Raw genomic sequence first — 113,496 nt, 5'->3', positions numbered from 1 at the left:
GAAGCGCATGCGATACCTGAGCTCCTGGGGGAGGAAAGGTGATACATGAAATGCCTTGTTCAGCTCGAACTGCTGGGCTGCCTGAGCCGGATCGGTTGCCATGACATAGCAAAAACGCTCGCGCCAGGGGGTGTTGGATACTTCGGCGATGATGGCGCGTAATTGATTGTCGTCGTCGTGGCAGTAGTAGAAGGACACCGGATTGAACAGCATGCCGAAGCTGCGCACCTGAGTCAGCATGCGCACCGGACCGGCAAGAGTCAGGTCTAGCTCCTCGCGTACCAGGCGGCGGGCGGTATCTGCCAGAAGTTCGCCTTCACGACGATGCATATTCAGATAATCGCTCTCGCGGAATCGCATGGGCGACCACCACCGGCCTGACCACAAGCCGCTCATGCCAAACACCTGTGGCTGCTCCTGCAAGTCAAGCCACAGCATGCTGATACGGTAGCGAAAAGCGTGCTTTCTCGGTGCGTGTCGGCGATGGCGAATGATGCCGCTGTACATGGCGCTATTGAGCATTATCGAGTCCCTCGCCCAGCGCAGTGGTTACCCGCAGAGCACTGACGACGCCATCCTCGTGAAAGCCGTTGGCCCAGTAGGCGCCACAGAAGAACGTGTGGTTGGCACCGGCAAGCTCACTCCAGCGTGCCTGTGCAGCTGCAGCGGCGAGGCTGAATTGGGGATGCGCATAGGTGAACCGACGCAGTATCTTGGCGGGATCGATGGCTTCAGTCTGATTCAGACTGACGCAAAAGGTGGTATCGGATTCAATGCCCTGGAGAATATTCATGTTGTAGGTCACGGCCGCAGGCTGCTGCCGATCCTTGCCCAGGCGATAATTCCAGCTCGCCCAGGCCAGTTTGCGTTTGGGTAGCAGGCGGGTATCGGTGTGCAGGACCACGTCGTTATCGGCATAGCCGATGGCGCCGAGAATTGACCGCTCCTGTTCCGTGGGCTTTGCCAGCAGATCCAGGGCCTGATCGCTGTGACAGGCAAGAATGACCTTGTCGAAGCGCTCCTCGCCACGGGGGCTGACGACGGTCACGCCGTCGTCGTCGCGACGGATGCTGGTTACCGGACAATTAAGGCGTATTGAATCCCTGAACGTAGCCGTCAGCGGTTCGATGTAAGCGCTTGAGCCCCCCTTGATTACCCGCCACTGTGGCCTGTCGCTGACGGAAAGCAGACCGTGATTGCGGAAAAACCGGATAAAGAACTGCAGGGGAAATGCCAGCATGTCAGCCAGTGACATCGACCAGATGGCCGCGCCCATGGGGATGATGTAATGGTCGGTAAAGCGCTGGCCATAGCCCTTGGCATTCAGATACTCGCCAAGCGTGATATCAGCCGCTATCACTCCACTGTCGAGATCCCTGGCGGCCTCGCGGTTAAAGCGCAGGATGTCGCGCACCATGCCGAGGAAGCCGGGGGATATAAGATTTTTCCGCTGGGCAAACAAACTGTTGAGGTTGTTGCCGTTGTATTCCAGACCACTGGAAGGTTCGTTGACGGAGAAGCTCATCTCGGTGGGGCGTGAGCCCACACCCAGTTGGTCCATCAACTTGATGAAGTTCGGATAGGTCCAGTCGTTGAATACGATAAAGCCGGTGTCAACCGCGTATTGCCTACCGGCAACTTCCACGTCAACGGTATGCGTGTGGCCGCCAACCCAGTCGGCTGCCTCGAAGACGGTGATCTCGTTGTGGCGCCCCAGGATGTGGGCACATACCAGACCGGAGATGCCGGAACCGATGATGGCAATACGCATCAGGCGTCATTCCTCTGTGCAGCGTCACGGGCCATGCCCTTGGTCAGCGCAAAGCGCAGTGCATTGGGTAGCGCCCCAAGAAGTTTCAATACGGCGATAAACGGACCGGGAAAGCTGATTTCACGCTTGCCTTTATGGATGCCTTTGATGATCGTATCAGCAGCCTTGTCGCTGGTGACCTGCATCGGCATGGGAAAGTCATTTTGCGCAGTCAGCGGAGTTTCAACAAAACCCGGACTGACCAGCGTCACGCCGATATTCCAGCGAGCCAGATCAAGCTCCAGGGCCTGGAACAGATAACGTACCGCTGCCTTGGAAGCCCCGTACGCCTCGGCGCGTGGCAGTGGGCAAAAAGTCACGCTGCTGCCGACACCAACCAGCCGGGGCTCAGCACCCTTGCGCAGCAAGGGCAGCGCGGCTTGTATACAATTGGCAGTGCCCAGCACGTTAATACGCATGACGCGTTCGAACATTGCCGCTTCGAACTGATCGACATCCACATATTCGCAATTGCCTGCGTTGAGTATGGCCCAGTCCAGGGCGCCCCATTCCTGCGATATGGTTTGGCCTACCGCGGCGACTGCCGCAGCGTCGGTCAGGTCGGCGGGAAGCACGAGAATCTGGCCTGGAAAGCGCTCAGCCATTTCCTGCAGTGGCTCTGCGCTGCGTGCACTGAGCGCCAGCAGATGGCCCTGAGCTGCAAGTTTTTCTGCGAGGGTGCGACCAATGCCGCTGGATGCACCGGTCAACCAGATACGTTTCTTGGTGCTCATGCGAGCCTCCCTTTGAGCCAGCGGATAATCTTGCCAAGCAGCGGCACATGCTCGTAAAGCAACGCGCCGGCGTCGAAATAGTCGATATGCCGATATACGAGGTCGTCACGGAAATAGATGCAGCTGCAGCCCTCGACGCTGATCGGACCACCGCCCGCCAGCCGCGGATGCCGGTAGGTCATGGTCCAGCGTAATAGCCCCTGACCCTCTGTGACTGACTGGCACTGATGAAATTCAAATTGCAGATCCTCAACGTTGGCATACAGCTCCCCGAAGTACGCTTGCATGGCTCGCAGGCCATGCACTTCATGCAATGGGTCGGTGAAATGCACGTCGGGGGTATAAATCTCACCCACACGACTCAAGTTGGTTTTGTCCAGGCTGGCGAATATCTGGGCGAAGCGGGTTGGAAAGTCGCTGCTCATGATTGGTCTCCCAGACTCTTGAAGGCGGCTATTGCACGCTTGCGCGAATCGCCCAGATCAACGATCGGGCGCGGATAATCCGCTGTGCCAAACAGGTCACCCGCCGGTGGTTGATGTATCTGCTTGGCATCGAGGTCGCGCAGTTCCGGAATCCAGGTACGTATGAAGTGGCCTTCGGGATCAAAGCGCTGAGACTGCGTAACCGGATTGAATACCCGAAAGTAGGGTGCTGAATCGGTTCCAGTGGACGCACTCCACTGCCAGCCGCCGTTGTTGGACGCCAGGTCCCCATCTATCAGATGGCGCATGAACCAGCTCTCGCCCTCGCGCCAGTCGATCAGCAGATTCTTGGTCAGGAACATCGCGCTGATCATCCGCAGACGATTATGCATCCAGCCTGTGGCCAGCAACTGGCGCATGGCGGCGTCGACAATGGGAATTCCTGTTCGGCCCTGCTGCCATGCCGCCAGGCCTTCGGGATCGTCGCGCCATGGTACGGCCTCTGTTTCCGGGCGGAAGGCGCGGCTGCGCGAGACACGCGGGTAGCAAACCAGAATGTGCTTGTAGAATTCCCGCCAGAGCAGTTCGCTTACCCAAGCTACAGCACCGGGATTGCCGCTATCGAGCTCCCCCTGGTTGGCTGCAACGGCTGCGTGCAGACATTGGCGTGCAGAGAGCACGCCGATGGTCAGGTAGGCTGATAGGCGGCTGGTGCCATCGACTGCAGGTTGATCGCGCAAGTCCTTGTAGTCAAAAAGGATCTCTTCTGCGAATAGCTTCAGGCGTGAGTTTGCAGCCTGCTCGCCGGCTGGCCAGGTCTCCTGCTGTTCCTTACTGGCTGGGGCAAAGCCGGGAATCGATTCGGGAACGGTGTCTGAGGTAACACCGGACAGTGTTTGCCTGTTCGGCGCCGGCAGACACTCTGGAAGACTGTCGTGGAGGCGTTGGTTAGCTTGCTTGCGAAACTGGCTGAAGACCTTGTACATGCTGCCTTCCTGGGTTCGCAGGGAGCCGGGCATGAACAGGACCTGATCGGCGTAGCGATGGCAGGTGAGTGAGGCATCAGCAAAGGCCTCGGAGACGGCGTCATCGCGATCCTGCTCATGAATGCCGTATTCGTCGTTAAAGAAGATACCCTGAGCATCTGTTTCCCGGGCCAGCTGTAATAACGCTTGGGGTGAGTCGGAAAAGCGCTTGCAGTGAACGATTCGGAGAGGAATGCCGAGCTCGTCGAAACTTGCCTTCAGAGTTCTCAGGCTACGCAGCCAGAAATCGATTTTTACCCCGGCATCATCATGGTCTTGCCAGGTATCAGGGGTAATGAGGCAGACGGCGATCACGTTGCCCTTGTCGCAAGCATGCCAGAGTGCATGGTTGTCGCGTATGCGCAGATCATTTCGCAGCCAGTACAATTGATTGTCGCTCATGATCTTGCTCCCAATCGCTCGACCAGCGCGCCATAGGCCAATGTTGCGCGCTCGGGCAGGGTGTGAATGTCGAGCTCACTCAGTTCATCGGCGTGAATCATTGCCGCAGGACCAGCCATCATCAGGATGTTCGGCAGGTGTTGCCCAAGGCGTGGCAGTTGCCTGCGCAACTGAGCCCCAGATAATGCCTGACTGCTGAACAGGACCAGCGCCACGGGGAGACGCTGATCACTGAACAAGGATAATTCACTGGCTGGAACATCCCACTCCAAAATATCGATGCGGTAACCATCTGCGCTCAACATCAGCGCCAACAGCCACAGCCCCATCTCGCAATGCTCATCCGACAGGCTGGCGAGTATAACCGGCCCGCAGGTCGCTCTGGCGTTACCCTGTTCCAGTGCAACGGCCAGCTTGGTGCGTAGCCAGCTGTTGCAGAAGACCTCTTCCAGCTGGCTGCCGAACTGACCCTGCCAGCGCTGCTGCAGCTGCAGTAGCACGGGCTCGAGCATATTGATGCAGAGCTCTGCCGTGCTGTAGAGACGAAATGCGCGATCAATATGCTGGTTCAACACTGCCACATCAAAGGCAATGATGGCCTCGAGCAAGGTTTGCCGCAGGGCACCCCAAGGCGAATCCAGGTCATTTTCGGTAGGTATCGGGTTATCGAGTAATGGTTTTACCTGGCTGACGGTGACGCCGCGACTCAACCACAGGAGGATGTCCTGGATCTGGCGAATGTTCGCCTCGGTGTAGAGCCGATGCCCCTTCTCCGTGCGATGAGGGGTTATAAGCCCATACCGACGTTCCCAGGCACGCAGGGTGACCGGGTTGACCCCGGTGGCTTTGCACACTTCCCTGATAGGGATCATTTCGCCCGCGGTCATGCCAGTCCCCTTGAGTCGGGGGAGGCCGCAGCGATAATGATTGAGTGGAATCTCACGTACATGGCACTATTTCCTTGTACAGTGTGTAGGGGCTGTATAGGAAATAGTGTACATAACTTCTAAGGTTGTACAAGTATTTGTGACGAACTGTTTTTTAATTCCAGCCCATACGCCACTTGTCGGAGTCCTGTAGATCTTGCCAGGGCAGTATGTCGCTGCGCCGGGTCAGCACTGCTTCGATTTCGACCGTGGTGATATTGTCTTCCTCGTCACGCTGGCAGCCGATTACGACAAAGTGCTTCTCCCGGTTTTGCGGACGAGTCGCTGTCCACTTGGACAGCGTCAGCTTTTCCGGGTTGATCCGGTTCACTTGCGTCCCATGAGCGTATGGGCTGCCTGCCGCCCACTCAGCCACGCATTTTCCAGCCGGCCCCCGAGGCACCAGTCACCACAGACATATAGGCCCTTTTCCGGTGCTGCCAGGGCCCCCCAATTGCAAGCGCCCTCGGAACGGGCATACAGCCAACGGTGAGCATGCTCGAAAACCGGTTGCGGAACATCGATACCCAGAACGTCAGCAAACTCCCCAAGCAGATGTCGCTTGATTTCTGTCTTGTCAGTCTCAAGGTTGCCCATGGCCCAGCGTGGATTGGATTGCAGAACCCAGGTATCCAGGCCCTGGCGCCCTGGTTTGCTGCTGTTGCGCGAAATCCAGTCCAGAGCACCGACCCTGACAAAGCAGGCCTCCACGGCAGTGTCGAGAGGTTCGGCGAAAGCCAGAGCAAGAGTCCAACCGGGTTGCATGGCAACCTGTGAAGCTGCCTGTTCGAGGTGGCCGGCGGCCGCCAGGAGTGGCACTGCCTGTGGCGCAGGAGTGGCAACAACTACGCGATCAAATGGCCCGTGTACTGTGCCGTTATCGTCTTTAAGCTCCCAACGATTGTCGGAATCCTGCTCCAGGCTATCAATACGAGTCTGACTCACGAGCTCCAGGCCTTCCAGCAAACCGCGGGAAAGGCTCGTCATCCGCGGAAATCCGACATAACGCTGCTGGTCGTCAGGTGCCTCGCTGAGCTTATCCTCGTTGCGTAGGAACAGGCGGGGGGTCCATTCAGCTACCCAGCCATTGGCGATCCAGGTCTGTAACGCGTTACGGAAATGGTGATCACGGGCGGTGAAATACTGTGCGCCCATATCCAGATCACCCGATTCGGTTCGTTTCGTGCTCATGCGGCCACCGCTGCCACGGCTCTTGTCAAAGAGGACTACACTGTGGCCTGCCTCGGTAAGCGCACTGGCCGCACTGAGCCCCGCCATACCCGCGCCGATAATTGCGATTTTGAACATGTGAGTCATGAAGCGTGTCTCGTGGTGAGCGAAAAGTAGGTTCACAGTTTATGTGTATCAGTCAGGCTCTTCAACAAAAGTTGTACATTAGATTTTAGTTGTATAGCATTGAGTTATTGATCAGGAGCTTTCATCCGCCCCTGCCTGTTACTAGGAAGATTGTTAGAAGGCGATCGTGCCAGTCCAGGCTGGTTGGACTATGGTCTTGTTAGAACAGCAGACAAATTGCCAGGCGTCGCTCCACTTGCGGTGCTGATGCGCTGAAAGCGACGGGAAATCCTTACCCTCAGGCATGGAGTCCACATAATGCACGTACTCATTACGGGCGGTACCGGGTTGATCGGTAGCGCGCTGAGCAAAGAGTTGGTTGCGCAAGATCATCAGGTAACCGTGCTCAGTCGTCAGCCCCAACAGGTAGCTCGAATTTGTGGCGCGACAGTCCGCGGTGTGCGCCAATTGTCGGAAGTTGGAAATGAAAAGATCGACGCCGTCGTCAATCTGGCTGGAGCGCCGATAGCTGACAGGCCATGGACCAAAAAGCGCAAACAGATGCTCTGGGACAGCCGTGTGACCCTGACCGAGGAGTTGGTTGCCTGGCTTGGCCAGCGGTCAGCCAAGCCGGAGGTGTTGATCAGCGGATCAGCGGTGGGCTGGTACGGGGATGGCGGATCCATAACCATTACTGAGAACAGTAGCCCTCAGGTGGAATACACCCACACGCTGTGCGATGCATGGGAGTCCGCGGCCAGGCGTGCGGCCTCCCACGGAGTACGCGTTTGTCTGCTGCGAACAGGCCTGGTGCTGGCGCCGGGGGGTGGGTTCTTGCAACGCATGCTGCCGCCATTCAAATTGGGTCTAGGCGGACCTATTGGATCAGGCAAGCAATACATGCCCTGGGTGCACCGCGATGACATGGTCGGCATTATAATGTTGCTGTTGCAAGATGCCGCCTGTAAGGGGCCGTTCAATGCGACAGCGCCCAATCCGGCAACCAACCGCGAATTCGTCAAGACCCTCGGCAGCGTTCTCGGTCGTCCGGCAGTCATACCGCTCCCGGCCCCCCTGCTGAAGTTGGGACTGGGGGAAATGTCCCGTTTGCTGTTGACCGGTCAGAATGCCCTGCCACAAAAAATACAAGAAGCCGGTTACCGGTTTCACTTTACACATCTGCAGGCCGCATTGGCCGATGTGATCAAATCCTGAAGGAGTATTTTGTCGATGTCTGATCGTGCGGTATTGCTTGCCAACCTAGGTTCCCCCGCCAGCACCGATGTGGCCGATGTGCGCCGTTATCTCAACCAGTTCCTTATGGATCCCTATGTGGTCGACCTTCCCTGGCCTCTGCGACGGCTGCTGGTGGGACTGATCCTGTTGCTGCGCCCGAAAAAATCGGCGGAGGCCTATGCCTCCATCTGGTGGGAGGATGGGTCTCCTTTGGTGGTAATTAGCCGGCGGGTACAGAAGGCTCTGCAAGCACGCCTGGACATGCCGGTGGAGTTGGCGATGCGCTACGGCGAGCCTTCCATCGAGAATGGCTTACTGGCGCTGGCGGCAAAGCCGGGTATCAAAGAGGTACTATTCATGCCTCAGTACCCGCAGCACGCTGATAGTACTACCACGACCTCGATTAAAGAGGCGCAAAGGGTAGTCGCCGAGCACAAGCTCGACTTGAAACTGACCATAGTGCCTGCTTTCCACAACAAACCTGGTTATATCGATGCTCTAGTAGCCAGCGCGCAGCCGCACCTGGAACAGGGCTTTGACCATCTGTTGTTCAGTTACCACGGTTTGCCGGAACGCCATCTGCGCAAGGCAGACCCAACCGGATCGCACTGCCTGGCTTTTCCAGATTGTTGCGACCGCCCCTCGCCAGCCCATGCGACCTGCTATCGTGCCCAGTGCGTTTCCGTGACCAGGGAGTTCACTTCCCGCATGGGTTTGCGTGATGATCAGTGGTCGTTGGCATTCCAGTCTCGTCTCGGTAAGGACAAGTGGATTGAGCCCTACACCGAGGCTCGGATCGACGAGCTGGCGGAGCAGGGGGTCAAACGTCTTTTGGTAATGTGCCCGGCGTTTGTATCCGACTGCATCGAAACCCTCGAGGAAATCGGTGACCGGGCCCGGGAGCAGTTCATCGAGGCAGGTGGGGAGGAGTTGGTGCTGGTTCCCTGTCTTAATGATCATCCGCAGTGGGTGGAAACCCTGGCTAGCTGGTGTGAAAACGAGCCCAGGCAAGCCTGAAATATCTCATTGTGGCCGGGTGCCCAGCCCGAGCCACTCTCCAAGCGCCAGGTGCAGGCCCAGCCCCACCAGCACCGCGCCCATGATTCGATCAAACCAGTGTCCCAAGCGAACAAACGTCCTGCGTACGCGGGCCTGACTGAAGAGCACTGCGACCATGCAGAACCAGGCTGCGGTAGCGATTGCCAGGTACACGCCGTAGCCTGCCTGCACCGCAACAGGGGTGCCTGGGCTGATCACGACAGTGAACAATGACAGAAAAAACAACGTTGCCTTGGGATTCAGGCCGTTGGTAATGAACCCGTTGGTAAATGCCCGGCGATCTGACATGGGAGCCGTGTTCAGGGCCGCAGGGTCCGTGCCCATGCGCCTGGCCCCCAATGCACGGACGCCGATATAAATGAGATAACCGGCTGCCAGCAGCTTCATCAGGTTGAAGAGCCAGAGCGACTGGGAAATAACCAGGCCGATGCCCAGCAGTGAGTATGCTACGTGCAGGGTAATGCCACAGCCCACGCCCAGGGCGGTCAGGATTCCTGCTTTGCGTCCGATACCAACGCTGTTACGTATCACGACCGCAAAATCGGGTCCGGGACTCATGACGGCCAGCAGATGGGCCGCAGCCACCAACAGAAATTCGCTCAAGTACGGCATTCAGCTACCTCCGGCAAATTCGTATTTTACCCCATCGGCGGCCTCGCCCGGAACGGTATCGCATCACCGCGGTCGATGCTCTGCTGCGCGATTGCGCAACTTTTATCTCACCTGACCGGGCGATATCAGCGGCACATGGTCCGGTGTAGGCTTTTCGGCCTATGCATCGCTGCAGTGAAGGAAGCGACTGATCTCAAGGAGATGGTCATGCAGGCTGGGAAGCCATTACGATGGATCACCGGAAAACGCAGGGAGCAACTCCCTGCGTGTCAGCGCAGTAATACGGTGCGCCTCCACCAGCGCGGGGTCAGCCTCCTGGAGGTGATGATTGCCGTGTTGGTCCTCTCCGTTGGGGTGCTCGGCGCGGCATCACTCCAGCTCAATGCCATCCGTTATAGCGCCAGCGCTGATCATGCTACCCGGGCTACCCTGATCGCCCGTGATGTTCTTGATCGGATTCGGGCCAATCCTTCGGCGCTAGGCAGTTATGCGGCCGCATCAGTTACCGGGGCTTGCTCGCCAAATCTAGGCGGGGTCAATGTTGCAGCGCAGGATATGGCAGATTTCACCCAGGCAGTTACCTGTCAGTTGCCCTCGGCTACCGCCAGTATTGTGATTGCCGGTGGGCGAGTGACAGTGTCCATTTCCTGGTCCGAGGCGCGAATAATGGCGAACGCAGGTGACACGACCCTGGTTGTCTCCTCGGTGATCAGATGAGACGCATACAGGTTTCCCTGCAGCGGGGTTTTGGGCTGATTGAGTTGCTCATCGCTCTGACGCTTGGCCTGGTGCTGGTGCTCGGGGTAGTGCAGGTATTCATCGCCAGCAAACAGACGTTTGTGATGCAGCGCACGGCGGCCGGCCTCAGCGAAGATGCCCGCTATGTTACCAGTCGGCTGAGCCGCGAACTGCGCATGGTCAGCATGTTCGGTTGCGTGGACCTTCAAAGGTTGCCGGCGAGCATCAGCAACAGCATACCCCCTGCCTTCAACAACCCCATCAGCTATTCCAATGGCGCGGGTGCCAGCATCCTCAAGCTGGTGACGGCAGTGCCGAACCACGAAAACTTTACTGCACAACAAACGCGCAGTCCCGGTGATTACGGTGCCAACTGGCTGATCGTAACCAACTGCAGGGATACTGGCGACCTTCGACTCTCTGCCGGTGGGCCGGTGGTCGTGCGGCCTGGAGACATCGTAATTCCGCTGCGGCAAATGGAGTACCGCTTCAGCAAAAATGCGATTCAGGTACGCAGCAACGGTGCAGGCAACTTTCAGACGCTGATCGACAATGTAGCCGAGCTGAAGGTGAGTTTCGGGCTGGCCGCAACCGCGGCTGATACCCGAATCAGTGGAGGCTATGTGGCTGCAGCACCGGGAGTCGATGGCAGTCGCATCCGCAGCGTCAACCTGCAATGGCAGCTTAGCGATAACCCGTCGGCACCGACCAACGGCAGCGTCCAGGCGCGGAATGTCAAACAGGTGGTGGCCATCCGTAACACGATTGACTGAAACCGGGAGCATTGCTCTATGAAAGGGAAACGATCACCGCACCAGCAGGGATCGGCACTGATTGTCAGCCTGGTGTTTCTTTTGCTTCTTACGCTGGTGAGTGTGGCAGGTATTCGATCTTCAACCAGTCAGGAACGTATGGCTGGCAATCTGAAGCTCAAGACCGACAGCCTGCAGGCAGCTGAGTCCGCACTGCGTGACATTCAGCGGCAATTGGCGCAGGCGGCCGACAACAACAAGCCGTTGCCCAACCCTTGCGCTGGCGTGACATGCAATACGCCGGATGCAGCGTTCGATCTGGATTCGACCGGCGCGCCAGGCGCTGGGTGGGTGCAGATACCCACCTCAGCCGCGACCAATAACATGCAGGTCTGGTATCGCATCACCAGCCTGGGTGAAACCCTTGCGCCGGCCAATACGGCGAACAGAAATCCACCCTATGAGGGCGCTGGCAACCTGTACCGCATAGTCGTGGTGACCTTCAGCGGACCCACCCGGACTGTATTGGAGAGTGTCTATGTGCATTATTCGGTCTGAGCCGCGCCGCCTGGTATCAGGCATCGTGTCGGGAGTCTTCGCCGGTATTTTCCTGGCACTACCGGCGCAGGCGGCATTCAATCCGCTCAGCGGGCCGATATTATCTGCCCCGGCTGTTGCACCCAACGTACTGATGCTGTTCGACAACTCCTCCAGCATGGTACTCAACCGTGTTGGCAACGAGACGCGGCTGACTATCGCCCGCGATGTGGCCAAGGACGTAATAATCAATAATCGCCAGGTGCGTTTTGGACTGTTCGGATTTCGAGACACTGTGGGTAGCGGAGCCGCTCGCGATGCGCCAGGCGGCGAGCTGCTGGTTGAGGTGGGCGATATCGCTCCGGGTACCGCCTCTGGTGCGGCCCGGTTCACCACACTTATCAACCGCCTCGACAACATCAATCCCCGCGCGTCTGCGCCATACACCTATACGCCCCTTGCTGAGACCTACTATGAGATGACCCGTTACTTGCGAGGGCTACGCGCGTTCTATCCGCAATCCACGCCCGCGGCCAATCGTCAGCAATTCGTCAGCCCCGTGGAGTATCGCTGCCAGCAAAACTTCGGCCTGGTCATTACCGATGGCCTGCCTACCTATGACAGCCAGTTTCCAGTTGATATTGGAACTGAACCCGATATCAATAATCCAGGCGTGGTCGGCAGTATCAATCTACCTGACTGGGATGGGGCAGGAGATGTAAACAGCACTGATCCGAGTGATGAGGGAAGCACCTTTTACCTGGATGATATTGCCAGATTCGCGTTTGACGTTGATATGCGCAACGCCGGCCGCAGTGGAGTCTCGACCGACCTGGCGGGCATGGACTGGGACGATCCTGCCTTCGCGATACAGAATATGCGTACCTTTACGGTGGGCTTTGCGCTCAACGATGCCAACCTGCAGCGCGCCGCGACGCTGGGTGGTGGTCGCTATTATACCGCGGCCAATCGGCAGGAGCTCGACAGGGCGCTGAATAGCGCACTGGGTGAAATCAACTCGACCTCGGCCTCCGGCGGGGCAAGCGTTGCCAGTGGACCGGAGCTGGCTTCTGGTTCGCGGTTCTATCGTTCCCTTTATGATCCCTCTGACTGGAGCGGAGCGGTGGAAGCCCATGGGATCGACAGTGACGGGAGTGCCGGGGCTCGTATCTGGTCAACTGACACTACCGTCACCGCAAACAGCAATGCGCTTTTCCAGACATGGAGGTTGCCCTCGGGCGCGAACCAGGGCGCGGTTGTTCCGTTGGGCGGCAATACCTATTCGGGCCTGGGCCCGGCGCAGAAGGCTGTACTGGACCTCGCCTCGGGCTCCAACAGCGGCCAGGATCTGCTGGACTGGAGTATGGGGCAGGCTGTTCCAGGCTATCGCATCCGCACGCGGCTAATGGGGGATGTGGTGAACTCCTCACTGGTACTGGCGCGCGCCGGCGAGGCGCTAGCGTCCAGCAGCCATACAGGCTACGCGGCCTACAGGGCGGACAAGCATCAGAATATGGTCTCATCGCTGCTTGCTGGCGCCAATGACGGCTTCGTACATGTGTTGGCAGCCCGTGACGGCGCGCATCGACTGGCCTTTCTGCCCGCCGCATTGCAGGAAGGTTTAGGTGCCAGAGCCAGCGTGGACCTGGTTCGTAACGGTCATCAGTCGGGCATGGATGGCCCTATAGTAGTCGGAGATGCGGTATTGAACAGTACCTGGACCACTATGGCTGTAGCAGGCTACGGTGCAGGCGGCAAAGGCCTGACCGGCATCCGGTTGTATGATCAGAGCGCAGGAAACGGCGCCCTGGGCGCTCTGTGGGAGATCGGCCCGACGACTTCTGGCTATGCCAACCTTGGCCATGTTTACGGTGAAGCGGTCATTACCCAGTTGGATGGACGTTGGGTGGCAGTCGCCGGTAATGGTTATGGCAATACCGCCGGGCAGCCCGAGCTCTATGTAATCGATCTGGCTGATGGAAGTCTGATTAAAAGCCTGGCTGCCGGCGCTGCCGATCCTGCCAGTGGTAACGGCTTGTCGGCTCCGCGGGTGGCTACCAATGGCAGCGGCCAGGTCGTAGCCGCCTACGCAGGCGATCTGCAAGGCAGGCTGTGGAAATTCGATCTTGCAGGCCCTCCCGTTGACTGGCGGGTAGCATTTGCCGGAGACCCTCTGTTTCGTGCCGGCATTGCCGTCAGTCCCGAGCAACCAATTACTACCCGGCCTGTATTGCTGGATCATCCCCAAGGCGGGAAGCTGGTGTTGTTTGGTACCGGTCAGTTTCTTGAGGCGGCTGACCGCCTGGACACCGATGTACAGGCTTTCTACGCAGTCTTGGACAAGCCGGGTGCAACCGGCAATCTGGACTCCGGTAGCCTGCAGCCCCAGGCCATTCTGAGCGAAACGACCGCGGGCGGCCGGAAGGTGCGCACGCTGAGTTCGCACCGCGTGAACTGGTATTCAACCAATGGCTGGTACCTGCCTTTGATATACGGCAACCCCACGGGGGAGCGTGTAACCCGCAATATCGTAACGCGTGGGGGGCGGGTTCTGTTCAATACAGGACTGATCATGCCCGGCGCGGACCCCTGCGTTAGTGCCGGTGCCGGCTGGTTGATGTCGATTGACAGCTTTTCCGGAGGGATGCTACCGGTGGCAACCCTGGACAGCGATGGTGATGGGCTGGTGGATTCCCGGGATCCGTTGAGCGCAGGCGTAAACCTGTCCGGGGGGCTACCCGGTGATCTGATCGTATTGGAGCTGCCGCGCATCAAGCCACTTGCCCCGGCCAATCCCTTGGCGACGGGTAGTTGTGATCCTTCGGTGGAATTCTGCCCCTGTGACCCCAGCGTGGACGACTGCGTATGCGACCCGGCAGATGCCAGCTGCAAGAATATCTACTGTGGCAAGGAATTCAATTACAGCCAGTCTACAAACACGTTGGAACTGGTCGCAGGTTCAGGGCAGTGCAGTTTCAGCCGAATCATGTGGCGGCAGTTGATGTAGCTGCTCGTAAGGACAATAGGGAGGCAGGATGAACGAATGGAGGCAGGCAGGTTTCACGCTGATCGAGCTGATGATAGCGGTGGCGGTGGTCGGTATTCTGGCCGCGATTGCGTATCCGTCATATCAGGAGCAGGTTCGTCAGACCCGCAGGGCTGAAGTGGCCAGTGCGCTGCTGGAGAATGCACAGCTGCTTGAACGCCACTTCACACGCCATGGTGCCTACGACACCGGAGCGGTGGTACTCGCGACGCAGAGCCCCACCAGTGGCGCAGCGATTTACACCATCGCCGCGGTGCGGGGGGCAGATACCTACACGCTGACGGCCGCCGCGGTCTCCGGCGGTTTGATGGCGGGCGACACCTGCGCGATTTATACCTTCAACCAGGTGGGCCAACGTACGCCAGCAGATGCTCGATGCTGGCGCCGTTGAACAGCAAGCCATGCGATCAAGCGGCTGCGGGTTCCACCTTGTCGGCATCTGGCAGCAGCAGGTTGAGCACGATAGCCACGACACCACAGAGGCTTATGCCCTGCAGACTGAAATCCTGATTACCTATCATCAGTCCGCCAATGCCGAATACCAGAGTCACCGAGACGATACACAGGTTGCGTGGTCGTGACAGATCCACCTGGTTCTGAATCAGGGTATTCATGCCAACCACCGCAATCGACCCAAACAGCAGGCAAAGAATACCGCCCATTACGGGGACTGGCATGCTCAGCAGTGCAGCGCCGAACTTGTCGATAAACGCCAGCGCCATGGCGAAAAACGCTGCCCATATCATGACGTTAGGGTTGAAGTTGCGCGTCAGCATGACCGCACCGGTGACCTCGGAGTAGGTGGTATTGGGGGGGCCGCCAAGCAAGGCGGCGGCTGAGGTCGCTAGCCCGTCCCCAAGCAATGTTCGCTGCAAGCCGGGCTTGCGGATGTAATCCTTGCCGGTTACAGAACCAATAGCCAGCACATCGCCGATATGCTCGATGGCTGGCGCGATGGCTACAGGGATCATGAACAGAATTGCCGCCAGTTTGAATTCGGGAGTGACAAAGGCCGGAACGGCAAGCCAGCTCGCCTCCCCGACAGCGTTGAAGTCGACTACCCCGAGCAGCCAGGAAAGCGCGTAGCCTACGGCCACACCCGCCAGAATCGGCACTAGGCGGAAAATGCCCCGGGCAAATACGGCAACGATGATGGTCGTTATCAAGGATGCCATCGAGATCAGGATGGCCAGCGGATAGTCGACCAATTGGGCGCTGCCATCGCCGGCTTTGCCCATCGCCATATTGACTGCGACCGAGGCCAGTCCCAGGCCGATCACCATGATTACCGGCCCGACCACCACAGGGGGTAGCAGTCGACGAATAAAGCCGGGTCCACGCAGACGCACCAGCAGGCTCAATAAGATATACATCACACCGGCGGCCAGTAACCCACCCAGTGTCGCTGCCAGGCCCCAGGTCTGGTTGCTGTAAAGAATGGGGGCGATGAAAGCGAAGCTGGAAGCCAGAAATACCGGCACCTGGCGCTGGGTGGTGAACTGGAACATCAGGGTGCCCAGACCGGCGGTGAAGAGGGCCACGTTCGGGTCCATGCCGGTGATCAAGGGCATCAGCACCAGGGCGCCGAACGCAACGAACAACATTTGCGACCCAGCCAATGCTGATCGCCAGCCGGTGGTGTTGATTGGTTCCATCAGTGCACGTCCTTCTGTTTGGTGCCGAATATCTTGTCGCCGGCATCGCCAAGGCCCGGGATGATGTAACCCTGCTCGTTCAGGTGATCATCGATTGAGGCAGTGAAGATCTGTACGTCCGGGTGGGTATCGTACACGCGCTTGATTCCTTCAGGCGCAGCGACCAGCACCAGGGCGCGTATCTCCCGTGCGCCGGCACGCTTTAGCATGTCGATTGTGGCGACCATGGAGCCACCGGTCGCCAGCATTGGATCGATAATCAGCGCGGTGCGCTGATTCATGTTGTCAACCAGCTTTTCCAGATAGGTATCGGCCTGCAGGGTCTGCTCGTTGCGTACCAGGCCGATCACGCTTACCTTGGCGCTGGGTATCAGGCTTAGCACGCCATCGAGCATACCCAGACCGGCTCGCAGGATAGGGACTACGGTCACCTTCTTGCCCGAGAGCTTCTCTACTTCTACAGTTCCACACCAGCCTTCGATCTGTTGGGGTTCCAGCAGCATGTCCTGGGTTGCTTCATAGGTCAGTAGGGACGCGACCTCCTGGGCCAATTCCCGAAAATTCTTCGTACTTATATCAGCGCGGCGCATCAGGCCGAGTTTGTGGCGAATCAGGGGATGGCGTATCTCTTTGACGTTCATGGCTTGTGCTCTCATGCGGGGCGCGGGAAATGCGCTATAGCCTAAACCAATGAGTCATTGGGGTCACCCGATTGCAGCGGCCGGCCTCGGTTTGCTTGCCTTTGCGCGCCAAGATCAGTATTTTGCCCAGCCTTGAACCGCCCCTCTTTTGGAGATTACCCATGTCCGTCGATCTGGAACATATCAAGCAGGTAATGGCAGAAGCCGATTGTCTGTTCACCGCCGCCCAGGTAGAAGCAGCGATGGATCGCATGGCCGTAGAAATCAACCGCTCGCTGGCCGACAGTAACCCGATCGTCTACAGCGTGATGAACGGCGGGCTGGTGATCGCTGGGCAGCTGGTAACCCGTCTGGACTTTCCAATGGAGGTCGGTTATCTGCACGCCACTCGTTATCGAAACAAGCTCTCCGGTGGCGAACTGTTCTGGAAAGCCCGTGCCGAACACTCCCTGGTGGGCCGCACAGTGCTTATCATTGACGATATCCTCGATGAAGGTCACACCCTGGACGCGATAACCGAGTACTGTCGAGATGCAGGTGCGGCGCAAGTCCTCACTGCCGTACTGCTGGACAAACAGCATGATCGCAAGGCCTACAAGGGGATGCGTGCCGACTTTACGGGACTTGATGTGGTCGACCGCTATATCTTTGGTTACGGCCTCGATTACAAGGGCTACTGGCGCAACGCCGCGGGGATTTTTGCCATTCCTGAATAGGTCACAGTTGGCCTATGTATCTGCGTCCTTGACCGGGACTTTCTGCGCCGCAGGCTCGCCGAGCTTTTGTCTGATAAGCGTTGCAGCTCGCTCAGCACTGGCAACGAACAACCGCTTGCCTGCGGCCGACCCTGTACCGGCGCGGCTCAGCTTCTGGCGCACTCGAGCGTTAACGCCGACAAAGTAGACTTCAATTTCCCTGCGCTCAAGCTCCTCCAGCGCCTTGGTGAACATCACTTGGGCACTCATGTCCATGCTTGGCACCGCCTGCATGTCGATCACCATGTAGCGGACATTCTCACCATGCCGAGCCATTGCACTCAGAGCCTTGTCGGCTGCGGCAAAGAAAAGCGGGCCGCCTATCCGATAGAGGCCAACACTGTCGGGTAAGCCTGAAAGTGCCTTGTGGCTCTGGTGCGGTACGGCGCTACCCTGGCTCAGGTCGACCATGCGTTTGATAAACAGGGCAGAAGCCAGTAGCAGCCCAACTCCTACCGCCAGCACCATATCAAACAGCACTGTGAGTACCAGGCAGGTAATCAGAACCCAGGTATCCTGGCGTGGACCGATGCGCAGCATGCGTACCACATGGGGAAGCTCGCTCATGTTCCAGGCAACCATCAGCAGCATGGCCGCCAGCGATGCCATAGGCAGGTAGGAAAACAGATCGGCCAGCAGAACCACTGCCAGCACAATCACGATGGCATGGACTACCGCGGCAATCGGCGTTCGCGCTCCGGAGCGCACGCTGGCTGCGGTGCGGGCAATCGCTGCAGTGGCGGGAATGCCGCCGAAGAATGGCACCACCAGGTTGCCCAGCCCCTGGCCCATCAGCTCGGCATTGGGATCATGGCGCGTGTTCGCCATGCCGTCGGCCACAACGGCACATAGCAGTGATTCTATTGCGCCTAGCATCGCAACTGTAAGGGCAAAAGGCAGCAGTTCGCGGAACAGATTGAAGTCGATCTGCAGAGGGAGTCCGTCAGCGCCGGGTAGTGTCCAGGGAAGCAGCCATTGGGGTGCAAATGGAGGGATGCCGCCGTACGTCACGCCATCTAGCTCATAGCTGAAGCGTGACCCCAAAGTGCTGACCTGCATATCCAGATGCAATGCCAGTGCGGCCAGAACACTGCCGATCAGCAGTGCTATCAGGTGACCCGGTACCCGCCGGGTCACATAGGGCCAGGCAACAAGCACTCCCAGGGTCACCCCGCCTACCAGGGCGTCACCTGCCTGCACAGTGGGGAGTGCCGACGCCAGCGCCTGTAATTGATCCAGGTAACTGTCATGCTGACCTACCCCCTGCAGTCCGAGGAAGTCCTTGATCTGCAGGGTAGCAATGACAATCCCGATTCCGGCAGTAAATCCCAGCACCACCGGGTAGGGAACGAACTGAATCAGATTGCCCATACGTGCAAAGCCCAGTGCCAGCAGAATCACTCCCGACATGCCGGTAACCAGAAGAAGCCCGCCAATGCCGTATTGCTGGGTAATCGGCAACAGAATGACCACGAAGGCCGCAGTGGGTCCTGATATGTTGAAGCGCGAGCCGCCGGCAAGAGCGATGATCAGTCCGCCCACGATACCGGTGTACAGGCCATGTTGAGGGGCGACGCCCACGGCGATGGCCAGCGCCATGGCCAGGGGTATGGCGATGATGCCCACTGTGAGCCCGGCCACGAGGTCGCCTCGTAGCATCTTGCGGTTGTAGCCGTGTCGAAAGCTGTCGCGCAGAGCTGCGAAAAATACCGGACTGCGCTGATTGTTTGAAGCCATGCTGTATTCCCGGGAGAGGAGCCGATTGCCGCATTCCCTCGGGTGACGGGGGCGGTGGGCATGAGCTCACGTCACAGTCATAGCACAAGCCGGGCCACAGGGGTATCGGACCAAATGACGCATGGGTCGTTTAGATGCATTTATACGGAGCAGCAGCCCTAGTGGCGCCGGCCCGGCGTAGGTACAATGGGCTATTGAAAGAGTTAATGGCAGATAAAGGGGTGGCGAGTGCGTAAAGACAAAGAGAAAGTTATCGGCGAGCCGATGACAGATGAGCAGATTGCCGCGTTCTTGAGCGCGCGCCCCTACACGGGCGAATCGGTCGAGCAGCATATTCTGACCCGCGCTTATCGTGGATTGCGTGCCCATGACTTTGAACGATTCGTCGATTTGTTCAAGCAGGAGGGTTTCGATCTGAATGCCACGGATGCACAGGGCAACAGTTTCCTGCAGACCGTTCGTGGACACGCACAGGGCGAAGATTATGTTGCAGTGTTGGAGCGTGCTGGGGCGCGCTAGACGCGCAGGGCCGTCGCCCCTTTGGTGGTGCTTGTATGGCATCTGGCCGAGGGCGGCAAGGGCCTGCCAATCCAGAACTGATTAAGCTCGGTTACCTCCACCCATCTGCCCTTATCAGGTCTGCTGGTAGTGGCCCACAGGGTTTCGCAACGATCCATTTCATCTAGCCTGGCATAAAATCGGGGTTGTGTGCGCCCTAACCATCGTGCAATGAACATCTTTGGCTCCTCAGTGGTCTTACCCAAGTTTGCCCTTTATTTATTGCAGTGAGATGACAGTAGCTAGCGCTGCTCTCCCAGCTTTAACCGCGATATGCTAAACATTGTGGGAGCCGATATGCGGCCCCACCACTTGTTGTTTCACTGGTTTCTTGCAGGAGTATCAAAATGATCAATCGTCTGTCCATGCTGGTTGTTGCGGGCCTCGCCCTGGTGCTTGTAGGTTGCGCCCACAGCCCCCAGCAGCTCAGTGTGCAGCCAGAATTGCTGGTACCGCTCAACCCGGTTGCCCGTCAGCAGCCGGTGATTGTCACTGTCCGCGATACCCGTTCATCCAAGGTCCTTGGTACGCGTGGCGGCATCTATCCCGACTCCAGCAGTATCACTGTGAGCGAACAGACGTTGCCCAAGGTTCGACAGCAGGTAGAGCAGGGTTTGCGCCAACTGGGTTTCAACGTGGTGCCTGAGGGGACACCCAATGCGAATAATCTGACTGTCAGTCTGGCGGAATTGAAGTATCAGTCCCCCACAGCTACTACCTATGTAACTGAAGCTAATATCGGGGCAACCTTTGTGGCCGAGGCGCAAGCAGCCAACACCCGTTATCAAGGGCGCTACGGCGCTACTGCGCAGCATCGGTTTGGCTATGCGCCCAATCAGGCGACTAACACCCGCTTGGTCAGCGAAGTGATGAGCGATGCTCTGACACGGGTTTTCAAGGATCCGGAAATAGTCCGGGTATTGCAACGCTAGAGTGGACCGAGGCTGGATCAGCGATCCAGCCTAGCCTGAGGCGTGGTCAGTCCTTGACCACTGCCGGACCCTGGTCATGGAGCATTTCATCATGCTCGGCCATATTCCATGGAAGCTGGCCTGGACTGATGTGCAGGAAGTGCAGGTACTTCTCGAAGTGATCGAGAATGTCGCCAATGATCTCCTGCTGGTCATAGCCGTAGACATCGTAAGTCTGGCCCCCGCGGCTGAGAAATACCTCCGCCCGATAATAATGATCCTCAGGTTTGTTAGAGCGGCTCATTTCCGGAAAGGCAAAGCTGGGCCGGGTATATTCGCGCAGGCGGATCTCATACAGAAAGTTGACCTGCCCAGGTTTGATAACTTCGATATAGGCACGTCCATGGTCTACGTCAAACTGCACCTCGGTCGGCCAGTCCTGTTGTACCAGGCTCTGTTGCAGACTCTTCATGGCCTCTATCGCCGTGCCAGAAATGAAGTTTTCGACCTTCTCCCGGTTCGGGAAATTGACAATACCCGCAAGCCGTTTTTTCCACATAGTGGTGGCGTTACCGCCTGAGTAACGCGCCGCCTGCATGTGATGAACCAGACTGGCATCACGATGGCCCTCGATTACCAGAGCGCGCCACATACCCACCGCAGCGATGATCATGATGATCGAGAAGGGCAGCGCCGATGCAATGGTCATGGTTTGTAACGCGCCAAGTCCCCCGGCAAGCAGCAATACTGAAGCGACCACCCCTTCGAGAATCGCCCAGAAGGCTCGCTGCCAGGCGGGGGTGGTCATGGCGCCACCGGACGCCAGCGAATCGATTACCAGCGACCCCGAATCCGATGATGTAACAAAGAAGGTGATGATCAGAATTACCGTGATAAACGAGACAACCGAAGTGAACGGTAGCCGCTCGAAGAGTTTGAACAGGGCCACAGCATGGTCGTTCTGCACCTCGGTTATCAGCGCCGTATAGCCCTCATTCATGATCAGATGCAGGGCGGTGTCGCCAAAGACTGAGAACCACATGAAGGTAAAGATCGTGGGCACGAACATGACGCCGACCACAAATTGACGAATTGTCCTTCCCCGGCTGATCTTGGCGATAAAGAGCCCGACAAATGGGGCCCAGGCGATTGTCCAGCCGAAGATGAACAGCGTCCAGTTACCTATCCAGTCGCTTCGGGTGTAGGCCTGTAAATTGAAGGTCCGCTCTACAATGTTGTTCAGATAGCTACCCGTGTTCTGCAGGAAGGTCTCGAGAATGAAGATCGACGGGCCCACCAGAAAGACGAAAACCATCAGGGTGACTGCTAACACCATGTTGAGAATCGACAGGTTCTTTACACCCTTGTCCAGGCCTGCCACCACAGAAAACAGTGCGAGCCCGGTGACGCCGGCAATGGTAATGATCTGCACGGTTACGTTGACCGGTATCTCGGGCCAGAGATAGTTCAGGCCCGCGTTGATCTGGGCTACCGACAGACCAAGGGTGGTTGCTATGCCGAACATGGTGCCGAGAATGGCGAATACATCGACGGTATGACCGATGGGGCCGTAGATACGGTCACCTATCAACGGATATAGCGCTGAGCGCATGGATAATGGCAAACCGTGGCGAAAGGAAAAATAGGCCAGAACCAGACCGACCAGCCCGTATATCGCCCAGATATGAAAGCCCCAATGGAAGAATGCAATCTGCAGTGCCTGTTTTGCAGCGTCCACCGTTTCGGCTCCGCCAGCGGGCGGTGCAGCATAGTGCAGCACCGGCTCGGCGACGCCGAAGAAGAGCAGTGCGATGCCGTAGCCGGCCGAAAATAGCATAGCGAACCAGGCCGGGAAGCTGTACTGGGGGTCGGAATGGTCAGGCCCCAGTTTGATGTTGCCCCAGTCACTGAAAGCGACCATGACCACGAACACCAGGAACATGGCGACGGCCAGCATGTAGAACCAGCCAAAAGTTGTCGTGATATAGCTCAAAATAGAGGAAAAGGCGCTGCCGGCCAGTTCCGGGTTACTCGCGGTGCCGATCACCAGAAGAAGAATGATCAATACCGCGGGAGCGAAGACGGGAACCAGAATCGTGTTGTTCCACAGTCGTTTTTTTTCGGTCATGACGCTGTCCTTGTGGTTGTTGCGGAGGGCGGCGTTCGAGCCGGCGACACCGGTAACGCGAGGGGGTTATCTGAATCAATTCGCAGTTGAGTATAGACATTGATTCGCTTAACGCGACAAGTGGAGGGCTGTTTCTGAGGCCAGGTGTACGCGAAAAAAAGGGAATGCCTGGACAGGAAAGCAGGCTCTGCGCCGGGGGCGAGAGCCTGACGATTGAATGCCGGTCAGCCCTCCAGCTTCTTGCGCAGCAGCTCGTTGACCTGTTGTGGGTTGGCCTTGCCCTTCGATGCCTTCATTGCCTGGCCAACAAAGAAGCCGAACATCTTGCCGCGCTTGTTTTCGTCGCTGGCGCGGTACTGCTCGACCTGCTCGGCATTGGCTGTCAACACATCATCGAGCATGGCATCGATCGCGCCCGTGTCGGTCACCTGCTTGAGGCCGCGCTTCTCGATGATCTGATCGGCACCACCTTCGCCAGCGGCCATGGCTTCGAAAACCGTTTTGGCGATCTTGCCTGAAATGGTGTTGTCCTTGATTCGCGCAATCATGCCGCCCAGTTGGGAAGCGGTGACAGGTGACTGGCTGATATCCAGATCCTCGCGGTTGAGCAGGCTGGACAGCTCGCCCATGACCCAGTTGGCGGCCAGCTTGGCGTCGCCGCACTCCTGCTGCACCTGCTCGAAGTAATCGGCCAGCTCACGCTGGGCAGACAAAACGCTGGCATCATAGGCGGACAGGCCAAACTGGCTTTCGAAACGCTCACGTTTCTGTTGCGGCAGCTCCGGAAGCTCGCTGCGGATCTCTTCCAGGAACGCAGGTTCGATTATCACTGGCAGCAGATCTGGATCGGGGAAGTAGCGGTAATCGTTGGCTTCCTCCTTGCTGCGCATCGACCGGGTCTCGTCCTTGTTCGGATCGTACAGGCGGGTTTCCTGAGTCACTGTGCCGCCATCCTCGATCAGCTCGATCTGGCGTTGGACTTCGGTGTTGATCGCCTTTTCGATAAAGCGGAAGGAGTTGACGTTCTTGATCTCGCAGCGTGTGCCGTATTCGTCCTGACCCTTGGGGCGGACTGAGACGTTGCAATCGCAACGCAGCGAGCCTTCCGCCATGTTGCCGTCACAGATGCCCAGATAGCGCACCAGCGAGTGAATGGTCTTGGCGTACGCTACCGCTTCCTTGGCACTGCGCATGTCCGGCTCTGAAACGATCTCCAGCAAGGGCGTGCCGGCGCGGTTCAGATCGATGCCGCTCATGCCCTGGAAGTCTTCGTGCAGACTCTTGCCGGCATCCTCTTCCAGGTGTGCGCGGGTTACGCCTACGCGCTTGATGGTACCGTCGTCCAGGGTGATATCAACGAAGCCCTTGCCGACAATCGGCAGGTCCATCTGGCTGATCTGGTAGCCCTTTGGCAGGTCCGGATAAAAGTAGTTCTTGCGTGCAAAGACGTTGGTCGGCGCAATCTCGGCATTGATCGCCAGGCCGAACTTGACCGCATTGCGCACGGCCTGGGCGTTGAGAACCGGTAGTGTGCCTGGCATGCCGAGGTCAATCAGGCTGGCCTGAGTGTTGGGTTCGGCACCGAAGGTGGTGGCGCTGCCGGAGAAAATCTTCGAAGCGGTAGTGAGCTGGGCGTGGATTTCCAGGCCGATAACAATTTCCCATTGCATAGTCTGTTCTCGATCCTCTCAGTAGCCCGCTGGGGCGCGGCTGTGCCAGTCAGTCACTTGCTGGTACTGGTGTGCGATGTTCAGCAGGCGCGCTTCGCTGAAGTAGGGCCCCAGCAACTGCATGCCCAATGGCAGCCCGTTGGCAAAGCCGGCTGGCAACGCGATTCCCGGCACGCCGGCCAGGTTTGCGGTGATAGTGTAAATGTCGGTCAGATACAGGCTGACGGGGTCGTCGATCTTCTCACCAATCCTGAAGGGGGGGGTGGGGGACGTCGGACAGAGGATCACATCAACCTGCTCATAGGCCGCCATGAAGTCGTTCTTGATCAGCCTTCGAATCTTCTGTGCCTGCAGGTAGTAGGCATCGTAATAACCTGCCGATAGCGCGTACGCGCCGACCATGATGCGCCGTTTGACTTCCGGTCCGAAGCCTTCACCGCGCGAGCGTTTGTACAGATCGGTCAGATCCGCCGGGTTTTCGCAGCGGTAACCGAAGCGCACGCCATCAAAGCGCGAGAGGTTGGAGGAGGCTTCCGCCGGAGCAATAACGTAATAGGCGGGAATTGCCAGTTCGGCATTGGGCAGGCTGATTTCTTTCACTTCAGCGCCCAGGGATTGGAATTGTTTTACCGCGGCATGGATAGCATCGGCGGTGGAGGCGTCCAGACCATCACTGAAATACTCCTTGGGCAGGCCGATGCGCAGGCCTTTCAACGAGTCGTTCAGGCCCTCGCTGTAATCGGCGACTGGCTCGTCAACGCTGGTCGAATCACGCTCGTCGAACCCGGCCATGACCTGCATCATCAGGGCGCAATCCTCTGCGGTGCGCGCCATCGGCCCGGCCTGATCCAGGCTGGAAGCGTAGGCGATCATGCCCCAGCGAGATACACGGCCGTAGGTCGGCTTGAGCCCGGTCAGGGCGGTAAAGCCGGCGGGCTGGCGGATCGAGCCGCCGGTGTCTGTGCCGGTCGATGCGGCGCACAGGCGTGCAGCCACAGCCGCGGCCGAACCGCCAGAGGAGCCACCCGGTACGTGTTCAGTGTTCCAGGGATTTCGCGTTGGACCGTAGAAGCTCGACTCGGTGGAGGAGCCCATCGCGAACTCATCCATATTGGTCTTGCCCAAGGTGACTGCGCCCGCATCGATAAAGCGCGAGGTGACGCTGGATTCATAGGGCGCTGTGAAATTGTCGAGCATCTTCGACCCGCAGCTGGTGCGCAGGCCGGTAGTGCAGAACAGATCCTTGTGCGCCAGCGGAATGCCGGTCAGCGCAGTGGCTGTGCCACCGGCGATACGGGCATCGGCTGCCTTGGCCTGGGCCAGGGCCAGCTCGGGTGACACGGTGATGAAACTGTTGAGCAGCGGATCCAATTGTTCGATACGCTTGAGGTAATGTTCGGTCAGTTCGACGCTGGATAGCGTCTTGCTCTGCAAGGCCTTCGAGAGCTGGGCCAGGGTATTCTCATGCATGGGATGATCTCATTGCTGGGCTTGGCCGGATGCGTAATGGCATGGCTTTGCTGACTGTGGCTCGATGGGTCCTGGAGCACTTCACTCTATAACTCTGGGCACGAGATAGAGCCCGTCCTCGGTCGCGGGCGCGATGGCCTGCAACGCGTCGCGCTGGTTGGACTCGGTCACTGCGTCGCTCCGCAAGCGCTGCGTGGTTTCCAGCGGATGTGCCAAAGGCGCGACGCCGTCTGTGTTGACCGCCTGCATCTTGTCGATCAGATCGAGAATGCCGGAGAGCTTGGTTGTGGTGGCGGGGATATCTTCTTCATTCAGAGCGATCCGGGCCAGGTGGGCAATGTCTTCCACCGCTTTGCGGTCTAATGCCATGGTACTGTTCTCCGTGAAACAAGGCTGAGCGGAGTGAATTTACCCGATGTGCTCAACATAAGGGGGTTTTGTCGCGCAAAACCGGACAAAGGGACGAATTTACCACAGTCTCGCCTTGCCCAAAAACCCCGCCGTTGTTAGAGTTGCGACACTTCTGGAAGTACCGATCAGTTACCTGCGAGTGCATTCATCACCGCCGCCCTGCCAGTTCGGCCGCTCGTCGCCCCGGATCGATTCCGCGGCTGGTCAAGCGCTGAAGCAGGTTGCTTATCAGTGTTTCTTTTTCATTTAACCCACGCGTCCTAGGGTGTACTCAACGCATGTTCAAAAAAATTCGTGGCATGTTTTCCAGTGATTTGTCCATCGACCTGGGCACTGCCAACACGCTTATCTATGTCCGCGACCGCGGCATTGTACTCAATGAACCCTCCGTAGTGGCTATTCGTAGTCATGGCAACCAGAAAAGCGTCGTGGCCGTCGGTACCGACGCCAAACGCATGCTGGGCCGCACGCCAGGGAATATCCAGGCCATTCGTCCCATGAAGGACGGCGTCATAGCCGACTTCAGTGTCTGTGAAAAGATGCTGCAGTACTTCATCAACAAGGTGCACGAGAACAGCTTCATTCAGCCCAGCCCGCGGGTTCTCATCTGTGTGCCGTGCAAGTCTACCCAGGTCGAGCGCCGCGCCATTCGCGAGTCGGCACTCGGTGCCGGTGCCCGTGAGGTGTTTCTGATCGAGGAGCCCATGGCCGCAGCTATCGGTGCTGGCTTGCCGGTGGAAGAAGCACGTGGCTCGATGGTTGTGGATATCGGTGGTGGTACTACCGAAATCGCATTGATTTCCTTGAACGGTGTGGTTTACGCCGAGTCCGTCAGGGTGGGCGGCGACCGCTTCGATGAAGCGATCGTGACCTACGTGCGCCGCAACTATGGCAGCCTGATCGGTGAGTCCACTGCCGAGCGCATCAAGCAGGAAATCGGCGTTGCATTCCCCGGTGGTGAAGTGCTTGAAGTCGACGTTCGCGGCCGGAATCTGGCCGAGGGCGTACCTCGCGCCTTTACCCTGAACTCCAACGAAGTTCTCGAAGCACTGCAGGAGTCGCTGGCGACTATCGTTCAGGCAGTCAAGAGCGCACTTGAGCAGTCTCCGCCAGAGCTGGCTTCCGATATTGCCGAGCGTGGCCTGATCCTTACTGGTGGTGGTGCCTTGCTGCGTGACCTGGACAAGCTCCTGACCCAGGAAACCGGACTGCCGGTGATTGTTGCTGAAGAACCTTTGACCTGTGTTGCCCGTGGTGGTGGCAAGGCACTGGAAATGATGGACCAGCACACCATGGATCTGCTCTCTACCGAGTGACCGGAAGCCGGTCAACGCACCTGCAGGTAGCCCCTACCTGCCTGGTCTGCTGTTGACGGGCCAAGGTTTGCAGCTGCGAGGAGCTCGCCATCAAACCGCTGTTTATCAAAGGTCCTTCACTGGGCGTAAGAGTTTTGGTCCTCTCAGTGCTCTCGATTGCGCTGATGGTGGTCGATGCTCGTGTGGCTGCCCTGCAGCCGCTACGCTCGAATCTGAGCCTGCTACTGACGCCGGTCTATTACATGGCCGACTTACCCGTGCGCGCCTGGGATACCGGTTACCAGTTGGTCGCCAGTCGGCTTGACCTGCTTGCCGAGAATGAGCGCTTGCGCGCCGAGGCTCTGCTGACCAAGCGCAAACTGCAGAAACTGGCTACCCTTACGGAGCAGAACGTGCGGCTGCGCGAATTGCTCAACTCTTCCTCCCTGGTCGATGAAAGGGTGCTGGTATCCGAGCTGGTAGGCGTTGATCCCAATCCTTTTACCCAGCGTATCCTGATCAACAAGGGTGAAAGTGACGGAGTATTCCTTGGTCAGCCAGTGCTTGATGCCACTGGTCTGATGGGGCAGGTGGTAGAAGTCATGCCTTATTCAGCACGCGTGCTGCTGATTACCGACGCCACCCATAGTCTGCCGGTTCAGGTCAATCGGAACGGATTGCGCGCGATTGCCAGCGGTACCGGCAATAACGAGTTGCTCGAGTTGCGTTTTATCGGCGATACCGCGGATATTCGTGAAGGCGACATAGTGGTCAGTTCGGGTCTGGGTCAACGTTTCCCTGCAGGTTATCCGGTAGGTAGAGTGGTTTCGGTCAGCCAGGATCCGGCTCAGCCATTCGCTGATGTGCGTGTGGCTCCTACTGCTCAGCTCAATCGCAGTCGATACATGCTGCTGGTCTTCAGTGCCGAGTCCGGATACGGGGAGATTGTGCCCGCTCTCGAGCTGGATGAGCCGCAGTCTGAAGCAACCGCTCCGGATGAGAGCGCTGCAGCCGAGAAAGCAGACGCTGATACCGTCGCACCCGTCTCCGGGGAGGGTGCAGATGCGCAATAGTCTTATTATCGGCCTTACCTTTGTCGTCGCACTTCTGCTCAGTGTGATGCCCATGTCCACCATGCTGGAGCTGGGCCGCCCTATGTGGTTGGCCATGGTATTGGCCTATTGGGTAATGGCCCTGCCACATCGGGTAGGCCTGTTGACTGCCTGGATCATGGGGCTGGCAACCGATGTGCTTTATGGCCAGTTGTTCGGCCAGCATGCGTTGGTCATGACAATGGTTGCCTGGATGATGCTGTTATTACATCAGCGCATTCGTCGATTCCCCCTGTGGCAACAGAGTCTGGTGATGCTGCCGGTACTGGGTATCGCCCAGATGTTGCTGCTTTGGCTCAACAGCCTGACCGGCAATCGTCCACCAACATTACTCTTTCTGTTACCGGCCTTTGTCAGCGCCATTCTCTGGCCATGGGTATATTCGGTACTGCGCGGCGTCAGGAAGCGGTTTCATGTACTCTGAACCCAAGACTGCACCATTCTATCTGGCGTCGGCCTCACCGCGTCGTAGTGAGTTGTTGACCCAGATCGGCGTAGTACACCGTCAGTTTGCCTGCAGTATCGACGAAAGCGTGCGAGCTGGAGAGGGGGCTGTGGACTATGTGGAGCGCGTCACCCGGGCCAAGGCCCTGGCGGGGCAGCACCAGGCCCCCGATGGGGCGGTAGTGTTGGCTGCCGATACGGCGGTCGTAATAGACGACAGGATCCTGGGCAAGCCGATGGATGCCGATGACGCAGCGGTCATGCTTCGGTCCCTGTCCGGGCGGACGCACCGGGTGATCACGGCAGTTGCTGTAGCCTGCGGTGAGCGAATCGAAGTGATTCGGGTGGATACTGATGTCAGTTTCCGACCGATCGCGGCAGCCGAAATCCAGGCTTACTGGATGACAGGTGAGCCCGCAGACAAGGCTGGTGGTTATGCCATTCAGGGCCTGGGGGCGGTTTTTGTAGCTATGATTCAGGGGAGTTACAGCGCAGTAGTCGGGCTGCCTCTGGCGGAGACGGCACAGCTTTTGTCCAGCTTTGGCGTCGATTGTTGGCAGGGGCGTCAGGCGGAGTCCCCATCCGGACTAACGCAAGCATAAATCCAGGTCGTCAGAGTACCGCGATCAACACCGCTTCCTGGTGATCTGGTGTGGAGAGCAGAGCCTGTGAGCGAAGAGATACTGATCAATATCACGCCGATGGAAACCCGGGTCGCCCTGGTGGAGAATGGCGTGCTGCAGGAAGTGCATATCGAGCGTACATTGCGCCGAGGCATTGTCGGCAACATCTACAAGGGCAAGGTGGTCAGAGTATTGCCTGGAATGCAGGCAGCCTTTGTCGATATCGGACTGGAGCGCGCTGCATTTATTCACGCATCCGAAGTGTCCGACCGCGAGGGCCAGGCTGTCGAGGCGATAACGGCTTTGCTGCATGAGGGCCAAGGTCTGGTAGTTCAGGTAACCAAGGACCCGATAGGCACCAAGGGTGCTCGCCTGACTACCCATCTGTCGATTCCCTCGCGTTTTCTGGTTTACATGCCGCGCACGCCCCATGTGGGCATTTCCCTCAAGATAGAAGATGAAGCCGAGCGCGACCGGCTCAAGCAGGTGGTATCCGCCTGCGTTGAAACTGAAGGCGTCGATGAGGCCGGTGGCTTCATTCTGCGGACCGCAGCCGAAGCAGCCCGTGAAGAGGAAATACGCGCGGATATCCGTTACGTGCGTCGTCTCTGGTCGCAAATCTCGCAGCAGACCCAGGCGGCACCGGCCCCCTCGGTGATTTACGAAGACTTGCCCCTTGCCCTGCGCACCCTGAGGGACCTGGTCTGCCCGCGTACGGAAAAGATCCGCGTGGATTCCCGGGAGACTTTCCAGAAGGTCGAGATTTTCGTGCAGGAGTTGATGCCCGCAGTGCAGAGTTTGTTGGAGCATTACCCCGGGGAAAGACCGATTTTCGATCTCTATGGCATCGAGGATGAGATCCACAAGGCGCTTGAGCGCCGGGTAATGCTCAAGTCGGGTGGGCACCTGGTTATCGACCAGACTGAAGCCATGACCACCATCGACGTGAATACGGGCGCCTTTGTCGGTCATCGCAATCTTGAGGAAACCATTTTCAAGACGAATCTTGAGTCGGCGATGGCGATTGCCCGGCAGCTGAGACTGCGCAACCTGGGCGGTATCATCATTATCGATTTTATCGATATGGTTGACGAAGATCACCAGCGCCAGGTGCTGCGCACACTGGAAAAACAGCTGGAACGCGATCACGCCAAAACCAACATTATCGGTATCACCGAGCTTGGCCTGGTGCAGATGACCCGCAAGCGCACCCGGGAAAGCCTCGAACAGATACTCTGCGAGCCGTGCCCCTGCTGCACGGGCAGGGGCATCCAGAAAACGCCTGAAAGTGTCTGTTATGAAATCTTCCGGGAGATTCTCCGTGAGGCGCGTGCCTATCAGGCCGGGGCATACACGGTGCTGGCTTCGCAGGCGGTAATCGATCGCCTGCTGGATGAAGAGTCGGGCAATGTCGCCGATCTGGAAATTTTCATCGAGCGCCCAATCCGCTTTCAGGTAGAGACGGTCTACACCCAGGAACAGTATGACGTGGTACTCATGTGATGCCGGACTGACCCGATGCAAATTCAACGCTGGTTGATCCGTGCCCTCGATGGGTTGATCGTCTTGTTGGTGGTCTGGCTGCTGGCAGCGGCTGCCTACGTCAGTCTGGGTCGCCAGTTTGTGCCGGCCATAGCTGATTATCGCGTTGAGTTGCTGGCCTGGGCGGAGGAAACTACAGGAAGAGCCATATCGCTGGAAAGTCTGCGTGGTGAGATGCAGGGTTCGCAGCCGGTGCTGAAGATGCAGGGTCTGCGTGTGCACGAGCAGCTGGATCCGGACAGTCCGACCCTGCTGGCGCTGGATAATGTGACAGCTCGGGTGGATATCTGGGCGAGTCTCTGGGAGCGCAGGCTGGTCATGGATGCGCTGCAGATAGAGGGGCTCGCGCTCGAGCTGGTCGAGGATGCGGATGGACGCTGGCGCCTGCACGGTCTGGGTGAGCGGCTTGCGGGCAATTTTGATCTGGATACGACGCTGGACATGGTGTTTGAGCAGCGTCGCATTACCTTGCTGAATACCCGTATTCTGGTCAGTCCCCATGAGCGACCACAGTGGGTCTTCCAGGATGGCGAAATAACGCTCCTGAACGGCCCTGGTTGGCACCGTCTGGATGGCAGAGTGCGTTTGCCGGAAGGGCAACAGGTGCGCTGGCAGGTCAGTGCATTGCAGGAGGGTAGTGCTTGGCAGGACATGTCAGTGGGATTCTTCCTCGATCTGCCGCCCATTGACTGGGTCGAGCAATTGCCCCCGGCATGGCTGGAGATGGCTCCGATCGATCAGATGGTGGTCGGCGGGCGCTTCTGGGGTGGTTGGGAGAAGCAGCAGCTAGAGTATTTTCGTGGACGGCTCGAGATGCCTCGGCTGCGCCTGGAACAAGCGCAGAATGTACCTGAGCTGACTGCGCTGGAGGCCGAATTTGCGTTCAGGCAGGGCGAGCGCCAGCGGCTGCGTATACAGGGGCTGGAGTTTGATCTTGGCGATCAGCATTGGCCACGCAGCCGGCTATCGCTGTGGCAGGATACAGCAAGCAGCGACTGGCAAATGCAGGCAGATACTGTGCCGCTGGAGATACTCGCGCAGCTGGTGCCTGCCAGTGTCTTGTCCGATCGGGCTGCAACCGCACTAGAGGCTTTGCAGCCTGTCGGCACCTTGAACGCGCTGTCTCTGCAGGGTGCTGGTCTGCCGGTAGACTGGCGCAGCCTGAGCATCAGCGCGATGCTTGAGGACGCGGGTGTTGGAGCCTGGCAGGGCGCGCCGGAAGTACAGGGTATCAGCGGGAGCCTGGCAGGCAGCCCCTTTCAGGGTCAACTGAGGGTAAGGAGCGATGATTGGTCGATGCACCTGCCCCGGCTGTTTCCCCAGTCATGGTCATATCAGCAACTCGTTGGACAGATGGACTGGCAATGGTCCGACGCCGAGGGATTGCGTCTGACAGCACCGGGTATGCGCGCGCAGGGTGTTGATGGTGTCGCAGCTGTCGCCTTGCAACTTCATCTGCCACCGCAAGGCCAGACCCCGACAATGGCGCTCAGGGTATCTCTGACCGACTCCCAGGCGACCTCCAGTGAGCATTACTTGCCGACCCTGTCGCCTGCCTTCAATCCGCAACTGGGGGAGTGGCTGAGCCAGGCACAGATTGAAGGTAGCGTGCCACTGGCTATTTTTGAGTATCAGGGGTCGCTGAGACGCGATGCTGAGCCCGGTGAGCGGTCCCTGTCACTGCATGCCCAACTGGATTCGGGCAGTCTGCTTTTTCAGCCCGATTGGCCGCGGCTTGAGAAGATCAGCGCTATTTTGCGACTCAAGGATCAGCAGGTAGTAATAGAAGATGCCTCCGCACGGTTGTGGGATACGGCTCTCACTGGTATCCGGGTGAACACATACCGCCAGCAACCTGCCGATGCGTTGCAACTGCGCATCGGCAGTGATTTCACTGGCCCGCTGGGTGATGCTCTGCGGCTCTTGCAGGACACCCCTCTTGCCGCAGCAACCAGTAACGCACTGCGAGGCTGGGAAGGGCAGGGGCAGGTTCAAGGGCAATTCGGGCTTGAGCTCCCGTTGCAAAGGGAGCGGGCAACGGTGGTGGATGCCCGTTGGCAGCTGGAAGCCGAGAGTCTCTCAATTCCGTTACTGCAGGCTTCTCTGGGCGAGCTGTCCGGACAGTTTGCCTTTACCTCTGATGCGGGTTTGCAAGCGAGTGAGATAAAGGCGAGCTTTCTGGGTCGCGCCATAGCAGGTGACATAAGCAGTCAGGCGGGTAGGCAGGAAGCGACATTCAATGGGCAGCACAGCATCGGCCAGCTCAAGTCGTGGCCGTTGCTTGCAAAGCTTCCCGCAGATCTGATGGCTGGTGAATTGTCATGGGAGGCCCGGGGCGCGTTGCAAGCAGGTGCTGCGTGGCTGCAGGTTGACAGCGATCTTGAGGGCGTGGAGTTGGATCTGCCGGGCCCGCTGGCAAAGTCGGCAGAGCGCTTGCTGCCAAGCCGCCTGACCTTGGCCCAGGATGGGGACCACTACAACTGGCGATTCAATCTGGGGCCGGATCTGGCGGGAGTGGTGCAGACAGGGGCGACTGCCTTGCGGGGAGATCTGCGCTACCGAAGTGGCGAGCCGTCATTGGGTCGAGAGCCGGGGCTTAGTGTCGGGGCCCGATTCGAACACGTTGAGCTGGCTGATTGGCGCAATTGGGTCGAGCGCCAGGGAGCTTTACCGTCGCTAGTGGGTCAATCTGGTGCTGTTTCAGGGCTAAGGCCCAGTGCAGCGATTAAAAGGGTCAGAACGCTGGATCTGCGCGCAGGCGAGTTTAGCGGCCTGGGCCAACGTCTGAATGATCTGGCGATCAGTGGTGTACGCAGTGATCAGGGTTGGATGTTCAATCTCGATCAGGCACGAGTGAGGGGGCAGATTACCTTGCCGGACCTGCGCTCCGAACCTGTGGCGTTCAATATGCAGCGACTTTCTCTCGCCAGTGGCGACAGCGAGCCACGGGTGGATGCATTGGCTAGTCCGCTGATCCCTGAAGACCCCCTGCGGGATGTGGATCCGCGAACGCTACCTGCCATGGATGTAAACATAGATATGCTGTCGCGGGGCAACGACCCGGTCGGGCCGGTGCGTTTTCAGATGCGCCCATCCGACCATGGTGCGCAGATCAGCAGTCTGTCGATGGACTTGCGTGGATTGCAGCTGGCGGGAGACCTGCAATGGCATGCCGGGGGCATGTCAAGCCAGTTCAGTGGGGGCCTGCAGGCAGGTGACATAGGCGGGGTGCTGAAGGCGTGGGGCTATGCTCCGACAGTGACCAGTGGACAATTTTCGACCACAGCGGATCTGACCTGGTCTGGATCACCGGCATTCTTCGCCTTGAGCCGCAGCACCGGGAGCATTTTGCTCGATGCGCGCAATGGCACGTTGCAAAGTGGTGAAGGGTCTGCGGACGCCTTGCGGGTCTTCGGTCTGCTCAATTTCAACGCCCTGACACGCCGCTTGCGCCTGGATTTCAGTGATCTGTTCGGGCGGGGTACAGCCTACGATACCTTGACCGCCGACCTGGCCCTGACCGACGGCGTGATGCGCACCCGCAGCCCCTTGGTAATGGATGGACCCGGGGCGAAAATGCAGCTTGATGGCCACATCGACCTGCCGGCCCGCAGCATCGATATGGGGATGCTGGTAACCTTACCGGTAACCAACAATCTACCGCTGGCGGCCATTATTGCCGGCGCACCCTATATTGGCGGGGCGTTGTTTCTCGCTGACAAGATACTCGGCGACCGAGTCGCTCGCTTTGCGTCGGTTAAATATCGCGTCAGCGGTGATTGGCAGCAGCCTACCGTCGATTTCGAGCGGGCCTTTGATAACGAGGCAGCCCTGGAGGAGTGATTCATATGCATCTTGTAGCAGCGATACAGATGATCAGCGGTCCTGATGTTCAGGCCAATCTGGACCAGGCGGCGCCACTCATTGCACAGGCAGCGCAGGCCGGGGCCAAGTTGGTGTTGCTTCCGGAGTGCTTTGCGGCCTTTGGTAATCGTAGTTTGAAAGAAATCGGCGAAGCGGAATGTTCCGGTCAACAACCGATCACCCGCTTTCTGTCCAGACAGGCCAGCAAACATGGGATCTGGTTGATCGGTGGCAGCATCCCCCTTCCGCGGGCTGCGGGGAAAAAGCCCATGGCCTGTTGCCTGGTCTTTGACGACCAGGGGCAGCAGGTTGCGCGCTATGACAAGTTGCATCTGTTCGATGTGGAGGTCGAGGATAATCATCGTAGCTATCGCGAATCCAAGGATTACGGTTACGGCGATGCCATCGTTTGCGTCGATACACCGGTCGGTCGGGTTGGGCTGAGCATCTGTTATGATGTGCGCTTCCCGGAGCTCTATGTGGCTTTACGCCAGGCAGGCGCCGAACTCATTGTCGTCCCTTCGGCATTTACCGCGGTCACCGGCGCTGCCCACTGGGAGGTTCTGCTAAGGGCACGGGCTATCGAAACCCAGTGTTACATTCTGGCCGCCAATCAGGGTGGGCTGCACCCGGGCGGCCGTGAGACCTTTGGCCGCAGTTGCCTGGTCGATCCCTGGGGCGAAGTCATGGATTCGCTGACCACTGGGGAAGGGGTGCTCTGCCAGAGCATCGATCATGATCATCTCAATACTATTCGCGCGCGGATGCCGGTTGACCGGCATCGTCGCCTAGTGCCTGCGCAAGCCATTGTCGCAGCCGCCAAGGAGTCAGACTGAATGAGTAATGTACTAGCCCAAGTGGAAAACCGCCTGCTGATGCCGGCCGATCTGAGTCCAGACAGCGTTGCAGCTGTGCTCGGTCAACTGGTTTCGGCCCCGGGCGTGGATGCTGCCGATCTGTATTTCCAGCACCAGATCAGCGAGTCCTGGGTACTGGAAGACGGCATTGTCAAAGATGGCAGCTTCAACGTCGATCAGGGTGTTGGTGTGCGGGCCCAGTCGGGCGAGAAAACCGGTTTTGCTTACAGCAACGACGTGCGCCTGCCTGCGTTGAGTCAGGCGGTAGGGGCGGCGCGTTCGATTGCCCGTTCCGGCCAGACCGGCAGCGTTAAGGCCTGGGATCGCGGTAACAGCACCGCCCTGTATGCCGCTGACAATCCGCTGGATGTCATGGCCCAGGCTGAAAAGGTCGCTTTCCTGCAACGCCTGGACGCTTATACACGAAGCCTGGACTCGCGTATCACGCAGGTGTCGGTAAGCATGGGCGGCGTGCACGATACCGTACTGGTTGCTTCCAGCGACGGCACCTGGGCTGGTGATATACGCCCGTTGGTGCGGCTGAACGTCAGTGTCATTATCGAGAACAAGGGGCGTCGTGAGCGTGGCAGCTCCGGTGGTGGCGGACGCACCGACTACCGCTTCTTTGAAGCCGAAGAGCGCGCCATGGGTTATGCCCGTGAAGCGGTGCGTCAGGCGATAGTGAATCTGGAAGCCATTCCAGCTCCGGCCGGCAGCATGCCCGTGGTAATGGCGCCTGGCTGGTCCGGGGTTCTGCTGCACGAGGCCGTCGGCCATGGCCTGGAGGGTGACTTCAACCGCAAGGGCAGCTCCGCCTATAGCGGCCGGGTAGGTGAGAAGGTAGCGTCCAGCCTGTGCACCATAGTTGACGATGGAACGCTTCCGGGCCGTCGCGGGTCACTGAGCATGGATGACGAGGGTAACCAGACCAACTGCACCACGTTGATCGAGAACGGCATTCTCAAGGGCTACATGCAGGACAAGCTCAACGCCCGCCTGATGGGCGTGCCTGCAACGGGTAACGGTCGACGTGAGTCTTACGCGCACCTGCCGATGCCGCGCATGACCAACACCTACATGCTGGCAGGCGAGAGTGATCCTGCGGACATCATCAAGTCGGTGAAGAAGGGTATTTACTGCGCGAATCTGGGCGGTGGTCAGGTTGACATTACCAGCGGCAAGTTTGTGTTCTCCACCAGCGAAGCCTATCTGATCGAGGACGGCAAGATCACCGCTCCGGTCAAGGGCGCAACGCTGATCGGTAACGGCCCGGAGGTGATGAATCGTGTCTCCATGGTCGGCCACGACCTGGCGCTGGATAGCGGTGTAGGTACCTGCGGCAAGGACGGCCAGTCACTGCCGGTGGGCGTGGGCCAGCCCACCGTGAAAATTGATCAGATCACTGTGGGCGGCACGGGCTAGAAAGTAACCCTCTTCGGCCGGCTGGCCGGACCACAGTCAGATTTTCAGGTGCTTTCGAAGCGCCCAGCCAGGCGGTTCTTTTTCACTTGATCGGCCGGAAATACTCGGCCGCTCATGGCGATATACACGCCGTGGCCCAGGGTATTGAGCGCACCGACGGCCAGTCCCAGGTTGAACAGTGCGTCCGAGTCCCTGAAACGGGCCGGCTGCATGGCCCCGGTCAGCACAATCACTTTACCCTGAATATCTTCGAGACAGGCACCGGTAACCGTCATGGTATCGGTGCCATGGGTGATCAGTACATGCTCATAGGGGCACGCAGCGACTTTGTCGTGAATCAACTGCCGATCTGCGTCGTCGAGCTCCAGGCTGTCCTTGCGGATCAGCGATTCCACTGCATATCCTATTGACACCCGGCCCTGCTCCAGCAATTCGCCCGCCATGGGTTCACCGATCTGGTAATCGCTAAGCGCATCATGATAGAGCTTGTCGAGGGTGCCGCCAGTACCGAAAATCTGTATAAACATGGGTTCACTCCAACAGTGATGGATATCAGTATGCCTGTTGATGGGCCTGAAAACAGCACCGAACACAGCCCGGAGCCCGCTGAGGAGAGAGCCTGGTGGGTATACATGGTGCGAGCCGAGAACGGTCACCTCTATACCGGCATCAGCACTGATCCGCGGCGTCGCTTTGCTCAGCACCAGCGTGGCAAGGGCGCCAGATTTTTCAACCGCAGTCCCGCCAGCGCCCTGGTCTGGACCGAAGTCTGTACCGATCACTCAATAGCACTTCGCCGCGAGATTGCCATCAAGTCACTGAACAAGCGGGCCAAGGAGCGACTGATCAGTCAGTTCAATGGCGCATCATCAGGTATGGCGAGTGACTGTGCAGTGCCTGACACACCAGCTAAGCTGGGTTCACCCTGACTGGAGAATACCCATGAGTGAACTGATTCTGCACCATTATCCACAATCCCCATTTGCCGAAAAAGCCCGTCTGATGCTGGGCTTCAAGGGGCTTGCATGGCAGTCCGTGATGATTCCTGCGGCAATGCCAAAACCGGATCTGACTGCTTTGACTGGCGGCTATCGGCGCACACCAGTGATGCAGGTTGGTGCTGATATCTACTGCGATACGGCCCTGATCGCCCGTTTGCTGGAGGAGACCAAGAGCACCCCGGCACTGATCCCCGAAGGTCGCGAGGCAGCAGCTACTGCCTTGGCGCAGTTCGCCGATCAGGTACTGTTCCAGCACGCAGTTGCCATCAATTTTCAGCCTCACGGTCTGGCTGCCCGCTTTGCCGGCGCTCCCGAGGCCATGGTCAAGGGTTTCATGGCTGACCGGCAGAAGCTTTTTCAGGGTGGTAGTGCCAGTCGTCTCGACGCTTCGGTGGCCCTCTCACAATGGCCAACGCTGTTGAGCCGTCTGGAAACCCAGTTGCAGCGCGACGGTGAATACCTGCTTGGCAGCCAGGCTTGTATTGCTGACTTTGCCTACTATCATCCGTTGTGGTTCGTGGCCAGCAACAAGGCAGTGGCGAACATGCTCGAGGGTTATCCGGCGGTCGGCGAGTGGATGGCTCGCATAGCTGATTTTGGTCACGGATCGCATGCCGATCTGGATCCGTCCGATGCCGTGCAGATAGCTAACGAAGCGACGCCCCGGACTTATTCGGCAAGCGACTTTGTCAGTCCCGATGGTCTGCAGGTGGGTCAGGCAGTGCAGGTCAACGCTGTGGACTACGGAACCGACCCGGTCACCGGTGAGCTGGTCTATGAGGATGCGGAAGAGATCGTCGTGGCCCGCGAAGATGATCGGGCCGGACGCGTTCAGGTGCATTTCCCGCGTTACGGATTCCGCATTCAGGCGATTTAATTACAGGGCATCCAGATCGAACGGACCGGCGCAACGCCGGTCTGACTGGCTGGTTTATACTTGGCAGGCTTGATCATTGGGCTGTCACTGGTCAACATGTATCGCCCCGCCACGGCATCCGCCCAGCGGTAACCGAACCCGTCAGCAGGCCCCTCAGGCGCAATGGTTGCAACTACGAACACACTCTTGCATTACCGGTCTCTTGTCGCAGCAGTCATGTTGCTTGCTATGCCGTGCGCCGTGCTGGCCGATTCAGCCACTGCAGTGGGTCAACCCGAGGACGCGCAGACCTATTGCGCGGGACCTGTGCAGGCGTTTGCGCTGGCGCTGGAACAGACCGATCCAAACCAGGGTGTGAATGAGCCGCTACGCGACCAGTTCCTGCAGGATCTCGAGCAGTGCAGAACCGTCTACCGATACCACCTGAAGCGACTGGCCGATGATTTTACCGATCTGCCAGCCGGCGCCTATTGCCATTCGGTGCGCAGGGAATTTACCGAATCAGAGGATCTTTTCGACATCGCCGCAGCGCGGGCGCAGCAGTTGCCCCTGGAGAGCGAAGAGGAGCGCGAGGTGGCAGCGGATTTCTTTCTGCAGGCCGGCGCGGCGCTGGTGCGGGCGGTAAACGGGCTGTTCCTTCTGCGCCATGGCATCTGTGAGGAAGAGCGAATAGCACCATTCGATCAGCACCCCTTTAAAAACGACATCGGCCGGACATATCCCCACATCCAATAGCGTCGGGTGAATAGCCCGGTGGACCGGTACGCGTGCGATGATAACGGGCTTTTGCGGCGCTGGCGGCTGCATCACCCATGCGTGAATGGAGAAAACGTGAACGACATTATTCAGGTCACCGGCCTGACGAAAACCTACGCTTCGGGATTCCAGGCGCTCGATAAAGTCGACCTGAATATCCGGCGGGGTGAAATATTTGCCTTGCTCGGGCCCAATGGCGCAGGCAAAACCACGCTTATCAGTATCATTTGCGGGATTGTCAATCCGACGGCGGGGCGGGTAGTGGTCGATGGTCACGATATCGTTCGCGACTATCGTGCAGCGCGCACCGCCATAGGTCTGGTGCCCCAGGAACTGACCAACAACATGTTCGATACTGTCTGGGCGACGCTGAAACTCAGTCGGGGCCTGTTTGGCAAGCCGGCGGATGCCGCGCATCTGGAAAAGGTGCTACGAGACCTTTCGCTTTGGGACAAGCGCAACGAGAAGATCATGAGCCTGTCCGGTGGCATGAAGCGAAGGGTCCTCATTGCCAAGGCGCTGTCACACGAGCCGGACATCCTTTTTCTGGACGAGCCGACCGCTGGTGTGGACGTCGAGTTGCGTCGTGATATGTGGGAAATGGTGCGCAAGCTGCGGGCCAGCGGGGTAACGATTATCCTGACTACCCACTACATCGAGGAGGCCGAGGAGATGGCAGACCGCATCGGCGTAATCAACGGTGGCAAGCTGATACTGGTCGAAGAAAAAGCGGCGCTGATGCGCAAAATGGGTACCAAGCAGCTGAGCATCCATCTACAACAACCCCTTGAACAGATCCCGGTTGCCGTTGCGGACTATCAATTGGCGCTCGAACAGGAGGGTCATATTCTGGTTTACACCTTCGATGCGCTGAAGGAGCAGACCGGTATCGCCGAATTGCTCCGTACCCTGGCGCGCGAAGGCATCGAGTTCAAGGATCTGCATTCAAGCCAGAGTTCGCTTGAGGATATCTTCGTTGGGCTGGTGCATAACGCGGGCGAGTCGGTTTCCGCACCGCAACGGGCAGGGGAAGCTTCATGAATCTATACGCGATCAAGGCGATTTATCAGTTTGAGATGAACCGAATGCGCCGCACTCTTCTGCAGAGCCTGGTGTCGCCAGTTATCTCGACTTCCCTGTATTTCGTCGTGTTTGGTGCCGCGATAGGCTCGCGCATGACCGAGATCGATGGCGTGAGTTATGGCGCGTTCATCATTCCCGGCCTGATCATGTTGATGCTGCTCAACGAAAGCATTTCCAATGCATCGTTCGGCATCTATATGCCCAAGTTCACCGGCACTATTTACGAAGTACTTTCCGCACCGGTATCACCGACCGAGATCGTTATTGGTTATGTGGGCGCCGCGGCTACCAAGTCGGTCATTCTGGGTCTGCTGATTCTGCTCACAGCGAAAATATTCGTTCCCTACGAGGTCCAGCATCCGGTCTGGATGTTTGGATTCCTGGTCTTGACGGCCCTTACCTTCAGTCTGTTCGGTTTCATCATCGGGATCTGGGCGGACGGTTTCGAGAAGCTGCAGATCATTCCGCTGATGATTGTCACGCCGCTTGCCTTTCTTGGCGGCAGCTTCTACTCGATCAACATGCTTCCACCGCTGTGGCAGACCGTGACGCTGTTCAATCCGGTGGTCTATCTGATCAGCGGATTTCGCTGGAGTTTCTACGGTGTAGCTGATGTACACATAGCAGTCAGCCTGGCGATGACCAGTGTGTTTCTGATTACCTGCATCGGCATTGTCTGGTGGATTTTCAAGACGGGCTATCGCCTCAAACCGTGACTAGCTGGCTTCTGATCTTCGCATAGGGGTAGGCCTGTAGTTCGCCAAAGCCGGAAATCTGCCGTGCTTTCATACGGGTGAACAGGGGCGTAGTGATACCACAGAGAAACCGTGTGATGCTTTCCGGGCCGGGCGGACTTCCAGTCAATGCGCTGTGTCGTTCGATGAAGGCGCCGGCGATTGTGGTTAGCCCAACTGTGTCCGGTGGCGACAGCTGCGGTGGCCCGGGTAGTGGCGCGTATTGGCCCTCGCATACCGAGCAATGCCCACAGTGCTCCGGAGCCTTATCATCGCCGAAATGCAGCGCGAGGCTGTGGCTCAGGCATTGGTTGGCCGCGAACAGTTCGATCATCGCGTGGATGCGACGTATCTCGCTCTGCTCCTGGGCCTGGAAATAACCATGTAGCTCTTCCGCCAGCGCCTGCGGATTGAATGTCCGGTCGAGCAGCGCATAGACCTCGGTCATCTGCTTGCTCTCCATCTCGATCCAGCCCTGCTCCTGAAAATAATCCAGCGCCTTGATCGCCCGACTGCGTTCTGCACCGTGCTGTTGCCACAGTGCGTCGAAATCGACCGTGCACCAGGTGCGCGCCAGTGTAGAGGTACTGATAATCGCCTGAACGAACTGCTGGCGCTCGCCCTGAAAACGCCCGAGGATCTGCTCCGGTGTCAGCAGGTATTTGAAGCGGTATTCGGCAAAATAGGCATAACGCGGCGCGATGATTGCGCGCAGTTCGAGTTGCACCAGCAAGGTCTTGAGCGGTAATTGGCGAATATTGCTTTGGGAGGAGAGGGCATTGAGCATGATCTCCCACTGACCTTGTCCGCCTGGTCCCGTTTCCGGGATGGCCAGCAGGTCATCAAGCACCGCGCGAATCCCGCTTAACTCGGGTGTGTCGCCATAAACAAAGTTCTCCAGCACATTGAGATTGTCGCGATTGGCGAGAATCAGGCAGCGCGACGGCTGACCATCGCGTCCGGCGCGGCCGATTTCCTGGCTGTAGTTCTCGATCGATTTTGGCAGATCGTAGTGCACCACATTGCGGATGTCGCTCTTGTCGATGCCCATGCCGAAGGCAATGGTGGCGACAATGCAATTGATCTGCCCGGCCATGAACTGCTGCTGGATCGCTTCCCGGCGCTCGTGCGCAAGACCCGCATGGTAGGCGCTGGCCTCGATACCCTGAGTGCTTAGCTGGCGCGCCACATCCTCGGCGGTTTTCTGCTGGGTGACGTAGACGATGGACGCTTCGCCCGGCTTGGCTACGAGCCATTGCACCAACCGGGCGGGTTTGGCAGTGGCCGCTACGGGTTCCACGCCCAGATGCAGGTTGGGCCGGTAGAACCCCGTGGTCACCACATCCTCCGCGGCAATAGCGAATCGGGCCTGCATATCGGCGATCACTGGCGGCGTGGCGGTGGCGGTCAACAGCAATACCTGGGGTATGTTCAGTTCCCGCTGGTAGGTTGGCAGTTTCAGGTAGTCGGGGCGAAAGTTATGACCCCATTCGGAGATGCAGTGGGCCTCGTCGATCACCAGCAGAGAGATGGGGACTTGCTGGATGAAATTGCGAAAACGCTCGTTCTTCAGGCGTTCGACCGAGATCATCAGGATTTTCAGTTCGCCATTGCGTGCCCGCGCCATAACGCTGTTGGCCTCATCGCGCCCCTGGGCTGAATCGATACTGCCGGCGGCGATACCGTGGCGCTCGAGGAACGCCAACTGATCCTGCATCAACGCCAAAAGAGGCGAAACGACCAGAGTCAGGTGCGGCAGGTGTAGCGCCGGGAGCTGATAGCACAGGGATTTGCCGGAGCCGGTGGGGAATATCGCCGCGGCGGAACGGCCGGCCAGCACCGACCTGATGGCCGGCTCCTGGCCGGGGCGAAATTGGTCGAAACCGAAGGTATCCAACAGGGTTTGTCTGATCATCAGGCTATGGTGCTCGATTTACGCAGCGTTGTCTGCGACCTGCCTCACAATCAGCTAAACCCTGGCCTGTTCTAGCGGCCTTTCTTGTTGCGCAATTGCTGCACTAGCCCCTTGGGCGGATGCTTGATCACCAGTGAATCCTGGCCTTCGTCATACTCTACCTGCTCACCCAGCAGATGCGCTTCGAAGCTGATGGAGAGGCCATTGGCCTTGCCGTAGAAGCGCATGAAATTGCTCAGGGTGCGCTTGTCCGCCGGTATCTCCGGAGACAAGCCGTAATCCTTGTTGCGGATGTAATCGTAGAAGGCGCGCGGCTGTTCTTCATCGATTACCCCGGAAAGCTCTTCAAGCGCGACCTGTTCGCCCTGGCGGGCCTGGCTGTTGACGTAGCCGCTCATGGCCTTGGTCTTGTCGCGCAGGGTATCGGGCTGAAAATCCGCTTCGCCGACATAGTCGCTGAAGGCCTGGAGCAGGGTAGTGGTCTCTTCCTCCGGATTGGCCCCTTCGATACAGCCGATGAAATCACGGAAGTAGTCCGAGACCCGCTTGCCACTGCGCCCACGAATAAACGAGATGTATTTGGTCGACTGGGCGTTCTGCTTCCACTCGGTCAGGTTGATGCGCGCGGCCATGTTCAGGCTGGACAGATCCAAGTGCCGAGCCTGGGCGACCTCTAGGTTGTCGGTGACGGTAACGCCTTCGGTATGGTGCAGCAGCGCAATAATCAGAAAGGCAGTCATGCCCTGGCGGTAGCGGATGTAAAGCACGTGGCCGCCCAGTGCCAGGTTGGAGCCTTCCATCAGGGTCTTCAGCTGCTCGCTAGCCTGGCGCGAGAAGCCAATGAAATCCTGCTCGCCATCGATGAGTTGCTGCAGCCAGCCACTGAAGGGGTAGGCGCCACTTTCCGGTTGAAAGTAACCCCAGGCCTTGTTCGGTTTGCTGTTGTAGGCCTCGATCAGACCGGCGAGCAGTTGCTCAAGCGCTTCGGAGTTGGCCAGCTCGCTATCGCGCAGGCTGAGGCTGGCGGGCTGGCCGTCAGGCTTCTTGTGAATCTGATGAACGATACTGTTGTCGATGGGCATGGTATCTCTTCTGTTGCAGGGGCCGGGCGGGCCGGATTCTGATCCGGCCCGCTTCAAGCCTAGAGGCTGGCGATATGGCTACGTTGTTCGCTGAGCTGGGCAATGGCCTTTTCGGCGTCGGCGAGCTTGCCGCGCTCCTTGTCGATGACTGCTGGCGGCGCCTTGTCGACGAAGCCGGCGTTGCTCAGCTTGCCGCCGATGCGCTTGGTTTCTCCTTCGAGACGCTGGATTTCCTTGTCCAGGCGAGCCAGTTCGGCGGCCTTGTCGATCAGTCCGGCCATGGGTACCAGCACTTCCAGCTCGCCTACCAGGGCGGTGGCCGACAGGGGAGCTTCGTCGCCTGCTGCCAGCACGATCACTGACGATAGCTTGGCCAGCTTCTTCAGGAATGCCTCGTTTTCCTGCAGGCGGCGGCGATCTTCGTCACCGGCATTGCGCAGCAGCAATTCGAGTTCCTTGCCGGGGGCCACATTCATTTCACCGCGAATGTTACGCACACCCAGGATCAGACCCTTGAGCCATTCGATGTCCTGCTCGGCGGTTTCATCCAGACGACTTTCATCGGCCTGAGGCCAGGGCTGCAGCATGATGGTCGGGCCGCTTTTGCCCGCCATCGGTGCAATGCGTTGCCAGATCTCTTCGGTGATGAAGGGCATGAACGGGTGCGCCAGTCGCAGGGCGGCTTCGAGCACCCGCACCAGTGTCCGGCGAGTGCCGCGCTGGCGCTCGGCAGGTGCATTCTCGTCCCACAGCACCGGCTTGGATAGTTCCAGGTACCAGTCGCAGTACTGGTTCCAGATAAATTCGTAAAGCGCCTGCGCGGCCAGGTCGAAACGGAACTGGTCGAGCTGGCGGGTCACTTCGGTCTCAGTGCGTTGCAGCTCCGAGATGATCCAGCGATCGGCGAGGGTCAGCTCCACGGCACTGCCATCGATACCTGTGTCCTTGTCTTCGCACTGCATCATCACGTAGCGCGCGGCGTTCCAGATCTTGTTGCAGAAGTTGCGATAGCCTTCCACCCGGCCCATATCGAACTTGATGTCGCGTCCGGTGGAGGCCAGTGAACAGTTGGTGAAGCGCAGGGCGTCGGTGCCGTAGGCGGCGATGCCGTCGGGGAATTCATCCCGGGTCTGCTTCTCGATCTTCGCCGCCATCTTTGGCTGCATCATGCCGCTGGTGCGCTTGGACACCAGGGACTCCAGGTCGATGCCGTCGATGATATCCAGCGGGTCGAGCACGTTGCCCTTGGACTTGGACATCTTCTGGCCCTGGCCATCCCGTACCAGGCCGTGTACGTAGACCGTCTTGAAGGGTACCTGGGCGCTGCCGTCCTCATGCTTCATCAGGTGCATGGTCAGCATGATCATGCGCGCGACCCAGAAGAAGATGATGTCGAAGCCGGTCACCAGCACGTCGGTCGGGTGGAAAGTCTTCAGTGCCTGGGTCTGCTCGGGCCAGCCGAGGGTAGAGAAGGTCCAGAGGCCTGAGCTGAACCAGGTATCGAGTACGTCTTCATCCTGACGCAGCACAGCGTCGCCCAGATTGTGCTTGGCGCGCACTTCTGCTTCGTCGCGGCCGACATAGACATTGCCTGCCTCGTCATACCAGGCCGGGATGCGGTGGCCCCACCACAGTTGGCGGGAGATGCACCAGTCCTGGATGTCGCGCATCCAGCTGAAATACATATTCTCGTACTGCTTGGGTACGAACTGTATGCGACCGTCCTCTACGGCGGCGATGGCCGGCTCGGCCAGCGGTTTGGTTGAGACATACCACTGGTCGGTCAGCCAGGGCTCGATGACCACGCCCGAACGGTCGCCCTTGGGCACCTTGAGGGCGTGGGGTTCGATCTTCTCGAGCAGGCCGGCGGCGTCGAAGTCGGCGACGATGCGTTTGCGCGCTTCGAAACGATCGAGCCCGGCATAGGCTTCGGGCAGGCTCGAATCGACAGTGGTATTGACGCTGCCATCGATATTGAAGATCTGGGCGCGGGGCAGGATGGCCGCGTCCTTGTCGAGTATGTTGATCAGCGGCATGGCGTGGCGCTTGCCGACTTCATAGTCGTTGAAGTCGTGGGCTGGGGTGATCTTCACGCAACCGGTACCGAACTCGGGATCGCAGTAGTCGTCGGCAACGATCGGGATGCGTCGGCCCACCAGCGGCAATTCGACGAATTTGCCGATCAGTGCCTGATAACGCTCGTCTTGCGGATTCACCGCTACCGCGGTATCGCCGAGCATGGTCTCGGGCCTGGTCGTGGCGACGATCAGATAGTTCTTGCCATCGGCGGTAATGGCGCCGTCAGCCAGAGGATAACGCAGGTTCCACAGTGAGCCGGTCTCGTCGTGGTTCTCGACTTCCAGATCAGATATGGCTGTATGCAGCGCCGGGTCCCAGTTCACCAGGCGCTTACCGCGATAGATCAGGCCGTCCTCGTGCAAACGCACGAAGGCTTCCTTGACCGCTTCGCACATGCTTGGGTCCATAGTGAAGCGTTCGCGGCTCCAGTCCACCGAGCTGCCCAGGCGACGGATCTGGCGGGTGATGTTGCCGCCGGACTCTTCCTTCCATTCCCAGACCTTTTCCAGAAACTGTTCACGGCCCAGGTCGTGACGCGACTGACCCTGGGCGCCGAGTTGACGTTCTACCACCATCTGCGTCGCAATGCCGGCGTGGTCGGTACCAGGCTGCCACAGGGTGTTGCGGCCCTGCATGCGGCGGAAGCGGATCAAGGCGTCCATGATCGCGTTGTTGAAACCATGGCCCATGTGCAGGCTGCCGGTCACGTTGGGTGGCGGCAGCGCAATGGTGTAGGACTCGCCCGAGCCCTGGGGTGCGAAGTAGTTGTTCTGCTCCCAGTTCTGGTACCAGGAAGATTCGATGGCGTGGGGCTGGTAGGTCTTTTCCATGGGTATGCTGGGTATCCGGTTGGTCAGTCGGCGACGTGCAGGCCGGTTGCGCCGTGGGCGGGGCCGGAATCGTCGCGAAAAACGGGCATTATAGCGGGCACGGAGCATCAAGGCCCAGCCCGCAGGTACTTATTTAAGTTGTTCGCGCACCATCTGTTGCAGCTTGTCCTGCAGGCGATTGCGCAGTTCGGCCTCAATGGTCGGCATCAGGTCGTCGATGACTTCCTGTAGGATCAACTGGGCTTCGGCCTGGAGGCGGGCTTCCATGCGAACTTCCCGGGCGCCGGTGTGGGCGCTGTCGCGCCTGGTGCTTTGCCTGGTCGCGGGGTGCGTCGGGGGAGGTGGTATGTGGCCGGCCATCAGGCGATCCAGCTGCACACGTTCCTCGGCCAGTCTGGCCAGTTGGTCATATGGCAAAAATGGGTTGGGCTTGGGTGCGGTGGGTCTTGCGGGTAACGACGGCAAGGGAGCGGAGGCCGGCGAATGGGGCTTATCGATTACCACAGGGGTCAGCGGCTGACTGAGATCCAGGCCTGGTGCATCGCTAATAATGTCTTGCAGCAGCGGAATATCAAGCTGGGCGTCTTCACTGGTAGTCGCTTTCTGCAAGCCTGAGTCAAGGTGGGAGGCTGAAGCGTTCTGCGCTTCAGCAGGCTCGTCCAGCAGAGTGCGAATGGACTCCAGATCCTTGAGCAGACGTGATGGTTCTGAAGGGTCGCGCTGCGCCATGATTCATCCCGCTATCCGTATCTGATGGGTCTGGTGAGGATAGCCCCGTTCGCGGTAAAAGCGAAATCGCTCGCGTGCTGGCAAGCGCACGGGATCGTGTTCGATAACGATCTCGGCCATCCGACTGAAGCGGCTGAACGAGTCTGCAGTAGTGTCCGCCAGGTTGATCAGCAGATCGTTGTGCGCCGCGGGCGGTTCGCCGCAACCGCAGACCACGGCTTGTTGAGCGTCGTCTGAAGCCAATGCGTGGGGTAGGAAAGTATCGGCGCGAAAACTCCATAAAAGCCGATCAAGCGTTTCTGCCTGTGCTTCATCGTTGCAGTTGATGTAAACGCGGTGTCCCTTGCTCCAGGCCTTGTGGGCCAGTCGGCAGGCATAATCCAGTCGCAGCTCCGGATTGGCGCTGGTCAGCAGGTAGAAATCAATACGCGTCATAGAACCCTCAGCTACAAGCTACAAGCTACAAGCGGCAAGCGGCAAGCGGCAAGCTACAAGCTACAAGCTACAAGCTACAAGCTACAAGCCTCAAGCCTCAAGCCTCAAGCCAAAAGCCAAAAGCCAACCCCAAACTGTTGGCTTCCAGCTCCTGCGCCGATGGTTCAGCTCGCACGGCCAACTTGCCGCTTGAAGCTTGTCGCTTGCCGCTGTTTTATTTAGCCGGCCTGGTTGAGCAGATATTGCATCAGCAGGGGTACGGGGCGGCCGGAGGCGCCTTTATCCTTGCCGCCGCTGGTCCAGGCTGTACCGGCAATATCCAGGTGCGCCCACGGATAGGCCTTGGCATAGCGCGACAGGAAGCAGCCAGCGGTAATGCTGCCCGCCTTGGGCCCACCGATGTTGGCCATGTCGGCGAAGGGGCTGTCCAGCTGCTCCTGATATTCATCGAACAGAGGCAATTCCCAAGCCCGGTCATCGGCCTGCTTGCCGGCGCTGAGCAGTTGCTGCACCAGTTCGTCATTGTTACCCATGACAGCCGAAGCATTGCTGCCCAGCGCCACAATGCACGCGCCTGTCAGGGTGGCAATGTCGACCACGCTGGCTGGCTTGAACTTCTCGGCGTAGGTCAGCGCATCGCAGAGCACCAGGCGGCCTTCGGCGTCGGTATTGAGGATTTCGATAGTCTGTCCGGACATGCTGGTCACAATATCGCCAGGCTTGGTAGCAGTGCCACTGGGCATGTTTTCCGCCGCAGCTACCAGGCAGACAATGTTAATCGGCAACTGCAGGACCACGGCTGCTTTCATGACGCCAAAGACCGTAGCTGCACCGCACATGTCGTACTTCATTTCGTCCATGTTGGGCGACGGCTTTATGCTGATGCCGCCTGTGTCAAAGGTTATGCCCTTGCCGACCAGAACATGGGGTTTGTCCTTGGGTTTGCCGCCCTGATAGCTCATGCGAATCAGCTTGGCTGGCTCGGCGCTACCAGCGCTGACTGATAACAGGGCGCCCATGCCGAGGGCCTTCATGTCCTTTTCCTCGAGAATCTCGACGTCCAGTTCCTTGTAGGCCTTGCCCAGCTCTTTGGCCTGGCTGGCCAGATAGGATGGCGTGCAGACATTGCCAGGCAGGTTGCCCAGCGTCCGGGTCAGGTCGATGCCGTCGCCGATGGCCTGCGCGTGTGTTACGGCACGCTTGAGCACTTCCGCGTCAGCCTTGTCAGCCGACCAGACCAGGCATTTTTTCAGGCGCGGCTTGATGGCCTTCTGCGTCTTGAACTGGTCAAACTGGTACAGATTCTCGCGTACGGTTTCCAGCATCAGGCGGGCTCTTGAATACAGATCCCGACCGGTCACCGGCAACTCGGCGAGCGTGATCAAGGCGTCAGTGGCTCCGCCATCTTTCAGCGTGTTTATGACTTTTTGCACCAGCTTGCGGAACTGTCTATCGTTGAGTTCAGCTTCCTTGCCGCGACCTACCAGCAGCACCCGCTGGGCTGTCACGCCCGGCAAGCCGAATAGCAGCAGCGTTTGACCGCTCTTGCCGGTGATGTCGCCATGCTTGATCGCGGCGCTGATCTGGCCGCTACAGGCGCGGTCGAGTTCGGCAGCAGGGCCATCAAGATCCGCTCCCTCGCTGATGGCTACGACCAGACAGCCGCTCTTGATGGTTTCCAGTGTGCCGTGCTTGACGTTGAAGTCCATTGGTACTCCCCAAGACAAATGATGTTGATTGACTGATAATACAGTCCGCGAGCCGGACTGCCATGCGCCATGACCGGAGTTGCGCTTGCAACCAGACTCGATATCCCCTCATTCTGGCTCATTCGTGGGCCTGGGGCCAAGGAAGTTATTGTGATTGTTTTTCGTTATCTAAGCCGTGAAGTCCTGATAACCCTGACTGCCGTCAGCGGCGTGCTGCTGCTTATCATCATGAGCGGTCGTTTCATCAAGTATCTGGCGCAGGCAGCAGCAGGTCAGCTCGATCCCGGTGTGCTGTTTCTGATCATGGGTTACCGGCTGCCGGGCTTCGTGGTGCTTATTCTTCCGCTGGGCATGTTTCTGGGTATTTTGCTGGCCTACGGGCGTATGTATCTGGACAGCGAAATGACAGTGCTGTCGGCCAACGGGTTCAGCGACCGACGTATTCTCTGGTATACCCAGGGCTCGGCGCTGGTCGTGGCTGCGATTGTGGCGCTGTTGAGTTTATGGGTAGCGCCGGCAGGCGTGCTCAAGACGCAACAGCTATTCAACGAACAGGCAGCCATGACTGAGTTCGACACGCTGGCTGCCGGTCGCTTTCAGTCTCTGGGCAGCGGCCAGCGTGTGACCTACGCGGGTGGGCTGTCGGAAGATCGCACGCAGTTGCAGGATCTTTTCATTACCGAACGCGCTGGCGGTATGGATGACACCCGGGTAGGCGTGTTGGTAGCGGAAACTGGGCGCCAACAGATGAATGCCGACGGTAGCCGTTATCTGGTGCTATACGACGGATATCGCTATGACGGTACTCCCGGAACAGCGGACTTCAGGGTCATCAGCTATGACACCTACGGCGTATTGTTACCCAAGCCTGAACTTGCCACCGAAGTAACAGATCACGAGGCAATGCCAACACTGGCGTTGTTCGGACAGACGGATGTCGATTTGCAGGCCGAGCTGCAATGGCGACTTGCCATACCCTTGCTGGTATTTGTGGTCGCCTTCTTTGCGGTGCCCTTGTCCAGGGTCAATCCGCGGCAAGGGCGTTTTTTGAAATTGCTGCCTGCGGTCATGCTGTATATGGCCTATCTGGCGATGCTGATCAGTGCTCGCGGCTGGATGGAATCCGGGAAGTTGCCACCTGCACTGGGGCTGTGGTGGGTGCACGTGTTGTTTCTACTCATAGGCGTTGCTCTCAATCGGCAGGCTCTGATGCGCCAGCCTGCCCCACGGGAGGTCAGCCATGCGCATTCTTGATCGGCATATCGGTTCCACTGTGCTGTTCAGTATTCTGGTTGTGGCGCTGATTGTGCTGGGGCTGGACCTGCTCTTTGCCTTTATCGGCGAACTGGACGACGTCGAGGGCAGCTACGGCGCACTGGATGCGCTTGTATATACGCTTTTCACCCTGCCACGACGGTTGTACGAGATGCTGCCTCTGGCGGCCCTGATCGGTTGTCTGATAGGCCTGGGTACCCTGGCGAGCAATTCCGAGCTGACGATCATGCGTGCCGCTGGCGTATCGATTCCGCGTATTGTTGCAGCCGTCTTCAAGCCATTGCTGGTGATCTTGCTGGCTGGCGTGCTGCTGGGTGAATACGCGGCACCTTACAGCGAGAATATTGCCGAAAGCCGACGTGCTATCGCTCAGGGTACGGAACAGGCTTTCAAGTCGCGGGGTTTCTGGCATCGTGAAGGGAATGATTTTCTGCATATCAATGCGGTGCAGCCCGATGGTGCGCTGCGGGGCATTACTCGCTACCGCTTTGATGGCGAGCGTCAATTGCTTGAGGCCAGTTTTGCCAGTCGTGCCGTTGTCGAGGAAGAGACCTGGTTGATGACGGACGTGCAGACCACGCGCTTCCCCGAGTCTGATCGTACGGAAGTCGTAGCCAGCGCACAGGAGCGCTGGAATGTATTACTGTCGGCGGATTTGCTCAGTGTGGTGGTGCTCGATCCCGAAGTGCTCTCTCTTTCCGGGATCTGGCACTATCAGAGTTATCTGGCCGAGCAGAACCTGAGCAATGCACAGTACCGGCTGGCCTTCTGGAAAAAACTGCTGCAACCTCTGGCGACGCTTGCCCTGGTGTTTGTCGCCATTTCCTTCGTATTCGGCCCGCTGCGCTCGGTGACTCTGGGACAGAGAGTTTTTACCGGGGTGCTGGTTGGGTTCAGTTTTCGCATTATCCAGGACCTGCTTGGGCCTTCGAGTCTGGTTTTCGGCTTCTCACCCCTGATGGCAGTCATGGCGCCAATTCTGGTGCTCTTCGTGCTTGGTGGCGTGTTGCTGAAGCGGGCTGGTTAAGCGCAAACGCGCTCGGGCGCGCTCACTTTTTGAACGTGCCCTTGGGCAAGGTGACCAGTTCGGTGCCCGATGCCATATCGTGCCAGGTCCGGGATTTCGAATCCCATATCGACCAGGCAAAGCCGAGTCCCAGAGAGAGCCAGGCAACTTGGGCGACCAGAAACCGGATGACCGCCTGCCGCCGAGTGATAGCCATACCGCCGGGTTGCTGGACCCGAATACGCCACACCTGCATTCCCAGGGTCTGCCCCTTGAGCGTCCAGAAAATCAGATAGAACAGCAGGCTCACCCCGAAAATGATCAGCGTCAGCAGGTAGTCCCCGATAAACCCCCCCGCCTCTGCCTGTTGCTGTGCGACCTGCTCACCCGTGAAGAAAATATGGATGCCCAGATAGGCAAAGGTGATAACCATCCAGGCCGCGATCAGAAGAAACAGGTCATAGCCGGCGACCATCAGTCGTCGTCCCAGGGAGGTAGCCGGAAAAGCGCCGGCAGGATCAAGTTGTCTAGTGGGCATCGAGGCTCCGCAGCATCTGTGGCGAACGGCGCTTAACGCCGGGTCAGGGGGGATGAGTCAAACTTGACCGCTGCGAGACCATGGTCGCGCAGCGCACGGATGTTGGCGTGGTCTTGGCCATCCGGGTTTGCCAATACGGATTGATAATGTTCGGCAAAGCATTGCAATGCTTGAAGGTCATCGAGCCCAAGGTCCAGAGCCATCGCCAGTACCTTGCACGAGCCCTGATTCTCCCCTGCGTTATTGCGGACCGGGCCATTATCGAAGCCGCTCGGTTGATACAGATAATGCGCATCAATAAAACCAAGGGTATCGCTGAAACGATGATCCGGTGTCCCGAGCGTGTCGAGCAATTGTTGGCGTTTCACCCTTTATCCGCTCCGCGCTGAGCTTTCTCGAATGCAGCCTGCTGCGCCGGACTCGCTTCTTTCTGGTGATGAGCTTTCCATTGCGCGTAGGGCATACCGTAAATGGCTTCTCTGGCCTCATCCATGCTCAGCTCGATCTCCATGTCATCGGCGGCGGCCTTGTACCATTTGGACAAGCAGTTGCGACAGAAGCCGGCCAGGGTCATCAACTCTATATTCTGAACGTCCTTACGGCTGTTCAGGTGGGCTAGCAGATCACGAAATGCTGCAGCTTCCAGTTCGATACGCTCTTGCTTGGTCATGTTCGGCTCCGCGGGTTGAAACGGCAATTGGGCGCTGGCTGCGATCATACTGACACCGCGCATTGGCAGCAATAATTTGCCTTTCAGGCTTCCCGCTCGGCGCTCAGTGCAATAGAAACAGATTCGGCGAAGCGCAGTGCGTGGGGCTTGTCGACTTCAACCTCGGCGTACCTCACCTGAGTATGAGCCATAACCAGGTCAAGAATTTCCTGGGTGAGACGTTCGAGGAGGGCAAACCGGTTTTCCTCGACGTGGCTGATGACGGCCTTGGTAATAGTCCGGTAGTTGAGAGCCTGGTCGATCTGATTGACTTCCACTGCCTCGGCCGCCGGATACAGGATGGTCAGGTTGATCACCACATCCTGGCGATTGAGGATTTCTTCCTCCTTGATGCCTATATAGGTGCGCAACCGCAGATCCTTGACTCGAATGCGCGCCATGCCGGGTGTCAGCTTGCTCATGTTCACCGTCCGATCAGTTGCAGAAATTCCTGCCGGGTGTTGAAGGACTCGCGGAAGGCGCCCAGCATCACCGAGCTGTGCATGGAGGAATTCTGCTTTTCCACGCCGCGCATCATCATGCACATGTGCTTGGCCTCGATGACCACGGCCACGCCCTTGGCATTCGTCACCGACTGCAGAGCGTCGGCTATCTCGCGCGTGAGGTTTTCCTGAATCTGCAGGCGCCGCGCGTACATGTCTACGATGCGTGCCACCTTGGAAAGCCCTATAACCTTGCCTGTTGGTATGTAGGCCACGTGAGCCTTGCCGATAAATGGCAGCATGTGGTGTTCGCACAGAGAGTAAAGCTCGATGTCCTTGACGATGACCATCTCGTCATTGGTCGAGGCAAACAATGCGCCGTTGACGATCTCTTCCAGGGATTGGTCATACCCCCTGCACAGAAACTGCATTGCTTTTGCCGCTCGCTGTGGTGTGCCCTTGAGCCCATCTCGCTCGGGGTCTTCGCCGAGGTTGGAGATGATGTCGTGGTAATTGCGGGTGAGGTTTTCTAGGCTCATCTGAGGAGTCTCTTCAGGGTCATTTCAGGTGCCTGCCGCCATTCAGGGTCAGACTGGTACCGGTTACGTAGGTGTTATCCATCAGATAGCGGATGGACTGGTAAACCACTTCCGGACCGGGCTCAATGCCCAGCGCCGATTTTTCAAGCGTTTTGCGGCGGTATTCGTCGTTATCGTCAGTGTTGAACATGATCAACGCGGGGGCGATCGAGTTGACTTTGACGCGTGGCGCGAACTGTGCGGCGAAGGACAGGGTGAGATTTTCCAAAGCCGCCTTGCTCGCACAGTAGGCCATATGCTTCTTGCTTCCACGCTGGGCCACGTGATCGGTAAGGTGGATGATATCGGTTACCTGTTGGGGGTCCAGCAAGGCTTCTGCAGCTCTGTTGATGAGGTAGGGCGCCTGTACATGCACCATGTACATCTGCTGCATGGCCTGCGCACCCTGGTGATCATCCAGCCACAAAGACGCGTTATGGACGATCGCCCTTAGAACAGGTGCGCGTTGGTGTAAACGACGTATAAAGTCTTCAATCCCTGCCAGGGTTGAAAAGTCCGCCAGCATGACTTCAATACCATTCAGTGGCTGGTCCTGCCATTCGGGCCGCATGGTACGGCAGGTGATGATTACCCTGTAACCATCCTCAACCAGACGCCGGGCACAGTGAAGTCCCACACGTTGTGCACCACCTGTAATCAGTATGGTTTCGCTGATCGTCATAGGCTTCTCTTGTTCAGGGTTAGGACTCGGCCGTTCAGTCCGGGGGTACAGCGGCAACGGACCAAACGGCCAAATCCTTTGCTAAACTTATACGAGATTAGTAATCTGTACAGTATATTAGTATTGCCATTTGCTTCTTGTGTTGCACAAACCGAGCAAGAGGCATTCCCGGTACGATCAAGGCAGGAAGACTCCAGTGAATCTCAGACAACTCCGTACTGCGTGGCGTGAAGGCAACGTACTGAATATCAATATTATCACGCATAGTGGATTGAATCGTTATGCGGTTAGGGTAGTTACGCGGGAAGCTGGAACTGTGATGGTGACGGGGAGCGATCGCAGCCCGATATACTGGTTATCCGTGATGCAGTTGCAGAGGGAACTGCGCCGCCATGGGGTAACGTCTCCTGTACTGCAGGTGACAGTTGCGCAGGATGAGGTCATAGGACGCTAGTTGCGCTTCTTCTTTGGCGCGCATCGATCGCTCTCGCAGATGGTGTCAGAATCAGCTCCCGGCATGGGTATGATGCGGGCCAGAGTGGGGCGTAGGCGACAGAATTGACGGTATGCCCACAGCCAGAATGGGCGCGCCCAAGACCAGTTGAGCGGCATCACCAGCCAGTCCAGCCCCACGGACATGTAACTCCAGTACGTCGCGTCAATTCCGGTGACCAGTTTTCCATCCCTGAACTGTGCATGCAGGCAGTCGAGCATGTCTGCGCGGGTGAGGCCGGGCAAGGGCATGACGGATGGCTGCGTTATGTCCACCAACTCAAGTCGACCCTTATGATTTCGTCCCTGAAACATGCGTATTTCGCGCAGACACAATGGACACTCACCATCGTAATACAGTGTCAGAGGCCACTCTGGGTTGTTGATTCGCACAGGATTGCTCCGTTCGGCGTAAGACTGCGTGTGTACATGCTTTTGCTGCTGCGCAAGTTCTGTACAATAGGCAAGCAATCTAACGGGCCAGATGCGGTTTCCGCAAACGCTAAAGGCCTTGATACCGACTTCCTCTGTAAACAGATATGACCAAAACCAACGATCCGATGTATGCAGCCCTTGATGCGGAACTGGAGGGCGAAGATCTTTACCCGATACGAGAAGTTTCGCGCCTGACCGGCGTCAATCCGGTCACACTCCGTGCCTGGGAGCGTCGCTACGGATTGTTGGTTCCTCACCGTACTGATAGCGGGCACCGATTGTATTCCATGGCCGACATAGAGCGCGTACGCAAAGTCACGGCCTGGATTGATCGTGGCGTGGCGGTGAGCAAGGTCGCTTCAATTATTGACCGGGAAGTAGCGGTCAGTCAGGCCTCAGTCGTTGAACATGAGTCATCGAGGGCTGATGGTGCTGCCGGATTGAGGGAATGGCAGGCGAAGCTGGTAGACGCGGTCAACAGTGTCGATCTGGGTCGACTCGACAGTGTCTACGGCCAGGTATATTCCACCTTTCCAGTTGTTACAGTCCTGCGCGACATCGTACTGCCTGTTTGGCAGATGTTCCGCGATAACGCTGACCCGAACGGGATTTCCGGCCAGTGGTCATTCCTTGATGCCTTTGTGCGGGGTCGTCTGTTCCAGCGCATAAGCTACCTGCGTCCTGGCTTGCCGACGGTATTAATGGCGGCCCTACCCGGATATGGTCATGAGTTCGAGTTTTTGAGTGCTGCTGCCGTTGTTGCAGAAGCTGACGCGAACGTCACCCTGGTGCCTGGCATTTCTTCCTATGCAGAACTGACTGCAATGGCGGAACAGTCTGGCTGTGACCTTTTGCTGCTTTACGGCAATCACGCTCTGGATCCCGAGGCGCTCAGCAAGAGCCTGCCTCGCCTGGAGCAGTCACTTGCCTGTCAGGTTGCAGTCGCTGGCCCTGTTTGCGCAGTGCAACCTGCCGAGTTGGAGAGGGCTGGAATAAGGGTTCTTGCAGTGCAGGGGCAGGAAGTCATCACCCAGGTGCGAGGGCTGCTGATGGGGCGTTTTGATCCGCCGCCCAATTGACGGCATCGTTTGGAATATCTGGTTACGTACGGGGCTGTACAAAAATGTTATTAATGTATAACTTATGTACAACCCCTGCAGAGATGCGGAGGTCCTCTTCAAAGCTGCGCACTCCGGTAGCCATCTTCCCCTTTCGGGCTACCGGGGTTTTTTGAATCCTTCACAACTCAACCGCCAGATCTGGCAGTTACTTCAAGTTGGCCCGCAGTTCCGCAACTTCCTTCTCCAGCTCCGCTACCCGCTGCTCTGCCTGCACTTGGCCGGTCACATCTTTCTGAATGCCGATAAAGTAGGTGAGTTGATCGGCCTGATTGTAAACCGGGGTAATTGATAGCTCATTCCAGAACATAGTGCCGTCCTTGCGATAATTGCGCAGGATCTGCCGAGAGGGCTCGCCTTTCTTTACGGCGTCGCGTATGGCACGCAGACCTTCCTGATCGCGGTCTTCCATCTGCAGAAAACGGCAATCCTGATAGAGAATCTCATCAGTTCCGTATCCGGTCAGTCGCTCGAAAGCTTTGTTGACGTAAATCAGGATATTGTCATCGCCTTCCTGTTCGGCAACGACAATTCCATCATTGGACGCATCAACCACGAGCTGCAGTAGTTTGGCATTGATCATTGCAACAGCGTTCTCCGTAAGTGTGTTCACATTCTATAGCAACATCCGGCGCTGTCCACCGCACCAATGGGCAAAGACTGCGGCATAATAGGGGCCTTTACATTGGTAGCGTCGAGGTTGGCATGCATTTAGTTGTAATCAGCGGTTCAGTTTACGGCACTGCAGATCTTGTTGCAGATGAGGCTGCGCAGCGGTGCCGTGCAGCGGGTCTGGAAGTTTCCAGAATCAAGCCAGCCAGTGTGGACGCCCTGCTTGAAGCTGCTCCAGATATTATCCTGGGCTGCGTTTCAACTACCGGCATGGGTGAGCTGCCGGACTCCTTCGTGCCTTTTTTTACCGAATTGCAAGATCGCTTTCCGTTGTTTACCGGCAAGCACTTTGCAGTCATCGGCCTGGGTGATTCGGCTTACGGAGATACGTTCTGCCAGGGAGGCGAGCAGCTCAGGGAGCTGCTTCTCGAGTTGCAGGCCCTGGAATCACTGCCAATGCTGCGTCTGGATGCCAGCGAAACGGTGTCCCCCGAGCTTGATGCCGAGCCCTGGCTTGACCAGTTCATCGAGTCACTTACTCACTCTGCCTAGATGTCTGCCGCCACCTCTCCACGGGCCAGGCGCGCCAACGCAGTTTCGTCCAGGATCACGATCTGGCCGTAGTGGACGCGCAACCAGCCGGCCAGTTCCAGGCGTTTCAAAAGCTTGTTGACGCTTTGCCGGGAGCTGTTGAGCATAAGCCCCAGAGACTCCTGGGATAACTGAATGGTAGCCTGGTTTGTGCCCTGATCAGTGTTCTCGTAATTGTGAGCATGCATCAGCAGTCGTTTCGCCAGCCGCGATGACAAGGGCAGCAGCGCGCTGTCCTCTAGCATCGCGAACGACAACCGGATGCGGCGGCAAAGCAGTTGCATGAAATGCGGATACAACTCCGGCCGGCGGTTCAGCAAGTCCTGAAACCCCCGGCGTGGAATCATGATCAGTTCGGTAAGCCCCATCGCATGGGCGTCGTGTGTTCGCGGCAGGCCGTCAAACAACGAGATTTCACCAAACCAGCTGCCCGGGCTGAGCACTGTCAGCACAGCTTCGCGGCCATCCAGTCCAGTGCTGCTAACCTTTATGGCGCCACTGGCTACGCCGTATAGACCATCTGCAGGATCATCCTTGGCATGCAGCAACTGCCCATCGTCAAGCCGCAGCAAGCGGGCCATATTGGCCATATCGTCCAGGGACTCACTCGGAAGATCGCGCAGCCAGCGATTACGTAGCAACAGCTCGCGGAACATCGAGGCGTCTGGCGCTGGGGACACTGTAAAGTGCTTGACAGTCCTTTTCTCTGTCACGCCTTACACTCCTTCCTATTGATTTGCGCAAGTATGCCGCAAGTTGGTCACTATGTGCGTAGCCCAAACCCAACAGAATGAGGATTGACACGATGAATGCAATACAACCCCTCCCGGTAGTGGACGTGAAAGATCAGGTCAGTGCCGATGAGTGGCAGACCCGTGTTGATCTTGCGGCCTGCTATCGCCTGATAGCAATGTACGGTTGGGATGATGTGGTGTTTACCCATGTCTCGGCAAAAATTCCAGGTACCGAGCACTTTTTGATCAATCCGTACGGCCTGATGTTCGAGGAAATGACTGCATCCAATCTGGTCAAGATCGACCTGCAGGGCAACAAATTGATGGATACGCCCTACGATATCAATCCGGCAGGCTTTACCATTCACAGCGCTGTGCATGAAGTACGCCACGATGCGGCCTGTGTGTTGCACACGCATACCGCCGCCGGTGTCGGCGTGTCGGCACAAAAAGAGGGCATCCTGCCGATCTCCCAGCAGTCAATCTTCGTACTGAGCAACTTGTCGTACCACGACTATGAGGGTGTGGCTCTGAACGAAGAGGAAAAGGCTCGTCTGCAGGCTGACCTGGGTAAGACCAATGCCATGGTATTGCGTAACCACGGCCTGATGACGTGCGGCAAGTCTGTGGCTGAAGCCTTCCTGGGGATGTATACGCTGCAGCGTTGCTGCGAGATTCAGATTGCGGCCCAGGCGGGCAGTGGTGAGCTGATCACCATTCCTCAAGCCATTCTTGATGGTGCCAAGGAAAGCATGCGCAAGGTAACGCGTGGCGCCGGTGGCAATATTGCCTGGCCTGCGCTGCTGCGCAAGCTGCAGCGGGTTAACCCCGGTTTCGACCACTAACCGCTGCTAGCTACAGTTTGAATTCCCCCTGGATGTCTGATTGACCAGGGGCGTCAACCAAGCAGCAGTTAATGGTGCTCACAGGGCAGTGTTCGCGGCCGTCTGGATTTATGATCCAGACATTACATCAATGCTGCTCGTCGCGCAGGAAGACCAGTTTGTCCGGGGTCGAACTGGTTGCATCAAAATAGTAGCCATCCAGGTCGAATTCTTTCAGTTTTTCCGGATCCTCCAGCCGCTCCTTGATCACGTAACGGGCCATCAGCCCGCGTGCCTTCTTGGCGTAGAAGCTGATGATCTTGTACTCACCGTTTTTCTGATCCTTGAATACAGTGTCGATCACCCGTGCTTTCAACGCCTTGGGCTTAACTGCACCGAAATACTCCTGTGAGGCCAAGTTCACCAGAATATCGTCGCCTTGCTTTTTCAGGTCCTTGTTCAGCCATTCACTGATGTGCTCACCCCAGAAGCTATAAAGGTCCTTGCCGCGAGAATTTGCCAGTTTGGTGCCCATCTCCAGCCGATAGGGCTGCATCAGGTCCAGTGGGCGCAAAAGACCATAAAGTCCCGATAGCATGCGCAGGTGATCCTGGGCAAAGGCAAAATCGTCCTCGGTAAAATCCTCGGCGGCCAGGCCGGTGTAAACATCGCCCTTGAAGGCAAGCAGTGCCTGTTTGCTGTTGGCTTTCGTGAAGCTATCACTCCAACTGCCATAGCGCGCAACGTTGAGACTGGCGAGTTTGTCGGACAGGGACATCAATTCGGCAATATCCTGCGGTGACTTTTCCTGAAGTATGTCGATCAGCTCGCGGCTGTGTTCAAGGAAGCGCGGTTTGCTATGGGTGCTGGTAACCGGGGGCGTTTCGTAGTCTAGGGTTTTGGCAGGCGAAATGACCAACAGCATATAAACCTCCTTGAATGATTGGGTTCATTATGCCGGATTGAGCTGGGCTGTGCTCTGTATCGGAGTGATAGGAGGGGTTAATAGCGGCAAGCGGCAAGCGGCAAGCGGCAAGCTACAAGCTACAAGCTGAAAGCTGAAAGAATTGAACCAGAAGTTGCTGGTTCCTCGGAGCCGAGCTCAGTCCGAGGAACCAGAAGTACACTTCATGCCGCTTGAAGCTTGAAGCTTGAAGCTTGTGGCTCCGATTCAGAGATGCGTTTCAGCGTACTCGGCCAGTACAGATCGCGGTACGCCCTGCAGGTGGATGTGGACGCCGTGGGGGAAGTCCTTGAAGCATTCGGTAAGGTAGGTGAGTCCCGAGCTGGTGGCGTTAAGATAGGGCGTATCGATCTGGGCGAGGTTGCCCAGGCAAACCACCTTGGAGCCGGCTCCGGCGCGGGTGATGATGGTTTTGATCTGATGTGGAGTCAGGTTCTGGCTCTCATCAATTAGAATAAAGCTCTGCTGGAAGCTGCGGCCGCGGATGTAGTTCAGTGATTTGAACTGCAGCGGTACACGATCGAGTATGTATTCCACGCTACCATGGGTGCTTTCATCGTCCATGTGCAGGGCTTCCAGATTATCGGTAATGGCGCCCAGCCACGGCTCCATCTTCTCTGCTTCGGTACCGGGTAGAAATCCAATATCCTCATCCAGCCCTTGGGTGCTGCGAGTCGCGATGATCCGGCGATAGGTTTTGCTGACCATGGTTTGTTCGATTGCCGCGGCCAGCGCCAGGATGGTTTTGCCCGAGCCGGCGGCGCCGGTCAGGTTGACCAGATGGATGTCTGGATCGAGTAGCGCATACATCGCCAGAGCCTGGAAGATATCCCTGGGCCTCAACCCCCAGGCCTCCTGGTGCAGCAAGGGTTCCTGATGCAGATCACGCAGCACTACCCTGTCTCCGTCAATAGAAGACACCCAGCCAATGAACCCCTGACCATCGATAATGAAGTCGTTGATATGCAAGCCCGGCATTTTTTCCGTCAATTGGACTTCATGAACCGTCTTGCCCAGGCGCTGGTGGGTTTCAACACGGGTGACCGAATCCCAGAATGAACCGGGTATCTCATGGTAACCACGCGCCAGCAGTGCTATGTCGTCGACCAACTGATCAGTGTGATAGTCCTCGGCATCAATCCCACAGCCCCGCGCCTTGAGTCGCATGTTGATGTCCTTGGACACCAACGCGACGCGAACTTCGGGATGACGACTCTGTAAATGACAGAGCTGATTGATGATCTTGTTGTCGTTAAGGTCATTGGGCAGGCAATGAGCGGGGATAATATTACGATCCATGAGAATGGCCAGACTGCCATTGGTGCCCAGCTTGCCACGCTGAATGGGCACCCCTTGTTCCACTAGCTCCGGTGGTGCGTCGGCAAGGGTGAGGTCAATCAGGCGAATGGCCTGACGGCAATCTGCAGCGATGCTGGTTTTTCCGGATTTGAGCTTGTCGAGTTCTTCAAGAACAGTCATTGGGATGATGACGTGATGTTCTTCGAAGTTGAGGATGGCGTTTGGGTCGTGGATCAGGACGTTGGTATCGAGGACGTAGAAGGTGTGTCGGGTTGGTCCGCACGCTTCCATAAGCTGGCACCTCGCAGGAGCGGTATATCCGAAACTGTATCAGTCGCTGCTGGCAGCGTCTGGCAGTCCGCAGGACCGGCTCGATAGAGCTGCAGGTATCAAGGGATCACCTGCAGTAATCGGCCGGTTAAAAAACATATAGCGCATTTGGGATGACATTCACAAGCGTGGTGAGGGCAATTTGGTGAAATTTTGCGAACAGACCAGCGGGCATATTCAGGGGGCTGAAAATCCCGTTATATTGATAGACCAGGTTACGCAGCAAGATGCAGCCAGAATTGAAGGCGTATGCTTTTGCTGCAGGATATTGCCCGGCCTAGCGACGTCGCTGCCTGTCACCGCCGTTCGCTCGTTTGCGATTGGCTGCCGCAGCTGCGGCCTGTTCCGCCTCATTTGCATCGCTAGCGGCTCTTTCGTCATCCGTCTGGTTGCGAGCAGGAACCTTCTGCAGCATGTGGGTTTCCGGCGGGATGCATACCAGCTTGTTGCCCAGCAGTTCCTCGATTGGCTGAATCTGGAAAGCATCATCCTCGCAGGCGAAGCTGATCGAGGTGCCCTTGGCGCCAGCGCGACCCGTACGGCCGATACGGTGGATATAATCTTCGGGATCGTCGGGCAGCGTGTAGTTGATCACATGGCTGATACCGTCGACATGAATGCCGCGCCCCGCCACATCGGTGGCCACCAGTACTCGTAATGTGCCGTCACGGAAGTTGTCCAGGGTCCGGACACGCTTGTTCTGCGGGACGTCGCCGGACAGTTGTGCTGCGTTGATGCCGTCGCGTACCAGACGTTCCTGTATGCGTCTGACCTGATCCTTGCGATTGGCAAACACCATGACCCGGGTCAGATCCAGCTGGGTAATCAGGTTGTAGAGCAGGGTGTACTTGTCACTGCTGCTGACTGCATACACCTGTTGGTCGACGTTGGCCGAGGCGGCACGTTCCGGCTCGATCTCGACAATTGCCGGGTCCTGCGTCCACTGTTGGGACAGGTTCATGACGTCGTCACTGAATGTCGCCGAGAACAGCAGGGTCTGCCGATCACCCTTGCGCGGGGTCTGACGAATAATCTGACGCACCTGTGGGATAAAGCCCATGTCCAGCATGCGATCGGCCTCATCGAGGATCAATACCTCGATCAAATCCAGGTGCACTTCTCCTCGGTTGCAGAAGTCCAGCAGGCGACCGGGGGTAGCAACCAGGATGTCGCAATGGCGTTTTTCCAGTTGCTTGATCTGTTTGTCCAGATCCATCCCGCCGACAAAGGACATCACGTTCAGATTGCAGTGCTTTGTCAGACCTATCGCATCATTGGCGATCTGCATCACCAGTTCGCGGGTCGGTGCAATTATCAGGGCCCTGGGTTCACCCATGAAGCGCTCATCCGGTGGTGGCGTCTCAAGCAACTGGGTAATGGTAGAAATCAGAAAGGCTGCGGTTTTGCCGGTACCTGTCTGGGCTCGTCCGATTGCATCGTGACCCTTGAGCGTATTGCCCAGAACCTGTGCCTGAATAGGGGTGCAGTAGCTGAATCCCTGGGCCTGAATGGCCTGCATCAGGCTGTCGGGAAGCGGGAAGTCATGGAAGCGGGTCTTGCCTTCGGCGGGCTCGACGACAAAATCGGAGCGGGACCAGGGTTTTGCTGCCGGTTTGGGGTCTGGCCTGGCTTCGGCCCGCGGCGGGTTCTGTCTCTCGGGCTGGGTGTTCTGGGGCGGCCTGGATTCCTTACGTGCCTGGCTGGCTTGCGGCTGGCGTGAATGTGGAGCACTGCGTGCCGGTTTTGGCTGTGCGCCGGCCTGGTTGGTGGCAGTGGTGCTGGAATCCTTGCGGGTGGCTTGCTGGTTTTTATCGACGGAGGCATCTGTGGCCCCAAACAGCTTTTTCAGTGCTTTCAGCACAGGCGTCTCTCTACATGGCGTTTGAATGATCACCGGCCAGTGTAAAGCAAGGGGGCTCTCTAGCGAAGCCCTGACAGGTTATTTTTTGATCAATATCTGTCAGGGTGCTTAGAGCGTTTTGCTTATAAGCTCAGGCGTTGACGCAGCCAGCCATTGATATCCGCGATCTCCTGCGGGCAGACCTCGTGGCCCATGTTGTAATCGTGCCACTGTGGGCGATGTCCGGCTTTCTCCACAAGATCGTGGGCCAGCCGGCCCATTGCGTGGGGCACCATTGCGTCCTGACGGCCGTGGGCAAAGAACATGTCGAGCTTTTTGTCAGTCTTTTCCAAAAGGTCTTCGATCGTTGGGCCATAGGTAGAAAGCGCCATGACGCCGGCCAAAGGTAGCCCCGATTGCAGGGCAGAGTGCAGTACCACAGCGCCGCCCTGGGAAAAGCCGGCAAGGATAATACGTTCGACCTTGATCCCCTTGGCGATCTGCTCGTCCACAATTGCGCGCACTGTATCGGCTGATTCCTGTAGTTGTTCCTGGCTGATTGCACGTGCCGGAGACATGCCGATAATGTCGTACCAGCTGGGCATCGGCATGCCGCCATTGATGGTAACGGGGCGCGTTGGCGCCTGGGGGAAAATGAACCGCAAGCCGTGGCCGGCAGGCAGATTCAGTGCATCGACGACCGGTACGAAGTCGTAGCGGTCAGCGCCCAGGCCGTGCAGCCAGATAATGCAGGCATCTGCCTGGCCGGGCGGATCGATAACCAGTGGTGATTGACTCATTAGGTAGCTCCTGTTGCCGCGTCAGGCGCGGGACATGAATTTTCCGGATTCGGTATTGATACGCACCACTTCGCCGGTTTCCAGGTACTCGGGTATCTGAATTTCCAGGCCGGTGGCAAAGCGTGCAGTCTTGGTACGGGCGCTGGCGGAAGAACCCTTGATCGCCGGGGGCGTTTCCTCGATGGGCATTTCCACTACAGCGGGTAGTTCGACTCCGACCAGATTGCCCTCGACAATCAGGCCGTAGAGACCGGCAACACCGTCGTGAATATATTCGATCTGGTCTTCGATCTGATCGGCGCTGAGTGTGAACTGGGCGAAGTCCTCGTTATCCATGAAGGTGTAGCCGTCGACGTCCTGATAAAGATACTGAATGGCGCGCTTCTGGAAGTCGATGGGTGCGAGCATGTCATCGCCGGTCAGGCTCTGATCGAGCTTCTGCTTGGTCTGCACGTGGTTGAAGCGCACCTTGTACAGTGTGGTTCCGCTGCGCGAGGAGGGACTTTTCACGTCGATCTGCGACACGATGTAAGGTTGACCGTTGATCTGGACGATCTGGCCTTTTTTCAGTTCTGCGGCTCTGGGCATGACGCAACACACTCGATAGAGGAAAGGCGGCTATTGTGCTTGTTAGGCCATGAAAGCTTCAAGCATGGATCCGCGCTAACAGGCCTGAACCTGCATGCGTTCAGACTGTAGGACTGTCCGGGCCGGCGCCTAACACCGACTCACTGTCTGGCGACGCCGGCTTTGGCTGCGACGCGGCACCGGGCCTGCCGTCGTTGGTGCTCCGCGGCGAATCTTCCGGATCCTGGTCGGGGTGCGCAGGGCTCCTGTCCTCGCGCTGACTGAAGATCAGTTTTTCCAGTCCTGCACTGGTACGCAGATTGACGTCCAGCTGGCGGAAGGCGATTTCGATACCGTTCTCCGCAAAGAGTTTGTCGATATCCCGATTGATCTCGTCGATGGCGAGATTGCGATCTATCAGTTCGCGTACATGGACCCGCAGTTCGTGGTCAAGGGTGCTCTCGTTATAAGCCAGGAACAGCACCAGAGGCTCAGGGTCATCCAGTACCCGGGCGTTGTTTCTCGCGGCCTGCATCAGCAGTTCACGCGTTTTTGCCAGGTCTGATCCGTAGGCCACCCCGACCTTGATGATTACCCGTGTCACGGTATCTGAAAGGGACCAGTTGATCAGGTGGCTGGTCACGAACGTCTTGTTCGGAACGATGATTTCCTTGCGGTCAAAATCGGTGATGGTAGTGGCGCGAATGCGTATGCGGTTCACCGTGCCTGACAGTTCACCGATGGTCACCACGTCACCAATGCGGATCGGTCGCTCGAACAGAATGATCAGACCTGACACGAAGTTGGCAAAAATCTCCTGGAGACCAAAGCCCAGCCCCACACTCAGGGCCGCCACCAGCCATTGCAGCTTGTTCCAGCTCACCCCCAGTGCAGACAATCCATACACCACGCCAACGCTGACAATCACGTAGCTGAGCAGAGTGGTGATCGCATAGCTGCTGCCCTGACGCAAATTCAATCGTGACAGCACGAGTATTTCCAGCAGCCCAGGCAGGTTGCGTGCAAGGGTCACGGTCAGGACTACTATCACCAGGGCGCCCAGTACATCGCCGGCACTGATCGGAGCCATCATCGGATTGTCCGAGGTGCCCTTGTTGTATTCCCAAAGGGTGACCGACTCAAGGTAGGAGGTCGCGCTCAGCAGATCAGCCCAGGTCAGGTAAACCAGCACTGCAAAGATGATCGACAGAATCAGGCGCGCCAGGCGCAAGGATTGCTGGTTGATCTGGCGAATATCCATTTCGGGCACTTCGACGCCCATTTCCGCGTCCTGGGGTTCGCGCGGCTGCGCTGCTTGCCGTTTGTTCAGGGCGCGTTGGTAGGCCAGTCGCCGGCCCGCGACGTTCAAATTGCGGGACACGGTGCCCTGTACAACCATCCATCCGGCAATCAGGTACAGGGTGATAAAGAAGCGGTCAGCCAGTCGCGTGGCGGTGTAGTGATACCCCCAGAACGACATGCCGGCCAAAGCAAGGGGTGCCAGCACCAGAAGCAGCGTGGCGCCGAGGTGCAAAACCCTTGAATGGTAAAGCGGCTCTGTTTTCCACATGACCCGCCCCAGCAGCAAGCTCAGGAGCAACATGCCGATCACCATGGTCAATCGGCCGATGACATCATTACCCAGGTGCCCGGGTGCTGCTGCATTCAGCGCGATGACCAGTACCAGCGGCAGCAGTACCCAGGATACGTTGCGGATGAGGTGATGCAGACGTGTTACGAGTTGGCTATCCCAGCGAAAATGCCGGATAGCGATACCCTTGGGCTCAAGTACACGGTATAGAAAATGCAGTACAAACCAGGCTACCGCAAGCTTCATCAGGGCGGTGCCCACCGCCGGCAAGGGCGCCGGATCGCCAAGGGTCAGCAAAATGCCGATACCACAGAATATAACGGGTATTGGTAGCACAATGAGAGCGATCAGGCCCAGGGCCCTGGGTGTATGTTTGGCACTATCGTGACGGAAATGTCCCACATCTGCATTGATGTCACGTAATTGCGCGCGCCACCGGCGGCGGCGCCAGGCATACACCACCAGGAGCAACGCCAGAAGCGCCGGACCTGGCCAGCGAGCGCTCACAGTCGATGCCAGGGTGCCTGCCTGCTCTTTGAGTTTCAGATCATCGAATTGATTGCTCAATTGCCCGGGCAAGGCCTGCATCCAGGGCTTGTCTATCGGACGGCTGCTGGCGACCCAGAAGAGTTGATCATCGATGGTCCGGCTCAACTGACGACTCAGTTGCTGTAGCTGGCGCTGGTTGATCTGCAGTGTGATTGCCAGGCTGAGCAGCGTGCTGATGTTGTTGCTCAGTTGCTCGGTCAGAAGCGAGCGACTGGCGATCACTTCGCGTATGTCATCGCGCAGCAACTCACGCTGCTCTGTGGGGATCGGTGAAAGGAGCTTTTCCAGATAGGCCTCCGGCGTGGCCAACTGTTCGCGGAGTTGATTGAGCTCGAACTCGCGCAGACGCAGATCAGCTACCCGATCGGCGATACGTGTATCCAGTCGCACCGTTGGCAGAGCCTGTTTCTGCTGATGGAGGATACGGGAAAGCAGGGCACTGCCTTCCAGCACATTGATCTGCTGCTCAAGGGCGTTTTCGATTTGCGTCGCACTGTCGATTTGCTGCTTGGTAATGATGTTCTTGCGGGTCAATTCACCCATTTCGGTCGTCGCGGCAAGCAGTTCCTCACTAAGGCGGCGGTTCAGGCTGCCCTGTGTCTTGAGCAAGTCATGGTTTGTCGCGCCGCGCAGGGCCTGTGCGGTGGTATCACTGACAGTTTGCTCAGACTGACTCAAACGTTTGTCATTGATGACATCCTGCAATGCCTGGATCTCGAGTTCAATATCGGCAATCTGCTGGCTCATCAGGGCACGGCGCTGGCTGGACAAGTCCTGCAGCACACTGTTCACCGCCAACTCCTGACGTAACAGGTCGCTGGTGTCTTTCAGACTCCGTTGTTCGGCTTTCAGCATGGCCATGCGAGCGGCTTTCTGAGGGCCGTCGGTCTGCCGCTGTAGATTGCGCAATTCCTCGGCTATAGCCTGATTACGTGCCTGGTTGGCGGTCACTTCGGCTTGAGTTCGCTCCGGGCGGGTCTGGGAAGCAATCAGGTTGCTGTTGATCGCTGTCAGTTGGTTCTGCCAGTCGAACATGGTGGTGACTTTCTCGGTCAATCTTGTTTCGAGCACTTCAAGGCTCTGGCTCTCGAACGCGGTGCGAATGCTGTCGATTTCCCGGGGCTTGATAGTGTCCACGCGCTGGCGGAGCCGCCGAATTTCTTCGGGAGCGCTTGCCAGCAAATCCTGTAGCTCCTTTAGCTCCGCAGCCTTGGCCTTGCTCTTGCGTAAATAATCGATCGTATTCTGATATATCTCCTGCAGTTCCTGTTTTTCAGCATCTGGCGTGCTGCTGGTGGCAAGGGTTTCAAGTTTTGCTTCGGCTTCTTTCAGCGCGTCAGTCAGCTCATCCGCGGCTGCAGTCGCCCCTGCAAGAAAAAATTGGGTGATCAGAATGAAAATCAGCAAAGGGCTAAAGTAGCGCAGCATGGGGCTTTTTCCGGAGGGGAGCTGGGAGCAGCGTAGCCTTCCTGTCGAGGCTTGTGAAGCAACCACAGAAAAGGCCGCACATATGGCGGCCTTTTCTGATGCTGACAACGTGAGTCAGGTCACATTGGTGTTGGACGATCCGGGCCCTTGGGCCACAACTGGGTTCGGTTCAGAACCAGCCGTCCTGCATTTCCAGGCAGGTCACATCACGACTCTCGAGAATCTGCAGTGCGTGGTGGCAGCCTGGGATTTCCCAGGTCAGGAAGAACCGCGCGGCCTGCAACTTACCCTGGTAAAAGTCGGCATCTGCTGCCTTGCCCGAATCCAGGCCACGTTGGGCATGCACTGCCTGCTCCAGCCAACGCCAGCCGATAACCATGTGGCCAAAGGTATTCAGATACAGGGCCGAGTTTGCCAGCGCCTCGTTGACCTTGCCCTGCATCATGTCGCCGAGCAGCGCCTGGGTGACCTTGCCGAGATGGGCATGCAGCTTCTCCAGCGGTTCGCGGAGTGCGTTCAGCGAATCGTACTCACGGGCCTTGCTGCAGGTATCCTGGATCAGGCTGGACAGTTGCTTAAGTGCGGCGCCCTTGTTCATGGCCACCTTGCGGCCCAGCAGATCCAGAGACTGGATGCCGTGGGTGCCCTCGTGAATCGGATTGAGACGGTTGTCGCGGTAATACTGCTCGACCGGATATTCACGTGTATAGCCGGCACCACCGAGAATCTGGATAGCGTGTTCGTTAGCCTTGAGGCAGAACTCGGACGGCCAGGACTTGACGATCGGCGTGAGCAGATCGAGCAGTTCAAGGGCGGTCTTGCGCTCCTCTTCGGTTTCCAGGGTCTCGGTATCATCGAACAGGCGTGCAGCGTAGAGGCCCAGATCGAACGCGCCTTCCACATAGGCTTTCTGGGTCAGCAGCAGGCGCTTGATGTCAGTGTGCTGGATGATCGACACCTGTGGCGAAGACGGGTCCTTGCCATCGGGTAGCCGGCCCTGGGGACGATCACGAGCATATTCCAGGGAGTACAGGTAGCCGGCATAGCCGAGCATGACCGCGCCCATACCCACACCGATACGTGCTTCGTTCATCATCTGGAACATGTACGACAGCCCGTTGTGCGGCTTGCCTACCAGATAGCCCACGCACTCGCCTTTTTCGCCAAAGTTCAACGCGGTTGAGGTGGTGCCGCGCCAGCCCATCTTGTGGAACAGACCGGCCAGGGCAACGTCGTTGCGCTCGCCGACGGTGCCGTCATCATTGACCAGAAACTTGGGCACGATGAACAGCGAAATGCCTTTCACACCGGGGGGAGCATCGGGCAGCTTGGCCAGCACCATGTGCACGATGTTTTCCGAAAGCGGATGGTCGCCACCGGAAATATAGATCTTGTTGCCCTTGAGGCGATAGCTGCCGTCCTCGGCAGGTTCTGCCTTGGTGCGGATATCCGACAGCGACGAGCCGGCATGCGGCTCGGTCAGCGCCATGGTGCCGAAGAAGCGACCCTCGATCATAGGCTGCAGGAAGCGCTCCTTCTGCTCTTCGCTACCAAAGTTCTCGATCAGGTTGGCTGCGCCCATTGTCAGCATTGCATAAGAGGAGGTGGCGGCATTGGCTGACTGGAAATGCGCAAAGCAGGCCTGGGACAGCAGGTTGGGCATCTGCATGCCGCCCTGCTCGAAGGTGCGCGTTGCATTCAGAAAGCCGGCTTCGAGGAAGGCGTCGACGGCCGGTTTCACTTCCGGGATGAGCTCGGCCGCACCATCGACGTACTTGGGCTCGTTCTCGTCGCTCTTGCGGTTGTGCGGCGCGAAATACTTGTCGGCAATGGTGCGCGCAGTATTGATAGCCGCGTCAAAGGTCTCACGGTTGTGATCGGCGAAGCGAGGGCGCTCGGTCAGGCCTTCGGCATCCAGCACTTCGTAGAGTTCGAAGGCCAGGTTGCGTGAATCAAGTAGGGTATCGGACATGCTCGGTGCCTCTGTGAAAAGTGCGTGCAGTGTATGCAGTCAAAAGGTGACTGAAAACGGCCATTGATATCTCTTATGCCGTCTGATCAGAACAGCCGAAGCAGCGGCTCATCAAGCGCCGCGCGCTGCTCGCGCAGGGTCAAGACCTGGTCTGCCCAGTACCGCTCGCTGGCAAACCAGGGAAAGTGCCGCGGAAAGGCCGGATCGTCCCAGCGACGTGCCAACCAGGCGCTGTAATGTACCAGACGCAATGTTCTCAGCGATTCTATCAGAGCCAACTGGCGTGGATCGAAGTCGTGAAACTCGTTGTAACCTTCTACCAGCTCGGCCAGTTGGGCCTGACGCTGGTTATGGTCACCAGACAGCATCATCCACAGATCCTGAATTGCCGGGCCCTGCCGGCAGTCGTCCATGTCGACCATATACAGGCTTTCGTCTCGCCAGAGCAGGTTGCCTACATGCAGATCGCCGTGAAGCCGGATCGTTTTGTACGGGACTGCTTGCATGCGCTGGTCGATCACCTGCATCAGGTCGTCGGCAACGGAGAAGTACGCCGGACGCAGATTCTCGGGTACTACGCCAGAGTCGCGCAGCCAGGCAATACTGTCGTGGCCGAAGCTCTGCACAGTGAGCGATGGTCGGTGTTCGAAGGGGCGCATCGCTCCCACCGCATGCAGGCGACCAACCAGACGGCCAAGCATCAACAGGTGGTCGGGATTATCCAGTTCCGGTGCGCGTCCACCAAAGCGCTTGAACAGGCTGAAGCGAAAGCCGGCAAACTCGAACAGCGTGCGGCCTTCGACCTGCATCGGCGGAATGACTGGAATGTCCCTGTCAGCCAATTCGAGCGAATAGGCATGCTCCTCGAGTATGGCTTCATCGCTCCAGCGCACAGGGCGGTAGAATTTGGCAATCAGTGGCTGTGCGCCCTCAATACCTATCTGAAAAACCCGGTTCTCGTAGCTGTTCAACGTTAGAGTGCGTGCATCACTGAGAAAGCCAAGGGACTCCACCGCATCGAGCACGGTGTCGGGTGTCAGTAGAGCAAAGGGGTGTTGCGAGTCCATGGTTGAGCAGCCAGCAAGAATAGACGGTCATGTTCGCGCTTATGACCGCAAGCCGCAAGCTTCAAGCGACAGAGCTAGGGTGCCGGTGGAGATTTGCCGGGGGATGGCTCAGGGGGTTCTGGCTATGCACCAGATGCTCACGCTGGCAGCGCCGGCCTCTATCAATGTCTGACTGGCTGCGTCGGCGGTGGTACCGGTAGTCACCACGTCATCGACAAGAGCCAGATGCAGGCCGGTAACCGCCGCCGTTGGCGGAGATTGAAAAGCGTTGGCCAGATTGCGTTTGCGATCATTGGCACTTAGCCCCTGTTGTGCCGCGGTGTGGCGCACCCGCCGCAGGCTATGCCTGCACAGTGGGAGCTGCAGATATCTGGCCACCGGACCGGCGATTTCCTGGGCCTGATTGAAACCGCGTCTGGCCTGGCGCTTTGGATGCAGCGGCATAGGCAGCACCCGGTCGGGCAACGATTGATCATGTTCGCTGTAGTGAAAATGAACTGCCTCAGCCAGTAGGCGCGCCAGGAGTCTGCCGTAGATCAGTTGGTCGTGATATTTGAAGGCTGGAATCAGGCTGTCGATGGGGAAGCGGTACAGCAGGGGGCTGACCACCTGTGCAAAGGTGGGGTTGCGCAGCTGACACTTGCCGCACAGCTGGTTGTCTACGGGGAGCGGCAGGGCGCAGCGTCGGCATTGGCTGTGCAGCCAGGGCAGATCTGTGCGGCAGGCGTCGCAGATTCCGCTAGTGGTCTGGGCGCCGTCGCCCAGGCACAACAGGCAACGGCTCGGATGGCTATTAATTAACCACTTGTAAACCTGCGATATGTTCAATGGTTGACAGCCTCCTTGCCGCCGTTATCATGCGACTCATAGCTTCAACCAACTCCGTTTTCCGTGCAACCGCCAGGATCTAATTCATGACAGCCTCAGTAACCCGCCACAACTGGACACCGGCAGACGTGCTGGCCCTGTTCCGTCAGCCTTTCAACGACCTGCTGTTCCAGGCCCAGACCGTTCACCGCCAGCATTTCGATGCCAACCGGGTGCAGGTCTCAACGTTGCTGTCGATCAAGACCGGTTCTTGCCCAGAGGATTGCAAGTATTGCCCCCAGTCCGGCCACTACAACACTGGCCTGGAAAAGGAAAAGCTGCTGGAAGTGCAAAAAGTGCTGGATGAGGCCGCTGCAGCCAAGGCGATTGGCGCAACCCGCTTCTGTATGGGCGCGGCATGGAAGCATCCTTCCGAGAAGGACATGCCCTACGTTCTGGAGATGGTCAAGGGTGTACGCAAGTTGGGTCTGGAAACCTGCATGACCCTGGGCAAGCTGACCAAGGAGCAGACAGCTGCACTGGCCGACGCCGGGCTGGACTACTACAACCACAACCTGGACACCTCCCCCGAATTCTATAGCAGTATCATCACCACTCGCACATTCGGTGATCGCTTGGAAACGCTTTCCTATGTGCGTGATGCGGGCATGAAGATCTGCTCCGGCGGTATTCTGGGTATGGGTGAATCCATTGAGGATCGCGCTGGTCTGCTGATCCAGTTGGCCAACCTGCCAGAGCATCCCGAGAGTGTGCCGATCAACATGCTGGTCAAGGTCAAGGGCACGCCGCTGGAAAACGAAGAGGATGTTGATCCCTTTGATTTTATCCGCACCCTGGCCGTAGCGCGCATCATGATGCCCAAGTCCCATGTGCGTCTGTCTGCAGGTCGCGAACAGATGAACGAGCAGACCCAGGCCCTGGCATTTTTCGCTGGCGCCAACTCGATCTTCTACGGTGACCGGCTGCTGACCACCTCCAATCCGCAGGCCGAGAAAGACATGCGTCTGTTCGAGCGTCTGGGCATCAAGCCCGAAGAGCGCCAGGAGCACGACGACGAAGTGCACCAGGCCGCGATCGAGCAAGCCCTGGTCGAGCAGCGTGATAGCGAAATGTTTGTTAACGCGGCAGGCTGATAAACAGCAGCCGCAAGCTTCAAGCTTCAAGTGACAAGCTGCGGGTGCTCTCGGCACCCTCAGGGTGTCCCCGATCAATTCGACTATCAGTGCGCACGGTCAGCTTGCTGCTTGAAGCTTGCCGCTTGCAGCTGTGTGAGCCATATGTCCTTCGACCTGTCGTCCCGTCTTGCCGAGCGCCGTGCCGCTCACCTGTATCGTCAGCGTCCGCTGCTCGAGTCGCCCCAGGGCGTTAGGGTGACGGTGGACGGGCAGGCATTATTGGCATTTTGTAGTAACGATTACCTGGGGCTGGCCAACCACCCGGAAGTGATCGATGCATTCACCCGGGGTGCGCGCCAGTGGGGTGTCGGTGGCGGCGCCTCGCATCTGGTGGTCGGTCACAGCGAACCACATCATCAGCTGGAAGAAGCCCTGGCGCACTTTACCGGTCGGCCGCGAGCACTGCTGATGTCCAGCGGTTATATGGCCAATATCGGCGCGGTGACGGCGCTGGTCGGCAAGGGCGATACCATTTTGCAGGACCGTCTCAATCACGCATCTCTCCTGGATGCGGGCCTGCTCAGTGGCGCGCGGTTCTCGCGTTATCTGCACAATGACCCGGTCAGCCTGGCATCCCGGCTGGAAAAGGCCGTGGGAAATACGCTGGTTGTGACTGACGGGGTGTTCAGTATGGACGGCGATCTTGCCGACCTGCCTTCCCTGTGTGCGACCGCACGAGCCAAGGATGCCTGGGTCATGGTGGATGATGCCCACGGTTTCGGCTGCCTGGGCAGGAACGGCGGCGGCATTGTCGAGCATTTCGGCCTGGGCATGGGGGATGTCCCGGTATTGATAGGTACCTTGGGCAAGGGTTTTGGTACCGCGGGCGCCTTTATTGCTGGCAGTGAGGAGTTGATCGAGACATTGATTCAATTCGCCCGACCATACATATACACCACTAGCCAGCCACCCGCAGTGGCATGCGCCACACTGGCCAGTCTGCAGTTGCTGCGCGATGAACACTGGCGCCGCGATCACCTGCAGCAACTGATTACACAGTTTCGCGCCGGCGTTGCCGAGCTCGGGCTGGAGCTGATGGACAGCCCTAGCCCCATTCAGCCTATTCTGGTGGGTAGCAGCGCCCGCGCGCTGGCATTGTCTGCCGCGCTGCGTGAGCAGGGGATTCTGGTTACCGCGATTCGTCCGCCGACTGTACCCCAAGGCACCGCCAGATTGCGCGTCACCCTGTGCGCCGCTCATAGCGAGGATGACGTGGGGCAACTGATAGCCGCCCTGAAGCATGCGCTGACCAAACTGCCGGAGCAGACACATGACTGATATCAGCTTGCTGCCTGGCTGGGCGATGGCCCCAACAACAATGCAGTCGCTGCGTGATGCCCTGCTGGAGCGCTTGCCAGCCAGCCGAGTGGGGTGTCATGCGCTGCCAGCAATCCAGCTTTCCAGCATGGAGCCGGATTTGACCGCGCTGGCTGAGAGCCTGAAGCCGGGCGTGCTGGTTGGCTGGTCACTCGGAGGCATGCTCGCACTACAGCTGCAGCGTCGTTTTCCCGAGCGCTTCAGCGCGGTAGTTACTATCGCCACTAATGCCTGTTTTGTCGCGAGAGCCGACTGGCCGACCGCGATGCCGTCTGACACTTTCAAGCAGTTCTTCGCGGATATGCGCAGCGAGCCAGAGAAAACGCTGAAGCGTTTCGCACTGTTGGTGACGCAAGGCAGTGCGCAGCGTCGCAGTCTGGGTAAGTTGCTGGAGTGGGACCGAGCCGATCACCAGCAACGCCTCAATGGTCTGGCGTTACTGGCGGTTGTGGACAATCGTGTGCCGCTATCGCGCAGTGTAGCGCCGATGCTGCATTGCCTGGGCGCTAACGATGCTCTGGTGCCCGCTGATGCGGCTGGGCCGCTGGAACGCCTGGCTGAGCCAGGCGTGGCGCGGGTGGTTGTACATCCAGAGGCCAGCCATGCGATCGTGCTCGAGCAACCCCTCTGGCTGGCCGATCAGATCGCCGGTTTCCTGGAGACCGCCAATGTCTGAGACAGCGATAGACAAGCAACGGGTCGCGGATTCATTCAGTCGCGCCGCAGCTACTTACGATCAGGCGGCAGCCTTTCAGCGGAGTGCGGGGAGTAACCTGCTGGCACGCATACCCGCCCAGCTGCAGGCGCATGAGATCGTTGATCTGGGTGCGGGCACGGGTTATTTCACCCGAGCTCTGACGCAGCGTTTTGCGGTTGCCGCAGCAGGTCTGGATCTGGCCGAGGGCATGCTACGTTTTGCCCGCCAGTGCAATGGTTCCGAACATGCCCTGCTCGACAGGCAACCGCGCTGGGTAGTGGCTGATGCAGAGGCTCTTCCTCTGCGCCCGGCCTCCCAGGATCTGATTTTTTCCAGTCTGGCGCTGCAGTGGTGTCCCGACCTTGCGCGGGCAATCGCAGAAGCGCGGCAGGCGCTGCGCCCGGGCGGTTGTCTTGCTTTTAACACTCTGGTTGAAGGGACGTTGTTCGAGTTGCAACGTGCCTGGCAGTCGGTGGATGCTTTCGTGCACGTCAACCGATTTATGCCTTCTGACGAGCTTCGACAGATTCTGGCCGCATCCGGTTTTTCGCATTGGCGTTGTGACTTAGAGACCCACGTGCTGCGGTATGGCCAGCTAGGCGAACTGACCCGCGAGCTCAAGGCATTGGGCGCGCACAATATCAATCAGGGCAGGCCGGGAGGCCTCACCGGGCGCGCGCGACTGCGCGCTCTGACCCAGGCTTATGAAGCGTTCCGCCAACCCGAAGGGCTGCCCGCTACCTATCAGGTCGCGCAAATTCTCATGTTCAAGGAGTCATGACATGCTCAAGCGTTATTTTGTGACTGGCACCGACACTGAAATCGGCAAGACCACCATCGCCTGTGGCTTGTTGTGTGCAGCTCGACGCACAGGGCTTACCACTGCAGCGGCCAAGCCTGTCGCGGCTGGCTGCGAGCGTACCAGCGAGGGCCTGCGCAATGAAGATGCCTTGGCCCTGCAGGCCCAGTGCGATCCGGCATTGGCCTACGAGCTGATCAATCCAGTCACACTGGAGGCGGCTATCGCACCGCATATTGCAGCGAATGAAGAGGGTGCGAATCTGACGGTCGAACTCCTCGCCGGTGGTTGCCTGCAGGTATTTGATCGCAAGGCCGAATTTACCCTGGTTGAGGGCGCGGGTGGCTGGCGCGTTCCTCTCAATCCGGAGCAGACCCTGGCTGATTTGGCACGCGAACTCCGGGTACCGGTCATCATGGTTGTGGGTATGCGCCTGGGCTGTATCAACCACGCTATTCTTACGGCTGAAGCGATCGCGGCGGATGGCATCGAGCTGGCCGGCTGGGTTGCAAACCAGGTGGACCCTGACATGAGTCGTCCACAGGAGAATCTGGCTACACTGAAAAAGTTGATACAGGCGCCTTATCTGGGCTATGTGCCCTGGTTGGAAGATGCTACCGCGGATCTTGTGGCGGATTTTCTGGATATAACACCGCTGGTCTGAAAGCGGTAGCGGGCCGGTATTCCAGGTAGTGGCTTTGTGCTTCAATAGCAGTGTTAACACACCAAGGAGTTATGCTCATGGCTAGTCTCGATTTGATGTCAGCCGGCATGAACAGTGTCCGTCAGGGTCAGTACCGTGCGTCGACTGCCGCAGCAGAAATTGCGCGCGTGGGCGTCCCTGCCGATCCGGCTGCCTCTCAGGCTGTACCGCTGCAGCCTGCCATCGACAAGCCCGCGGCTACTACCGCAGTGGACAGCAACCGCCCGGTCAATCTGGTAGACAGCCTGGTCGAAATGCGACAGGGTCAGCGCGAGGTCGAGGCGGGTTCTTCCGTTATCGATACTGCTTCTGAAGTGCTTGGCACTCTTCTGGACGTGAAGGCCTGATTTAATCAGGCCATTGGAACGCCCGTGAGCAGCATTGGCTCGTATTCTCCTTTTCCATCCTACATACCGCCGTCCGCTCGTGCGGAGCCCGCGCGCGGTTTTTCTGCGGGTGATCAGTTTCCCGTAGCAGTTTCCGCAGGTATGGCAACTGCCGCCCCTGGTGAGGGGGAGAATCCGCCAAGTGGACAATCTGCCGGTATCCGTAACGATCTGCCGGGTTCCCTAGTCGGAGAGGGCGGCGTTGCGAAAGAGTCGGACGATAGCTCGCAGCGCGAGGCGCAAGTTCGCCAGGAGCTGGCGAGCAGAGAAGCCAGGCTGGAAATGATCGAGCAGGCCGAGATTCAGGACCTGGCAGCCAGGGATCGTGAGGTTCGCGCCCACGAGCAGGCGCACATGGCCGTCGGTGGTCAGTACGCGGGTGGCGTCAGTTACGATTACAGTCGTGGACCCGATGGGCGTCTTTACGCGACGGGTGGTTCGGTCTCGATTGACATATCCCCTGTCTCAGGTGATCCGGCAGCGACCATCAACAAGATGCAACAGGTGCAGCGTGCCGCGCTGGCACCGGCCGAGCCCTCCGGACAGGACCGGGTAGTCGCCGCCCAGGCGGCGCAACTGATTGCCCAGGCGCGCTCAGAAATCGCTTCCAGCACCGTGGAAGCTGAACCGCGGTCTGCTGCCTCCGGGAATGAGTCCGGTGAGGCAGAAACTGATGTCATAGAGCAGCCGGATGCCGCACCGGTGGTGTCCGGCTCCCGGGAGCTGGCCACCTATCGCCAGATAGATTCCTCGTCACAGTATGCACAGGCAACCTTCAGCGCCAGCGCCTGAATCTGCCGTATCTTTCTGCTTCCCTTCCTTCGTACTTCAGCCGTTGTTTTGTGCATTGCAAGTAATGGTGCGTGGGCGCGGGCAGGTTACAAATAATTCCCGGGCCAGCGGATGACTGGGGCTTGACATATCTAAGGTCTAAACGTATGTTTCAAACGTCTGTTTGAATCAGCACCTAGTCCGCAGCCAACAGCTGCTCTTGAATCCCGTTTCAACCGTTGAGGTCAAGTACCATGCCAGATTACAAGGCTCCCCTGCGTGACATCCGCTTCGTCCGTGACGAAGTCCTGGGATATGAAGAACACTACAAGAGCCTGCCCGGCTGCGAAGACGCGACGCCGGACATGGTTAACGCCATTCTCGAAGAGGGCGCCAAATTCTGTGAGCAGGTGATTGCCCCCCTGAATCGCGTGGGCGATACCGAGGGCTGTACCTGGAGCGCGGAGGGCGTCAAGACCCCGACCGGTTTCAAGGAAGCCTACGCTCAGTACGTTGAAGGCGGCTGGCCTAGTCTGGCCCATGATGTTGATCATGGCGGCCAGGGTCTGCCCGAGTCACTGGGTCTGGCAGTCAGCGAAATGGTTGGTCAGGCAAACTGGTCCTGGGGTATGTACCCTGGCCTGTCACATGGTTGCATGAACACCATCGCGCAGCACGGCACTGACGAGCACAAGCACACTTACCTGACCAAGCTTGTTTCTGGTCAGTGGACAGGCACCATGTGCCTGACCGAATCCCATTGTGGAACGGATCTGGGCATGCTGCGTACCAAGGCAGAGCCCCAGGCTGACGGAAGCTACAAGCTCAGCGGTACCAAGATCTTCATCTCTTCCGGTGAGCACGACATGGCCGAGAATATCGTCCACATCGTTCTGGCCCGCCTGCCCGACGCACCGGCTGGCACCAAGGGTATCTCGCTGTTTATCGTTCCCAAGTTCCTGCCTGACGCGAATGGCGAGAAGGGTGAGCGTAACGGCGTGAACTGCGGTTCCCTTGAGCACAAGATGGGTATCCACGGTAACGCTACCTGCGTGATGAACTTTGACGGCGCTACCGGCTTTTTGATCGGGCCACCGAACAAGGGTCTGAACGCCATGTTCACCTTTATGAACACTGCCCGCCTGGGTACTGCTCTGCAGGGGCTGGCCCATGCTGAAGTCGGCTTCCAGGGTGGCATCCAGTACGCCCGTGATCGTCTGCAGATGCGTTCGCTGACTGGTCCGAAGGCGCCTGAGAAGGCGGCTGACCCGATCATCGTGCACCCTGATGTACGTCGTATGCTATTGACCATGAAGGCCTTTGCCGAAGGCAGCCGCGCCATGGTGTACTTCACTGCCCAGCAGGTGGACATCGTCAAGAACAGCCAGGACGAAGCACAGAAGAAGCAAGCTGACGCGCTCTTGGCCTTCCTGACTCCTATCGCCAAGGCGTTCATGACTGAAGTCGGTTTTGAAGCGGCTAACCATGGCGTACAGATCTACGGTGGCCACGGTTTCATCGCCGAGTGGGGCATGGAGCAGAACGTGCGTGATGCCCGTATCTCCATGCTGTATGAAGGCACTACCGGTATTCAGGCACTGGACCTGCTGGGTCGCAAGGTACTGATGACCCAGGGCGAAGCGCTCAAGTGCTTCACCAAGATCGTGCACAAGTTCTGTCAAACCGAAGAAGGCAACGAAGCTATTTCCGAGTTTGTAGCGCCGCTTAACGCGTTGAACAAGGAATGGGGCGAGCTGACCATGAAGATCGGCATGGCAGCGATGAAGGACCGTGAGATGGTTGGCGCGGCATCTGTCGATTATTGCATGTATTCCGGTTACGCCTGTCTGGCCTACTTCTGGGCTGACATGGCTCGGGTTGCTGCAGCCAAGCTGGCTGAAGGCACCTCCGATGCCGCTTTCTACCAGGCCAAGCTGCAGACTGCGCGTTTCTACTTCCAGCGCATCTTGCCGCGTACCCGCACGCATGTAGATGCGATGCTGTCGGGTGCTGACAACCTGATGGATATGCCGGAAGAGAACTTCGCACTGGGCTATTGATAGATCTGGAGGGATAGATCTGGCCGGATAAGTCCTGCCGGGTTGACCCGATTGGCAAGATAGAAGGCCGCTCCCGAAAGGGCGCGGCCTTTTTTTGCGTGCGGCGCGGAGGTGAGTGGCTCAGAGGTCCTGTTCGACGGTCTCGCGCACCAGTTTGAAAATCTTCCGCGATGCCGCTGGTGGTTTGTTCTCGGCAGCTTCCTTGGCGGCCTGGCGTATCAGCTGGCGTAATTGCTGACGATCAGTCTGAGGGTAGGCAGCCATGAACGCTTCCTGGTCCTCGGCATTACCTGTGAGTAGCCGGTCACGCCAACGTTCGATCTGATGGAAATGTTGGGCATGGGCTTGGCTGCTGCTGTCGAGCCGATCCAGATAAGCGCGAATGGCATCGATATCCTGATCGGGCATCTGTTTGCCAACAAAGCTCAAATGCCGTTTCAGCGCACCGCGGGCGGTGTGACGCGGCGCCTCTTCCAGAGCGGCGAGCAGTTTGTCGGTCAGGTTAAGCTTGGCCAACTGGGCAGGTTTGAGGTCAATCAGTCGGCGCCCAAGGGCGCGCAGCTCATCGCGCTCACGTTTGAGCTGCGATCTGCTGACGCCCTCGTCATCCTGTTCCTCGTCGTAGAAGTCTGTCATGGTCACCTCGTTGCGGCCCGCCTCTGGTTACTACATGCGGTTACTTTTCAATGCGCCATGATACCCGTTCACAGCGGGGCTGTCCGCGGTACAATGCCCGCCTGAGAGGAGATTACATGACCGATTACCAGCCCACCCGACAGGAAGATCCCCATGCGCTGCGCCAGGATACCCTGCGTCAGGAACTAGAACAGCGAGTTGCCTTTATTCTTGAAGAGTCACGTCGCCAGGGTGCGACTGCCTGTGAGGTAGGCGTAAGCCAGAACACCGGACTGTCGGTTGCGGTGCGTCAGGGCGAAGTGGAAACCGTCGAATTCAATCGCGACCAGGGTTTTGCGATCAGTCTTCACGTTGGGCAGCGCAAGGGCTCGGCTAGCACTTCCGATACCTCCGACGAGGCGATCAGTGCGGCGATCAAGGCAGCCCTGGGTATTGCCCAGCATGCTTCAGAAGACAGCTTTGCAGGTCTCGCTGATCCTGAGCTTATGGCCCAAGACCTGCCTGACCTGGACCTGTACCACCCCTGGAATCTGGACGCCAGCGAGGCCATCGAGCGAGCGCTTGCCTGCGAGGCTGCTGCCCTGGAAACCGACCCTCGGCTCACCAGCGACAGCGCTAACGTGAGCACTCAGAAGGGTTGCCGTGTCTATGGCAACAGCAACGGTTTTATCGGTAGTTCCATGGGTACCCGGCACAGTGCTTCTGCAGTGATGATTGTCGCGTCCGACCAGGGCATGCAGCGCGATTACTGGTACGACGTAGACCGTCAGGCGGGCAATCTGCCGAGTCCGCAAGCGCTTGGACGCAAGGCCGCGCAACGCACGCTGGCTCGGCTCGGCTCAAGACCGATCAAAACGGCCAAGGTCCCGGTATTGTTCGCCGCGGACCAGGCTGCAGGCCTGCTGGGGCACCTGATTGGCGCGATCGCCGGCGGCGCGGTTTATCGTCAGTCCACCTTTTTACTTGATGCATTGGGTCAGCCTATCTTCCCAACCTGGGTGAGCATTGATGAGCGGCCCTATATGCCGCGTGCACTTGGCAGCTCGACGTTCGATGGCGATGGTCTGGCCACCCGCGAGCAGGCATTTGTCGATCAGGGCAGGTTGATCAGTTGGGTACTCAGCACCTACTCCGGCCGCAAGCTTGGACTGCCCAGTACCGCTAACGCTGGTGGCGTACATAATTTGCACATCACCAGTAACGCTGGCGATCTCGAAGCTTTGCTGCAGGAGATGGGTACGGGGCTGCTGGTCACCGAACTGATGGGGCAGGGCGTCAATGGCGTTACCGGAGACTATTCTCGCGGAGCCGGTGGGTTCTGGGTGGAGAATGGCCAGATTCAGCACCCGGTTCAGGAAGTGACCATAGCTGGCAACCTGAAGGATATGTTCGCTAATCTGCGTTGTGTGGGATCGGACATCGAGCGACGCGGGAATAATCTGACCGGGAGCTGGCTGGTGGACGGGATGACGGTGGGAGGGGAGTAAAGCAGCGGCAAGCGGCAAGCTACAAGCTACAAGCGGCAAGCGGGAGTCTGGCTGAGTTGAGGTTCAGGTTTGTATCGAAAGAATCCGCCTGGATTCCCGCCGAGGGTATGACGGAATCAGTTGGGTGCTGAAGACAATGGAGCAGGTGTTGCAGGGAGCGCACCATTAGAGTTAACAGGCCGCAGCGTGGCTTTGGCTTTGGCTTTTAGCTTGAGGCTTGCCGCTTGTAGCTTGCCGCTTGAGCCTAGCGGCTTGCCGCTTTCACTCCCCCTCTTCGAAATAATCCTCAATCAATGCCAGCAGTTCCTGCATCGCCTGTTCAGCGTCGTCACCTTGGCAGGTGATGCAGACTTCGCTGCCCTTGCCGGCTGCCAGCATCATGACCTGCATGATGCTTTTGCCATTGACCTGATCTTCTTCTGTTGAGCCGATACGTACTTCACAGCCGTGTCGATTGGCTACGCCAACGAACTTGGCTGCAGCTCGGGCATGCAGGCCGAGCTTGTTGATAATCAGCGTGCGCCTGGTGAGCATGGTCAGGGAATATCCCTGTGGCGGATAAGCATGTTGGCTGTTTTGCTGCCCAGAGCCTGCAAAAGTCGTTCGGCAATATAGACCGAACGGTGGTGCCCTCCGGTGCAGCCAATCGCAATGGTCATGTAGCTGCGTTCACCAGCGGCGTAGCGCGGCAGCCACTTGCTCAGAAATCGATGTATGTCCTCGAACATTTCCTGGGCGTCGGGTTGGGCGTCGAGAAAGTCGCGAACAGGTTGATCCTTGCCGGAGAACTGCCTCAGTTCGGGTTTCCAGTAAGGGTTGGGCAGGCATCGCACATCAAACACCAGATCCGCATCAACGGGTACGCCCCGCTTGAATCCGAAGGACTGGATCAGAACGGACGGCGCACTACCCTGGCTACCCAGCAGACGCTGCTTCAGGGTGTCGCGTAGCTGGTAGAGATTGAGATGGCTGGTATCGATCTTCAGGTTGGCTAGGTCGATGATAGGCTCAAGCAGACGGAGCTCGGCCGCTATTGCTTCGGCCAGGGAGTGGCTCTGGTCGGTGAGCGGATGCTTGCGGCGGGTCTCTGAAAAACGCTTGATCAGCACTTCATCGGTGGCAGCAAGAAAAATCACGTCACAGGTAATGCCACTATCACGTACCTGCGCCAACAGCTCGGGAAACCGCTGCAAGTCACTGCGCAGATTTCTTGCATCGATGCTGATGGCGACCTTGGGTAATTGCATGCCTGATTTGTTGGCCTGCCGTGCCAGGTCTGGCAGCAGCCCCGCGGGTAGATTGTCGATGCAATAAAACCCGTTATCTTCCAGCAGGTGCAGCGCGGTACTTTTGCCGGACCCGGAACGACCACTGACTACAACAAGATGCATGGCGCTCAGGTATCCGAGTCTGTAACGGTCATGATGCGATAAAGCTCATCGGCATCGTCCGCTTCGCGCAAGGCTTCACGCAGGCTAGCCTGGTCAAGCTTTTCGGCAAGCATCTTGAGTATCTGTAAATGCTGTTCGGTGGCTTCCTGTGGGACCAGCAGCACAAAGATAAGGTCCACCGGTTCTCCGTCCAGTGCATCAAAATCAATTTTCGATTGCAGCTGGAACAGCGCGCCTACCGGTTTATGGCAATCCTCCAGCCGACAGTGGGGTATGGCTATACCGTTACCAAAACCGGTTGAGCCAAGTTTCTCCCTGGCTATCAGGTTCTGGTAAATGCTGTCGGGATCAAGATGACTATGTTGGGCGATCATCTTGCCGATCAGCTCGAGCATCTTTTTCTTGGAGCCCCCCTGCACACCGGCAAAGGTGCGCTGGGGGGTCAGTATGTGATCAATTTGCATGGGTTTTGGCTACGGTTGCCTTAGCGGTTAGCGGTCGTTGACGCCTTGCTGGCGATTGAGGTTTTTTTCCTTGTGCTTTATCAGCTGCCGATCAAGTTTGTCGGTCATCAGGTCAATGGCGGCGTACATGTCTGTGTGCTCTGCGTTGGCGACTACCTCGCCGCCGGCTACATGCAGGATAGCTTCAGCTTTCTGTCGGAAGTTCTCGACTTCGAGTATGACCTGAACATTGGTAATCTTGTCGAAATGTCGCTCCAGGCGGGACATTTTCTCGTTCACGTAATTGCGCAGTGGATCGGTAATGTCGAGCTGATGACCGCTTAGGTTCAGTTGCATATGACTTCTCCTGATTGGCTTGATGAAGCAGGGAAACGAAGTCGATTCCCCATAATGCCGTATTTCGTGCTCTGCGTATCAGGCCCGCCGGTCAGACAATCCGCTTACGTTCGCTCGACGGAGCGATATTGAGCGATTCGCGGTACTTGGCGATGGTACGACGGGCTACATCAATTCCCTGCTCTTCCAGTAAACCAGCGATCTTGCTGTCGCTCAATGGTTTCTTCGGGTTTTCTGTCGAGACCAGTTTCTTGATCAGCGCGCGGATCGCCGTGGAGGAAAATTCGCCGCCTTCAGAGGTGCCGACATGGCTGGAAAAAAAGTACTTAAGCTCGAAGATACCCCGAGGCGTGTGCATGAATTTCTGCGTAGTTACCCGCGAGATCGTTGATTCATGCATACCTACGGCTTCGGCTATGTCGTGCAGCACCAGGGGCTTCATTGCTTCTTCACCGTACTCGAGAAACTCGCGCTGGTGCTCGACAATCTGAGTGGCCACTTTCATCAATGTTTCGTTGCGGCTTTGCAGGCTCTTAATGAACCAGCGTGCTTCCTGCAGGTTATTGCGCAGGTAGGTGTTGTCTGTGCTGGAGTCGGCACGCCGTACCATGGAGGCGTATTGGCTGTTGACCCGGATCTTGGGAACAGATTCCTGATTCAGCTCGACAATCCAGCGGTTGCTGTCGCGGCGCACAATAACATCGGGGATCACATATTCGGGTTCACCCGAAGCTATTTCCGAGCCGGGGCGGGGGTTGAGCGTCTGGATCAACGCGATAACGCGACCCAGCTGGTCTTCCTTGAGCCGTGTGCGACGCATCAGCTGACTGAAATCGCGACTGCCAAGCAAGCCCAGATGATCGCGCACGACCTTCTGTGCCTGCTCCAGCAGCGGGGTGTCGGCCGGCAGCTGGCGCAGTTGCAGCAGCAGGCACTCGCTCAGATCACGTGCCCCTACACCCACGGGTTCGAACTGCTGGATTCGGTGCAGCACCATTTCGATTTCGTCGAGCTCCACTTCGCGCTCCGGGTCGATGGAGGCAAGGATCTCTTCGAGAGACTCCTCCAGATAGCCGTCTGCATTGATTGCATCAATGATCGATAGTGCAATGAGCTGGTCGGTTTCCGAAAGAGGAATCAGGTTCAGCTGCCATTCCAGGTGGCTTTGCAGCGTTTCACCGGTACCGGTGCGGGAAGTGAAATCCCAGTCATCATCATCGCCGCTGGGGAGCGAGCTTGCCGATGTCTGATAGACATCTTCCCACTGGGTATCTACGGGCAAATCGCTAGGAATCTGTTCATTCCAGTTGCCTTCCTCGGCGGCCTGGGAGTGCTGATCAATGGCGTCCATTTCAACCGGCTCGGGTACGGAGACGGCGGGGGCATCGTCGTTGTCGGCTCCATCTGATCCCGAGCCGCCATGATCATCGTCAGCCTCGTCAGCCATTTCCAGCATCGGATTAGCTTCAAGGGCCTCCTGAACCTCCTGTTGGAGGTCGAGACTCGACAGTTGGAGCAGTCTGATGGCCTGCTGCAGCTGCGGCGTCATGGTCAGCTGCTGCCCCATCTTGAGGACGAGCGTAGGTTTCATTATCGGACGTATTACCTTATGCGCTATTACTGGCGTTGGTGCGAGGCTGGCCTGAGGCTAGCATGCCTGAATCGACCCTGTTTTTATAGCCGGAACTCTTGGCCCAGATACACATCCTTGACCAGCTGATTGTCGAGTACGGCCTGCGCGTTTCCCTCGGCGATAATATGCCCATCGCTGACGATGTAGGCCTTGTCGCAGATGTCGAGTGTCTCGCGCACATTGTGATCGGTGATCAGCACGCCAATGCCCTTGTCCCTGAGATGCTGAATGATCTGTTTTATATCGTTTACCGAGATCGGATCCACACCGGCAAAGGGCTCATCGAGCAGAATGAACTTGGGGTCACTTGCCAGCGCGCGAGCTATCTCAGCACGACGGCGCTCGCCGCCGGACAGACTCATGCCCTTGCTGTCGGCCAGATGATGGATATGAAATTCGTGCATCAGGGAGCTCAGCTTGTCGAGCCGGCCCTGCCGGTCCAGATCCTTGCGAGTCTGGAGTATCGCCATGATATTGTCGGCCACACTCAGCTTGCGGAAAATGGATGCCTCCTGGGGGAGGTAGCCGATGCCCTGGCGAGCCCGTCCATGCATGGGCAGATGGGTGACGTCGAGGCCGTCTACCAGTATGTGACCATGGTCGGCCTTCACCAGCCCGACAATCATGTAGAAGCAGGTGGTCTTGCCAGCGCCATTAGGGCCAAGCAGGCCAACTACTTCGCCACTGCGGATGGACAGGGACACATCCTCAACGACCTTTCTCGTCTTGTAGGCCTTGGCCAGATGGCGTGCTTCGAGGACGGTTGCAGCAGATTCGGTCATGGCGGGCCCGGTCATGGATTGGCGGCTTCATCGCGTTGGCGGGGCTGGATCACGATTTCGATGCGCCCCGGTTCGCCCGAGTCACCCGCCGCCGGTCGTCCCGCGTCTACCACCTGTTCATTGATGTCGTAGCTGACGAAGTCACCCTGAAAGGTGTTGCCGCGCTGCTCCAGGCGTGCCTGGTCGATCAGTACTACGCGTTCGCTGTCGGCAAAGTACTCGATGGTCTGCGCGCGGGCGTTCACTTCGCCGTCGTTTTCGCCGGGGGTCTGAGTGTAGGTAGCGGGGTTTCCCGTGCTGGTGATCTTGCTCACCGCACCGGCACTGTCGGTAGCCAGCGTGACCTGGTTTCCAGTGAGGCGCATGCTGCCCTGGGTAATAATGACGTTGCCCCGGTAGACCGCAGTGTTGCGGCGCTCATCCAGGGTGGCACTGTTGGCCTGGATTCGGATCGGCTGGTTGCTGTCCTGAGGTAATGCCATTGCCGGCAGGCTGGCAACCAGCAGCAGTGCGACCACCGGCAGGAATTTATTGAAGCTCATGCTGACCTCGTACGTTGGACAGCAGCTCCAGGCGGCCGTCATCAAGAAAAACCTGCATGCCGTCAGCAGTGGTGACGCTGCCAGCGGTCTCGATTCTAACGCTTTGTGCCGTTTCGGCATAATCACGCTCGGGAAACAGCGTCAGAGCCTGCGTGGTCATGCGTGCCGAGGGCTCAGTGGGATCCTGCCGCTGCAGCAGTACATCGGTGTTCAATTGCACTTGATTGCCGCCTTTGGTTACGGCGCCCTGTTGCGCCTGCAGCAACCAGGGGTGCTCTTCGCCGGGGCGATAGTACAACAGGTTTGGCTGTTCAAGCTGCGTACTGTCATCGGTGCGTTGATGCGTTGCCCGGGTGCTACGCAGCTGGTATGCCGGTGTCCCCTGTCCGTTGAACATGAGTATCTGCGTATTTTCCATGAAAAAATCCGGTTGCAGCGGGTCGGTCACCAGCGGCTCCTGGTCGAAGGAGGAGGGCCGAATATTGAAATACCCCACGGCCAGTGCCAGGGCTACTGCCAGGCCTATCAGTCCGGCAGTGCGTAAGTAGCGTGGGATAGCAAACATCAGAGATAAGCCTCGCGTGCTTTGCCAAGTGTGCCCTGCGCGCCCATTATCATTTCGCAGAATTCCCGGGCTGCTCCAGCGCCGCCTGCTGCACGGGTGACGCAATGGGCCTGCTCGCGCACAAAGCTGTCAGCCGTGGCCACCGCCACACCCAGTCCGACGCGGCGCATGACCGGAAGGTCTGGAAGATCATCGCCCAGGAAAGCGATCTGCTCGAGCTCGAAGGGCAATATCTCGCGTAGCTCGGCAAGTGCGTTGAGTTTGTCTTCGCGCCCCTGAATCAAATGCTTGATGCCCAGATTTGCTGCGCGGTTTTCCACCAGCGGTGACTTGCGACCACTGATAATCGCCACTTCAACGCCCGAAGCCATCAGCATCTTGATGCCGTGGCCGTCCAGGGTATTGAAGGATTTGAATTCGGTGCCGTCAGGCATGAAGAACAACCGGCCATCGGTAAGCACTCCATCGACATCGAAAATCGCCAGTCGGATGCCGGCTGCGCGGCGGCTCAGGTCAGCACTCATGCCTGATTCGATCGAGCTCATACTACCCCCGCGCGCAACAGGTCGTGCATATTCAATGCGCCCACCGGTCGGCCATCCGGGTCAACTACAAAAAGCCCGTTGATCTTGGCGTCTTCCATGATCTTCAATGCCTCGGCAGCAAGGGCGCCCTGGCTCACTGTCTTGCACTGCGGGGTCATCACCAGGGAGATGCTCGAGGTGTGGATATCCAGGTTCTGATCCAGTGTGCGACGCAGGTCGCCGTCGGTGAATATGCCAGCGAGCCTGCCCTGTTGATCGGTAATCCCTGTGAGACCCAGGCCCTTGCGGGTCATCTCCAGGAGCGCGTCGCGCAGTGATGTTTGCGGGGTAACCATGGGCATCCGCTCACCGTCGTGCATTATATCGTCAACCAGCAGCAGTAATCGGCGTCCCAGTGTGCCCCCGGGGTGAGAGAAGGCAAAATCCTCGGCGCTGAAGCCGCGGGCTTCGAGCAATGCAATAGCCAGGGCGTCGCCCATGACCAGCGCAGTAGTAGTACTGGATGTCGGCGCCAGATTCAACGGGCAGGCTTCCTGCTCAACACCGGTATGCAGGTTGGCCAGAGCCGCCTTGGCCAAGACCGAGTCGGGATTGCCGGTAATACTGATCAGCGGTACCCCGAGACGCTTGAGCAGCGGCAGCAATGTGACGACTTCGGCAGTGTTGCCGGAGTTGGACAAGGCGATGACCACGTCCTGCCGGGTGATCATGCCCATGTCGCCGTGACTGGCTTCGCCCGGATGCACAAAAAAAGCAGGGGAGCCAGTGCTGGCCAGAGTGGCCGCAATTTTCTTGCCTATATGTCCGGACTTGCCCATGCCGGTTACAACAATGCGTCCTGTACATGACAGCAGGGCATCACAGGCTTTGACGAAGCCCTCGTCAAGGCGCTCAAGTAGGCTGTGAACCGCGTCGCGCTCCATCTCGATGCTACGCCGCGCGGAAGCGGTAAAATCAAAATCAGGCATATGCACACTTCGTCTGTTGGCAAGCGTGAGAGTATAGCGCCTTGTCTCCTTTAACTCATCCGTTGCCAGTCTTGCCGCCGCTGTTAAGTCCGCACAAGGGTGGCATTGTGTTGGCGAATATTGCGCGGCGGTTTTATTGTGCAGCCCTCACTTGGGCTGGATACACCAAACTGTTATATTAGCGCGTTCATTTTGCCCGCCTTGCGCCGGTAGCCAGGAAGCCCGATTTTTTTATGACCGACGATTCAGAATTCATCGTTGACCTCAAACAGGTCACCTTCAAGCGCAGCGGACGCACCATTTTTGATGGTGTGGATATCCGTATTCCGCGCGGCAAGGTGACCGGGATCATGGGGCCTTCAGGCTGCGGCAAGACCACCTTGCTGCGGTTGATTGGCGCGCAGCTGCGGCCCGAAAGCGGCGCAGTACTGGTCAACGGACAGGATATTCCCAAGCTCAAACGAGGCGATCTTTTCCGCGCCCGGCAGAACATGGGCATGTTGTTTCAGAGTGGCGCGTTGTTCACAGACCTGAGTGTGTTTGAAAACGTGGCTTTTCCTTTGAGGGTGCACACCGAGCTCAGCGAGGACATGATCGGCGATATCGTCAAGCTCAAGCTGCAGGCTGTGGGTTTGCGCGGCGCGCACACATTGATGCCCGACGAGCTGTCCGGCGGAATGAAGCGGCGTGTAGCGCTGGCGCGCGCCATCGCACTCGACCCGCAATTGTTGATGTACGACGAACCCTTCGTAGGTCAGGACCCAATCTCAATGGGTGTGCTGGTGCGTCTGATCCGGTTGCTCAATGATGCGCTGGGGCTGACCAGTATTGTGGTGTCCCACGACCTGACCGAAACCGCCAGTATTGCCGACTATTTATACGTGATTGCTGATGGACAGGTATTGGGCCACGGGGCGCCGGGCGAGCTGATGGAGTCCAGTAACCCGCGCATCCGGCAGTTCATGCGCGGCGAGCCAGATGGACCGGTACCTTTCCATTATCCGGCTGACGAATTGACCAGCGATCTGTTGCAGCGGGGTGAGCATAAATGAAGACCCTCGCTGATCGCCTGGCGTTGATGGGTGCCTCCGGGCTGGACGTGATCGCAGCCATCGGCCGGTCCGGCGTGTTTCTATTCCATGCCATCACTGGTCGTTCAAACTTTGGCAGTGGCTGGAGCCTGTTCATCAAACAGCTCTATGCCGTGGGCGTACTGTCTCTGGCAATCATCATCGTATCCGGACTCTTTATCGGGATGGTGCTGGCCCTGCAGGGCTACAATATTCTCAGTACCTACGGTTCCGAGCAGGCAGTGGGGCAGATGGTAGCTTTGACCCTGCTGCGTGAACTTGGGCCGGTTGTGACTGCTCTATTGTTTGCAGGCCGTGCGGGTTCCGCGCTGACTGCCGAAATTGGCTTGATGAAAGCGACTGAGCAGTTATCCGGCCTGGAGATGATTGGCGTCGATCCGCTCAAGTATGTGATTGCGCCGCGATTGTGGGCTGGCTTCGTGTCCATGCCACTGCTGGCAATGATCTTCTGCGTTGTCGGGATTTGGGGCGGAGCCATGGTTGCGGTCGACTGGCTCGGCGTTTATTCAGGCTCATACTGGGCCAATATGCAAAACTCCGTGGAGTTTGGCAGCGATATCATCAACGGCCTCATAAAGGCAGTGGCCTTCGCGTTTGTGGTTACCTGGATCGCGGTATTCCAGGGTTATGATTGCGAGCCCACCTCGGAAGGTATCAGCCGGGCAACCACCCGTACCGTTGTTTATGCCTCCCTTGCCGTACTCGGCCTGGACTTTATCCTCACAGCTTTGATGTTCTGATCAGCAAGGAAACCGAACATGCGTACCCGTACTTTAGAGTTGACCGTCGGCCTGTTCATACTGGTTGGCATCATGGCACTGCTGGTTCTGGCGCTGCGGGTCAGCGGGCTGAGCGTCAGCCCGGGAGCTGATACCTATAAGGTTCATGCCCATTTTGACAATATTGCCGGCCTGACTCCCCGTGCCAAGGTCACCATGTCCGGTGTAACCATCGGCCAGGTGACGGCCATCGAGTTCGACAAGACCCGTTACACAGCGCGGGTCGAAATGGCGATCGACGGCAGCGTCAACACCTTGCCTTCTGATAGTGCAGCCTCGATCCTTACAGCGGGTTTGCTCGGTGAAAAATATGTCGGCATCAGCGTGGGTGGTGAGGACACCATGCTCAAGGATGGCGATCGAATTGTGGACACTCAATCGGCACTGGTACTGGAAGAGCTGATTGGTCGTTTCCTCCTCAGCACCGTCAGTAAAGAAGACTAATACGGAGAATGATTATGCGAGCCATGTTCAAAGCACTGCTGGTACTGGCCCTTGCTGCTCCGCTTGCGGTGCACGCGGCGCTTACGCCCCATGAAGTGGTCGAAGACACTTCCGTACGGGTAATGGAAGTTCTGGACGCCAACCGCGAGACCTACAAACAGGACACGGACGCCTTCCTTGACGGACTCAACGAGATCATGAATCCGGTGGTCGACTTCCGTGGGATTGCGCGCAGCGTGATGACGGTGCGTTACAGCGGCCGTGCTACCGACGAGCAGATGGACCGCTTTATCGAGACTTTCAAGCGCAGCATGGTGCAGTTTTACGGTAACGCCCTGCTGGAATTCGATAGCGGTATGATCAAGGTGTTGCCACCCACAGGTCGGGGCAAATACGGTGATGACCGCACTAGTGTCGACATGGAGATTCGTACCTCCAATGGCATGGTATACCCCGTTACCTACACCATGGTTCTTATTGACGACCAGTGGAAGGTGCGCAACGTCATAGTGGAAGGTATCAACATGGGCTTGCTGTTCCGTGATCAGTTCGCCCAGGCAATGCAGTCCCACCGTGGCGATCTGGATGCCGTTATCGACAATTGGGGGACCGTGGTTGCCCAGTCCGCCAAGACAGTAGAAAAAGAGGTAGAGAATTGAGCGCCAGTATTGTCAGTGACAACAACGGCCTGATTCGGCTCGAGGGTGTGTTGGACTTTACCACTGCGGTGAGTCTGCGCTCCGATATCGAGGAGGCAGTCAAGGCACAGTCCAGCGATATTACACTTGATTTTGCCGGCGTCACCTTGACCAACAGCGTCGGACTGTCACTCATACTGGTTGCTGCGCGGGCCCTGGAAGGGCGTGAAGGCAGCCTGCGTTTACAGAGTGTGCCCGACGGACTACGGAGTATTGCCCGGGTCTGCGAGCTGGAAGACTGGCTGGGCACACTGACAGTCTGAAAATTATTTTTTAACGGATGGGAAATACATGCAGTCCGAACAGGTTAAACAATTGATAGAGCCGCAATTGCCCGACACTGAAGTGCTGGTGGAAGGCGAGGGCTGCAATTTTCAGCTGAATGTGATCAGCGATACCCTGGCGGCAATGAGTCCGGTCAAGCGTCAACAGCAGATCTACGCGCTACTGGGTGACCAGATAGCGGATGGCAGCATTCATGCCGTCACCATGAAATTCTTTACCCGTGACGCCTGGAATCAGCGCGCCTGAAGCGGTAACACGTCAAAGCCACACTTACCTGGCGTCCTGCGCCTGACAAGAGAACATATTGCACATGGACAAACTGCTCATCACCGGCGGCAACCGCCTGGATGGAGAAATCCGCATTTCCGGGGCAAAAAACTCCGCGCTGCCCATTCTGGCAGCCACCCTGCTCGCGGACGGACCGGTGACAGTCTGTAATTTGCCGCACCTGCATGACATCACCACCATGATCGAGCTCTTTGGCCGCATGGGTGTTGAGCCGGTGTTGGACGAGCGGATGAATGTGGCGGTTGACCCAACACGCATCACCACGCTGGTTGCGCCCTACGAACTGGTCAAGACCATGCGTGCGTCCATCCTGGTGCTGGGTCCAATGGTGGCGCACTTCGGCTATGCCGAGGTGGCCTTGCCCGGTGGTTGTGCCATCGGTTCACGCCCGGTTGACCTGCACATTCGCGGTCTTGAGGCCATGGGCGCCGAAATTACCGTGGAAGAGGGCTATATCAAGGCCCGCGCGCCCGAAGGCGGCTTGCGCGGCGCACATTTTTTCTTTGATGTGGTCTCGGTAACCGGTACTGAAAACATTCTGATGGCCGCCACCCTGGCCAACGGCCGCACCATACTGGAAAACGCCGCCCGTGAACCCGAAGTGGTGGATCTGGCCGAATGCCTGATCGCCATGGGCGCGAAAATTTCCGGTCACGGCACCGACACCATCACCATCGACGGAGTGAAAAGCCTGCACGGTGCGCGATACTCGGTGATGCCTGACCGCATCGAGACCGGTACCTATCTGGTCGCTGCGGCGGCAACAGGCGGGCGCATCAAGCTCAAGGATACCGACCCGACCATTCTCGAAGCGGTTTTGCTCAAGCTGGTTGAGGCCGGCGCCCAGATTGATACCGGCAAGAACTGGATATCTCTGGACATGAAAGGTAACCGGCCAAAGGCAGTCAATCTGCGTACTGCCCCCTATCCGGCATTTCCGACGGACATGCAGGCTCAGTTCATTGCCATGAATGCGGTGGCTGAAGGCACTTCGACAGTCATAGAAACGGTGTTCGAAAACCGCTTTATGCACGTGCAGGAAATGAACCGTATGGGAGCTCACATCACCATCGAGGGCAATACTGCAATCGTTACCGGTGTAGAAAAGCTCAAGGGTGCGCCTGTCATGGCCACCGACCTGCGCGCATCGGCCAGTCTGGTTATCGCTGGTCTGGTTGCCGAGGGCGAAACCCTGGTCGACCGGATTTATCACATCGACCGCGGTTACGAATGTATCGAGGAAAAGTTGCAGATGCTTGGCGGTATAATCCGCCGCGTCTCCTGAGCCAAACAAGGGATCACGCATGACCCAGAGTCTGACTATCGCCCTGTCCAAGGGTCGCATTCTTGACGATACGCTGCCGCTGCTGAAGCTGGCTGGCATCGAGCCGCTCGAGGATCTGGACAAAAGTCGCAAACTGATTTTCGAAACCACTGATCCTGATGTGCGTTTGCTGATCATCCGCGCCACCGATGTGCCGACCTATGTGGAGCTGGGTGCAGCGGACATGGGCGTGGCTGGCAAGGATGTGCTGATGGAATATGGCAGTCAGGGGCTCTATGAGCCACTGGACCTGAAAATTGCCAATTGCCGACTGATGACTGCCGGGCCGGTGAATACCCCAGAGCCCAAGGGGCGTCTGCGGGTGGCCACCAAGTTCGTCAACGTGGCGCGTCGCTACTACGCCGAACAAGGCCGTCAGGTCGAGGTCATCAAACTGTACGGCTCCATGGAGCTCGCACCTCTGGTTGGTCTGGCAGACAAGATCATCGACGTGGTCGACACCGGCAACACCCTGCGGGCCAACGGCCTCGAGGCGCAGGAACTGATTGCCACCATCAGCTCCAGGCTGGTGGTCAACAAGGCCGCAATGAAAATGAAGCACGCCCGGATCAAGGCACTGATTGAATTGCTGGCTGCTGCGGTAGAGCAGCGCTCCGCCTGAAAGCCCCTTACGAACCCACTTATTCTGAAAAGGTGAATGTGATGAATGCACCGCTGAAAATTGCCCGTCTGGACGCCAGTCAGTCTGACTTCAGCCAGCATCTCGACACGTTGCTGGCCTGGGAAGGGGTATCGGATAAAGGCGTCAACCAGCGTGTTGAAGAGATCATTGCTGCCGTGCGCGCACGGGGTGATGCTGCGCTGATCGAATATACCGCCCGTTTTGATGGGTTGGATGTCAGCTCCATGGCAGACCTGACCCTCGACCGTGCTCGGCTGGAGCTGGCGCTGGAGCGTATTACTCCAGAACAGCGAACGGCTCTCGAGTTTGCCGCCGAGCGAATTCGTGTGTATCACGAGCATCAGGTACAGCCTTCCTGGCGCTACACCGAGCCGGACGGCACCATTCTTGGCCAGCAGATTACACCGCTGGACCGCGCCGGCCTCTATGTGCCGGGTGGTAAAGCGTCTTACCCTTCGTCAGTGTTGATGAACGCGATTCCCGCCAAGGTAGCCGGTGTACGGGAAGTGGTCATGGTCGTGCCCACGCCCCGTGGCGAGATCAACGAGCTGGTGCTTGCCGCTGCTTGCCTGGCGGGCGTAGACCGCGTGTTTACCCTGGGTGGTGCTCAGGCGGTGGCGGCAATGGCCTACGGCACCGAGACCGTTCCGCGGGTGGACAAGATCGTCGGCCCAGGCAATATCTATGTAGCCACAGCCAAACGCTCGGTGTTCGGCCAGGTGGGAATCGACATGATTGCCGGCCCTTCCGAGATTCTGGTGGTGTGTGACGGTCAGACTGACCCGGACTGGATTGCGATGGATCTGTTCTCCCAGGCCGAACACGATGAGGATGCGCAGTCGATCCTGCTATCGCCGGATGCGGATTTTCTCGACGCCGTTGAAGCCAGTCTCAATCGTCTGCTTGACGGTCTTGAGCGGGCCGATATCGCCCGTGTTTCCCTGGAGAATCGCGGTGCGCTGATCAAGGTAGACAATCTGGAACACGCCTGCGAGGTGTCCAACCGCATCGCTCCAGAGCACCTGGAATTATCGGTAGCCGACCCGGAAAGCCTGTTGTCGCAGATTCGCCACGCAGGCGCCATCTTCATGGGCCGCTACACCCCCGAGGCAGTAGGCGATTATTGCGCCGGCCCGAACCACGTATTGCCTACCTCAGGCACGGCGCGCTTCTCCTCACCTCTGGGTGTCTATGACTTCCAGAAGCGCTCCTCGGTGATCTTCTGCTCACCCGAGGGTGCTTCCGAGCTGGGCAAAACAGCATCGGTACTGGCCCGCGGTGAAAGCCTGACAGCGCACGCGCGCAGTGCGGAATACCGTATAAAGCCCTAGCTGCAAGCTGCAAGCTGCAAGCTACAAGCTACAAGCCAAAAGCCAAAAGCAGCAAGCTACAAGCACCAATAACCGTTCCGACGCTCGTCGCTGCAGTATGCACGGACGGCTTGCCGCTTGAAGCTTGCAGCTTGCAGCTTGAGGCTATTTTATTGAGGATTGATCTGTGAGCCGATTCTGGAGCCCGTTCGTTGCCAGCCTGGTGCCCTATGTGCCCGGCGAGCAGCCCAAGCTGGACAATCTGGTCAAGCTGAACACCAATGAAAACCCCTACGGGCCCTCGCCCAGGGCGATTGAAGCCATTCGCGCAGTGCCTGATGACAGCCTGCGGCTTTACCCGGCGCCTGACGCCGAGGGTTTGAAGGGCGCTATCGCCGATTACTATGGCGTACAGAGCAACCAGGTATTTGTCGGCAATGGTTCAGACGAGGTGTTGGCCCATGTGTTTCATGGGCTGTTCCAGCATGGCAAGCCCTTGTTGTTCCCTGATATCAGCTACAGCTTTTATCCGGTCTACTGCGGTCTCTACGGAATACAGGCACAGACCATACCCCTGACCGACGACTTTCGGATCAATGTAGACGATTACCTGCAGCCCAATGGCGGCATTATCTTCCCCAATCCCAACGCGCCTACGGGTATTGCACTGGGGTTGAGTGCAATCGAACAGCTGCTCAAAGCCAATGCAGATTCGGTCGTGGTAGTGGATGAAGCCTACGTGGATTTTGGCGGCCAGACCGCTATCAGCCTGATCGATCAGTATCCCAACCTGCTGGTAACCCAGAGTCTGTCCAAGTCACGCTCCCTGGCGGGGCTGCGGGTTGGGCTTGCCGTGGGTCATGCTGATCTCATTGAGGCGCTGGAGCGAATCAAGAACAGCTTCAATTCCTACCCGCTGGACCGACTGGCGCTCGCTGGAGCCGAGGCGGCATTTGTTGATACGGCGTACTTTGAAGATACTCGGCAAAAGGTCATCCAGAGTCGGGAGCATCTTGCTGAGACACTTCAAGACATGGGGTTTGAGGTACTACCTTCGGCGGCAAACTTCGTATTCGTTCGCCATCCTGACCATGATGCAGCTGCGCTGGCGAAAGGCCTCAGGGATCAGCGTGTGATCGTGCGCCACTTTGCGAAGCCGCGTATCGATCAGTTTCTGCGCATCACCGTGGGGACCGAGGAGCAGAACAGCAAGCTCATCGCCGTTCTGCGCGACCTGCTCTAAGATTCTAGCGCTCAGGGGCGGAAGTTGGGCCGCACGCCCACTGCCGCCTCGAAGCTTATTGCCTTGCCCTCACGCAGCACTTCAAGGGTTACAGTTTCACCGGGGTCGGCTCTGGCCACCTGGTTCATTGCCTGTCGACCGGTAATCGCAGGTTCGTTTTCAATCCGCAATATCACGTCACCCGGCATCAGGCCCGCCAGGGACGCAGGTCCGTCACGGTACAGTCCGGAAATGACCAGGCCCGTGCCTGCGTCCACGTTGAGCGCTTCGGCCAGTTCAGCGGTGAGGGGTTGCACTTCCACCCCCAGCCAGCCACGCACCACCCGGCCGTTCTTGATGATTTCCTGCATCACCTCTGCTGCCAGCTTCACCGGAATCGCAAAACCGATGCCCTGAGATCCGCCCGATTGGGAGAAAATCGCCGTATTGATTCCCACCAGATTGCCGGCGGTATCGATCAGTGCGCCGCCCGAGTTGCCCTGGTTGATCGCCGCATCCGTCTGGATGAAGTCTTCGTAGGTGTTGAGTCCCAGCTGGTTGCGACCCGTGGCGCTGACGATCCCCATGGTCACCGTCTGACCAAGACCAAACGGATTGCCGATGGCCAGCACCACGTCGCCCACCTGCTGTTCACCGGCGCCGCTGATCGAGATGGATGGCAGATCGCCGAGTTTGATCTTGAGAACCGCCAGATCAGTTTCGGGATCGGTCCCCACCAGGGTCGCAATGGCTTCGCGCCCATCGCGCAGGCCAACCAGGATCTGCTCCGCACCGGCAATCACATGATTGTTGGTAAGCAGGTAGCCATCTGGGCTGAGAATTACCGCAGAGCCCAGACTCGAGTCGCGTCTTGTGGGTGCGGGTAAGGCGTCTGAGTAATCACCGGTGGCAGGGTTGGGGAGTAAAGGCTGCCCAATCTGATTGGCTACGCGCTTGGTTGTGTATACATTGGCTACTGCTGGCGCTGCACGCTGCACAGCTATACGGTAAGACCCTTGCCCAGACTTCTCATCCTTATCGGGTGGGGCTATCTCGATAACCGGATCACTCGCCGGCATGCCCAGAGGTTGTGGGTAATACTGCAGCAAGACGAGTGCCAGCAGCACGCCGCAGGTCACTGGCCAGCCCCAGTCGCGCATCAATTCATTCATCAAACAGTCCCGATCCCGCCCGCAGCCAATGGCCGTTAGTGCTGCATAGTATAAGGGGATCAAACCCATAAATGCAGGTATTGCGCCGGGGAGTGGCCGGGTAGGTGCAGAACTGGCCAAACAGGTTCACAGCGCAGACAATACGCGCAGGTTCTATACACAGGAGGCTCCCCCATGGTGGAAAGGTCAACGCTGGTCGATTACTGCAACAACCTGCTGGAATCAGATGCGTTCCAGGATTACTGCCCCAATGGGCTACAGGTGGAAGGAGCAGGCCAGGTACAGCGGCTGGTGACTGGCGTAACCGCCAGTCAGGCATTGGTAGATGCTGCCGTGGCCACCGGCGCGCAGATGCTGCTAGTGCACCATGGGTACTTCTGGAAAGGTGAGCCTGCGGCAGTGACCGGTATCAAGTATCGTCGCCTCAAGGCGCTGCTTGGCGCAGACGTCAATCTGCTCGCCTACCATCTGCCGCTGGATGTGCATGGCGAACTGGGCAACAACGTGCAACTGGCAAAACTGCTGGGCTGGAAGGTGCTTGGCGGGCTTGAACCGGACAACCCCCGTTCGGTAGGGCTTTACGGCGAATTGCCCGAAGCAATGGAGGGTGGCGCGCTGGCACGTCATATGGCCGACGTGCTGCAGCGCGAGCCTTTGCATATCGCCGGTAATGACCGCCCCATCAAACGTATTGCCTGGTGTACTGGTGCAGCCCAGGGCTATATCGAACGGGCTATCGCCCTAGGCGCCGACGCTTATGTGACCGGGGAAGTGTCCGAGCCCACGGTTCACGCAGCGCGGGAGAATGGCATCCACTTTTTTGCTGCCGGACACCATGCGACAGAGCGGTATGGCGTCAAGGCTCTGGGCGAGCATCTGGCCGAGCGCTTTGGCCTGCACCACGAATTTATCGATATCGACAACCCGGTTTGAGCGGTAACCGGCAGGCGACCCGAGCTATATTGATATGCTTTAAAGGTATTAAAACACGCCTTATTAGATTGCTTGGCGTTTGATACAATGCCGTCAACTGAATACGGGATGCGCCTCGTCCCCTTGATATCGCGAGTACGCCATGCTGGAAAAACTGACTCATCTCAAGCAACTGGAAGCGGAAAGCATCCACATCATTCGTGAAGTGGCTGCGGAGTTTCAGAATCCGGTGATGCTCTACTCGATCGGCAAGGACTCCGCTGTAATGCTCCACCTGGCGCGCAAGGCCTTCTATCCTGGTCGCCTGCCGTTCCCGGTCCTGCACGTGGATACCGGCTGGAAGTTCCGCGAAATGTACAAGTTCCGCGAGCGCATGGTCGAAGAAATGGATCTCGACCTGCTGGTGCATCAGAACGCTGAAGGCCTGGCCCAGGGCGTAGGCCCCTTCACCCATGGCAGCGCCGTGCATACCGACGTGATGAAGACCCAGGCGCTGAAGCAGGCCCTGGACAAGTACGGTTTTGACGCGGCCTTCGGTGGTGCCCGCCGTGACGAGGAAAAGTCCCGCGCCAAGGAGCGCGTCTACTCATTCCGCGACAAGCATCACCGCTGGGATCCCAAGAACCAGCGTCCCGAGCTGTGGAACGTCTATAACGGCAAAGTACACAAGGGCGAAAGCATTCGCGTATTCCCCCTGTCCAACTGGACCGAACTCGACATCTGGCAATACATCTACCTGGAAAGCATCCCGATTGTGCCTCTGTACTTTGCCGCCGAACGTCCGGTAGTCGAGCACAACGGCTCATTGATCATGGTCGATGACGAGCGCATGCCCATGGAAGAAGGTCAGAAGCCGGAAATGAAAATGGTTCGTTTCCGTACCCTGGGCTGTTACCCCCTCACCGGCGCCGTCGAATCCACCGCCGCCACGCTCCCGGAAATCATCCAGGAAATGCTCCTGACCCGTACATCCGAACGCCAGGGCCGCATGATCGATCATGATCAAGCCGGATCGATGGAAGAGAAGAAGAGGCAGGGCTATTTCTAGCGGTAGCTAAAAAAGCGGCAAGCCTCAAGCTGCAAGCGACAAGCAGATTGGAGCAGTCGCCGTATTTACGATTTATAACGGCAACATGGAGGTTGCTGATGGATTTTGAAAAGCTTGAGGTCTGGCATCGCAGCAAAGCGCTTTCGGTTGCCATGTATCGAGCGCTGGCAGACTGCCCGGATTATGGCTTCCGGAATCAACTGACGCGGTCTGCTCTATCCGTTCCAAGCAATATCGCCGAGGGAATGGAGAGAGCTGGCAATGCAGAGAAGCGTTACTTTCTCAGCGTTGCCAAAGGGTCTTGCGCAGAAGTGCGCACGCAGCTGATGGTAGGACAAGAGATTGATTACGTGGAGCAGGCGTTTGCCGCGCATTGGATCCATGAAACACGCGAGCTGTCGCGAATGCTGACAGGCTTGATTAATAGAATTACTGAATAATTGCACGGACAGCTTGCCGCTTGTCGCTTGCAGCTTGGAGCTTGGAACATGAGTCACCAATCAGAACTGATCAGCGAAGATATCCTGGCGTACCTCGGCCAGCACGAACGCAAGGAACTGCTGCGTTTTCTTACCTGCGGTAACGTCGACGACGGCAAGAGCACGCTGATCGGGCGTTTGCTGCATGATTCCAAGATGATCTACGAAGATCATATGGAAGCCATTACCCGCGACTCCAAGAAGTCTGGCACCACCGGTGAAGAGGTCGATCTGGCGCTGCTGGTCGATGGTCTGCAGGCCGAGCGCGAGCAGGGCATCACCATTGACGTTGCCTACCGCTATTTCTCGACCGCCAAGCGCAAGTTCATCATCGCCGATACCCCCGGCCATGAGCAGTACACCCGCAACATGGCCACCGGTGCCTCGACCTGTGATCTGGCGATCATCCTGATCGACGCCCGTTACGGCGTGCAGACCCAGACCAAGCGCCACAGCTTTATCGCCTCCTTGCTGGGTATCAAGCATATCGTTGTTGCAGTAAACAAGATGGATCTGAAGGACTTCGATGAAGGCGTCTTCAATCAGATCTGTGACGACTACCGCGAGTTTGCCAAGGGCTTGGAAATGCTCGACGGCAATAGCGTACATTTCGTGCCGATGTCTGCACTCAAGGGCGACAACGTCGTCAACCGTAGCGAGCGCAGCCCCTGGTATACCGGCCAGACCCTGATGGAGATCCTCGAGACCGTTGAAGTCGCCGCCGATCGCAACCTCAAGGATCTGCGTTTCCCGGTCCAGCTGGTTACCCGGCCGAACCTTAACTTCCGCGGCTTTGCCGGCACCCTGGCATCCGGTGTCGTGCACAAGGGTGATGAGTTGGTCGTATTGCCATCGGGCAAGAGCAGTCGGGTCAAATCCATTGTCACCTTCGACGGAGAGCTGGAAAGCGCCGGTCCTGGTCAGGCAGTGACGCTGACCCTGGAAGACGAAATCGACATCTCCCGTGGCGACGTGCTCGCGCATATCGACAACCGCCCCCTGATCGGCGATCTGTTTGAAGCCAATCTGGTGTGGATGGCCGACCAGCCGATGCAGCCGGGCCGCAAGTACGATATCAAGCGAGCAACCAGCAACAGCCCGGGCTCCTTTACCCGGATCGTACACCGCATCGACGTCAATACGCTGGAAAAACAGGATGCGCCCGAACTGGGTCTGAACGAGATCGGCCGCGTCGAGTTATCCCTTGAGCGTCCGATTGCCTATGACGACTACCGGGCCAACCGCACCAGCGGCTCGTTTATCGTCATCGACCGCATGACCAATGGCACCGTTGGCGCCGGCATGATTGTCGCCAAGGGCCTGTTGGGTCAGAACACCACCGGTAGCCGCCATGGCGGGTTCGCCCATGTGACTGCCAGCGAACGCGCGCAGCGTTTCGGCCAGGAGCCGGTTACTCTGCTGTTTACCGGTCTTTCCGGTGCCGGCAAGAGCACCCTGGCCTATGCGGTTGAACGCAAACTGTTCGACAGCGGCCGTGCCTGCTACGTGCTCGATGGCAAGGAGTTGCGTCAGGATCTGAGCAAGGGGCTGACACAGGATGCCGCTGGCCGCGCCGAGAATCTGCACAAGGGCGCACGTATTGCCCGGCAGATGAACGAAGCCGGACTGATCGCGCTGGGAGCCTTCGTGGCTCCGACCGCGGAAAGCCGCGCTCAGGCCCGTTACATTCTGGGTGAGCGCTGCTTGATGGTGTATCTGGATACACCCATGGACGTCTGCCAGGAACGTGATCCTTCCGGTCTGTATGCAGCTAATGCCGAAGGCACCATACCGGGCGTTTCCTATCCGTACGAAGCTCCGGCTGATGCGGATCTGGTGTTGGACACCAGCAAGCAGAATCTGGAGACCTGCGTTGCCGAGGTGATAGAGCTGCTCAGAACCCGCAAGTTGATCTGAGCGCGACCGCCGATGAAGCCCGCCGACATCGACTTTATGCGCCTGGCCCTGGCCGAGGCGCATCTTGCCGCGGAGCTAGGCGAGGTGCCGGTGGGCGCGGTACTGGTGCACCAGGGCCGGGTGATCGGCAAGGGCTTCAATCAACCGATCAGCAGTAACGACCCCAGTGCCCATGCCGAGATGGTTGCCCTGCGCCAGGCCGCCCTGGCCCAAAGCAACTACCGCCTGCCGGACACCACCCTGTACGTCACCCTCGAACCCTGCACCATGTGCGCGGGCCTGCTGATTCACAGCCGCGTCTCGAGGCTGGTGTTCGGCGCCAGCGAACCCCGCGCCGGCGCCGTGATCAGCCGCGCGCAGATCTTCGACCAGCCCTGGATGAACCACCGAATTGAAGTGGAAGGCGGGGTTTTGGCGGAGGAGTGCGGGGAAGTGCTCAGGGCGTTTTTTAAAGGGCGGAGGTGAAGCCCCAAGCCCAAACACAGCGGCAAGCGGCAAGCGGCAAGCTGTCCCTGCCCACTCAGATCCAGGGGTAGAGGTTTGGTCTAGGGTTTTCTTGCAGCTTGCCGCTTGAAGCTTGCAGCTGGACTAACTCCCGCAAGACTTAAAAGTTTTGCGGGAGTTGGTCCAGGATTCCCGGCGCATGATATTGCTCGGCATCCGCCTGGGCCATTTCGGCCTGTGGCTGGGTCACCCATTGCAGGATCTCGTGGTAGCGGCGGATGTTCTGCACGTAGTGCACCGGCTCGGCGCCGCGGGCATAGCCGTAGCGGGTCTTGGTGTACCACTCCTTTTTCGATAGCAACGGCAGGTGGTCCTTTACGTCGACCCAGCGATTGGGGTCGCGGCCGTTGCTGCGGGTCAGGTTGCGTGCGTCATCCAGGTGACCTATGCCCACGTTATAGGCGGCCATAGCAAACCAGGTGCGATCAGGCTCGGGGATGTCTTCGGGTAACTGGTCGCGCACCCAGATCAGATACCGGGCGCCGCCAAAAATACTCTGCTTTGGATCGATACGGTTGGTCACGCCGACGAATTTGGCGGTGGGCAGCGTCAACATCATGATCCCACGCACGCCGGTGAACGACACGGCATCCGGATCCCATAAGGACTCCTGGTAGCCCATTGCTGCCAACAGGCGCCAGTCCAGTCCGTACTGATCACCGGCTTGACGGAACAGAGTCTCATAGCGTGGCAAGCGTTGCAGCGTGTGCTGGGCGAACCAGCGGGCTCCCACGTAGTCGAGCACGTCGGCATGGCCGTAGAACCGTTCAACCAATTGATCCAGCGTGCCATCGGCGCGTATGCCGGCAAAGAACACATCCACTGCCTGTTGCAGGCTGTCATCCTCGCCGGGGGGTAAGGCCCAGGCCATAGGTTGGGGTTCGGACAAATCAAAACCCACCCGCACTGCCGGATAGAACGCCTGGTTTACCACCAGCTCGTTGGAATACACCACCGCATGGTCTATCTCGTTGTCATTGACCAGGCGCAGCAGGTCAACCACCTCGACCCGGTCGGACTCTTCAAATACCAGGTCTGGATGCTCGGTCTGCAAATCACGTAGTTGGTCCGCCAGGGTGCTGCCCTTGAGCACCATGATGCGCTTGCCGTAAAGATCTTCGAGCGTACGCGGCTGCGACTCGCCATGGCGATAGACCACCTGGGGGGTGACATCCATGTAAGGTGTGGAGAAGCGCACCTGGTCAGAACGTTGCGGGTTGACGGTAATGCCGGCCGCGCCGATATGAGGACCGGTGGGCTCCGACATCTGCTCGAACAGCTCATCCAGGGTGTCGATGGTTTCCACTTCCAGGTCCAGCTGAAGACTGTCGGCAAAGCGCTTGCTCAGCTCGTATTCCAACCCGGTATTACCGTGGCGGTCCTGGTAAAAAGTGGTGGGTGTGTTGCGGGTAGCCATGCGAACTACACCCTGGTCGCGCATTTGCTCCAGGTGGGTAGTGGGTTGCTCGCAGCCCGACAACAATGCAGTAAAAAGCACTATGGTCGAAAACGGCAGCAGAGCTAATCGAGTCAGTTTTGCTGGCATGGGAGTGAGTATATGCAAAAGCGCAGGGCGGACATAGCTGCCAGCTGTTCGACTATGTGTCATCAGCCTGCCATGGCCCCCAACGCCAGCTTGGGGTATCCTATGTGCCTTCTTTTTTACACTTCTCCGAGGCCGTAACCAGCATGCATACACTGCGTGGCGCCCCAGCCCTTTCCCCATTCCGTCGTGACAAGCTCCTGGCCCGATTGCAGGAGCGTGTTCCCGGCGTGAGCGCCGTTTACGCCGAGTTCATGCACTTTGCCGAGCTGCGCGAAGCACTCGATGAGGCGCAGCTGGAAGTGCTCGAGCGTATTCTGCGTTACGGCCCCTCGGTTCCTGCCGAAGAGCCGCGGGGCAGCCAGTTTCTGGTCGTGCCGCGGTTTGGCACCATTTCTCCCTGGTCCAGCAAGGCGACCGACATCGCACATAACTGCGGCCTGGAGTCTGTTGTCCGTCTGGAGCGAGGTATCGCCTATCACGTGACCAGCGCGGATGGGGAGCTGAGCGCCGCCGATCACAAGCAGGTCGCAGCACTGCTGCACGACCGCATGACCGAGCGTGTACTGGACAACGTCGAGGCCGCAGCCGACCTGTTCCGCCATGCTGAGCCGCAACCCTTCCAGCGCGTCGACATTCTCGGCGGTGGCCGCAAGGCACTGGAGCAGGCGAATATCAGCCTCGGTCTGGCGCTGGCGGATGACGAGATCGACTACCTGGTCGACAGCTTCAAGGAGCTGGAGCGTAATCCCAGTGACGTCGAACTGATGATGTTCGCGCAAGCGAACTCCGAGCATTGCCGCCACAAGATCTTCAATGCCACCTGGGACATTGACGGTGAAGCGCAGGACAAGAGCCTGTTCGGCATGATCAAGAACACCTACCAACTGCACAGCGAAGGCGTGCTGTCTGCCTACAAGGACAACGCCGCAGTCATTGAAGGCTTTGTCGCCGGGCGTTTCTTCCCGGTTGCCGGCAGCGGCGAATACCGCGCCCATGAAGAGCCTGTGCACATCCTGATGAAGGTCGAGACGCACAACCACCCCACAGCGATTGCACCTTTCCCCGGTGCTGCCACCGGCTCCGGCGGCGAGATTCGTGACGAGGGCGCCACCGGTCGCGGCGGTAAGCCCAAGGCGGGTCTGGCCGGTTTTACCGTCTCCAACCTGCGCATCCCAGGCTTCGTTCAGCCCTGGGAAGAAGATAACGGCAAGCCCGAGCGTATTGTCACGCCGCTGCAGATCATGATCGATGGTCCGCTGGGCGCCGCTGCCTTCAACAACGAATTCGGCCGGCCAAACCTGACCGGTTACTTCCGTACCTGGGAGCAGACCGTCAACTCCCCGCGCGGCCCTGAGATCCGTGGCTATCACAAGCCAATCATGATCGCCGGTGGCATGGGTAACATCCGTGCCAACCACGTGGAAAAGGCCGAAATCACTGTTGGTGCCAGGCTGATCGTTCTCGGCGGACCGGCGATGCTGATCGGTCTCGGTGGCGGTGCTGCCTCCTCTATGGATACCGGCAGCAGCGCTGAAGATCTTGATTTTGCTTCGGTACAGCGCGAAAACCCGGAAATGGAACGCCGCTGTCAGGAAGTGATCGATCGCTGCTGGCAGCTGGGCGACAAGAACCCGATCGCCTTCATCCACGATGTGGGTGCCGGTGGCCTGTCCAACGCCTTCCCGGAACTGGTGAATGATGGTGGTCGCGGAGGTCGTTTCGAACTGCGCAACGTCCCCAACGATGAGCCGGGCATGAGCCCATTGGCAATCTGGTCCAACGAATCTCAGGAACGTTATGTCATGGCCGTGGATAACAGCGATTTCGATCGCTTCCAGGCTATCTGCGAGCGCGAGCGCTGCCCCTTCGCTGTCGTCGGTGAAGCTACAGAAGAGCAGTTGTTGACTCTGAGCGACAGCCATTTTGAGAACAATCCGGTCGACATGCCCCTGTCGGTATTGCTCGGCAAGCCGCCACGCATGCACCGCAGTGTTGAGCGTGAAGCCGAGCCCGCGGATGACTTTGACGCCAGTGCACTGCCCTTGGAAGAAGCAGTGAACCGCGTGTTGCGTCTGCCCTCGGTGGCGAGCAAGGGCTTTCTGATCACCATTGGTGATCGTAGCATTACCGGTCTGGTTGCCCGTGATCAGATGGTTGGACCCTGGCAGGTACCGGTCGCCGATTGCGCCGTGACTGCCAGCAGTTTTGATGTGCACACCGGTGAAGCCATGGCCATGGGCGAGCGTACACCGCTGGCATTGCTCGATGCGCCTGCATCCGGCCGCATGGCCGTCGCCGAGGCCATTACCAACCTGGCCGCCTCACGCATCGACAGCATTTCCGATATTCGCCTGTCCGCCAACTGGATGGCTGCCGCCGGCCACCCCGGGGAAGACGCTCGCCTGTATGACACCGTGCGCGCCGTCGGCATGGAACTGTGCCCGGCACTCGGCATCACCGTGCCGGTGGGCAAGGATTCCATGTCCATGAAAACCCGCTGGGATGATGCCGGCGAAGACCGCAGCGTGACCTCGCCGATGTCCCTGGTGGTCACCGGCTTTGCACCGGTACAGGACGTGCGCGCCACGCTCACACCACAATTGCATCTCGACCAGGGCGATACTGATCTGATCCTGATCGACCTGGGCCGTGGCCAGAACCGCCTCGGCGGCTCTGCGCTGGCGCAGGTATACAACAGCATCGGCCAGACCGCACCGGACCTGGACGACGCCGAAGACCTCAAAGCCTTCTTTGCTGTGATTCAGGGTCTGAATCAGGATGAGCTGCTGCTGGCTTATCACGACCGGTCCGACGGGGGTCTGCTGACCACCTTGGCCGAGATGGCCTTTGCCGGTCACTGCGGCTTGAAAATCCAGCTCGACGTACTGGCCGACGCCGCGAGCGAGTTGCCTGCTGCCTTGTTCAATGAAGAACTGGGCGCCGTGATTCAGGTACGCCAGAGCGATACCGAAGCCGTTCTCAGCCAGCTTTCAGCCGCTGGCCTGGGTGACTGCAGCGCTGTGATCGGCCAGCCGCAAGGGCCGCAGGACTTCTGGTTTAGCTTTGCCGGCGAAGACGTACTCACCGGCACTCGGGCAAGCTGGCAGCGGGCCTGGAGCGAAACCAGCTGGCACATCCAACGGATGCGCGACAACCCCGATTGTGCGGATCAGGAGTTCGAGCTGCTGGCCGACGACGCCAACCCCGGGCTGCAAGCCATGCTCAGCTTCGACATCAACGAAGATGTGGCTGCGCCATTCATCAGTGGCAGTGCGCGCCCGCGCATCGCCATACTGCGCGAGCAGGGCGTTAACGGTCAGGTAGAAATGGCCGCCGCCTTTACCCGCGCCGGGTTCACCGCCGTTGACGTGCACATGAGCGACATACTCAGCGGCCGGGTGCATCTGGAAGACTTCCGCGGGCTGGTCGCCTGTGGCGGCTTCTCCTACGGTGACGTGCTCGGAGCCGGCGAAGGCTGGGCCAAGTCGATTCTGTTCAATGCCCAGGCCCGTGAGGATTTCAGCGCCTTCTTTGCCCGCCCCGATACCTTCACCCTGGGTGTGTGCAACGGCTGCCAGATGCTCTCCAACCTGCGAGAACTGATTCCCGGCAGTGAGCATTGGCCACACTTTGTGCGTAACCGCTCCGAGCAGTTTGAAGCGCGGGTCGCCATGGTCGAAATCCAGCCATCGCCCTCGATCTTCCTCAGCGGCATGGTCGGCTCGCAACTGCCCATTGCCATCGCCCACGGTGAAGGCCACGCCGAGTTCGCTGATAGCGCAGCCGTGGACGCCTGTGAAGCAAGCAATAGCGTCGCAATGCGCTACGTGGACAACCGCGGCCGCATGACCGAACGCTACCCGGCCAACCCCAACGGCTCGCCGCGCGGTATCACCGGCCTGACCACCCGTGACGGCCGAGTCACCATCATGATGCCCCACCCGGAACGCGTATTCCGCGCCTCGCAAAACTCCTGGCACCCCAGTGAGTGGAGCGAAGACGGTGCCTGGATGCGCATGTTCCGCAATGCCCGAGTCTGGGTCGGCTGACGCCACCCAGAGCAGTAACCAACACCCCGGCGCCCGCCGGGGTTTTGCTTTTTGGTCGCAACTCACAACCAGCGAAAATCCCTTTGGACAATTCCCGCTGCTCTGGATTACTCTCAGGGTACGCAACGGAATGCGAGCTCCATCCCGCCTCCAGGCAAGGACAGCCTGCACTCCTTTCAAACCAAATATAACGAGCTTCTTCCACTTGTCCGGGAACAGGATAGGGCGGTAGCGTGCCTGAACACAGTTCAGCCCAAAGGGCTCTGCACACCCGCAAAGCCCTGGCCGAGCACATGGGTGTATATCTGCGTAGTGCGCACGTCCGCATGGCCAAGCAGGGTCTGTACGGTGCGAATGTCGCTACCGCGGCGCAGCAGCTCGGTAGCGAACGTATGTCGAAAGGTGTGGCACCCAGCCGGTTTGCCAACACCCGCTTCGCCGACGGCGATCTTCACCGCTCGCTGGATACTGCTGACATGCACGTGATGACGAACACTGTTTCCGTCCTCATCCAGACAGATATTGTTGGATGGGAAAAGCCATTGCCACTCAAGAGATCGCGAAGCTGAGGGATATTTCCGACGTAACGCAAAAGGCAGGGAAACCGGGACGGCAAAAAAACCGTCCTGGCTTTTCCAGTCGGAAAAAATGCGCTGATTGCGGTGATGTAAAGCTTGAATAAGCGCCGTAGGGAGTAACGTAGTGCGATCTTTGCCACCCTTACCATCTCTCACGGTGATGATTTGCCGATCAAAATCGATATCCTTGATACGCAAGCGCGACGTTTCCACAACGCGCAAGCCGGCGCCATACATCAGCGAGGCCATCAGTTTGTAGGGTTCGGCCAACCGATCAATGATGCTCATCGCTTCTGCATGGGTCAGCACCACAGGCAAGCGGGGAGGGCGTTTGACCCTCACCGTTTCACCAATGTCTCCAAGGGGATGCTCAAGCACTCGCGCATACAGAAATACAATCGCGTTCAGCGCAAGGTTCTGGGTCGCCGCAGCCACTTGCCGATCAGTTGCCAGCCAGCTGAGAAAGGCGTTTACCTCGGCCGGGCCAAGCTCAAGCGGGTGACGCATCTGATGAAAGCGAATGAAGTAACGGATCCAGTACCAGTAGCTTTTCTCTGTTCGAATGCTGTAATGGTTTACACGAATCACCGCGCGAAACTGATCGCGCAGGCGCGGCTTGGGAGAGGGGCTGTCCATGCTGACTCCAATGCTGTGTATTTATACAGTAGTAATAGGTTCATAGAATGTCGAAGTCAAGCGAATACGAGCTGGAAGCATCGCGTAGGTGCTAAAACGTTGTTATAGCTAGGAAAAGGCTTCCGGTGCCCTCGAAGGAGTCCCGGAGTTATATCGAACCATCCGTTATGCATTAACACCGCATGCGGTCTAATCACTGTTATGTTTCCTAGGGTCATCATGGAATATCAAGAAATTATTGAACTCGATGGCGGAAACCGGATGGCACTAATTTATGTAGCCGGTGATAAGACTATTCCAATCAAAGAGGCTAATTCAAATATCGTCTGCTTTGATAACAATATGAATATAATTTGGCGAGTATCTGCGCCGGCTACTGGTTTTGAAAGAGACTCCTTCGTAGAGCTTAATAAAGAGAGCAATGGCATAATTACCGGTCGCCGTTTCTTTGGTAACACATACACAATAAATCCATCCACAGGTGAGGCAACGCAATCAGGGTGGCAGAAATGAAACATAACAAGCGGCAGCAGCATCGCCCCTTCGGGGCTGGACTCGCTGACGCTCGCCGCTGTGCCGGACGTTATGCATATTTATGAAATGGCATCCGAGCAAGAAGAAGCGCGCACGAAATGAAGAATCGGTCAAAGCATCGCGCGTGTCCGGACTCTCCATGCTAAGCGATGTTTTTGAGAGCTTGATGCGTTCCAGAAAGCAAGGCTGGCTCTATTTTTGTATTTTCGTTTTTCTCGTAATCTTTTTGGGAGCCCATTTAGCTCAAGCAGCAACGACCTTATCAGTACCCAACATTCGAACTACAGAATCAGTGCATTTTGGCACTAGGCCGGCATGGTTCACTTTTGTCGTGTTTTTCAAGCTTGCGGCCTGGCTGTTCAGCGCTACCTATATGGCCATCTTCATCAAGAGCCTTCTGTGGCGTAAAAATGCATAACCAATCACTGCATGGGACCGCTTCTCCGCCGCTTCGCGGCTACAAACCGGCCCATGAGTTCACACGTTAGCACTCTATGAAATACATCGACAGTAGAAGCCATATTGGCTATGGAATGTACAAAAATGTATCTGAACTGAAACTCA

109 protein-coding genes and 1 pseudogene (1 of these 110 only partly in view) are annotated in these 113,496 nt (G+C 58.1%); 55 read left to right on the top strand and 55 right to left on the bottom strand.

The annotated features are described in order from the left end of the window. The 8 genes from IEV54_RS16485 to IEV54_RS16450 form a co-directional block, all read right to left on the bottom strand. Nucleotides 1-522: the 5' portion of a DUF1365 domain-containing protein gene (locus IEV54_RS16485; RefSeq protein ID WP_150279158.1), read on the bottom strand. The gene continues 294 nt to the left of window position 1, outside the view; only the first 522 of its 816 coding nucleotides appear in the window; the start codon lies at nt 520-522; the stop codon falls past the left edge of the window. After that, the gene (locus tag IEV54_RS16480) at nt 512-1,771 is read right to left on the bottom strand and encodes an NAD(P)/FAD-dependent oxidoreductase (RefSeq protein WP_150279159.1); all 1,260 of its coding nucleotides are present in this window, start codon (nt 1,769-1,771) and stop codon (nt 512-514) included. The genes IEV54_RS16485 and IEV54_RS16480 overlap by 11 nt, the downstream gene beginning before the upstream one ends. Continuing rightward, entirely contained in the window at nt 1,771-2,544 is a 774-nt protein-coding gene (locus IEV54_RS16475; RefSeq protein WP_150279160.1) for an SDR family NAD(P)-dependent oxidoreductase, read from the bottom strand. Before IEV54_RS16475 ends, IEV54_RS16480 begins: the two co-directional genes overlap by 1 nt. Further along, nucleotides 2,541-2,969, bottom strand: coding sequence for a nuclear transport factor 2 family protein (locus IEV54_RS16470; protein WP_150279161.1), 429 nt, complete (start codon nt 2,967-2,969; stop codon nt 2,541-2,543). The genes IEV54_RS16475 and IEV54_RS16470 overlap by 4 nt, the downstream gene beginning before the upstream one ends. Continuing rightward, nucleotides 2,966-4,396, bottom strand: coding sequence for a deoxyribodipyrimidine photo-lyase (phrB, locus tag IEV54_RS16465; protein ID WP_150279162.1), 1,431 nt, complete (start codon nt 4,394-4,396; stop codon nt 2,966-2,968). Before phrB ends, IEV54_RS16470 begins: the two co-directional genes overlap by 4 nt. Further along, nucleotides 4,393-5,283, bottom strand: coding sequence for a MerR family transcriptional regulator (locus tag IEV54_RS16460; RefSeq protein WP_150279163.1), 891 nt, complete (start codon nt 5,281-5,283; stop codon nt 4,393-4,395). The genes phrB and IEV54_RS16460 overlap by 4 nt, the downstream gene beginning before the upstream one ends. 154 nt (nt 5,284-5,437) lie before the next feature. Continuing rightward, nucleotides 5,438-5,653, bottom strand: a complete 216-nt coding sequence (locus tag IEV54_RS16455; RefSeq protein ID WP_150279164.1) for a TIGR02450 family Trp-rich protein — start codon at nt 5,651-5,653, stop codon at nt 5,438-5,440. Continuing rightward, nucleotides 5,650-6,630 carry an NAD(P)/FAD-dependent oxidoreductase gene (locus IEV54_RS16450; protein WP_150279268.1) on the bottom strand — a complete coding sequence of 327 codons (981 nt, stop codon included), beginning with the start codon at nt 6,628-6,630 and terminating at the stop codon, nt 5,650-5,652. The genes IEV54_RS16455 and IEV54_RS16450 overlap by 4 nt, the downstream gene beginning before the upstream one ends. A 306-nt stretch (nt 6,631-6,936) precedes the next feature. Between IEV54_RS16450 and IEV54_RS16445 the strand changes: the two genes are divergently transcribed. Further along, nucleotides 6,937-7,833, top strand: a complete 897-nt coding sequence (locus IEV54_RS16445; protein ID WP_150279165.1) for a TIGR01777 family oxidoreductase — start codon at nt 6,937-6,939, stop codon at nt 7,831-7,833. A gap of 15 nt (nt 7,834-7,848) precedes the next feature. Further along, nucleotides 7,849-8,871, top strand: coding sequence for a ferrochelatase (gene hemH / locus IEV54_RS16440; RefSeq protein WP_150279166.1), 1,023 nt, complete (start codon nt 7,849-7,851; stop codon nt 8,869-8,871). A 6-nt stretch (nt 8,872-8,877) separates the two neighbouring features. Here hemH and IEV54_RS16435 read toward each other — a convergent pair whose 3' ends face one another. Beyond that, nucleotides 8,878-9,525: a LysE family transporter gene (locus IEV54_RS16435; RefSeq protein ID WP_150279167.1), complete on the bottom strand. Its 648-nt coding sequence runs from the start codon at nt 9,523-9,525 to the stop codon at nt 8,878-8,880. 207 nt (nt 9,526-9,732) lie between these two features. On the opposite strand from IEV54_RS16435, the gene pilV reads away from it, so the two are divergent. The 5 genes from pilV to IEV54_RS16410 are packed head-to-tail and all read left to right on the top strand — an operon-like array spanning nt 9,733 to nt 14,989. Next, nucleotides 9,733-10,242, top strand: a complete 510-nt coding sequence (gene pilV / locus IEV54_RS16430; protein ID WP_188434488.1) for a type IV pilus modification protein PilV — start codon at nt 9,733-9,735, stop codon at nt 10,240-10,242. Further along, nucleotides 10,239-11,036: a PilW family protein gene (locus tag IEV54_RS16425; RefSeq protein ID WP_150279169.1), complete on the top strand. Its 798-nt coding sequence runs from the start codon at nt 10,239-10,241 to the stop codon at nt 11,034-11,036. The genes pilV and IEV54_RS16425 overlap by 4 nt, the downstream gene beginning before the upstream one ends. Before the next feature lie 18 nt (nt 11,037-11,054). After that, on the top strand, nt 11,055-11,573 hold the full coding sequence (locus IEV54_RS16420) for a pilus assembly PilX family protein (protein WP_150279170.1): 519 nt from the start codon (nt 11,055-11,057) through the stop codon (nt 11,571-11,573). Continuing rightward, nucleotides 11,554-14,559, top strand: coding sequence for a PilC/PilY family type IV pilus protein (locus IEV54_RS16415; RefSeq protein ID WP_150279171.1), 3,006 nt, complete (start codon nt 11,554-11,556; stop codon nt 14,557-14,559). Before IEV54_RS16420 ends, IEV54_RS16415 begins: the two co-directional genes overlap by 20 nt. 28 nt (nt 14,560-14,587) lie before the next feature. Further along, nucleotides 14,588-14,989, top strand: coding sequence for a type IV pilin protein (locus IEV54_RS16410; RefSeq protein WP_150279172.1), 402 nt, complete (start codon nt 14,588-14,590; stop codon nt 14,987-14,989). A 16-nt stretch (nt 14,990-15,005) separates the two neighbouring features. Here IEV54_RS16410 and IEV54_RS16405 read toward each other — a convergent pair whose 3' ends face one another. Both IEV54_RS16405 and upp read right to left on the bottom strand, forming a co-directional pair. Next, nucleotides 15,006-16,253, bottom strand: a complete 1,248-nt coding sequence (locus IEV54_RS16405) for a uracil-xanthine permease family protein (protein ID WP_150279173.1) — start codon at nt 16,251-16,253, stop codon at nt 15,006-15,008. Then, the gene (gene upp / locus IEV54_RS16400; RefSeq protein WP_150279174.1) at nt 16,253-16,894 is read right to left on the bottom strand and encodes a uracil phosphoribosyltransferase; all 642 of its coding nucleotides are present in this window, start codon (nt 16,892-16,894) and stop codon (nt 16,253-16,255) included. The genes IEV54_RS16405 and upp overlap by 1 nt, the downstream gene beginning before the upstream one ends. Before the next feature lie 161 nt (nt 16,895-17,055). On the opposite strand from upp, the gene IEV54_RS16395 reads away from it, so the two are divergent. Then, nucleotides 17,056-17,610 carry a hypoxanthine-guanine phosphoribosyltransferase gene (locus IEV54_RS16395; RefSeq protein ID WP_150279175.1) on the top strand — a complete coding sequence of 185 codons (555 nt, stop codon included), beginning with the start codon at nt 17,056-17,058 and terminating at the stop codon, nt 17,608-17,610. Between the two features lie 12 nt (nt 17,611-17,622). On the opposite strand, the gene dauA is transcribed toward IEV54_RS16395, so the two are convergent. Further along, nucleotides 17,623-19,386, bottom strand: a complete 1,764-nt coding sequence (gene dauA / locus IEV54_RS16390; RefSeq protein ID WP_150279176.1) for a C4-dicarboxylic acid transporter DauA — start codon at nt 19,384-19,386, stop codon at nt 17,623-17,625. 228 nt (nt 19,387-19,614) lie between these two features. On the opposite strand from dauA, the gene IEV54_RS16385 reads away from it, so the two are divergent. Both IEV54_RS16385 and IEV54_RS16380 read left to right on the top strand, forming a co-directional pair. After that, nucleotides 19,615-19,905 carry a PA4642 family protein gene (locus IEV54_RS16385; RefSeq protein ID WP_188434487.1) on the top strand — a complete coding sequence of 97 codons (291 nt, stop codon included), beginning with the start codon at nt 19,615-19,617 and terminating at the stop codon, nt 19,903-19,905. A gap of 386 nt (nt 19,906-20,291) precedes the next feature. Continuing rightward, nucleotides 20,292-20,876 carry a YajG family lipoprotein gene (locus tag IEV54_RS16380; RefSeq protein WP_150279178.1) on the top strand — a complete coding sequence of 195 codons (585 nt, stop codon included), beginning with the start codon at nt 20,292-20,294 and terminating at the stop codon, nt 20,874-20,876. 46 nt (nt 20,877-20,922) lie between these two features. On the opposite strand, the gene IEV54_RS16375 is transcribed toward IEV54_RS16380, so the two are convergent. The 4 genes from IEV54_RS16375 to gatC form a co-directional block, all read right to left on the bottom strand. Further along, entirely contained in the window at nt 20,923-22,983 is a 2,061-nt protein-coding gene (locus IEV54_RS16375; RefSeq protein WP_150279179.1) for a BCCT family transporter, read from the bottom strand. A 224-nt stretch (nt 22,984-23,207) separates the two neighbouring features. After that, nucleotides 23,208-24,653, bottom strand: coding sequence for an Asp-tRNA(Asn)/Glu-tRNA(Gln) amidotransferase subunit GatB (gatB, locus tag IEV54_RS16370; protein ID WP_150279180.1), 1,446 nt, complete (start codon nt 24,651-24,653; stop codon nt 23,208-23,210). An 18-nt stretch (nt 24,654-24,671) separates the two neighbouring features. After that, nucleotides 24,672-26,123: an Asp-tRNA(Asn)/Glu-tRNA(Gln) amidotransferase subunit GatA gene (gene gatA / locus IEV54_RS16365; RefSeq protein WP_150279181.1), complete on the bottom strand. Its 1,452-nt coding sequence runs from the start codon at nt 26,121-26,123 to the stop codon at nt 24,672-24,674. A gap of 81 nt (nt 26,124-26,204) precedes the next feature. After that, a complete protein-coding gene (gene gatC / locus IEV54_RS16360; protein WP_150279182.1) occupies nt 26,205-26,492 on the bottom strand; it encodes an Asp-tRNA(Asn)/Glu-tRNA(Gln) amidotransferase subunit GatC in 288 nt (95 codons plus the stop codon). Nucleotides 26,493-26,812: 320 nt separating this feature from the next. Between gatC and mreB the strand changes: the two genes are divergently transcribed. The 8 genes from mreB (at nt 26,813) to tldD (ending at nt 37,693) form a co-directional block, all read left to right on the top strand. After that, a complete protein-coding gene (mreB, locus tag IEV54_RS16355) occupies nt 26,813-27,850 on the top strand; it encodes a rod shape-determining protein MreB (RefSeq protein WP_150279183.1) in 1,038 nt (345 codons plus the stop codon). Between the two features lie 134 nt (nt 27,851-27,984). Beyond that, a complete protein-coding gene (gene mreC / locus IEV54_RS16350) occupies nt 27,985-28,902 on the top strand; it encodes a rod shape-determining protein MreC (protein WP_373286455.1) in 918 nt (305 codons plus the stop codon). Then, the gene (mreD, locus tag IEV54_RS16345; RefSeq protein WP_150279185.1) at nt 28,892-29,365 is read left to right on the top strand and encodes a rod shape-determining protein MreD; all 474 of its coding nucleotides are present in this window, start codon (nt 28,892-28,894) and stop codon (nt 29,363-29,365) included. The genes mreC and mreD overlap by 11 nt, the downstream gene beginning before the upstream one ends. Continuing rightward, nucleotides 29,355-29,987, top strand: coding sequence for a Maf family protein (locus IEV54_RS16340; RefSeq protein WP_150279186.1), 633 nt, complete (start codon nt 29,355-29,357; stop codon nt 29,985-29,987). The genes mreD and IEV54_RS16340 overlap by 11 nt, the downstream gene beginning before the upstream one ends. Before the next feature lie 66 nt (nt 29,988-30,053). Further along, entirely contained in the window at nt 30,054-31,511 is a 1,458-nt protein-coding gene (rng, locus tag IEV54_RS16335) for a ribonuclease G (protein WP_150279187.1), read from the top strand. 15 nt (nt 31,512-31,526) lie between these two features. Further along, complete coding sequence (locus IEV54_RS16330; protein WP_150279188.1) at nt 31,527-35,393, top strand: YhdP family protein; 3,867 nt, start codon at nt 31,527-31,529, stop codon at nt 35,391-35,393. 5 nt (nt 35,394-35,398) lie between these two features. Then, entirely contained in the window at nt 35,399-36,250 is an 852-nt protein-coding gene (locus IEV54_RS16325) for a carbon-nitrogen hydrolase family protein (RefSeq protein ID WP_150279189.1), read from the top strand. After that, complete coding sequence (gene tldD, locus IEV54_RS16320) at nt 36,251-37,693, top strand: metalloprotease TldD (protein WP_150279190.1); 1,443 nt, start codon at nt 36,251-36,253, stop codon at nt 37,691-37,693. It abuts the gene before it with no gap. Nucleotides 37,694-37,737: 44 nt separating this feature from the next. On the opposite strand, the gene IEV54_RS16315 is transcribed toward tldD, so the two are convergent. After that, a complete protein-coding gene (locus tag IEV54_RS16315; protein WP_150279191.1) occupies nt 37,738-38,220 on the bottom strand; it encodes an asparaginase domain-containing protein in 483 nt (160 codons plus the stop codon). A gap of 30 nt (nt 38,221-38,250) precedes the next feature. Between IEV54_RS16315 and IEV54_RS16310 the strand changes: the two genes are divergently transcribed. The 5 genes from IEV54_RS16310 (at nt 38,251) to IEV54_RS16290 (ending at nt 42,126) form a co-directional block, all read left to right on the top strand. Then, the gene (locus IEV54_RS16310; RefSeq protein ID WP_150279192.1) at nt 38,251-38,622 is read left to right on the top strand and encodes a GIY-YIG nuclease family protein; all 372 of its coding nucleotides are present in this window, start codon (nt 38,251-38,253) and stop codon (nt 38,620-38,622) included. A 13-nt stretch (nt 38,623-38,635) separates the two neighbouring features. Further along, nucleotides 38,636-39,571, top strand: coding sequence for a glutathione S-transferase family protein (locus tag IEV54_RS16305; protein WP_150279193.1), 936 nt, complete (start codon nt 38,636-38,638; stop codon nt 39,569-39,571). A 216-nt stretch (nt 39,572-39,787) separates the two neighbouring features. Further along, nucleotides 39,788-40,306, top strand: a complete 519-nt coding sequence (locus tag IEV54_RS16300; protein WP_150279194.1) for a hypothetical protein — start codon at nt 39,788-39,790, stop codon at nt 40,304-40,306. A 96-nt stretch (nt 40,307-40,402) separates the two neighbouring features. Next, a complete protein-coding gene (locus tag IEV54_RS16295) occupies nt 40,403-41,368 on the top strand; it encodes an ABC transporter ATP-binding protein (protein WP_150279195.1) in 966 nt (321 codons plus the stop codon). Continuing rightward, a complete protein-coding gene (locus IEV54_RS16290; protein ID WP_150279196.1) occupies nt 41,365-42,126 on the top strand; it encodes an ABC transporter permease in 762 nt (253 codons plus the stop codon). The genes IEV54_RS16295 and IEV54_RS16290 overlap by 4 nt, the downstream gene beginning before the upstream one ends. Here IEV54_RS16290 and IEV54_RS16285 read toward each other — a convergent pair. The 6 genes from IEV54_RS16285 to IEV54_RS16260 form a co-directional block, all read right to left on the bottom strand. Next, a complete protein-coding gene (locus tag IEV54_RS16285; RefSeq protein WP_150279197.1) occupies nt 42,116-44,059 on the bottom strand; it encodes a RecQ family ATP-dependent DNA helicase in 1,944 nt (647 codons plus the stop codon). The genes IEV54_RS16290 and IEV54_RS16285 overlap by 11 nt on opposite strands. A gap of 71 nt (nt 44,060-44,130) precedes the next feature. Then, on the bottom strand, nt 44,131-45,141 hold the full coding sequence (gene yejK / locus IEV54_RS16280; protein ID WP_150279198.1) for a nucleoid-associated protein YejK: 1,011 nt from the start codon (nt 45,139-45,141) through the stop codon (nt 44,131-44,133). A 59-nt stretch (nt 45,142-45,200) separates the two neighbouring features. After that, nucleotides 45,201-48,050: a valine--tRNA ligase gene (locus tag IEV54_RS16275; protein ID WP_150279199.1), complete on the bottom strand. Its 2,850-nt coding sequence runs from the start codon at nt 48,048-48,050 to the stop codon at nt 45,201-45,203. A 129-nt stretch (nt 48,051-48,179) separates the two neighbouring features. Then, the gene (locus IEV54_RS16270) at nt 48,180-48,779 is read right to left on the bottom strand and encodes a hypothetical protein (protein ID WP_150279200.1); all 600 of its coding nucleotides are present in this window, start codon (nt 48,777-48,779) and stop codon (nt 48,180-48,182) included. Between the two features lie 3 nt (nt 48,780-48,782). Further along, a complete protein-coding gene (locus IEV54_RS16265) occupies nt 48,783-49,214 on the bottom strand; it encodes a DNA polymerase III subunit chi (protein WP_150279201.1) in 432 nt (143 codons plus the stop codon). 218 nt (nt 49,215-49,432) lie between these two features. Then, nucleotides 49,433-50,923: a leucyl aminopeptidase gene (locus IEV54_RS16260; RefSeq protein WP_150279202.1), complete on the bottom strand. Its 1,491-nt coding sequence runs from the start codon at nt 50,921-50,923 to the stop codon at nt 49,433-49,435. A 150-nt stretch (nt 50,924-51,073) separates the two neighbouring features. Between IEV54_RS16260 and lptF the strand changes: the two genes are divergently transcribed. Both lptF and lptG read left to right on the top strand, forming a co-directional pair. Further along, entirely contained in the window at nt 51,074-52,177 is a 1,104-nt protein-coding gene (gene lptF / locus IEV54_RS16255) for an LPS export ABC transporter permease LptF (protein ID WP_150279203.1), read from the top strand. After that, complete coding sequence (gene lptG / locus IEV54_RS16250; protein ID WP_150279204.1) at nt 52,164-53,225, top strand: LPS export ABC transporter permease LptG; 1,062 nt, start codon at nt 52,164-52,166, stop codon at nt 53,223-53,225. Before lptF ends, lptG begins: the two co-directional genes overlap by 14 nt. A gap of 22 nt (nt 53,226-53,247) precedes the next feature. Here lptG and IEV54_RS16245 read toward each other — a convergent pair whose 3' ends face one another. From IEV54_RS16245 to IEV54_RS16215, 7 genes are all read right to left on the bottom strand, one after another. Next, a complete protein-coding gene (locus IEV54_RS16245; RefSeq protein WP_150279205.1) occupies nt 53,248-53,742 on the bottom strand; it encodes an RDD family protein in 495 nt (164 codons plus the stop codon). 32 nt (nt 53,743-53,774) lie between these two features. After that, nucleotides 53,775-54,110 (bottom strand): HopJ type III effector protein, encoded by a 336-nt coding sequence (locus tag IEV54_RS16240; RefSeq protein WP_150279206.1) that lies wholly within the window; start codon nt 54,108-54,110, stop codon nt 53,775-53,777. Beyond that, nucleotides 54,107-54,412, bottom strand: coding sequence for a DUF1244 domain-containing protein (locus tag IEV54_RS16235; RefSeq protein WP_150279207.1), 306 nt, complete (start codon nt 54,410-54,412; stop codon nt 54,107-54,109). The genes IEV54_RS16240 and IEV54_RS16235 overlap by 4 nt, the downstream gene beginning before the upstream one ends. A gap of 83 nt (nt 54,413-54,495) precedes the next feature. After that, nucleotides 54,496-54,873 (bottom strand): dihydroneopterin triphosphate 2'-epimerase, encoded by a 378-nt coding sequence (gene folX / locus IEV54_RS16230; protein ID WP_150279208.1) that lies wholly within the window; start codon nt 54,871-54,873, stop codon nt 54,496-54,498. 2 nt (nt 54,874-54,875) lie between these two features. Continuing rightward, nucleotides 54,876-55,433 (bottom strand): GTP cyclohydrolase I FolE, encoded by a 558-nt coding sequence (gene folE / locus IEV54_RS16225; RefSeq protein WP_150279209.1) that lies wholly within the window; start codon nt 55,431-55,433, stop codon nt 54,876-54,878. A 19-nt stretch (nt 55,434-55,452) separates the two neighbouring features. Beyond that, nucleotides 55,453-56,154 (bottom strand): dihydromonapterin reductase, encoded by a 702-nt coding sequence (folM, locus tag IEV54_RS16220; protein WP_150279210.1) that lies wholly within the window; start codon nt 56,152-56,154, stop codon nt 55,453-55,455. A gap of 450 nt (nt 56,155-56,604) precedes the next feature. Then, a complete protein-coding gene (locus IEV54_RS16215) occupies nt 56,605-57,039 on the bottom strand; it encodes a thiol-disulfide oxidoreductase DCC family protein (RefSeq protein WP_150279211.1) in 435 nt (144 codons plus the stop codon). Nucleotides 57,040-57,185: 146 nt separating this feature from the next. On the opposite strand from IEV54_RS16215, the gene IEV54_RS16210 reads away from it, so the two are divergent. Continuing rightward, complete coding sequence (locus IEV54_RS16210; RefSeq protein ID WP_150279212.1) at nt 57,186-58,160, top strand: MerR family transcriptional regulator; 975 nt, start codon at nt 57,186-57,188, stop codon at nt 58,158-58,160. 187 nt (nt 58,161-58,347) lie between these two features. Here IEV54_RS16210 and IEV54_RS16205 read toward each other — a convergent pair whose 3' ends face one another. Beyond that, a complete protein-coding gene (locus IEV54_RS16205; protein WP_150279213.1) occupies nt 58,348-58,782 on the bottom strand; it encodes a PAS domain-containing protein in 435 nt (144 codons plus the stop codon). A 122-nt stretch (nt 58,783-58,904) separates the two neighbouring features. Here IEV54_RS16205 and IEV54_RS16200 point away from each other — a divergent pair, with 122 nt between their 5' ends. Continuing rightward, entirely contained in the window at nt 58,905-59,363 is a 459-nt protein-coding gene (locus IEV54_RS16200) for a flavodoxin domain-containing protein (RefSeq protein ID WP_150279214.1), read from the top strand. Here IEV54_RS16200 and IEV54_RS16195 read toward each other — a convergent pair. After that, a complete protein-coding gene (locus IEV54_RS16195) occupies nt 59,360-60,115 on the bottom strand; it encodes a Crp/Fnr family transcriptional regulator (RefSeq protein WP_150279215.1) in 756 nt (251 codons plus the stop codon). The two genes, IEV54_RS16200 and IEV54_RS16195, sit on opposite strands and share 4 nt — an antisense overlap. Nucleotides 60,116-60,207: 92 nt before the next feature. On the opposite strand from IEV54_RS16195, the gene IEV54_RS16190 reads away from it, so the two are divergent. Further along, nucleotides 60,208-60,981, top strand: coding sequence for a class II aldolase/adducin family protein (locus IEV54_RS16190; protein WP_150279216.1), 774 nt, complete (start codon nt 60,208-60,210; stop codon nt 60,979-60,981). 127 nt (nt 60,982-61,108) lie between these two features. Here the strand turns inward: IEV54_RS16190 and yaaA are convergent, their stop codons facing one another. The 9 genes and pseudogenes from yaaA to IEV54_RS16145 all read right to left on the bottom strand — a co-directional run bounded on the left by yaaA (nt 61,109) and on the right by IEV54_RS16145 (nt 74,195). Continuing rightward, entirely contained in the window at nt 61,109-61,885 is a 777-nt protein-coding gene (gene yaaA, locus IEV54_RS16185; protein ID WP_150279217.1) for a peroxide stress protein YaaA, read from the bottom strand. 246 nt (nt 61,886-62,131) lie between these two features. Next, entirely contained in the window at nt 62,132-63,514 is a 1,383-nt protein-coding gene (locus IEV54_RS16180; protein WP_150279218.1) for a PhoH family protein, read from the bottom strand. Between the two features lie 427 nt (nt 63,515-63,941). Next, nucleotides 63,942-65,414 (bottom strand): annotated as a pseudogene (rhlB, locus tag IEV54_RS16175) (ATP-dependent RNA helicase RhlB); the annotation flags it as partial. Between the two features lie 122 nt (nt 65,415-65,536). Then, nucleotides 65,537-66,193 carry an alpha/beta hydrolase gene (locus IEV54_RS16170; RefSeq protein ID WP_150279220.1) on the bottom strand — a complete coding sequence of 219 codons (657 nt, stop codon included), beginning with the start codon at nt 66,191-66,193 and terminating at the stop codon, nt 65,537-65,539. A 21-nt stretch (nt 66,194-66,214) separates the two neighbouring features. Beyond that, nucleotides 66,215-66,781 carry an elongation factor P-like protein EfpL gene (gene efpL / locus IEV54_RS16165; RefSeq protein WP_150279221.1) on the bottom strand — a complete coding sequence of 189 codons (567 nt, stop codon included), beginning with the start codon at nt 66,779-66,781 and terminating at the stop codon, nt 66,215-66,217. A 100-nt stretch (nt 66,782-66,881) separates the two neighbouring features. Then, entirely contained in the window at nt 66,882-70,328 is a 3,447-nt protein-coding gene (mscK, locus tag IEV54_RS16160) for a mechanosensitive channel MscK (RefSeq protein ID WP_150279222.1), read from the bottom strand. Between the two features lie 169 nt (nt 70,329-70,497). Next, nucleotides 70,498-72,300 (bottom strand): acyl-CoA dehydrogenase, encoded by a 1,803-nt coding sequence (locus tag IEV54_RS16155; protein WP_188434486.1) that lies wholly within the window; start codon nt 72,298-72,300, stop codon nt 70,498-70,500. 86 nt (nt 72,301-72,386) lie between these two features. After that, entirely contained in the window at nt 72,387-73,367 is a 981-nt protein-coding gene (locus IEV54_RS16150) for a serine/threonine protein kinase (protein WP_150279223.1), read from the bottom strand. Nucleotides 73,368-73,475: 108 nt separating this feature from the next. Next, a complete protein-coding gene (locus IEV54_RS16145) occupies nt 73,476-74,195 on the bottom strand; it encodes a ComF family protein (RefSeq protein ID WP_150279224.1) in 720 nt (239 codons plus the stop codon). A gap of 86 nt (nt 74,196-74,281) precedes the next feature. Here IEV54_RS16145 and bioB point away from each other — a divergent pair, with 86 nt between their 5' ends. From bioB to IEV54_RS16105, 8 genes are all read left to right on the top strand, one after another. Next, nucleotides 74,282-75,328 (top strand): biotin synthase BioB, encoded by a 1,047-nt coding sequence (gene bioB / locus IEV54_RS16140; protein ID WP_150279225.1) that lies wholly within the window; start codon nt 74,282-74,284, stop codon nt 75,326-75,328. A 144-nt stretch (nt 75,329-75,472) separates the two neighbouring features. Then, a complete protein-coding gene (gene bioF, locus IEV54_RS16135; protein ID WP_150279226.1) occupies nt 75,473-76,648 on the top strand; it encodes an 8-amino-7-oxononanoate synthase in 1,176 nt (391 codons plus the stop codon). Next, nucleotides 76,641-77,363 (top strand): alpha/beta fold hydrolase, encoded by a 723-nt coding sequence (locus IEV54_RS16130; protein ID WP_150279227.1) that lies wholly within the window; start codon nt 76,641-76,643, stop codon nt 77,361-77,363. Before bioF ends, IEV54_RS16130 begins: the two co-directional genes overlap by 8 nt. Continuing rightward, on the top strand, nt 77,356-78,165 hold the full coding sequence (gene bioC / locus IEV54_RS16125) for a malonyl-ACP O-methyltransferase BioC (protein WP_150279228.1): 810 nt from the start codon (nt 77,356-77,358) through the stop codon (nt 78,163-78,165). Before IEV54_RS16130 ends, bioC begins: the two co-directional genes overlap by 8 nt. A 1-nt stretch (nt 78,166) precedes the next feature. Next, complete coding sequence (bioD, locus tag IEV54_RS16120) at nt 78,167-78,847, top strand: dethiobiotin synthase (protein ID WP_150279229.1); 681 nt, start codon at nt 78,167-78,169, stop codon at nt 78,845-78,847. A 77-nt stretch (nt 78,848-78,924) separates the two neighbouring features. After that, on the top strand, nt 78,925-79,233 hold the full coding sequence (locus tag IEV54_RS16115) for a flagellar basal body rod C-terminal domain-containing protein (protein WP_150279230.1): 309 nt from the start codon (nt 78,925-78,927) through the stop codon (nt 79,231-79,233). 141 nt (nt 79,234-79,374) lie between these two features. Beyond that, a complete protein-coding gene (locus IEV54_RS16110; protein ID WP_150279231.1) occupies nt 79,375-80,064 on the top strand; it encodes a putative metalloprotease CJM1_0395 family protein in 690 nt (229 codons plus the stop codon). 233 nt (nt 80,065-80,297) lie between these two features. Beyond that, nucleotides 80,298-82,103: a phenylacyl-CoA dehydrogenase gene (locus IEV54_RS16105; protein WP_150279232.1), complete on the top strand. Its 1,806-nt coding sequence runs from the start codon at nt 80,298-80,300 to the stop codon at nt 82,101-82,103. 120 nt (nt 82,104-82,223) lie between these two features. On the opposite strand, the gene yjgA is transcribed toward IEV54_RS16105, so the two are convergent. Beyond that, on the bottom strand, nt 82,224-82,739 hold the full coding sequence (yjgA, locus tag IEV54_RS16100; protein WP_150279233.1) for a ribosome biogenesis factor YjgA: 516 nt from the start codon (nt 82,737-82,739) through the stop codon (nt 82,224-82,226). Between the two features lie 116 nt (nt 82,740-82,855). On the opposite strand from yjgA, the gene pmbA reads away from it, so the two are divergent. Further along, nucleotides 82,856-84,226, top strand: coding sequence for a metalloprotease PmbA (pmbA, locus tag IEV54_RS16095; RefSeq protein ID WP_150279234.1), 1,371 nt, complete (start codon nt 82,856-82,858; stop codon nt 84,224-84,226). A 261-nt stretch (nt 84,227-84,487) separates the two neighbouring features. On the opposite strand, the gene IEV54_RS16090 is transcribed toward pmbA, so the two are convergent. From IEV54_RS16090 to IEV54_RS16045, 10 genes are all read right to left on the bottom strand, one after another. Further along, nucleotides 84,488-84,760 (bottom strand): HPr family phosphocarrier protein, encoded by a 273-nt coding sequence (locus IEV54_RS16090; RefSeq protein WP_150279235.1) that lies wholly within the window; start codon nt 84,758-84,760, stop codon nt 84,488-84,490. A gap of 2 nt (nt 84,761-84,762) precedes the next feature. Beyond that, nucleotides 84,763-85,617: an RNase adapter RapZ gene (gene rapZ / locus IEV54_RS16085; RefSeq protein WP_150279236.1), complete on the bottom strand. Its 855-nt coding sequence runs from the start codon at nt 85,615-85,617 to the stop codon at nt 84,763-84,765. 5 nt (nt 85,618-85,622) lie between these two features. Beyond that, nucleotides 85,623-86,081 (bottom strand): PTS IIA-like nitrogen regulatory protein PtsN, encoded by a 459-nt coding sequence (gene ptsN, locus IEV54_RS16080; RefSeq protein ID WP_150279237.1) that lies wholly within the window; start codon nt 86,079-86,081, stop codon nt 85,623-85,625. Nucleotides 86,082-86,108: 27 nt separating this feature from the next. After that, the gene (gene hpf / locus IEV54_RS16075) at nt 86,109-86,417 is read right to left on the bottom strand and encodes a ribosome hibernation-promoting factor, HPF/YfiA family (protein ID WP_150279238.1); all 309 of its coding nucleotides are present in this window, start codon (nt 86,415-86,417) and stop codon (nt 86,109-86,111) included. A gap of 91 nt (nt 86,418-86,508) precedes the next feature. After that, nucleotides 86,509-88,008: an RNA polymerase factor sigma-54 gene (locus IEV54_RS16070; protein WP_150279239.1), complete on the bottom strand. Its 1,500-nt coding sequence runs from the start codon at nt 88,006-88,008 to the stop codon at nt 86,509-86,511. 83 nt (nt 88,009-88,091) lie between these two features. Then, entirely contained in the window at nt 88,092-88,832 is a 741-nt protein-coding gene (gene lptB / locus IEV54_RS16065) for an LPS export ABC transporter ATP-binding protein (protein WP_150279270.1), read from the bottom strand. Nucleotides 88,833-88,843: 11 nt separating this feature from the next. Then, nucleotides 88,844-89,374, bottom strand: a complete 531-nt coding sequence (gene lptA / locus IEV54_RS16060) for a lipopolysaccharide transport periplasmic protein LptA (protein WP_150279240.1) — start codon at nt 89,372-89,374, stop codon at nt 88,844-88,846. Further along, nucleotides 89,361-89,939, bottom strand: a complete 579-nt coding sequence (gene lptC, locus IEV54_RS16055; RefSeq protein ID WP_150279241.1) for an LPS export ABC transporter periplasmic protein LptC — start codon at nt 89,937-89,939, stop codon at nt 89,361-89,363. The genes lptA and lptC overlap by 14 nt, the downstream gene beginning before the upstream one ends. Beyond that, the gene (locus tag IEV54_RS16050; protein WP_150279271.1) at nt 89,939-90,463 is read right to left on the bottom strand and encodes a KdsC family phosphatase; all 525 of its coding nucleotides are present in this window, start codon (nt 90,461-90,463) and stop codon (nt 89,939-89,941) included. Before IEV54_RS16050 ends, lptC begins: the two co-directional genes overlap by 1 nt. A 17-nt stretch (nt 90,464-90,480) precedes the next feature. After that, nucleotides 90,481-91,452 carry a KpsF/GutQ family sugar-phosphate isomerase gene (locus IEV54_RS16045; protein WP_150279242.1) on the bottom strand — a complete coding sequence of 324 codons (972 nt, stop codon included), beginning with the start codon at nt 91,450-91,452 and terminating at the stop codon, nt 90,481-90,483. A 233-nt stretch (nt 91,453-91,685) separates the two neighbouring features. Between IEV54_RS16045 and IEV54_RS16040 the strand changes: the two genes are divergently transcribed. From IEV54_RS16040 to hisC, 10 genes are all read left to right on the top strand, one after another. Continuing rightward, a complete protein-coding gene (locus IEV54_RS16040; protein ID WP_150279243.1) occupies nt 91,686-92,504 on the top strand; it encodes an ATP-binding cassette domain-containing protein in 819 nt (272 codons plus the stop codon). Beyond that, the gene (mlaE, locus tag IEV54_RS16035) at nt 92,501-93,283 is read left to right on the top strand and encodes a lipid asymmetry maintenance ABC transporter permease subunit MlaE (RefSeq protein WP_150279244.1); all 783 of its coding nucleotides are present in this window, start codon (nt 92,501-92,503) and stop codon (nt 93,281-93,283) included. The genes IEV54_RS16040 and mlaE overlap by 4 nt, the downstream gene beginning before the upstream one ends. An 18-nt stretch (nt 93,284-93,301) precedes the next feature. Then, nucleotides 93,302-93,766 (top strand): outer membrane lipid asymmetry maintenance protein MlaD, encoded by a 465-nt coding sequence (mlaD, locus tag IEV54_RS16030; protein WP_150279245.1) that lies wholly within the window; start codon nt 93,302-93,304, stop codon nt 93,764-93,766. Between the two features lie 23 nt (nt 93,767-93,789). Next, on the top strand, nt 93,790-94,425 hold the full coding sequence (locus tag IEV54_RS16025) for an MlaC/ttg2D family ABC transporter substrate-binding protein (RefSeq protein ID WP_150279272.1): 636 nt from the start codon (nt 93,790-93,792) through the stop codon (nt 94,423-94,425). Then, the gene (locus IEV54_RS16020; protein ID WP_188434485.1) at nt 94,422-94,727 is read left to right on the top strand and encodes an STAS domain-containing protein; all 306 of its coding nucleotides are present in this window, start codon (nt 94,422-94,424) and stop codon (nt 94,725-94,727) included. Before IEV54_RS16025 ends, IEV54_RS16020 begins: the two co-directional genes overlap by 4 nt. Before the next feature lie 28 nt (nt 94,728-94,755). After that, nucleotides 94,756-94,995, top strand: a complete 240-nt coding sequence (locus IEV54_RS16015; RefSeq protein ID WP_150279247.1) for a BolA family protein — start codon at nt 94,756-94,758, stop codon at nt 94,993-94,995. 64 nt (nt 94,996-95,059) lie between these two features. Continuing rightward, entirely contained in the window at nt 95,060-96,322 is a 1,263-nt protein-coding gene (gene murA, locus IEV54_RS16010; RefSeq protein ID WP_150279248.1) for a UDP-N-acetylglucosamine 1-carboxyvinyltransferase, read from the top strand. A 19-nt stretch (nt 96,323-96,341) separates the two neighbouring features. Then, complete coding sequence (hisG, locus tag IEV54_RS16005) at nt 96,342-96,983, top strand: ATP phosphoribosyltransferase (protein WP_150279249.1); 642 nt, start codon at nt 96,342-96,344, stop codon at nt 96,981-96,983. 41 nt (nt 96,984-97,024) lie between these two features. After that, the gene (gene hisD, locus IEV54_RS16000) at nt 97,025-98,335 is read left to right on the top strand and encodes a histidinol dehydrogenase (RefSeq protein ID WP_150279250.1); all 1,311 of its coding nucleotides are present in this window, start codon (nt 97,025-97,027) and stop codon (nt 98,333-98,335) included. Between the two features lie 166 nt (nt 98,336-98,501). Next, entirely contained in the window at nt 98,502-99,557 is a 1,056-nt protein-coding gene (hisC, locus tag IEV54_RS15995) for a histidinol-phosphate transaminase (protein ID WP_150279251.1), read from the top strand. Between the two features lie 11 nt (nt 99,558-99,568). Here hisC and IEV54_RS15990 read toward each other — a convergent pair whose 3' ends face one another. After that, nucleotides 99,569-100,708, bottom strand: coding sequence for a S1C family serine protease (locus IEV54_RS15990; protein WP_150279252.1), 1,140 nt, complete (start codon nt 100,706-100,708; stop codon nt 99,569-99,571). Nucleotides 100,709-100,882: 174 nt separating this feature from the next. On the opposite strand from IEV54_RS15990, the gene IEV54_RS15985 reads away from it, so the two are divergent. From IEV54_RS15985 to tadA, 5 genes are all read left to right on the top strand, one after another. Continuing rightward, nucleotides 100,883-101,641 carry a Nif3-like dinuclear metal center hexameric protein gene (locus IEV54_RS15985; protein WP_150279253.1) on the top strand — a complete coding sequence of 253 codons (759 nt, stop codon included), beginning with the start codon at nt 100,883-100,885 and terminating at the stop codon, nt 101,639-101,641. Nucleotides 101,642-101,783: 142 nt separating this feature from the next. Further along, the gene (cysD, locus tag IEV54_RS15980; protein WP_150279254.1) at nt 101,784-102,689 is read left to right on the top strand and encodes a sulfate adenylyltransferase subunit CysD; all 906 of its coding nucleotides are present in this window, start codon (nt 101,784-101,786) and stop codon (nt 102,687-102,689) included. Nucleotides 102,690-102,787: 98 nt separating this feature from the next. Further along, nucleotides 102,788-103,129, top strand: coding sequence for a four helix bundle protein (locus tag IEV54_RS15975; protein WP_150279255.1), 342 nt, complete (start codon nt 102,788-102,790; stop codon nt 103,127-103,129). Between the two features lie 48 nt (nt 103,130-103,177). Next, a complete protein-coding gene (gene cysN / locus IEV54_RS15970; protein ID WP_150279256.1) occupies nt 103,178-105,085 on the top strand; it encodes a sulfate adenylyltransferase subunit CysN in 1,908 nt (635 codons plus the stop codon). Between the two features lie 12 nt (nt 105,086-105,097). Next, nucleotides 105,098-105,550: a tRNA adenosine(34) deaminase TadA gene (tadA, locus tag IEV54_RS15965; RefSeq protein WP_223825550.1), complete on the top strand. Its 453-nt coding sequence runs from the start codon at nt 105,098-105,100 to the stop codon at nt 105,548-105,550. 139 nt (nt 105,551-105,689) lie between these two features. Here tadA and mltF read toward each other — a convergent pair whose 3' ends face one another. Further along, the gene (gene mltF / locus IEV54_RS15960) at nt 105,690-107,198 is read right to left on the bottom strand and encodes a membrane-bound lytic murein transglycosylase MltF (protein ID WP_223825551.1); all 1,509 of its coding nucleotides are present in this window, start codon (nt 107,196-107,198) and stop codon (nt 105,690-105,692) included. Between the two features lie 80 nt (nt 107,199-107,278). Here mltF and purL point away from each other — a divergent pair, with 80 nt between their 5' ends. Then, nucleotides 107,279-111,184, top strand: coding sequence for a phosphoribosylformylglycinamidine synthase (gene purL, locus IEV54_RS15955; RefSeq protein WP_150279257.1), 3,906 nt, complete (start codon nt 107,279-107,281; stop codon nt 111,182-111,184). Between the two features lie 248 nt (nt 111,185-111,432). Here purL and IEV54_RS15950 read toward each other — a convergent pair whose 3' ends face one another. Next, on the bottom strand, nt 111,433-112,398 hold the full coding sequence (locus IEV54_RS15950; RefSeq protein WP_150279258.1) for an integron integrase: 966 nt from the start codon (nt 112,396-112,398) through the stop codon (nt 111,433-111,435). A gap of 219 nt (nt 112,399-112,617) precedes the next feature. Between IEV54_RS15950 and IEV54_RS15945 the strand changes: the two genes are divergently transcribed. Both IEV54_RS15945 and IEV54_RS15940 read left to right on the top strand, forming a co-directional pair. Beyond that, on the top strand, nt 112,618-112,911 hold the full coding sequence (locus IEV54_RS15945) for a DUF7957 family protein (RefSeq protein ID WP_150279259.1): 294 nt from the start codon (nt 112,618-112,620) through the stop codon (nt 112,909-112,911). Nucleotides 112,912-112,993: 82 nt separating this feature from the next. Then, nucleotides 112,994-113,350: a hypothetical protein gene (locus IEV54_RS15940; RefSeq protein WP_150279260.1), complete on the top strand. Its 357-nt coding sequence runs from the start codon at nt 112,994-112,996 to the stop codon at nt 113,348-113,350. Nucleotides 113,351-113,496: the final 146 nt, after the last annotated feature.

It is taken from the genome of Halopseudomonas salina (assembly GCF_014637955.1).
GTDB classification, from domain to species: domain Bacteria; phylum Pseudomonadota; class Gammaproteobacteria; order Pseudomonadales; family Pseudomonadaceae; genus Halopseudomonas; species Halopseudomonas salina.
This window is presented reverse-complemented; position numbering and strand designations above follow the sequence as displayed.

What these genes read in the sequence shown, in the direction of transcription:
- IEV54_RS16480 (WP_150279159.1), bottom strand. Translation starts at nt 1,771, where the DNA reads ATGCGTATTGCCATCATCGGTTCCGGCATCTCCGGTCTGGTATGTGCC.
- IEV54_RS16475 (WP_150279160.1), bottom strand. Translation starts at nt 2,544, where the DNA reads ATGAGCACCAAGAAACGTATCTGGTTGACCGGTGCATCCAGCGGCATT.
- IEV54_RS16470 (WP_150279161.1), bottom strand. Translation starts at nt 2,969, where the DNA reads ATGAGCAGCGACTTTCCAACCCGCTTCGCCCAGATATTCGCCAGCCTG.
- phrB (WP_150279162.1), bottom strand. Translation starts at nt 4,396, where the DNA reads ATGAGCGACAATCAATTGTACTGGCTGCGAAATGATCTGCGCATACGC.
- IEV54_RS16460 (WP_150279163.1), bottom strand. Translation starts at nt 5,283, where the DNA reads ATGACCGCGGGCGAAATGATCCCTATCAGGGAAGTGTGCAAAGCCACC.
- IEV54_RS16450 (WP_150279268.1), bottom strand. Translation starts at nt 6,630, where the DNA reads ATGTTCAAAATCGCAATTATCGGCGCGGGTATGGCGGGGCTCAGTGCG.
- IEV54_RS16445 (WP_150279165.1), top strand. Translation starts at nt 6,937, where the DNA reads ATGCACGTACTCATTACGGGCGGTACCGGGTTGATCGGTAGCGCGCTG.
- hemH (WP_150279166.1), top strand. Translation starts at nt 7,849, where the DNA reads ATGTCTGATCGTGCGGTATTGCTTGCCAACCTAGGTTCCCCCGCCAGC.
- IEV54_RS16435 (WP_150279167.1), bottom strand. Translation starts at nt 9,525, where the DNA reads ATGCCGTACTTGAGCGAATTTCTGTTGGTGGCTGCGGCCCATCTGCTG.
- pilV (WP_188434488.1), top strand. Translation starts at nt 9,733, where the DNA reads ATGCAGGCTGGGAAGCCATTACGATGGATCACCGGAAAACGCAGGGAG.
- IEV54_RS16425 (WP_150279169.1), top strand. Translation starts at nt 10,239, where the DNA reads ATGAGACGCATACAGGTTTCCCTGCAGCGGGGTTTTGGGCTGATTGAG.
- IEV54_RS16420 (WP_150279170.1), top strand. Translation starts at nt 11,055, where the DNA reads ATGAAAGGGAAACGATCACCGCACCAGCAGGGATCGGCACTGATTGTC.
- IEV54_RS16415 (WP_150279171.1), top strand. Translation starts at nt 11,554, where the DNA reads ATGTGCATTATTCGGTCTGAGCCGCGCCGCCTGGTATCAGGCATCGTG.
- IEV54_RS16410 (WP_150279172.1), top strand. Translation starts at nt 14,588, where the DNA reads ATGAACGAATGGAGGCAGGCAGGTTTCACGCTGATCGAGCTGATGATA.
- IEV54_RS16405 (WP_150279173.1), bottom strand. Translation starts at nt 16,253, where the DNA reads ATGGAACCAATCAACACCACCGGCTGGCGATCAGCATTGGCTGGGTCG.
- upp (WP_150279174.1), bottom strand. Translation starts at nt 16,894, where the DNA reads ATGAACGTCAAAGAGATACGCCATCCCCTGATTCGCCACAAACTCGGC.
- IEV54_RS16395 (WP_150279175.1), top strand. Translation starts at nt 17,056, where the DNA reads ATGTCCGTCGATCTGGAACATATCAAGCAGGTAATGGCAGAAGCCGAT.
- dauA (WP_150279176.1), bottom strand. Translation starts at nt 19,386, where the DNA reads ATGGCTTCAAACAATCAGCGCAGTCCGGTATTTTTCGCAGCTCTGCGC.
- IEV54_RS16380 (WP_150279178.1), top strand. Translation starts at nt 20,292, where the DNA reads ATGATCAATCGTCTGTCCATGCTGGTTGTTGCGGGCCTCGCCCTGGTG.
- IEV54_RS16375 (WP_150279179.1), bottom strand. Translation starts at nt 22,983, where the DNA reads ATGACCGAAAAAAAACGACTGTGGAACAACACGATTCTGGTTCCCGTC.
- gatB (WP_150279180.1), bottom strand. Translation starts at nt 24,653, where the DNA reads ATGCAATGGGAAATTGTTATCGGCCTGGAAATCCACGCCCAGCTCACT.
- gatA (WP_150279181.1), bottom strand. Translation starts at nt 26,123, where the DNA reads ATGCATGAGAATACCCTGGCCCAGCTCTCGAAGGCCTTGCAGAGCAAG.
- gatC (WP_150279182.1), bottom strand. Translation starts at nt 26,492, where the DNA reads ATGGCATTAGACCGCAAAGCGGTGGAAGACATTGCCCACCTGGCCCGG.
- mreB (WP_150279183.1), top strand. Translation starts at nt 26,813, where the DNA reads ATGTTCAAAAAAATTCGTGGCATGTTTTCCAGTGATTTGTCCATCGAC.
- mreD (WP_150279185.1), top strand. Translation starts at nt 28,892, where the DNA reads ATGCGCAATAGTCTTATTATCGGCCTTACCTTTGTCGTCGCACTTCTG.
- IEV54_RS16340 (WP_150279186.1), top strand. Translation starts at nt 29,355, where the DNA reads ATGTACTCTGAACCCAAGACTGCACCATTCTATCTGGCGTCGGCCTCA.
- IEV54_RS16330 (WP_150279188.1), top strand. Translation starts at nt 31,527, where the DNA reads ATGCAAATTCAACGCTGGTTGATCCGTGCCCTCGATGGGTTGATCGTC.
- IEV54_RS16325 (WP_150279189.1), top strand. Translation starts at nt 35,399, where the DNA reads ATGCATCTTGTAGCAGCGATACAGATGATCAGCGGTCCTGATGTTCAG.
- tldD (WP_150279190.1), top strand. Translation starts at nt 36,251, where the DNA reads ATGAGTAATGTACTAGCCCAAGTGGAAAACCGCCTGCTGATGCCGGCC.
- IEV54_RS16315 (WP_150279191.1), bottom strand. Translation starts at nt 38,220, where the DNA reads ATGTTTATACAGATTTTCGGTACTGGCGGCACCCTCGACAAGCTCTAT.
- IEV54_RS16310 (WP_150279192.1), top strand. Translation starts at nt 38,251, where the DNA reads ATGCCTGTTGATGGGCCTGAAAACAGCACCGAACACAGCCCGGAGCCC.
- IEV54_RS16305 (WP_150279193.1), top strand. Translation starts at nt 38,636, where the DNA reads ATGAGTGAACTGATTCTGCACCATTATCCACAATCCCCATTTGCCGAA.
- IEV54_RS16300 (WP_150279194.1), top strand. Translation starts at nt 39,788, where the DNA reads ATGTTGCTTGCTATGCCGTGCGCCGTGCTGGCCGATTCAGCCACTGCA.
- IEV54_RS16290 (WP_150279196.1), top strand. Translation starts at nt 41,365, where the DNA reads ATGAATCTATACGCGATCAAGGCGATTTATCAGTTTGAGATGAACCGA.
- IEV54_RS16285 (WP_150279197.1), bottom strand. Translation starts at nt 44,059, where the DNA reads ATGATCAGACAAACCCTGTTGGATACCTTCGGTTTCGACCAATTTCGC.
- yejK (WP_150279198.1), bottom strand. Translation starts at nt 45,141, where the DNA reads ATGCCCATCGACAACAGTATCGTTCATCAGATTCACAAGAAGCCTGAC.
- IEV54_RS16275 (WP_150279199.1), bottom strand. Translation starts at nt 48,050, where the DNA reads ATGGAAAAGACCTACCAGCCCCACGCCATCGAATCTTCCTGGTACCAG.
- IEV54_RS16270 (WP_150279200.1), bottom strand. Translation starts at nt 48,779, where the DNA reads ATGGCGCAGCGCGACCCTTCAGAACCATCACGTCTGCTCAAGGATCTG.
- IEV54_RS16265 (WP_150279201.1), bottom strand. Translation starts at nt 49,214, where the DNA reads ATGACGCGTATTGATTTCTACCTGCTGACCAGCGCCAATCCGGAGCTG.
- IEV54_RS16260 (WP_150279202.1), bottom strand. Translation starts at nt 50,923, where the DNA reads ATGGACTTCAACGTCAAGCACGGCACACTGGAAACCATCAAGAGCGGC.
- lptG (WP_150279204.1), top strand. Translation starts at nt 52,164, where the DNA reads ATGCGCATTCTTGATCGGCATATCGGTTCCACTGTGCTGTTCAGTATT.
- IEV54_RS16245 (WP_150279205.1), bottom strand. Translation starts at nt 53,742, where the DNA reads ATGCCCACTAGACAACTTGATCCTGCCGGCGCTTTTCCGGCTACCTCC.
- IEV54_RS16235 (WP_150279207.1), bottom strand. Translation starts at nt 54,412, where the DNA reads ATGACCAAGCAAGAGCGTATCGAACTGGAAGCTGCAGCATTTCGTGAT.
- folX (WP_150279208.1), bottom strand. Translation starts at nt 54,873, where the DNA reads ATGAGCAAGCTGACACCCGGCATGGCGCGCATTCGAGTCAAGGATCTG.
- folE (WP_150279209.1), bottom strand. Translation starts at nt 55,433, where the DNA reads ATGAGCCTAGAAAACCTCACCCGCAATTACCACGACATCATCTCCAAC.
- folM (WP_150279210.1), bottom strand. Translation starts at nt 56,154, where the DNA reads ATGACGATCAGCGAAACCATACTGATTACAGGTGGTGCACAACGTGTG.
- IEV54_RS16210 (WP_150279212.1), top strand. Translation starts at nt 57,186, where the DNA reads ATGACCAAAACCAACGATCCGATGTATGCAGCCCTTGATGCGGAACTG.
- IEV54_RS16205 (WP_150279213.1), bottom strand. Translation starts at nt 58,782, where the DNA reads ATGATCAATGCCAAACTACTGCAGCTCGTGGTTGATGCGTCCAATGAT.
- IEV54_RS16200 (WP_150279214.1), top strand. Translation starts at nt 58,905, where the DNA reads ATGCATTTAGTTGTAATCAGCGGTTCAGTTTACGGCACTGCAGATCTT.
- IEV54_RS16190 (WP_150279216.1), top strand. Translation starts at nt 60,208, where the DNA reads ATGAATGCAATACAACCCCTCCCGGTAGTGGACGTGAAAGATCAGGTC.
- yaaA (WP_150279217.1), bottom strand. Translation starts at nt 61,885, where the DNA reads ATGCTGTTGGTCATTTCGCCTGCCAAAACCCTAGACTACGAAACGCCC.
- IEV54_RS16180 (WP_150279218.1), bottom strand. Translation starts at nt 63,514, where the DNA reads ATGGAAGCGTGCGGACCAACCCGACACACCTTCTACGTCCTCGATACC.
- IEV54_RS16170 (WP_150279220.1), bottom strand. Translation starts at nt 66,193, where the DNA reads ATGAGTCAATCACCACTGGTTATCGATCCGCCCGGCCAGGCAGATGCC.
- efpL (WP_150279221.1), bottom strand. Translation starts at nt 66,781, where the DNA reads ATGCCCAGAGCCGCAGAACTGAAAAAAGGCCAGATCGTCCAGATCAAC.
- mscK (WP_150279222.1), bottom strand. Translation starts at nt 70,328, where the DNA reads ATGCTGCGCTACTTTAGCCCTTTGCTGATTTTCATTCTGATCACCCAA.
- IEV54_RS16155 (WP_188434486.1), bottom strand. Translation starts at nt 72,300, where the DNA reads ATGTCCGATACCCTACTTGATTCACGCAACCTGGCCTTCGAACTCTAC.
- IEV54_RS16150 (WP_150279223.1), bottom strand. Translation starts at nt 73,367, where the DNA reads ATGGACTCGCAACACCCCTTTGCTCTACTGACACCCGACACCGTGCTC.
- bioB (WP_150279225.1), top strand. Translation starts at nt 74,282, where the DNA reads ATGACAGCCTCAGTAACCCGCCACAACTGGACACCGGCAGACGTGCTG.
- bioF (WP_150279226.1), top strand. Translation starts at nt 75,473, where the DNA reads ATGTCCTTCGACCTGTCGTCCCGTCTTGCCGAGCGCCGTGCCGCTCAC.
- IEV54_RS16130 (WP_150279227.1), top strand. Translation starts at nt 76,641, where the DNA reads ATGACTGATATCAGCTTGCTGCCTGGCTGGGCGATGGCCCCAACAACA.
- bioC (WP_150279228.1), top strand. Translation starts at nt 77,356, where the DNA reads ATGTCTGAGACAGCGATAGACAAGCAACGGGTCGCGGATTCATTCAGT.
- bioD (WP_150279229.1), top strand. Translation starts at nt 78,167, where the DNA reads ATGCTCAAGCGTTATTTTGTGACTGGCACCGACACTGAAATCGGCAAG.
- IEV54_RS16115 (WP_150279230.1), top strand. Translation starts at nt 78,925, where the DNA reads ATGGCTAGTCTCGATTTGATGTCAGCCGGCATGAACAGTGTCCGTCAG.
- IEV54_RS16110 (WP_150279231.1), top strand. Translation starts at nt 79,375, where the DNA reads ATGGCAACTGCCGCCCCTGGTGAGGGGGAGAATCCGCCAAGTGGACAA.
- IEV54_RS16105 (WP_150279232.1), top strand. Translation starts at nt 80,298, where the DNA reads ATGCCAGATTACAAGGCTCCCCTGCGTGACATCCGCTTCGTCCGTGAC.
- yjgA (WP_150279233.1), bottom strand. Translation starts at nt 82,739, where the DNA reads ATGACAGACTTCTACGACGAGGAACAGGATGACGAGGGCGTCAGCAGA.
- pmbA (WP_150279234.1), top strand. Translation starts at nt 82,856, where the DNA reads ATGACCGATTACCAGCCCACCCGACAGGAAGATCCCCATGCGCTGCGC.
- IEV54_RS16090 (WP_150279235.1), bottom strand. Translation starts at nt 84,760, where the DNA reads ATGCTCACCAGGCGCACGCTGATTATCAACAAGCTCGGCCTGCATGCC.
- rapZ (WP_150279236.1), bottom strand. Translation starts at nt 85,617, where the DNA reads ATGCATCTTGTTGTAGTCAGTGGTCGTTCCGGGTCCGGCAAAAGTACC.
- ptsN (WP_150279237.1), bottom strand. Translation starts at nt 86,081, where the DNA reads ATGCAAATTGATCACATACTGACCCCCCAGCGCACCTTTGCCGGTGTG.
- hpf (WP_150279238.1), bottom strand. Translation starts at nt 86,417, where the DNA reads ATGCAACTGAACCTAAGCGGTCATCAGCTCGACATTACCGATCCACTG.
- IEV54_RS16070 (WP_150279239.1), bottom strand. Translation starts at nt 88,008, where the DNA reads ATGAAACCTACGCTCGTCCTCAAGATGGGGCAGCAGCTGACCATGACG.
- lptB (WP_150279270.1), bottom strand. Translation starts at nt 88,832, where the DNA reads ATGACCGAATCTGCTGCAACCGTCCTCGAAGCACGCCATCTGGCCAAG.
- lptA (WP_150279240.1), bottom strand. Translation starts at nt 89,374, where the DNA reads ATGAGCTTCAATAAATTCCTGCCGGTGGTCGCACTGCTGCTGGTTGCC.
- lptC (WP_150279241.1), bottom strand. Translation starts at nt 89,939, where the DNA reads ATGTTTGCTATCCCACGCTACTTACGCACTGCCGGACTGATAGGCCTG.
- IEV54_RS16050 (WP_150279271.1), bottom strand. Translation starts at nt 90,463, where the DNA reads ATGAGTGCTGACCTGAGCCGCCGCGCAGCCGGCATCCGACTGGCGATT.
- IEV54_RS16045 (WP_150279242.1), bottom strand. Translation starts at nt 91,452, where the DNA reads ATGCCTGATTTTGATTTTACCGCTTCCGCGCGGCGTAGCATCGAGATG.
- IEV54_RS16040 (WP_150279243.1), top strand. Translation starts at nt 91,686, where the DNA reads ATGACCGACGATTCAGAATTCATCGTTGACCTCAAACAGGTCACCTTC.
- mlaE (WP_150279244.1), top strand. Translation starts at nt 92,501, where the DNA reads ATGAAGACCCTCGCTGATCGCCTGGCGTTGATGGGTGCCTCCGGGCTG.
- mlaD (WP_150279245.1), top strand. Translation starts at nt 93,302, where the DNA reads ATGCGTACCCGTACTTTAGAGTTGACCGTCGGCCTGTTCATACTGGTT.
- IEV54_RS16025 (WP_150279272.1), top strand. Translation starts at nt 93,790, where the DNA reads ATGTTCAAAGCACTGCTGGTACTGGCCCTTGCTGCTCCGCTTGCGGTG.
- IEV54_RS16015 (WP_150279247.1), top strand. Translation starts at nt 94,756, where the DNA reads ATGCAGTCCGAACAGGTTAAACAATTGATAGAGCCGCAATTGCCCGAC.
- murA (WP_150279248.1), top strand. Translation starts at nt 95,060, where the DNA reads ATGGACAAACTGCTCATCACCGGCGGCAACCGCCTGGATGGAGAAATC.
- hisG (WP_150279249.1), top strand. Translation starts at nt 96,342, where the DNA reads ATGACCCAGAGTCTGACTATCGCCCTGTCCAAGGGTCGCATTCTTGAC.
- hisD (WP_150279250.1), top strand. Translation starts at nt 97,025, where the DNA reads ATGAATGCACCGCTGAAAATTGCCCGTCTGGACGCCAGTCAGTCTGAC.
- IEV54_RS15990 (WP_150279252.1), bottom strand. Translation starts at nt 100,708, where the DNA reads ATGAATGAATTGATGCGCGACTGGGGCTGGCCAGTGACCTGCGGCGTG.
- IEV54_RS15985 (WP_150279253.1), top strand. Translation starts at nt 100,883, where the DNA reads ATGGTGGAAAGGTCAACGCTGGTCGATTACTGCAACAACCTGCTGGAA.
- cysD (WP_150279254.1), top strand. Translation starts at nt 101,784, where the DNA reads ATGCTGGAAAAACTGACTCATCTCAAGCAACTGGAAGCGGAAAGCATC.
- IEV54_RS15975 (WP_150279255.1), top strand. Translation starts at nt 102,788, where the DNA reads ATGGATTTTGAAAAGCTTGAGGTCTGGCATCGCAGCAAAGCGCTTTCG.
- cysN (WP_150279256.1), top strand. Translation starts at nt 103,178, where the DNA reads ATGAGTCACCAATCAGAACTGATCAGCGAAGATATCCTGGCGTACCTC.
- tadA (WP_223825550.1), top strand. Translation starts at nt 105,098, where the DNA reads ATGAAGCCCGCCGACATCGACTTTATGCGCCTGGCCCTGGCCGAGGCG.
- mltF (WP_223825551.1), bottom strand. Translation starts at nt 107,198, where the DNA reads ATGACACATAGTCGAACAGCTGGCAGCTATGTCCGCCCTGCGCTTTTG.
- purL (WP_150279257.1), top strand. Translation starts at nt 107,279, where the DNA reads ATGCATACACTGCGTGGCGCCCCAGCCCTTTCCCCATTCCGTCGTGAC.
- IEV54_RS15950 (WP_150279258.1), bottom strand. Translation starts at nt 112,398, where the DNA reads ATGGACAGCCCCTCTCCCAAGCCGCGCCTGCGCGATCAGTTTCGCGCG.
- IEV54_RS15945 (WP_150279259.1), top strand. Translation starts at nt 112,618, where the DNA reads ATGGAATATCAAGAAATTATTGAACTCGATGGCGGAAACCGGATGGCA.
- IEV54_RS15940 (WP_150279260.1), top strand. Translation starts at nt 112,994, where the DNA reads ATGAAATGGCATCCGAGCAAGAAGAAGCGCGCACGAAATGAAGAATCG.